The sequence below is a fragment of the Vibrio sp. Isolate34 genome, assembly GCF_022397915.1.
Taxonomy (GTDB): domain Bacteria; phylum Pseudomonadota; class Gammaproteobacteria; order Enterobacterales; family Vibrionaceae; genus Vibrio.
The window spans coordinates 1-89,454 of record NZ_JAKEUO010000017.1; the positions used below are offsets into that span (position 1 = coordinate 1).

The 89,454-nt window shown below is 43.7% G+C and carries 65 protein-coding genes and 8 pseudogenes; 51 read left to right on the plus strand and 22 right to left on the minus strand.

Annotated features, from left to right (window positions below):
* Positions 1-92: 92 nt before the first annotated feature.
* From L1D22_RS16910 to L1D22_RS16935, 6 genes and pseudogenes are all read left to right on the plus strand, one after another.
* A pseudogene (locus L1D22_RS16910) lies at positions 93-479 on the plus strand (transposase); the annotation flags it as partial.
* Between the two features lie 190 nt (positions 480-669).
* Entirely contained in the window at positions 670-1,251 is a 582-nt protein-coding gene (locus L1D22_RS16915; protein ID WP_239830630.1) for a porin family protein, read from the plus strand.
* Between the two features lie 226 nt (positions 1,252-1,477).
* Complete coding sequence (locus tag L1D22_RS16920) at positions 1,478-3,100, plus strand: phosphoethanolamine--lipid A transferase (protein ID WP_239830631.1); 1,623 nt, start codon at positions 1,478-1,480, stop codon at positions 3,098-3,100.
* A gap of 277 nt (positions 3,101-3,377) precedes the next feature.
* Complete coding sequence (locus L1D22_RS16925) at positions 3,378-4,313, plus strand: CorA family divalent cation transporter (protein ID WP_239830632.1); 936 nt, start codon at positions 3,378-3,380, stop codon at positions 4,311-4,313.
* Positions 4,313-4,879, plus strand: a complete 567-nt coding sequence (locus tag L1D22_RS16930) for a mechanosensitive ion channel family protein (protein WP_239830633.1) — start codon at positions 4,313-4,315, stop codon at positions 4,877-4,879. Before L1D22_RS16925 ends, L1D22_RS16930 begins: the two co-directional genes overlap by 1 nt.
* Positions 4,880-5,254: 375 nt before the next feature.
* Positions 5,255-5,887: an acetyltransferase gene (locus L1D22_RS16935; protein ID WP_239830634.1), complete on the plus strand. Its 633-nt coding sequence runs from the start codon at positions 5,255-5,257 to the stop codon at positions 5,885-5,887.
* 196 nt (positions 5,888-6,083) lie between these two features.
* On the opposite strand, the gene L1D22_RS16940 is transcribed toward L1D22_RS16935, so the two are convergent.
* Positions 6,084-7,058 carry an arginine deiminase-related protein gene (locus L1D22_RS16940; RefSeq protein WP_102393786.1) on the minus strand — a complete coding sequence of 325 codons (975 nt, stop codon included), beginning with the start codon at positions 7,056-7,058 and terminating at the stop codon, positions 6,084-6,086.
* A 598-nt stretch (positions 7,059-7,656) separates the two neighbouring features.
* On the opposite strand from L1D22_RS16940, the gene L1D22_RS16945 reads away from it, so the two are divergent.
* On the plus strand, positions 7,657-9,507 hold the full coding sequence (locus tag L1D22_RS16945) for an ABC transporter ATP-binding protein (RefSeq protein ID WP_239830635.1): 1,851 nt from the start codon (positions 7,657-7,659) through the stop codon (positions 9,505-9,507).
* A 286-nt stretch (positions 9,508-9,793) separates the two neighbouring features.
* Positions 9,794-10,501, plus strand: a complete 708-nt coding sequence (locus tag L1D22_RS16950; RefSeq protein ID WP_239830636.1) for a DUF445 domain-containing protein — start codon at positions 9,794-9,796, stop codon at positions 10,499-10,501.
* A 118-nt stretch (positions 10,502-10,619) separates the two neighbouring features.
* On the opposite strand, the gene L1D22_RS16955 is transcribed toward L1D22_RS16950, so the two are convergent.
* The gene (locus L1D22_RS16955; RefSeq protein WP_004732526.1) at positions 10,620-11,108 is read right to left on the minus strand and encodes an Lrp/AsnC ligand binding domain-containing protein; all 489 of its coding nucleotides are present in this window, start codon (positions 11,106-11,108) and stop codon (positions 10,620-10,622) included.
* A gap of 278 nt (positions 11,109-11,386) precedes the next feature.
* Here L1D22_RS16955 and L1D22_RS16960 point away from each other — a divergent pair, with 278 nt between their 5' ends.
* On the plus strand, positions 11,387-11,557 hold the full coding sequence (locus tag L1D22_RS16960) for a hypothetical protein (protein ID WP_017632012.1): 171 nt from the start codon (positions 11,387-11,389) through the stop codon (positions 11,555-11,557).
* A gap of 62 nt (positions 11,558-11,619) precedes the next feature.
* Here L1D22_RS16960 and L1D22_RS16965 read toward each other — a convergent pair whose 3' ends face one another.
* The 5 genes from L1D22_RS16965 to L1D22_RS16985 all read right to left on the minus strand — a co-directional run bounded on the left by L1D22_RS16965 (position 11,620) and on the right by L1D22_RS16985 (position 18,911).
* A complete protein-coding gene (locus L1D22_RS16965) occupies positions 11,620-11,844 on the minus strand; it encodes a hypothetical protein (RefSeq protein WP_076650547.1) in 225 nt (74 codons plus the stop codon).
* A gap of 546 nt (positions 11,845-12,390) precedes the next feature.
* A complete protein-coding gene (gene putP, locus L1D22_RS16970; protein WP_239830673.1) occupies positions 12,391-13,881 on the minus strand; it encodes a sodium/proline symporter PutP in 1,491 nt (496 codons plus the stop codon).
* Between the two features lie 170 nt (positions 13,882-14,051).
* Positions 14,052-14,756 (minus strand): 1-pyrroline-5-carboxylate dehydrogenase, encoded by a 705-nt coding sequence (locus L1D22_RS16975; protein WP_239830637.1) that lies wholly within the window; start codon positions 14,754-14,756, stop codon positions 14,052-14,054.
* Positions 14,757-14,767: 11 nt separating this feature from the next.
* On the minus strand, positions 14,768-17,905 hold the full coding sequence (putA, locus tag L1D22_RS16980; RefSeq protein ID WP_239830638.1) for a bifunctional proline dehydrogenase/L-glutamate gamma-semialdehyde dehydrogenase PutA: 3,138 nt from the start codon (positions 17,903-17,905) through the stop codon (positions 14,768-14,770).
* A gap of 181 nt (positions 17,906-18,086) precedes the next feature.
* Positions 18,087-18,911, minus strand: a complete 825-nt coding sequence (locus L1D22_RS16985) for an AraC family transcriptional regulator (RefSeq protein ID WP_132942019.1) — start codon at positions 18,909-18,911, stop codon at positions 18,087-18,089.
* A gap of 482 nt (positions 18,912-19,393) precedes the next feature.
* Between L1D22_RS16985 and L1D22_RS16990 the strand changes: the two genes are divergently transcribed.
* From L1D22_RS16990 to L1D22_RS17000, 3 genes are all read left to right on the plus strand, one after another.
* Positions 19,394-20,497, plus strand: a complete 1,104-nt coding sequence (locus tag L1D22_RS16990) for a PEGA domain-containing protein (protein ID WP_239830639.1) — start codon at positions 19,394-19,396, stop codon at positions 20,495-20,497.
* 224 nt (positions 20,498-20,721) lie between these two features.
* The gene (locus tag L1D22_RS16995; protein ID WP_239830640.1) at positions 20,722-22,551 is read left to right on the plus strand and encodes a formylglycine-generating enzyme family protein; all 1,830 of its coding nucleotides are present in this window, start codon (positions 20,722-20,724) and stop codon (positions 22,549-22,551) included.
* 437 nt (positions 22,552-22,988) lie between these two features.
* Positions 22,989-23,708: a helix-turn-helix transcriptional regulator gene (locus tag L1D22_RS17000; protein ID WP_239830641.1), complete on the plus strand. Its 720-nt coding sequence runs from the start codon at positions 22,989-22,991 to the stop codon at positions 23,706-23,708.
* A gap of 109 nt (positions 23,709-23,817) precedes the next feature.
* On the opposite strand, the gene pdxH is transcribed toward L1D22_RS17000, so the two are convergent.
* Positions 23,818-24,453 (minus strand): pyridoxamine 5'-phosphate oxidase, encoded by a 636-nt coding sequence (gene pdxH / locus L1D22_RS17005; RefSeq protein WP_017061203.1) that lies wholly within the window; start codon positions 24,451-24,453, stop codon positions 23,818-23,820.
* Positions 24,454-24,620: 167 nt separating this feature from the next.
* Between pdxH and L1D22_RS17010 the strand changes: the two genes are divergently transcribed.
* The 6 genes from L1D22_RS17010 (at position 24,621) to L1D22_RS17035 (ending at position 34,209) form a co-directional block, all read left to right on the plus strand.
* Positions 24,621-26,531, plus strand: coding sequence for an ATP-binding protein (locus L1D22_RS17010; protein ID WP_239830642.1), 1,911 nt, complete (start codon positions 24,621-24,623; stop codon positions 26,529-26,531).
* 101 nt (positions 26,532-26,632) lie between these two features.
* On the plus strand, positions 26,633-27,928 hold the full coding sequence (locus L1D22_RS17015) for a response regulator (RefSeq protein WP_239830674.1): 1,296 nt from the start codon (positions 26,633-26,635) through the stop codon (positions 27,926-27,928).
* A 112-nt stretch (positions 27,929-28,040) separates the two neighbouring features.
* Positions 28,041-29,432, plus strand: coding sequence for an HlyD family type I secretion periplasmic adaptor subunit (locus tag L1D22_RS17020; protein WP_176679081.1), 1,392 nt, complete (start codon positions 28,041-28,043; stop codon positions 29,430-29,432).
* Between the two features lie 59 nt (positions 29,433-29,491).
* Positions 29,492-30,160, plus strand: coding sequence for a transglutaminase-like cysteine peptidase (locus L1D22_RS17025; protein WP_017629972.1), 669 nt, complete (start codon positions 29,492-29,494; stop codon positions 30,158-30,160).
* 5 nt (positions 30,161-30,165) lie between these two features.
* Positions 30,166-32,076 (plus strand): LapD/MoxY N-terminal periplasmic domain-containing protein, encoded by a 1,911-nt coding sequence (locus L1D22_RS17030; RefSeq protein WP_239830643.1) that lies wholly within the window; start codon positions 30,166-30,168, stop codon positions 32,074-32,076.
* Positions 32,077-32,094: 18 nt separating this feature from the next.
* Positions 32,095-34,209, plus strand: coding sequence for a type I secretion system permease/ATPase (locus L1D22_RS17035; RefSeq protein WP_239830644.1), 2,115 nt, complete (start codon positions 32,095-32,097; stop codon positions 34,207-34,209).
* A gap of 124 nt (positions 34,210-34,333) precedes the next feature.
* On the opposite strand, the gene L1D22_RS17040 is transcribed toward L1D22_RS17035, so the two are convergent.
* The 4 genes from L1D22_RS17040 to L1D22_RS17055 form a co-directional block, all read right to left on the minus strand.
* Entirely contained in the window at positions 34,334-36,004 is a 1,671-nt protein-coding gene (locus L1D22_RS17040) for a FapA family protein (RefSeq protein ID WP_239830645.1), read from the minus strand.
* A gap of 431 nt (positions 36,005-36,435) precedes the next feature.
* Positions 36,436-38,577: a GNAT family N-acetyltransferase gene (locus L1D22_RS17045; protein WP_239830646.1), complete on the minus strand. Its 2,142-nt coding sequence runs from the start codon at positions 38,575-38,577 to the stop codon at positions 36,436-36,438.
* Between the two features lie 93 nt (positions 38,578-38,670).
* Positions 38,671-39,645, minus strand: a complete 975-nt coding sequence (locus L1D22_RS17050; protein WP_132761652.1) for a ParB/RepB/Spo0J family partition protein — start codon at positions 39,643-39,645, stop codon at positions 38,671-38,673.
* Between the two features lie 5 nt (positions 39,646-39,650).
* Positions 39,651-40,868 (minus strand): ParA family protein, encoded by a 1,218-nt coding sequence (locus L1D22_RS17055; RefSeq protein WP_048660527.1) that lies wholly within the window; start codon positions 40,866-40,868, stop codon positions 39,651-39,653.
* Positions 40,869-42,127: 1,259 nt separating this feature from the next.
* Between L1D22_RS17055 and L1D22_RS17060 the strand changes: the two genes are divergently transcribed.
* Complete coding sequence (locus tag L1D22_RS17060) at positions 42,128-44,107, plus strand: replication initiator protein RctB domain-containing protein (RefSeq protein WP_239830647.1); 1,980 nt, start codon at positions 42,128-42,130, stop codon at positions 44,105-44,107.
* 379 nt (positions 44,108-44,486) lie between these two features.
* On the opposite strand, the gene L1D22_RS17065 is transcribed toward L1D22_RS17060, so the two are convergent.
* The 3 genes and pseudogenes from L1D22_RS17065 to L1D22_RS17075 form a co-directional block, all read right to left on the minus strand.
* Positions 44,487-44,969 carry a transcriptional regulator gene (locus L1D22_RS17065; protein WP_239830648.1) on the minus strand — a complete coding sequence of 161 codons (483 nt, stop codon included), beginning with the start codon at positions 44,967-44,969 and terminating at the stop codon, positions 44,487-44,489.
* Positions 44,966-45,604 (minus strand): ABC transporter ATP-binding protein, encoded by a 639-nt coding sequence (locus L1D22_RS17070; protein ID WP_239830649.1) that lies wholly within the window; start codon positions 45,602-45,604, stop codon positions 44,966-44,968. The genes L1D22_RS17065 and L1D22_RS17070 overlap by 4 nt, the downstream gene beginning before the upstream one ends.
* Positions 45,605-45,613: 9 nt before the next feature.
* Positions 45,614-46,432, minus strand: a pseudogene (locus L1D22_RS17075) (ABC transporter ATP-binding protein).
* Between the two features lie 362 nt (positions 46,433-46,794).
* Here L1D22_RS17075 and L1D22_RS17080 point away from each other — a divergent pair.
* Together L1D22_RS17080 and L1D22_RS17085 are read left to right on the plus strand one after the other, a co-directional pair.
* A complete protein-coding gene (locus tag L1D22_RS17080; RefSeq protein ID WP_004736928.1) occupies positions 46,795-46,989 on the plus strand; it encodes a hypothetical protein in 195 nt (64 codons plus the stop codon).
* A 191-nt stretch (positions 46,990-47,180) separates the two neighbouring features.
* Positions 47,181-47,741: an NADAR family protein gene (locus L1D22_RS17085; protein ID WP_239830650.1), complete on the plus strand. Its 561-nt coding sequence runs from the start codon at positions 47,181-47,183 to the stop codon at positions 47,739-47,741.
* A 213-nt stretch (positions 47,742-47,954) separates the two neighbouring features.
* Here L1D22_RS17085 and L1D22_RS17090 read toward each other — a convergent pair whose 3' ends face one another.
* The gene (locus tag L1D22_RS17090; RefSeq protein WP_239830651.1) at positions 47,955-48,713 is read right to left on the minus strand and encodes a transporter substrate-binding domain-containing protein; all 759 of its coding nucleotides are present in this window, start codon (positions 48,711-48,713) and stop codon (positions 47,955-47,957) included.
* 88 nt (positions 48,714-48,801) lie between these two features.
* On the opposite strand from L1D22_RS17090, the gene L1D22_RS17095 reads away from it, so the two are divergent.
* Positions 48,802-51,207, plus strand: a complete 2,406-nt coding sequence (locus L1D22_RS17095) for a response regulator (protein WP_239830652.1) — start codon at positions 48,802-48,804, stop codon at positions 51,205-51,207.
* Between the two features lie 123 nt (positions 51,208-51,330).
* Here the strand turns inward: L1D22_RS17095 and L1D22_RS17100 are convergent, their stop codons facing one another.
* Positions 51,331-52,059, minus strand: a complete 729-nt coding sequence (locus tag L1D22_RS17100; protein ID WP_239830653.1) for a UTRA domain-containing protein — start codon at positions 52,057-52,059, stop codon at positions 51,331-51,333.
* A gap of 211 nt (positions 52,060-52,270) precedes the next feature.
* Between L1D22_RS17100 and L1D22_RS17105 the strand changes: the two genes are divergently transcribed.
* The 6 genes from L1D22_RS17105 to L1D22_RS17130 all read left to right on the plus strand — a co-directional run bounded on the left by L1D22_RS17105 (position 52,271) and on the right by L1D22_RS17130 (position 57,657).
* The gene (locus L1D22_RS17105) at positions 52,271-53,374 is read left to right on the plus strand and encodes an ABC transporter substrate-binding protein (protein ID WP_239830654.1); all 1,104 of its coding nucleotides are present in this window, start codon (positions 52,271-52,273) and stop codon (positions 53,372-53,374) included.
* A gap of 61 nt (positions 53,375-53,435) precedes the next feature.
* Positions 53,436-54,302 carry an alkaline phosphatase family protein gene (locus L1D22_RS17110; RefSeq protein WP_239830655.1) on the plus strand — a complete coding sequence of 289 codons (867 nt, stop codon included), beginning with the start codon at positions 53,436-53,438 and terminating at the stop codon, positions 54,300-54,302.
* Positions 54,299-55,192, plus strand: coding sequence for an ABC transporter permease subunit (locus tag L1D22_RS17115; RefSeq protein WP_239830656.1), 894 nt, complete (start codon positions 54,299-54,301; stop codon positions 55,190-55,192). Before L1D22_RS17110 ends, L1D22_RS17115 begins: the two co-directional genes overlap by 4 nt.
* Positions 55,192-55,977, plus strand: coding sequence for an ABC transporter permease (locus L1D22_RS17120; RefSeq protein WP_004732591.1), 786 nt, complete (start codon positions 55,192-55,194; stop codon positions 55,975-55,977). Before L1D22_RS17115 ends, L1D22_RS17120 begins: the two co-directional genes overlap by 1 nt.
* Positions 55,977-56,996, plus strand: coding sequence for an ABC transporter ATP-binding protein (locus L1D22_RS17125; RefSeq protein ID WP_239830657.1), 1,020 nt, complete (start codon positions 55,977-55,979; stop codon positions 56,994-56,996). The genes L1D22_RS17120 and L1D22_RS17125 overlap by 1 nt, the downstream gene beginning before the upstream one ends.
* A gap of 1 nt (position 56,997) precedes the next feature.
* A complete protein-coding gene (locus tag L1D22_RS17130) occupies positions 56,998-57,657 on the plus strand; it encodes an HAD family hydrolase (protein ID WP_239830658.1) in 660 nt (219 codons plus the stop codon).
* A 76-nt stretch (positions 57,658-57,733) separates the two neighbouring features.
* Here the strand turns inward: L1D22_RS17130 and L1D22_RS17135 are convergent, their stop codons facing one another.
* The 3 genes from L1D22_RS17135 to L1D22_RS17145 all read right to left on the minus strand — a co-directional run bounded on the left by L1D22_RS17135 (position 57,734) and on the right by L1D22_RS17145 (position 60,298).
* Positions 57,734-58,399 (minus strand): response regulator, encoded by a 666-nt coding sequence (locus L1D22_RS17135; protein WP_239830659.1) that lies wholly within the window; start codon positions 58,397-58,399, stop codon positions 57,734-57,736.
* Positions 58,396-59,766 carry an ATP-binding protein gene (locus tag L1D22_RS17140; RefSeq protein ID WP_239830675.1) on the minus strand — a complete coding sequence of 457 codons (1,371 nt, stop codon included), beginning with the start codon at positions 59,764-59,766 and terminating at the stop codon, positions 58,396-58,398. The genes L1D22_RS17135 and L1D22_RS17140 overlap by 4 nt, the downstream gene beginning before the upstream one ends.
* Before the next feature lie 286 nt (positions 59,767-60,052).
* Positions 60,053-60,298 carry a hypothetical protein gene (locus tag L1D22_RS17145; protein ID WP_010432281.1) on the minus strand — a complete coding sequence of 82 codons (246 nt, stop codon included), beginning with the start codon at positions 60,296-60,298 and terminating at the stop codon, positions 60,053-60,055.
* Between the two features lie 301 nt (positions 60,299-60,599).
* Between L1D22_RS17145 and L1D22_RS17150 the strand changes: the two genes are divergently transcribed.
* The 8 genes and pseudogenes from L1D22_RS17150 (at position 60,600) to L1D22_RS17185 (ending at position 71,071) form a co-directional block, all read left to right on the plus strand.
* Positions 60,600-62,639 carry a DUF3466 family protein gene (locus tag L1D22_RS17150; protein ID WP_239830660.1) on the plus strand — a complete coding sequence of 680 codons (2,040 nt, stop codon included), beginning with the start codon at positions 60,600-60,602 and terminating at the stop codon, positions 62,637-62,639.
* A gap of 340 nt (positions 62,640-62,979) precedes the next feature.
* Positions 62,980-64,053 carry a 4-hydroxyphenylpyruvate dioxygenase gene (hppD, locus tag L1D22_RS17155; protein WP_123305789.1) on the plus strand — a complete coding sequence of 358 codons (1,074 nt, stop codon included), beginning with the start codon at positions 62,980-62,982 and terminating at the stop codon, positions 64,051-64,053.
* Complete coding sequence (locus tag L1D22_RS17160; RefSeq protein WP_239830661.1) at positions 64,046-65,176, plus strand: homogentisate 1,2-dioxygenase; 1,131 nt, start codon at positions 64,046-64,048, stop codon at positions 65,174-65,176. The genes hppD and L1D22_RS17160 overlap by 8 nt, the downstream gene beginning before the upstream one ends.
* A gap of 12 nt (positions 65,177-65,188) precedes the next feature.
* Entirely contained in the window at positions 65,189-66,226 is a 1,038-nt protein-coding gene (locus L1D22_RS17165) for a fumarylacetoacetate hydrolase family protein (RefSeq protein WP_239830662.1), read from the plus strand.
* A gap of 54 nt (positions 66,227-66,280) precedes the next feature.
* Complete coding sequence (gene maiA, locus L1D22_RS17170; protein WP_239830663.1) at positions 66,281-66,970, plus strand: maleylacetoacetate isomerase; 690 nt, start codon at positions 66,281-66,283, stop codon at positions 66,968-66,970.
* A 437-nt stretch (positions 66,971-67,407) separates the two neighbouring features.
* Positions 67,408-69,317 (plus strand): annotated as a pseudogene (locus L1D22_RS17175) (ABC transporter substrate binding protein); the annotation flags it as partial.
* Positions 69,318-69,386: 69 nt separating this feature from the next.
* Entirely contained in the window at positions 69,387-70,232 is an 846-nt protein-coding gene (locus L1D22_RS17180; protein WP_239830676.1) for an EAL domain-containing protein, read from the plus strand.
* A gap of 332 nt (positions 70,233-70,564) precedes the next feature.
* Positions 70,565-71,071 (plus strand): annotated as a pseudogene (locus tag L1D22_RS17185) (sigma factor).
* Positions 71,072-71,255: 184 nt separating this feature from the next.
* Here the strand turns inward: L1D22_RS17185 and L1D22_RS17190 are convergent.
* Complete coding sequence (locus L1D22_RS17190) at positions 71,256-73,262, minus strand: acetoacetate--CoA ligase (RefSeq protein WP_239830664.1); 2,007 nt, start codon at positions 73,260-73,262, stop codon at positions 71,256-71,258.
* A gap of 199 nt (positions 73,263-73,461) precedes the next feature.
* Between L1D22_RS17190 and phhA the strand changes: the two genes are divergently transcribed.
* The 13 genes and pseudogenes from phhA to L1D22_RS17255 all read left to right on the plus strand — a co-directional run bounded on the left by phhA (position 73,462) and on the right by L1D22_RS17255 (position 86,624).
* Positions 73,462-74,256 (plus strand): phenylalanine 4-monooxygenase, encoded by a 795-nt coding sequence (gene phhA / locus L1D22_RS17195; protein ID WP_017630281.1) that lies wholly within the window; start codon positions 73,462-73,464, stop codon positions 74,254-74,256.
* A complete protein-coding gene (locus L1D22_RS17200; protein ID WP_239830665.1) occupies positions 74,246-74,587 on the plus strand; it encodes a 4a-hydroxytetrahydrobiopterin dehydratase in 342 nt (113 codons plus the stop codon). The genes phhA and L1D22_RS17200 overlap by 11 nt, the downstream gene beginning before the upstream one ends.
* A gap of 215 nt (positions 74,588-74,802) precedes the next feature.
* A pseudogene (locus L1D22_RS17205) lies at positions 74,803-75,504 on the plus strand (IS5 family transposase).
* Positions 75,505-75,629: 125 nt separating this feature from the next.
* Positions 75,630-76,076 (plus strand): response regulator, encoded by a 447-nt coding sequence (locus L1D22_RS17210; RefSeq protein ID WP_239830666.1) that lies wholly within the window; start codon positions 75,630-75,632, stop codon positions 76,074-76,076.
* 10 nt (positions 76,077-76,086) lie between these two features.
* On the plus strand, positions 76,087-77,796 hold the full coding sequence (locus tag L1D22_RS17215) for a GGDEF domain-containing response regulator (protein ID WP_239830667.1): 1,710 nt from the start codon (positions 76,087-76,089) through the stop codon (positions 77,794-77,796).
* The gene (locus tag L1D22_RS17220) at positions 77,789-80,065 is read left to right on the plus strand and encodes a PAS domain-containing sensor histidine kinase (protein WP_239830668.1); all 2,277 of its coding nucleotides are present in this window, start codon (positions 77,789-77,791) and stop codon (positions 80,063-80,065) included. Before L1D22_RS17215 ends, L1D22_RS17220 begins: the two co-directional genes overlap by 8 nt.
* 183 nt (positions 80,066-80,248) lie before the next feature.
* Positions 80,249-80,458, plus strand: coding sequence for a DUF3283 family protein (locus L1D22_RS17225; RefSeq protein WP_008216860.1), 210 nt, complete (start codon positions 80,249-80,251; stop codon positions 80,456-80,458).
* A gap of 96 nt (positions 80,459-80,554) precedes the next feature.
* The gene (locus L1D22_RS17230) at positions 80,555-81,271 is read left to right on the plus strand and encodes a YebC/PmpR family DNA-binding transcriptional regulator (protein ID WP_017057670.1); all 717 of its coding nucleotides are present in this window, start codon (positions 80,555-80,557) and stop codon (positions 81,269-81,271) included.
* 161 nt (positions 81,272-81,432) lie between these two features.
* Positions 81,433-81,615: pseudogene (locus L1D22_RS17235) on the plus strand (hypothetical protein); the annotation flags it as partial.
* Positions 81,612-82,487: an NAD(P)-dependent oxidoreductase gene (locus L1D22_RS17240; RefSeq protein ID WP_123300323.1), complete on the plus strand. Its 876-nt coding sequence runs from the start codon at positions 81,612-81,614 to the stop codon at positions 82,485-82,487. The pseudogene L1D22_RS17235 and the gene L1D22_RS17240, both read left to right, overlap by 4 nt.
* Positions 82,488-82,864: 377 nt before the next feature.
* Positions 82,865-84,385: a M20 family peptidase gene (locus L1D22_RS17245; protein WP_239830669.1), complete on the plus strand. Its 1,521-nt coding sequence runs from the start codon at positions 82,865-82,867 to the stop codon at positions 84,383-84,385.
* Positions 84,386-84,478: 93 nt separating this feature from the next.
* Positions 84,479-85,087 carry a DUF3299 domain-containing protein gene (locus L1D22_RS17250; RefSeq protein ID WP_239830670.1) on the plus strand — a complete coding sequence of 203 codons (609 nt, stop codon included), beginning with the start codon at positions 84,479-84,481 and terminating at the stop codon, positions 85,085-85,087.
* 253 nt (positions 85,088-85,340) lie between these two features.
* Positions 85,341-86,624: pseudogene (locus L1D22_RS17255) on the plus strand (serine hydrolase).
* A 323-nt stretch (positions 86,625-86,947) separates the two neighbouring features.
* On the opposite strand, the gene L1D22_RS17260 reads toward L1D22_RS17255, so the two are convergent.
* Positions 86,948-87,697, minus strand: coding sequence for a hypothetical protein (locus L1D22_RS17260; protein ID WP_239830671.1), 750 nt, complete (start codon positions 87,695-87,697; stop codon positions 86,948-86,950).
* A gap of 316 nt (positions 87,698-88,013) precedes the next feature.
* Between L1D22_RS17260 and L1D22_RS17265 the strand changes: the two genes are divergently transcribed.
* Entirely contained in the window at positions 88,014-88,913 is a 900-nt protein-coding gene (locus tag L1D22_RS17265; protein ID WP_239830672.1) for a LysR family transcriptional regulator, read from the plus strand.
* A 438-nt stretch (positions 88,914-89,351) separates the two neighbouring features.
* A pseudogene (locus L1D22_RS17270) lies at positions 89,352-89,454 on the plus strand (IS66 family insertion sequence element accessory protein TnpB); the annotation flags it as partial.

The window sequence follows — 89,454 nt, forward strand, 5'->3', positions numbered from 1 at the left end:
CGCGGGGGCAACTCAACCAAAATTCACTTAGCCGTGGATAGTGGTGGCCTGCCGATTTGCTTTGATTTATCAGAGGGACAACGCCACGATACTTAGCCGTGGATAGTGGTGGCCTGCCGATTTGCTTTGATTTATCAGAGGGACAACGCCACGATATAGTGCATGCCGAAAGCTTAGTTGAGCAACTCGATGAAGTTAATACCATCGTTTGTGATAAAGGATATGACAGCGAACCTTTCCGTACTTTTGTTAAGGAGTGTGGCGGAGAAACGGTAATTGCCAAACGCAATTATGGACAAGATATAGACAAAGGCAGTATGGATTGGTGTCTATACAAGTATCGTCACTTGGTCGAAAATGCCTTTGGGAGAATTAAGCATTATCGAGCTATTTCAAGTAGATATGACAAGCTAGAAAGGAATTATGCCAGCATGTTATCGCTGGCATTCATGTTAATGTGGCTACCGATGTATTGTTGAACGTAAAATGTACAGCAAAGATCAACACACCCTAAGCAATCTGATGGGTATGTTTTCTACTATGTAACGATTTAGCTTACAAAGCCATACAGTAATACGTATAAGACTACGGAATAATGCTCACCAACGGTCGAAAGGCCGAAAACAAAAATAATTGATACTGCATGACATTAAAGAGTGAGTAAGAAAAATGAACAAGATAGCGAAATCAGCATTAGCACTGGGTTTAATCAGCGCGGTTTCTCTTCCAGCTTTAGCAGCAGGTACTGACGGCGGCGCATACATTGGTGGCGGACTTAGTGTCTACCAAGATTCAGATACAGATGGCAAAGGCAGTTATGATTCAGACGGCATGGGCTACAACTTATACGGCGGCTACCAATTCAACCGTATCGTTGGCGTTGAGCTTGGCTACAACGATTACGCTGACTACAAAAATGGCGCAAAAAAACTCTCGCCAACGTCTATTTCTGTATCAGCAAACCTCGGTTATACGTTCGACAACACCATTCGTCCATTTGTACTTGCAGGTTTGAGCTCTGTTGACCTACACGCAAACAATGCAGCTCGAATTAATGATGATAGCGGGACTGGCTTCCACTTCGGTGTTGGTGTTGAATACACACCAGTTGAGCACCTAACACTTCGCCTAATCTCGCAAGCAGATGCGGTAAGCGTAGATGACTACTCTTATGGCAATGGGTCACTCAAAAACGATGATCACACGTTTGCATTCAACAGCATTAGCTTCGGTGGTTCATACAACTTCTAATGTGATTGAACCACATAGAATAAGCTGAACATACTAATTCACTTTGTTGTTCCACCTTGTCATGAAGGTCACTCAGTAAAGTGAATTTTTTGTTTCTACACACCTATCGCGTCATTTCACTTTAGTCGGTTTATCGCCGCCCATCTGAGCTTTATGCGTTGATATTAGAGCTTTCTTGGTAGCTAGACTAAAATAAAGGGATAAGAGACGCAGGAAAATAAGACCTATGAATCTACCAAGCTTAAACATGTCGATAAACAAGCTGCCTTTTGTGTTGGCCGTGTATTATCTGGTTGTCATCAATATCCCTCTCTCCCTCGAACTATTTAGTATTGTTCAGGCATCAAAGTCTGAAAGTGTCGTGTTTCTTATATCCATCCCGATCTTCTTCCTTGCTGCCTTCAATTTTATCTTCCAAGTCTTCAACTGGCCGATATTCTCCAAGCCATTTTTTATCTTCCTACTCATCACCTCAACCCTCGTCAGCTACAGCATGTTCAATTACGGCATCTATGTAGACTATGGGATGATAGAAAACGTATTCGAGACTAATAGTGGCGAAGCAGCAAGCTATGTAAGTACCCACTCCATCTTGTGGTTATTTGCGATGGGGATTGTCCCGTCACTGCTGCTACTCTTTACCAAGCTTAAGCGAGAGTCATGGAAAGATTTCTTTATCTGGAAGTCGATTGGATTGCTCTCTTCATTGATTGTCATCGCGATTATTGCAGGACTGTTTTACAAAGATTACGTCTCGTTTGGCCGCAATAACTCGCACATCAAAAAGATGATCATTCCGACTGAGTATGTGGCATCAACGGTGAAATACATCAATAACACCTACATCAAACAGCCCATCCCATATCAAGAGCTGGGCTTAGATGCTCAACTCAAGCCACAAGCAAAAACGGCAACCAAACCGACCTTATTGGTGTTTGTACTTGGCGAGACTGCTCGCGTGTATAACTACCAGTATTATGGCTATGAGAGAGAAACCAACGCTCATACCAAGCCTTACAACCCGATATTTTTCTCTGATGTTCAGTCGTGCGGAACAGCCACCGCGGTTTCTGTACCGTGCATGTTCTCGAACATGAATCGCAGCAACTACGATCGGGACAAAGCCTACAACCAAGATAACGTAGTCGACATTATGAACCACGCGGGCATCCACTCTATCTGGCGAGAGCATGATGGTGGGGATAAAGCTGTCGCGCATCGAATCAAAGAGATGACGCTCGTCGCCAAAAACAGCGATCCATTGTGTAATAACGATGTGTGTTACGACACGGCGATGCTAGAGAACTTCGAGCAAGATACTCAAGATCTTAAACAAGATAGCATCATTTTCTATCATATTTCGGGTTCTCACGGCCCAACGTACTTTGAGCGTTACCCAGAAGAACATAAGAAGTTTACGCCTGACTGCGCTCGTGCAGATATTGAAAACTGCACCAAAGAGGAAGTGGTTAACACCTACGACAACACCATTTTGTACACGGATTTCTTCCTCTCACAGGCGATGCAAAAGCTTGAGAAACTGACCGACAAATACAACGTGGCATTGATGTATGTGTCCGATCACGGCGAGTCTCTGGGAGAAAATGGCGTCTACTTACACGGCATGCCTTACTCTCTAGCACCAAAAGAACAGACCCACGTTCCACTGATCTTTTGGATGTCGGATGGCTTTGCTGCTGAGAAAGGCATCAGTGACACGTGCTTGCGTAAAGCAGGCAAAGAACAAAGCTTCTCACACGATAATCTATTCGACTCTTTGCTTGGCTTGATGGATGTGCAAACCAAAGAGTATAGAGAGGAACAAGATATGTTCGCACCGTGCCGTTAATGATCTTACTTAAGTGAGTAGTCGAAAAATGCAACTGCCTAGATAAGCTTCTCTCCAGATCCCTCTAAAGAAGAAAAGATCTCGGTCTTTTCTTCTTTTATCCATCGCTAACGTGACACAAGAGTGCTAATTTATAACCTCTAAACAATAAGCTACATTTATTATAGAGCTCGAGCACTCGTTATCTCGGCTCTCTCTCCCTAAAAAAAAGAGCTCTACATAGCACCTTAATAGTGCTCGAATCTCGATGGTTACGTCATATCATTAAGGACAACGAATGGACGCTTTCATAATTTCAAGCTGGCAATTTTCAGAGGGTGTGGCACATGAGCACACCACAAGCCCAGCCTCATTCGAGCAATCAACTTGGTATCACTGCCAAAGAGATGCTGACGGTTTGAGAGAATGGCTCCACAATAATACGGTTCCAAATGCCATCATCGATTCATTACTCACCGATGACACCCGCCCTCGATTTGAACAATTTGGCCACGACTGTTTTTTGATGATTCTGCGAGGCATTAATCTAAACGAAGGTGCTAACCCTGACGACATGCTTAGCCTACGCATCTTATGGTACAAAGGCACGTTAATATCGACACGCAAAGTTCCTTCAAAAGCGGTCAGTAACCTAATATCCGATCTAAAACAAAGCCAAGGTCCAACGTCGTTACCTGATGTATTGCTAGGCATGATCCGCGGAATTAACCATTATATATCGAGTTTCTTGACTCCCGTAGAACAACTGATTGACGAGCTAGAGTCTGAATCTCATCACGATATAAAATCCATCAACGCTCTACATTCGAGGTTACTCAGACTAAGGCGTTATTTGAAGCCACAGAAATACGTTTTCGAGGATTTAATGAGTGACCTACCTGCACCATTAAGCAAGCACAACAGTCATATAAAGAACAGTCTTGATACCATCCTAAGAATTAATGAGTCAGTCGAGTTTTACATCGAACAAATTAATGTATTTTTAGCGAGCCTAAGTCAGCAACAAGCTGAAAAAATGAATAGAAATACGTACCTATTTTCTATCATTGCAGGTATTTTCCTCCCTGCTGGGTTTTTCACCGGTTTACTGGGTGTCAATATCGCTGGGATACCCGGAACAGATAACCCAATAGCATTTCCACTATTTTGCATTGGGCTGCTCGTGGTCGTAGCAGCAGAGGTCGTTATTTTGAAAAAATTGAGGTTTATTTAATGGTTGAGTTTTTGCAATCCAACATGTGGCTTAGACAGGTGGTTTTAGGTTTACTTCTTATCACTGTATATTGGGTGATCAAACACTTAGGTAAGAACTGGATAGAAACATTAGCGGAGAATAAGCGTGTCGGACTAAAGCGAAAGCAGTTCGTGCTTAAGTGTTTCAATATTGTTCTGTTTCTACTCTTCATAGCTGTGTTTACGATTGTTCTTAACTTAGGTTTTGGTGATATTTCGCTATTCTTATCATCCATATTTGCTGTGCTGGGTGTCGCATTATTCGCGCAATGGTCAATTTTAAGCAACCTCACCGCGAGTGTGTTGATATTTTTTGTATTTCCTTACCGTATAGGTGACAGAGTAAGAGTCGCAGAGAAAGACGAAGATATCAGTGGCGTGATCATTGATATCACCATGTTCCACGTTATTCTCCGACACAGTTCGGGCAACATTATCACCTACCCCAATAACTTGATTTTGCAAAAAGGCGTAATCAAAGTTTTGGCGGAACCTGAAGCTAAAAGTGAGGCGGATGAGGCTAAACTAATCAAAACTGAAAATTAAAAATCGTAAGATTTTCTGGTGCCTTGAATATCTGCAGGTCAAACTAATAGACACAGAGAACTGAGATGTAAGGTATTAAAAGTACTTGGTTCGAACATCGATTGCAGCGCCAGTGATAAGTTATTTTGTTCACAAAGGCATTAGAGAGAAACTTGAATCAAGTAACAGGCCTAATACCCAGTACTTACGCTAAACAAGGCTGCTTAACCATAGATGCGTATGGTGGAGTGAGATCGGAATAACTCATTCTTTATCTATAACGCACATTCCTTCTATAGTGAATACTCTGTCTGTTGTGTCCCATTAGCCGCAAGTTTTATTGAGTTTAGATTTGCGACTAAATATACTGGAGACACCATCAGACGGAGGACAAAAATGAATAATAAAAACAAACATATAGTTTTAATTCATGGTCTATATATGCCTGCGTTGATCATGCAATATCTGGATAGAAATTTCAAAAAACGCGGCTTTCAAACTCACAAGTTTGCCTACAACTCGCTGCGCTTCCCTTCTGCCGCCAAGCGCCTCAATCGCTTCGTGAATGCACGCTTTGATGAGCACGATGAGGTCTATTTCTTTGGTCACTCGCTCGGTGGCTTGCTGATTCGTCACTACTTTAAGTTTTACCAACCCGACTTTGCCGACACCTGCATCATTACGGCGGGCACGCCACATAATGGCGCGACTATCGCAAAAACGCTGTCGAATCATGGTCTTGGGTTTATCTTTGGTTCGAGCAAGATGATCTTAAGCGATGGCTTGGGTGATTATGATATTGATGTGCCGATTGGCGTGATTACCGGCACCTACGACGCTGGTGTAGGTCGCATTGTATTGGGCAGAAACCCAGGTGATGGCACAGTTACGCTTGAAGACGCAAACCTGAGAGGGGCAACGGATACTTACGCTCTCAAACTCAACCACACGGCGCTTGTCTACTCCAAGGAAGTCGTGGCACTGTCGGCTCAATTCATCGAACACAGAGCTTTTAAGGACGCTTCATAGCTTTTGCGTTAGCTGTTTTCCGTTAACTTTTGTGCGCGTTAGCTCGTGTATCTAGCTCTGGTTCTCTTATTGCTGTTTTCTTACTTCTGGTAGAGCGATACAAAGATAGATAAAAACAAAAATACCACTCTGCGATGAGAGTGGTATTCAAAAATTCAATGCTGGGAGTGAGTGCTTGTTATACTTTCTATACTTGTTACAGACGATTCACTCGCGTTGGTAAAAACACCTCACCCAACATGCATCGCACCGAACCACCACCAATGTCTTCAATCGTTTTCACGTTAAATGGCAGCAACTTTCCGTGTGTCGAAAGCTGAGCTAATTGAGCAGGAGAAAATGCATCGTAAGCCGACTGAGACATCGCGATTACCTTATCGCCATTCACGGTTTCCAATTGCAGAATGTTGCCGCAGAATCGGTTCATCTGATCGATTGAGATTGAGATAACCTGCTTGTCTTTAGCCAGTGACTTCACCACAAAGCGGCGCTCAAATTCTGGAATGACTTCATCACAGATCACGCAGAAGTTATCACCAATCGCCATCATCACATTGGTATGATAAATCGGTTGGCCAGACGGTAATGCCGTTTGGAAAGAGACCACGCGAGAATAGCCAATGCGCTTTGCGTAATCTTCTAATACTTCGCGGTCACAACGTTGAGAGAGTGCCGCGTAGATAGTCTTATTGATATGGTCGATCACCATCACGCCAGTGCTCTCGAGGTATGAACCTTGTGCGATATAAGACTCTAGAGACTCACTGTGGTTAACAATTCGACCAGACGCTTCTAAAGCTTCAATAAGGGCATTTGGCTTAACTTCATTCTGACGGTTTTCACACGCCATAGGAAAAGTGAATAAGCTTCCATCACTACAGGTACTGAACCAGTTGTTTGGGAAAACAGCATCCGGAGTTTCAACTCCCAATTCTGGGTAATCAAACTCTACAACTTGCACACCTTCTTTACGCAACGAAGCGACCATCGCCTTAAATTCGGCCATGGTTTCTAATTTGACCTCAGCTTCGGTCAGATTCACTCTGTGTTGAAACTCATTATCTTGTGCCGTTTCTTCATTAAATTTAAATTCTTTTGGCGGCACCATAACAACGCAATTGGCGTTTTGAACATTAGTAATGTGAAGTGATTTTTTGTGTAGGTTTAACATCTCAACCGTCCCTATCTTTAATTTACCTCAGAATTGTAAACAACTTGTTACAACAAGATTCACTGAAAAGAATAATGATTTGAATATTTATCCCAGACAATTCCTGCAAAACTCAGTTTATTCGGTAATTTTTACTGCAAGATAACAGCACATCAGAAAGAACCAACAGTTTGCATATGAGATGCAGGTTTTGCTGAATAAATATCCGAGCTTCATTCTCTAGCTTGCGGCGGGTTTAGGTTACAATTTAATCCATTTAGCGTTAGGATTATCACTGTTGCATAACAATCAATTACGTTTGAAATAAGCTTAACTTTTCCTGTCCGATTCAATCTAAAATACGCGTCATGAAAGACACGCTTTGGACCTTTCCTACGACATCGCTTAAACAACGTATTAGTATTAACGAACTCGTGAGCCAAGCTTTCAACCAAACGCTTAAACTAAAATCCATCGAATGGCTTAATGCTTATAAGAACGAATTGGCGCTTATATAATTTCAAATCAAGACTGTTAAATTTCTAATCGAACCTATAAAAACAAAGCTACACAGACGATGCAGTGACTAATCGATGCATTCGTTTATAAAGGGAAATCTATGTACAAAAAATTTGAAGGCTTTACTGAAGCCTTTCCAAAGGGAGAGCCGATACAACCTCCTACTGGAATACTGGCATTCTGCCGCCATTACACTCGAGGTTTTGAAAAACCGTTAATCTTGCTCGGCCTAATGAGCATGACCATCGCGATCATCGAAGTCGCGTTGTTCGGTTACATGGGCCAACTGGTTGATTGGCTATCAACCAGCAACCCAGAAACCTTCTTAGCAGATAACCAATCCACACTAATGGGGCTTGGTGTTCTGTTATTGGTCGTGATGCCGATCTTGATTAGTGTTTACTCGCTCTTGCTTCACCAAACCTTGCTGGGTAACTACCCGATGTCGATTCGTTGGTTGGCGCACCGCTATCTTTTGAAGCAGAGCTTGTCGTTCTATCAAGATGATTTTGCCGGACGTGTTGCCACTAAAGTGATGCAAACATCGCTCGCGGTGCGCGAAACCGTGACCAAAATGGTTGATGTGTTTGTCTACGTGACGGTTTACTTCACGGCGATGCTGTTCATGCTCGCCGAATCAGATTGGCGCTTAATGGCTCCGATGCTGATTTGGTTGTTTGTTTATATCGGTATCCAGCTGCACTTCGTACCAAAGCTGAAAGACGTATCATCAGAACAAGCCGATGCGCGTTCGTTAATGACAGGTCGTATTGTCGATAGCTACACCAACATCGCGACGGTGAAACTGTTCTCACACAGTAAAAGAGAAACCGAATACGCCGAAGAGGGCATGGAAGGCTTCCTTGATACTGTGCACCGCCAAATGCGCTTGGTAACCGGCTTCAACATCTGTGTTGAGTTCGCTAACTATCTATTGGTGTTCAGCATTGCTGGTATCTCTATCTACTTATGGCTAGATAGCGCAATCACCGTGGGTGCCATTGCGATTGCAGTGAGCTTAGCTCTGCGTATTAACGGCATGTCGAAATGGATCATGTGGGAAATCGGTGGTCTGTTTGAAAACCTAGGTACTGTAATTGATGGCATTAAAACGCTATCTAAGCCAATCGCTATCGAAGACAAGAAAGACGCTGAACCACTTAAGGTTCCACAAGGCGGCATCAACTTCGACAACGTTAGCTTTAACTACGGCGAGAACAAGGGCGTGATCAACAACCTTAATCTCAACATTAAGCCGGGCGAAAAAGTGGGCTTAGTAGGCCGCTCAGGTGCGGGAAAATCAACCTTGGTTAACCTGCTGCTGCGTTTCCATGATGTAGAAAGCGGTCGCATCCTGATTGACGATCAAGAGATCTCAACAGTGACGCAAGACTCGCTGCGCAGCAACATCGGTATGGTGACCCAAGATACTTCACTGTTGCACCGTTCGATCAAAGACAACATTCTTTACGGTCGGCCTGAAGCATCCGATGAAGAAGTTTACGCAGCCACCAAACAGGCTCACGCGCATGAGTTTATCGAAACCCTAACCGACCCATTTGGCAACATTGGTTACGATGCTCAAGTAGGTGAGCGTGGCGTTAAGCTTTCTGGTGGTCAGCGTCAACGTGTCGCTATCTCACGTGTTCTTTTGAAAAATGCGCCACTGTTGGTTCTGGATGAAGCGACGTCAGCCCTTGATTCAGAGGTAGAAGCGGCAATCCAAGAGAGCTTGATTGAGCTAATGGAAGGCAAAACGGTGATCGCGATTGCGCACCGTCTATCGACCATTGCTGCGATGGACCGCCTGATCGTGCTTGATGAAGGCAATATCGTCGAAGAAGGTACGCACCAAGAGCTGATTAACCAGAATGGTATCTACGCACAGCTGTGGAATCACCAAACGGGTGGCTTCATTGCGGATGATCTTGAGCAGGCAACGAACGCTTGATTTTTGTGCTATTTTAAAAGTGCGGCGTAATTCACACCAATTTGTTAATTAACGGTAAATTACACGTAGCAGAATGTTATGTCGTAATTATATAATGACGTTAACACCAAAAACGCCTCGCTTGCGCGTTCTGGAATAAGGCTAGACTTCGGGGGGAGGCTAGCCTTTCTTATGCGCCTAGATCAGCAATCTTTCCCACCTGTTACGTAAACTTCATCGATCCTTTTGTTTTTTTCTTGGCGTTTTTTTCTTAAAATGCGCGCAGTATTCTTTCTAGAGATCAACCATGAACAAAAGTGTCTTAACTAACGTTATCGCGTTAGCGCTGCTTGCTGGCGGCTATGTGACAGCAAACCAATACTTGCTTTATGCAGGCCTATTCGCATTTTCTGGTGCCATCACCAACTGGCTTGCGATTCACATGTTGTTCGAAAAAGTACCCGGCTTATACGGTTCAGGCGTTATCCCAGCACGCTTCGAAGAGTTCAAAGCAGCCATCAAACAACTGATGATGGAGCAGTTCTTTACTGAAAGTAACATCGACCGCTTCCTAAGCAGCGAGATGTCTGGCGGCCAATCACTGAACCTAGAGCCTGTGATTAAGAAGATCGACTTTAACCCTGCATTCGATTCACTGGTCCATGTCATCGAGAACTCTCAATTTGGTGGCATGTTGGCAATGTTTGGCGGTACTGAAGCGCTAGAGCCAATGAAAGCGCCGTTTGTTGAGAAGATGCAAGAGTCAGTGATCGAAATCAGCAAGAGCGATTCGGTAAAGAATGCCATCAAAGAAGAGCTAGAATCTCCAGCGATGATGGACGAAATCAAAGAGAACATTGAAGCGATCATCGATCAACGCTTGAATGAACTGACACCGAAGCTTGTAAAAGAGATGGTTCAAACCATGATCAAGAAGCACCTTGGCTGGCTTGTGGTTTGGGGTGGTGTATTCGGTGGTGTGATTGGCTTAATCTCTGCGGCAATTACGCTGTAATCGGTTTACCAACAACCAACTTATCTGATTGCCTTTCCTGGCACTCAACAAAAAATGGAAGCTAATTAGCTTCCATTTTTTATATCTAAACAAACACGTCTGAAGTAAAACCCGTGTCCTATTTTAAGGTTGCCAACAACTCAGGGTTAACACCAAAGCCCTTTTTATGCTCTTCAATCACTACTTCACTGCGCGTCTGAATCACGCCAGGCAGCGTACCCAACTTGGTGGCCATAAATGCTTGGTATGCCTTCATGTCTTTCACTCGAACCTTGATCATGGTGTCGAAGTCTCCCGACAATGAATAACACTCTTCCACCTCGGGCATCATTTCAACGGCTTGGGCAAACTTATCAAAAATCGAAAAGCTGGTCTGATCGAGGCGAATATGGATGAAGACTTGAACATCGAGTCCCAACTTTTCTGAACACAGCTCAGCATGGTAGCCTGTTATGTAGCCCTCTTTTTCCAATCGCTTGAGCCTATCAGAGCAAGGAGACGTCGTTAGGTTAACCTGCTTGGCCAACTCAACCACGGGTAAACGCCCTTTCATGTGCAGAATTCTTAGTATCTCTTTATCGATACGATCAAGTTGATGCTGAGACATAACATTCCTTAAACATTCTAAATTCGGCTCAGTATATTCCATACTAAGAGCAATCGAAGAAAACCCCGCTCACACATTTAAAAACTAAATGCACAAGTGATATTCACACCAAATATAAATCCACACAAATCGATAACAACCCTTATAAATCAAACTCTAGTTATTAACAAATTATTATAGAAATGACCCGATAAACAAATAAGTTGAGCCAGAAACGAAAGAAAGGATATATGGCAAAGTGAATAATAGAATTATCAAAGAGAAAGGATGACTCTATTATGAAAACGCAAGAACTCGCATATAAGCCTTACGGTATTGGTTCATGGACGCACGTAACGGTATCAAAAGATGTTGCTCAAGCACTAGCAAGTGAATACTCAAACTATGGATGGGAAGTGAAGGTTGATGGCAATGCCATTGAAACTGAGCTTGCACTTAAGGCAGCCTAGAAACGCAAAAACCTCCTAACACGGAGGTTTTTTGAATCAAGTTAGTAAGCACTTACTATGATTTAGGCTAAGCCAACTTGGGGAACAGTACTTCCAGTTTCGCAACGGCAATTGCACGTGCGACAGAAGTGCTGAGTTTCCATATCGTAGTACAGGTTTCCACTAAATAGCTTTGACGTCCATTGCATCATACGGCCAGACGCTGTCTCGGGCTCTGATTCACAACGTTTCATTATAGACTTATGTAGTGTTGTTTTTTTACATCCTTTGCAATAGAGATCAGGCATACCTTTGTCCTATAGGTCTTTAGTGGTTACTGACAATTGACACATCATGTCCAATTCGGTTCCACAATTCACCGAGCTAATGACAAAAGTGAGGGCCAAGTTCAAAAAACAGCCACTTTTCTATTTTGTTTTTTGACATCAAACGTCGTAAAGATATTTCCTCTTTCATTTATCACCCACTAAAACCTAGTTTCAATTTACATTGCAAACCTCAAAACTACGTTGCACTTTAGTCGAATTAACACTTAATTTTATAAATTACAGCGCAGTAATATCCTCTGACTTAGTATTCCATTTCAGCACAAGTACAATGATAAAAAGTACGAATAAAAAACATCCGGACCGGGTCAATGTTTATTCAGATCTGGCATAAGCCGTGTGAGGAGATGGATCAGACCGCTCGCATAGAGTTTTAATATTTGGACATATCGACCAGAAAGAGGTCGAAAGCATTAAAGAATAGTCAAAAAAATAGAGCCACCGAAGTGACTCTATTGTTCTTTGTTCAACTCTTTTGCTAATGCATTTGCATTTTTACAATGTAAATTAGTCTAGCTCAACGAGGTTCTTCTCGAATTCAGCGTGTTGCTTCTTAACTTCGTCTTCTGGTTCGCCAGTGATTAGGCTCACGATAACGATAGAGATAGTCGATAGGATGATTCCCGGTACGATTTCGTAAACATCGAACCAACCGCCCGTGAACTGCTTCCAAAGTACGATAGTCACACCACCAACCACGATACCCGCAAGAGCGCCGTTACGGTTCATACGAGGCCAGTACAGGCTCAATACGATAGCTGGGCCAAATGCCGCACCGAAACCTGCCCATGCGTAAGATACAAGGCCAAGTACCGAACTATCTGGCGTCATCGCTAGCACAAGAGCAATAAGAGAGATTAGGATTACCGCGAAACGGCCTACACGAACGATCTCTTCAGACGTCGCATCTTTCTTAAGTACTTGCTTGTACAGATCTTCTGCTAGAGCAGATGAAGATACCAAAAGCTGTGAATCCGCTGTACTCATGATTGCCGCTAGGATTGCAGCAAGTAGGATACCTGCGATTACTGGGTGGAACATCGCGTTAACAAGAAGCATGAAGATCTTCTCACCATCGTCTAGCTTAGGCGCGCCAGAGTTAGTCACGTAAATAAGACCAACAAGACCCACTAGCATTGCACCAACCATAGACAGTGCAGACCATACCACCGCAATACGACGCGCTGTTGTTAGGTCTTTATTGCTACGTGTTGCTTTGAAACGAGCAAGGATGTGTGGCTGACCGAAGTAACCTAGACCCCATGCCGCTAGTGAGATGATCGCGATAGCAGAAAGTGGCTCACCTTTCGCATCATTCCATAACGTTAGAAGTTCTGGGTTAATGTTGTGTAGGTCAGTAGATAGTTGACCAAGGCCACCGTTCATCGCTGCAATTGGTACAATCAATAGCGCTGCAGACATCAACAGACCTTGAACCAAGTCAGTCCAAGATACCGCAAGGAAACCACCAAACAGGGTGTACGAAACCACACATACTGTACCGATAATTACCGCAGTCGTGTAATCTAGGCCGAATACCGTTTCAAATAATTTGCCACCCGCTACCAAGCCTGAACTTGTATAGAAAAGGAAGAATAAAAGGATAAAGAAAGCAGAAATTGTTTGGATCAGCTTAGAGTTATCATTGAAGCGACGAGATAGGAACTCAGGCAACGTCAGTGATTCAGTTGTAATACTGTAAGTACGCAGACGCTTAGCACTGATTAACCAATTAGCCCAAGTACCCACAAGTAGGCCACCAGCAAGCCAGAATGCTTCAAAACCAGCAGCGTAAGCGTAACCTGGTAGGCCAAGTAGCAACCAACCACTCATGTCTGATGCACCAGCAGAAAGTGCAGCAGGCCATGGACCTAACGAACGACCACCTAGAAAGTAGTCAGTTGAGTTAGATGTACGTTTGTAAGCAATAACACCGATTGCCAGCATCATAATTAGATACGCAATGAACGTCGTCGTTATTGCAAAACTGTTTTCTATCATTTGATAGTCCTCATTTTGTAGAAAGCCTTCCATGCCTAATTCAATGCAAGGTACTCACCGTAAAGGCAAGCAAGTGCATTGAGTTAGGTATTGAGGCTCCAAAACACTATGAGTTAAATCCAAAGATGGAAAAAACCAAAAGTCTTTAGAGCCAGATTTACTGAAGGTTAGTGAGCTTCGCTTCCAAGTTCGAGCAAGGTCGCGTTACCGCCCACGGCTGTTATATTTATAGTTCGCGTACGCTCGGTAATGAAGCGCAGCGATAGGTGTGGATCATGAGCAACATTCATTGTTGTCAGATCCGTTTCAGCTACTAAACCGACGATTGCACCGTCACGCTTAGCAAGCTGTAAATTGATAGCTTGTGCCGTTTGTGAATTACCTACGTAACCCGCGCTTCGTACATCGCAAGACAGTAGCTGTTGAGCAGCGTCGTACGAGGCAACCTGCACCAGGTTGGTTGGTAGATTCGCTTGTTTCGCGGCATCTGCAATTAAGGTGTTGAACTGCACGTCATCACTGCACAATTGAACGCTGTTACCTGCCAATAGTGCAGCAGTAATCATTGCCGTTGCGGTTTGCAGTGCCGGCACTTTCTCTTCGCAATCATCTACAATCACCAAAGCCACACCACGGCCTGCGGCATACAGCTCATTGGTTTCGCCCGTAGGACCTGCCATTAGGTGATGTTCAGAAAGCAGCGCAGACGCTTGCTCTAGATGATAAGTCGCCACTGCAGCCAAAGGCACAGATTGACTTTCGATCTCTGATTTGAATGCAAGTACCTGAGCACTCTTATGATCAAAATCGGTAAGATTCCATTGTTCCCACGCCAAGAAAGCATCAGAAAAACCTGTCACTTGATGAACCATGATACTGCTCCTTATGCCTTGTCTTGTGATTGAGAGAAATGAACATCAGTAAAGCGGTATAGGTAGTGAGGACCACCCGCTTTAGGGCCAGTACCAGACAAGCCTTGACCACCAAATGGTTGCACACCAACAACAGCGCCGACCTGGTCACGGTTGATGTAACAGTTACCCACACGAACGTGTTTTTCGATCCAACGGTAAGTTGTCTCGTTACGGCTGTGGATACCCATGGTTAAGCCAAAACCAGTTTGGTTAATTTGGTCTACCACTTGCGCCAGTTCACTCGCTTTGAAGCGAACGATATGCAGTACAGGACCAAACTGCTCTTCTTTCAAACAGCTGATGTCATCGATTTCAAATGCACTTGGTGGAACAAAGTCACCATGTTCACAATCCGCTCCTAGAGAAAGTTGAGCCACTTTCTTCTGGGTCTTGGTCATGTTTTCTAGGTGCGTCATCAACTTCTGTTTCGCGTTTTGGTCGATAACCGGGCCCACATCCGTTTTATGAAGATGTGGAATACCAACACTCAGCTCGTCCATTGCACCGTGAATCAGTGCAATTACGCGGTCTGCAATGTCTTCTTGGATGTAAAGCACACGCAGTGCAGAACAACGTTGACCAGCTGAAGCGAATGCAGAACGAATCACGTCACGAACCACCTGCTCAGGCAGTGCGGTACTGTCGACGATCATTGCATTTTGGCCGCCGGTTTCCGCGATAAACGGAACTGGCTTAGCGTTACGGCTTGCCAATGACACGTTGATGCGTTGCGCTGTTGGGGTTGAACCCGTAAAGGCAACGCCCGCAATTGCATCGTGGCTGGTTAGCGCACTGCCGATCTCAGCACCACGACCTGGAAGCAACTGAATGGTGCCAGCAGGGAAGCCCGCTTCATTCATCAGTTCCACCGCGCGAGCTGCAATCAAGCTTGTTTGCTCTGCAGGTTTCGCCACAACGGTGTTACCCGCCACTAGTGCAGCGGTAATTTGGCCAAGGAAGATCGCCAATGGGAAGTTCCAAGGGCTGATACAAACGAACACACCACGACCTTGTCGCGAAGCGATTCGAGTTAGACCATCAAAGCCTTTAAGCTCAAAACCTTGTAGGTTGTTCGCTTGTTTTGCGTAGTAACGACAGAAGTCGACCGCTTCACGTACTTCATCAATGCTGTCGTGAATTGTCTTACCCGCTTCTTGATGACAAATTGCCACCAGCTCAGCCAGGTTCTCTTCCATCAAATCAGCCAGCTTCTCAAGCGCAGCGGCTTTGGTTTCAACCGATGTCGCATTCCAATCAGCAAATGCTGCGTCTGCACCAGTGATCGCTGCGGAAACATGATCAAGGTTTGCAAAAGCCACCTGACCCACGTTAATACGACGATCGTAAGGTGCAGTTACTTGCTCAACATTCTGATCAGCCTTGATCATGCTTTCAGCAAGAGATTCACCGTTGATCACAGGTCCAGCAGCCCATTGATTATTCAAAAAGCCTTTTACTTGCTCTTCAAACTGATGCGCTTCGCTTTCGATATCAATGTTCACACCGTATGAGTTCTTACGCTCAGGGAATACCGCTGGCGGCAGAGGAATCTTAGTGTTGTTCAACGTATCGAATGCCAAAAGCATGTCGACAGGGTGCTGTGTCAGCTCTGCCACAGGGCAGCGAGCATCAACCAAACGGTGCACAAACGAGCTGTTTGCGCCGTTCTCTAGCAAGCGACGTACTAGGTATGGCAGTAGATCTTTGTGGCTACCCACTGGCGCGTAAATACGTACCGACTGTTGGTAAGCTTCCATCGCATGGTTGTAAAGAGAATCACCCATGCCGTGTAAGCGTTGGAATTCAAAGTCTTTATGGTCAGTCATTACTGCAATAGCAGAAACCGTATGAGCATTGTGGCTCGCAAACTGCGGGAAGATATTGCCACGAACGCTTGGGCTCAATAGGTAACGCGCACATGCAAGGTAAGCTACGTCTGTCGCTTCTTTACGTGTGTAAACTGGGTAATCAGTAAAGCCAGCTTGTTGCGACCATTTGATTTCGCTGTCCCAGTAAGCACCTTTAACTAAGCGAAGCGGGATCAAATCACCCTGCTCTTTCGCTAGGCGGTTTAGCCATACTAGAACTGGTAGCGCACGCTTTGAGTACGCTTGAATAACCAGACCAAATTTACCCCAACCTTTTACAAGGTCAGTGCGGTACAGTTTTTCGAATAATTTAAGAGAAAGCTCTAAGCGATCCGCTTCTTCCGCATCAATCGTAATCGCAACATCGAGCTCTACTGCTCGGCGTAATAGTTGTTCTAGCGTATCGCACAGTTCATTTAAAACACGGTCTTCATTCGCCACTTCATAACGTGGGTGAAGTGCAGAAAGCTTGATAGATACCGATGGAGCTGGGCTCGATTTTGAAGAGACATACGAGTCTCGACCTACAGCTTCAATCGCCATTAGGTAATCTTTGAAGTACTTATTTGCGTCTGCAGTAGTCAGTGCCGCTTCACCTAGCATGTCGTATGAATAGGTAAAGCCTTTGTCGCGCATAGACTTACCGTTCTTTTGCGCTTCAGCAATGCTGCGGCCAAGAACAAACTGGTGACCCATCACTTTCATCGCTTGGTGCATCGCTTTACGAATCACTGGCTCTGAAAGCTTGTTCACTAAACGGTTAACCGCTTGTCCAGCACTCTGCTCGTTCGATGAAAGTCCAACCACCTTGCCTGTTAACATTAAGCCCCAAGTTGAAGCGTTTACAAAAACCGAATCAGAATTCTTTAGGTGAGACTTCCAATCCGCAACGCTTAGCTTGTCGCGAATCAGTGCATCAGCCGTTGCTGAATCAGGAATACGCATCAAGGCTTCCGCCAGACACATCAGCAAGATGCCCTCTTGAGTATCTAAGCTGTATTCAAGCAACAGTGCATCGATCATCTGGATAGAAGTCTTATCCGCACGGATAGCTTCGATCAAAGAAGTCGTTTTGTCTGTGATTTGCTGCTTTTCAGACTCAGAAGGGGTAGCTAGTGGCAGAAGTTGCTCTAGCCATTGGGTTTCATCCACCATATATAATGGTGAGATAAGCGACCATAGATCATCAAGCGACTGCTCGTTGAATTCTGGCTTTAACACATCAGTAGCTGTAAACATGCGTTTTCCTTAATCTCACACCCGGAATTAGCCCGGGATCTCTACAATGGCTGCAGTGTATTTAGAGTATATAAGGATTACTTGTCAAAAACTCCGAGTTTTTTGCTAAAAACTCGCTTTATTAACAAAACAAACACAACGTCACATATGAAACTTTAAAATAATATGCCGTTTTGTTTCACTATTTAACAGAAATTTTCTTTTTGTATTGGGATGGTGACATGCCTTGAAGGCGTGAAAAGGTATGAGTAAAGGAGGATTGACCGGAGAAACCAGCAAGTTCTGCAACCTGACCAAGGCTCAGATTACCTTGTTCGATCAAGCGGCGAGAGCGGTCGATACGCTTACCTAATACATACTGGTGAGGGGTAATGCCCATTTGCTCTTTGAATAGCATGTGGAACTGGCTTTCACCCAAAAACACACTGCCTGCTAGCTGCGCGACTGAGATCTTATTCGCGAGGTGTTGTTCGATGTAACGATCCAGAGCTTCAAGATCGAAACGCGAATCTTTGATAGAGGTTTCAAACGCCGAGATGTGTCTTTGCATCAGTGCTATCACCGTATCATTACAGGCACGGCTTAATAACAGATCATCAGGGCTTGCCTGCATCTCTTGCACCAACATATGGATAAGCTTTTGAATTTGCGCGTCTAATTGGAAGTAGACGTTTGATGACTCTAGCTGGTTAATCTTCTCTAACATCAGAGGGTCGTCGTCACTCGGTATAGGCATATTAAGCACCAAAATATCCGACTGACCAACCACGCCACCGAAAGCATGATCAGAGCTTGCGGTCACCACACACCCTTGGCCGGGGCCGACAAGATTGCCCTTACCACTGACTTCAAATTCCGCCTGACCTTTTAGACCGATCACCACCTGAGAATAATGGTGCTCATGGCAATCCATATGCGATGGCAAGGTAATGATCTCTGCAGGGCGAGGGCCAGTAAGGCCTAGCGGAGACAAGTCTAGGTTTGGAAAGGGTAAAGGTTTTGGCATGACAGCAAAGTACTCAAGTCAACATAGTAAGAATAATACTCCGAAATCTGCACAAGATGAATTTGTAAATGATCATGAGAGTCATTTCCTGACCTCAAACAAAAGATCATCACCGCGATCGTCTTGATCATGCCTCCGGAAAGATGATCAAGAGTGTACAAACTACGGGCATTGTAAAACCAATCGTTCCGGTGAGTTTAAAGGCTTACAGCTCAACTCTACACACACCCAGAACCATGTCACAGATAAATGCTTCTACGTTCCAACATAACGAATAAATTTTCTTATATAGCTCAAATATTTCGGTTTAAACCTGTAAAAAGTGTATCCGAAGTACCGAAACTTGGCTTTTGAGTAGATTGGATAGCAATAAAACGGTATAAAGACGGGTACTGTGTTAATTGCTAATAACTAGTGACTCACAACTAGGAAGTAGACACTTTATTAACGAGCCAATTTCAATCTACAAGTTGCAGGGACCTATGACTAACTTTCGAATTTCAGCGCTTTTACTTGCGCTATCCCCACTTTGGGTATCTGCATCGGTATCCGCTGAAGAACTGAATCAAGTCGATCCCGTTTCAGCTATCGATGCAAAGCTAACAGAGAAAAACTCAGATATTGAGCGTATTTCAGCAACCAAAGTATCGGCGACTGAGAACCTAAAACAACTGCAAAACAAAAACAGTAAGTTGTTGCGCGAAGGTGAAGAACTTAAGGCTAAACGTAACAGAGCCAAGTCTGTACTAGACAAACAGTACAGTCGCTTACTTGAAGATCCAGAAACGGATCTGATCTCTTTCCAGAAAAGTTACCAAGATGCGTGGGCTGCGGTTAAAGAGAATCAATCTGCTCAATTAGACAATCAACAAGCGATGAACGAGGGTGAAATTCACCTTTCTCAAATCAAGCAAAAGCAAGCTCGCCTGAATAATGAGCTGGCAAACTTGAGAGAATCAAAAGTTGAAGCTCGCGTAAAACGTATTGCAACAGAACTGCGTGAAAGTGCGGTTCTTGAAACCAGCTACACCACAACATGTTCATCAACAATGACTCTGGGTGAGTGTACTGCGCAGGGTAAACACCTGACCAACCAAAAAGCCGTACAAACGTTCAAGAACCAATTACTTGAGCAGCTCACAGAAAGCACTCTAGCGAAGCAAAACTTACAAGGTGTTCAACTAAACATCCATGTTCAAGACAGCCAAGCAATCAAGAGCGGCTTCTCTGGTAACAACTCTTACTTCATGCAAATGCAAGCTCAGCTTCAAGCAAAACCTGAAGCGGTTGCTGCGTGTAACCTATTGAACGTTTCAACGCGCTACTGTTTAACAGGCAGCAATGCAGCGGTTGTTAAAAAGAGCGACAAACAGTGGGCTAACGTGACGGTACGTTCTGATCAATACAATGATTCTGTGACTATCAACGGCATCAAGTACGGCAGCACGCCTCTTGAGGTTGCGCTACCAAGCGGTCGTCACCAAGTAACCATTTCAAAACAAGGTTACGAGACTTATAACCGCACTGTTACCGTCAACGGCAGCGACACTATTTGGGTTAAGCTTCTTCCTAGCAAAGAAAGCTAAACACCCTTCCTATATAGAGCTAAGCTGATATAAGCGCTTAGCGCTATATTCAGATAGCCGTGCCTATTTCACAAAGCTGAATGAACACTCGCCATTTTGTTGATAGTTATAAACTGTATGATCGTCATAAACTTGTATGGTCATTATAAACAGTAGCTGCAGATGAAATGGCGTTCTCGTTTAGAATATTCGATTAACCTAAATTACGATTGAAGTAGCCCATCATGCGCCAAGGTCTTCCTACTCTATTATTTGCACTTGCTCCTTGCTTAATGACGCCAGCTGTTTTTGCTGAGGCAACACCACCAGCGATCGCGTCTTCTGTCACCGACATTGAAAGCTCACTTTTCGAAAAACACGCCGACCTGACGGCTGTTGAGAAAAAACTAGCGGACAAGCAAAACCAAGTCGACAATCAAGCACAGCAAACTACCCGTCTGGCTAAACAATCTGCGGAAGCAGAACAAAAACTCGCGACGGCGAAAGCAAACCTAGATCAAGACTACACGCGCATGATTGATGAGCCCGATTTCGATATCTCACCAGCTCAAAACCGCTTTCAAGACGCCTGGAAGGTAGTTAAAGAAGGCAAGCTTGCGATTTCAGACTCTGAGCAGAAGCAACAAGGCTTGATGATGGAGCTAGAAGCGATTCAAGCGGAGAAAGCAGCCGCAGAAGCTTCAATTGCAAACCTGAATCAAGACAAGCTCAGAGCAAGAGCCGAGCGACTAAGAAACGAGATCACTCAAACGGAAGAACAAACCGTCAGCTTCACTAACCGTTGTAGCAACGACATGACACTGGCGCAGTGTTCTGATCAAACGGTGACCTTGGCACTTCAAAAAGCGGTAAAGCAATTCCAACACAGCCTTGTCGACAACGCGACTGAATCGAAAACAGTGAAAGAACACTTGGCGTCTGCTTCACTGAACATTCACGTTCTACAGCACAAGGTGAAATCATCAGGTTTCTCTGAAGATAACCGTTACCGAGCAGTGATTGCGGCGAATCTAGAAACTCGCCCAAACAAGAACACACCTTGTCGCCTGTTGGGTATTCAGTCGTCAAACTGTTTCACACAGAGCGATCAGCAAGCCAACGACCAGCAGAAAGAAGTCGCTTGGGTTAACTTGGTAGTTCGTTCAAACCAGTACAACGATAAGGTGTCGATTAACGGCGTGAACTATGGCAGCACGCCAGTTGAAATCATGCTGCCAACTGGCCAACACATGGTGACGATCGAGAAAGAAGGTTACCTTTCTTTCCACCAAGAGCTGAAAATCGCTCGCGATCACAACCTAAGAGCCGTACTACAAGCTAAACAGAATTCACTGAATGTCGGTACTAAATTTGCCGACCCTATGGGTAACGACATTCAGAGCCCTGAAATGATTGTGGTGGGATCGGGTCGCTACCTACTTGGTGAAAACAATGCCAAGCAAGTAACTATCAAGCAACCTTTCGCATTAGCTGCTACGCCAACTCGTGTTCAAGATTTTAAAGCGTTCGTTGAAAGCACTGGCTACCAGACAGACGCAGAGCTGATGAACACCTGCGACACCTTCGCCAATGCCGAAATCACCACCGTTTCTGACAACGACTGGCAGAGCCCTGGCTTTAAGCAAGCGAATAACGCTCCTGTGGTTTGTGTGAGCCAAAACGATGCCAAGGCATACACGCGTTGGTTATCTGACAGCACTGGCTTTACCTACCGTTTACCAACACCACAAGAGTGGGAAGCAGCAGCAAGAGCAGGCCAAGACACCAACTTCTGGTGGGGCAACGAATTCCGCTCTGGCAAAGCCAATACCGGTTGGGCAGGTACACCTTGGTCAAACGTTAGCACATCTCCGGTTAAATCATTCTTACCAACGCCTACTGGTTTCTACGACATGGTGGGTAACGTATGGGAATGGACAACCACTCAGAAAGGCTTAGCGAAGGGTGGAGCTTGGAGCTTCTCTCCAGAAGAAGCAAAAGTGTATAACGAACTGAACGTTGCACCTTCAACCGCAGCCAACTACCTAGGATTCCGAGTATTGCGAGAGCTGTAAGCTCTCCATTACTTGCTGAAGTTTTAAAATATTTACCCTAGGTTCTCAATTCTCACATTGAGCAGCGTTTATAGGGGAATTCCCCCCTTATGCATTAGCACTCCTAGGAGTAGATTCGTCGATAGAGTAGTAAGTCACTCTGGGTATCTAACTGATGCCTCAGTTTAATTTGCATGACCCTCGTGAATTAAACTGAAAATCTTCTACATGTCGACAAGGCATATCTTGTCTTTGGCCAGCCCCTCTTCAGGCTGGTTTTTTTTGCCTATTTATCACCCTTTTCGTTTATCTATTCCCCTTGATTGAAGCAGTTCATCAGCAATCCGTTTAACAGATATTCAACCCCAAATTCCAGTACCTATTTCACTCTCTAATTACCATTGCAGCGCTATAAGAAACTGATATCATCGTTATACTTCTGATTACGAGATAAAACCTTGCCAGATCCACTCAACTCCATACATCGTTCTTTACTTGAACAACTTCCAGGCTGCTGGGGCTGCAAAGATACTGACTCGGTCTTCGTATATGCAAATCTAGCTTACAACCAGCTGATTGGCTTAAAACCGGGCGAGACATGTACTGGCTTGACCGATTTTGACATGCCGAGCCAAACCATCGAGTGCGCTCAAGATTTCCGAGCTCAAGACAAGCATGTGATGGACACACGCAGCACACTCAAGATCCTCGATATTCACCCCTACCCTGACGGCCGCTGGCACGCACATATCTTTACTAAAACCCCTTGGCTTGATGCCGAAGACAAGGTGCAAGGCACGATTTTCTATGGACAAGAACTGACAGACACTGCGATTCTAGAGGTCGGTCATTGGGTATGTCAGGCGACTTGTGCGAAAGACAATCAGGCATCGATTGCCGGATCAAAACCGCGAGTATCGAAATTGCAAAAGAAGCTGACAGCAAGAGAATCAGAAGTGTTGTTCCTACTGCTTTTCGGTAAGAAACCCCAGTACATTGCACTGACGTTGAATATTTCAATCAAGACCGTCGAAGGTCATGTCGCGAGGTTGAAGCAGAAGTTCGATGCGCGCAGTAAGAGCCAGTTAATAGAGTATGCATTGGATTCAGGGTTAGGCTCTGTGATTCCCGAAACCCTACTCAAAAAACAGATATCAGTGGTTCTACACAGCGACTGATTGACGGCTCTGTAAGCTCGCATCCAGATGAAAGTACAGACGAAAAAATACCGTTGAAGTGAGTAAACACAAAATCAACGGTACTTTTGATTCATACAGAAGGTTTGAACTAAGGCGCTAGGCGATCGATGTCCCAGCTGTTGTCTTGGCGTGAGAACAAGAAGCGATCATGCAAGCGGTGCTCGCCACCTTGCCAGAATTCAATGCTATCAACACGCACACGGAAACCACCCCAGAAAGAAGGCACAGGAATCTCACCTTTCGCAAACTTCTGTTTCAGCTCTAAATATTTACCTTCCAAGATACCACGTGCAGAGATGCGGCTACTTTGCTTACTTGCGATAGCAGCTAACTGGCTCTCTTTTGGACGTGACGAGAAGTACTTCATGTTTTCCATCGCAGTCAGCTTTTCAGCCGTACCCGTGATATGAACTTGTCGCTCAAGTGGGTGCCAAGGGAAATGTAGGCTGATTTTGCTGTTATGCTCAAGCTGATGCGCTTTACGGCTACCTAAGTTAGTGTAAAAAACAAAACCGTCTTTATCGACATTCTTCAGTAGAACAATGCGTTGGAATGGCTGACCATTTTCATCAACCGTAGCAACTGTCATGGCAGTAGGGTCAGTCAGCTTAGCTTCGATGGCTTGCTCTAGCCATAGATTGAATTGCTCAATCGGGTCTGCGGCCAAGTCTTTACGTCTCAATCCACCCTTAGCGTATTCGCGACGAATATCTGTCAGTTCCATTTGGTTGCTCCTTTTAATTTTTTTGTGATTTTGCGCTGTAATCCTTTGAAACACAAGTCTAAGCCTTGGTTTTGTCTCATAGAAGGTGCTCTGTGTTAACAAGATCTCGGTACTCTCTCCATCATATTGATAATCTTTATACAAACCGATGACAAGCTGAGATCCCAGTGACCAAAATACTGCCTAACCTAATGACGCCCTTCGTTTTATTCTCGCTGTTGCTGGGAACAGCAGGGTTAACCGCTACACACTTTTTGGCAGTGCAATTTCAAGAAAAAATCGTCACTCAACAACTCAACGAAGCGGCCAATAAAGCGAATCTACAAATCGATTCTGAGTTGGATAAATTCAAGCAGATCCCCGATCTGCTCAGCCACGATCCGCGCTTGCTGTCTTACTTCGACACATCACCACAAGTAGACAAGATCTCCGCGGCGCAGCTCAATAACTTGTTATTCGAGTGGTCGGGACAAAGCCAAGCCGACACCATCTATATCCATGATCCAAGCGGTACTGTCGTGGCTTCAAGTAACTATCAAAAGCCACGAACCTTCGTTGGCGAAAACTTCTCGTTTCGTCCCTACTTTGCTTCTGCAATCAAAGGCAATAAAACCCAATATGTCGCGCTAGGTGCTCGCTCGGACGTACGAGGTTATTTTCTGTCTTCGCCTTTGTATATTGACGAGGAGATTGTCGGAGTTATCACGGTAAAAGTAAGTTTAGAAAACCTAGAAAACATACTGACTAGCGACGATTTTGAGATCGTAGTACTCGACTCAAACCAAGTGGTGTTTCTTTCAAGCCAAGCGCCTTGGCTTTATCATTCCTTGTTGCCATTAACGCAGCAACAACAAACAGATATCGCCCTTCAACGCCAATACGGTCAGAGCGAAATTTCGATCATTGAAGCCTTTCGCTCTTCAAGTTCTCAGCCAGAAGCTAACAGCACCAGTCAGGCTAACCACCGTCAATCCAACGAAATCCGAAAAGAGCTCACCGCCAACCAGTTATTCAAGCTTGGGACTTTTAATCTGTACCCCGCAGCCGTCAGCGACAACCAATATCAAGTGGTGGCTTTGAAAGAGACCAAAGCCGAACTGCTTAAAGTGATGCAAATCGACATCACCTTTGTTGTTATTTATAGCTTAGTAATGCTAATTGCTTGGTCTTGGCGCCAAACCTACCTAGCAAAGGTGGCGTTGACCCGACTCAACCAAAATCTGGAACAAACGGTAGATAAGCGGACCCAATATCTGAAGCAATCGAATCAGCAGCTTCAGCAAACCATCTTTCAGTACCAAGAATCGCAATTGAAGTTGAAACAAACTGAACAAGAGCTGACCCAAACCGCCAAATTAGCCGTTCTAGGTGAGCTATCAGCCAGCATTAACCATGAAATCAACCAACCGCTTGCCGCACTCAGAACCTACAGCGAGAACAGCTTAAAACTGCTTGAGATGGATCGAACCGATTTGGTGAAAAGCAACTTAGGCAAAATGATCGCGTTAAACACCTCGATTACCGAGATCATCGCCCGCCTTAAGGTGTTCACTCGTAAAGTGACCAAACAGGAACATCATGTGGCGAATCTGCATCAAGCGATCAACAACGCCACCAGTATTCTCAGCGCACTGATGATCAAGCAAGGCATCACGCTCAGGTTAAGCACGGTACCGGATGACATTAATATCGCGATTCACCCGACCGAGCTTGAACAAGTGCTGGTGAATCTGATTCACAACGCGACTCAAGCACTTCAGCAGCAGGCCATCGTTCAGCAAGCCTTGCTCCCCCAAACAGCAGCCCAGCAAGCTATCCCACAGATAGGCGTTGAATGGCAGCTGCATGAAGACATGTGTCAGGTGATCATTTGGGACAACGGAATAGGGATGCCTGCCGACAAACTTGAACAACTTTTTGACCCGTTTTTCACTACCAAGTCAGAAGGCTTAGGGCTTGGGCTCTCTATATCGAAGCGGATTATTGAAGCGTATCACGGCTCGATCAGTGCAACCCTGTTGGAGCCTACAGGCATGGTATTCTCGATTAATATTCCGTTATACAAAGTTAACGACTAACGCAGCATTGTTATTGTTAACGAAAAAACGAATTTCACATGATTGCTGATCTCACATATTGCGAACCTAACATACTGCTAAGGACTCGACTTTTGCACTCTATGCCCACACTCTATTTTGTCGACGATGAACCCGCTATCCGAGACTCGGTAGAACAAGCCATGCTGATTGAAGGCATCGACATTGTCTGCTTCCCTAATGCCGTTGAGGCGCTCAAGCAGATAGACGTCGCACAAGCAGGCATCGTGATTACCGACATCCATATGCCAGTAATGGACGGTATTCAATTTACCCATAAGTTGCTGAGCCAGAATCCTAACTTTCAAATCATAGTGCTAACTGGGCATGGCGATGTGCAAACTGCGGTGTCCGCAATGAAGGCTGGCGCCTATGATTTTCTGGAAAAGCCGTTTGTGGTCGATGCCCTATTAACGGCAGTCAGAAAAGCAACTGACAAGCTCGCCTTGGTAGAAGAGAACAACCTACTAAGAAAAGAGCTCGCGATGCAGAATCAGGTTGGCCCAAAATTGATTGGCCAGTCTCCATCGATGCAGACATTACGCCGTGAATTAATCACACTAGATTGCAAACAAAACCCACTGCTGTTGTTTGTTGGCGATATCGGAACAGGAAAACGAATCACCGCCCAGTACACACACGATCTGCATAGCCACTCAACCGCAGAGCTTTGCCCTATCGCGGCATTCAATTTACCCCGTAATGACCAAGCGACGTTTGATCAATTTGTTTTGCAGTTGTTCCACAAACATCAGGGTGGAACGCTCTATATCCATGAAACAGAAGCGTTAACTTCGCAGCAATGGTTATGGTTAGCTGCTCTAAAACCCACTCTACTTCGTGAAAATTCATGCAAGACCAATGCAACTTGTATCATTATCGCAACTACAGTAGTTCCTACTACAATTACAGGTGAACTGCGCCGTTTTAATTTACTACCCTTGGCGCAAAGAACGGAAGATATTGGCTCTTTGTTCAAACATTTTGCTCGCGGTGCAGCAAGTCGCTATCAGTTACCACCGCCAGTTATCACAGAGAAAGAGATTCAACGGCTGATCACTACTCATTGGAGTGAAAACATTCGCCAGCTTCGCCAACATGCCGAACTCAGAGTGCTGACACAAGTGAAGCAACCTTCGCTCGACAGCGATGAACATGAGCAAAACGACGAAAGCCAACTTAATGTAAGTATTGAAGAGCAACAACAGTCATTAAGCCAACGTACCGATAGCTTTGAGCAGATTATCTTGATTGAGGCACTACACCGCCATCAAGGGCGCCTAAAAGAAGTACAACAAGAGCTGCAAGTGTCGCGAAAAACGCTCTATGACAAGCTAAGAAAGCATCAACTCGATAAAACGGATTTCAAAAATCGATAGGATCTAAAAAATATATAAATTCAAAGATTTAAAGGAGCAAAATCTTAACATTTATCAAAAGTAAGAATACACTCAATAGGCTTGCACTTTTATTTAGCAAACAAGGACTGTTATGAGCCAGAAGAATTTCAGCAAATTGAACGAAACCGAACTTGAGTACGTCGACGATAAAACCGCGGCGCTACTCCTCAATACGCCGACCAGTGCGCGTATTATGTTGTGGGTGATCGTTCTGTTTTTTATTGCTGCTATTGGGTGGTCCGCTTGGGCTGAAATAGACAAAGTCACCGTTGGCCAAGGCAAGGTCATCCCCTCTTCCCAAATCCAAGTGGTGCAAAACCTTGAGGGTGGCCTAGTTAAGGAGATCTTAGTTAAAGAAGGTCAACAAGTTCAAAAAGGCCAACAACTACTTTTGATCGATGACACTCGATTTCGTTCAGACTTCCGTGAGCGTGAACAACAGGTCGCCAACTTAACCGCCAACGTGTTAATGCTCTCTGCTTCATTAACCAGTGTCGTTATCAACGAAGATTTCTCTGAAAAAGAGTGGAAAAAAAGTGTCACTCTCGATTACGGTAAGCTCGCCTTCCCACCTAAGTTCTACGAGCTTCAACCTCAACTGGTTAATCGTCAAAAAGCAGAATACCGCCAAGACCTTAACAACCTAAAAAACCAACTTTCTGTTTTTGATCAACAAGTTGAACAGAAACAACAAGACCTTATCGAAATTAAAGCACGTGTCCGCAACCTAAAACAGAGCTACCAGTTTGCTCGCCAAGAACTGGATATCACCAAACCCCTTGCTGATGAAGGTGTGGTACCACGCATTGAATTACTTAAGCTCCAAAGACAAGTAAACGATACTCGCCGAGAAATGACCTCAAGCGAACTCAAAGTCCCTCTCCTACGTTCTGCCATCAAAGAATCTATGCTCAGCCGTATTGATGCCGCGTTGAACTTCCGATCAGAGCAACAAGAAAAGCTCAATCAAGCACAAGATAAGCTCTCTGCACTGACCGAATCGGCCGTTGGCCTAGAAGACAGAGTAAACCGTACCGTGGTGGTTTCTCCAGTAACCGGAACCGTTAAAACGCTTGGCATTAATACCGTAGGCGGTGTTATCCAACCGGGCATGGACATCGTTGAGATTGTACCGACTGAAGATTCTCTATTAGTCGAAGCAAAAATCGCTCCTCAAGACATCGCCTTCCTACGCCCAGAACTGACAGCCATCGTTAAATTCAGTGCTTACGACTTCACCAAATACGGTGGTCTAGAAGGCGTGTTAGAGCACATCAGCGCCGATACCACCCAAGATGAAGAAGGCAACAGCTTCTACATCGTGCGTGTACGCACCGAAAAACACAATTTTGGTAAAAACGAAGAACTACCAATCATTCCGGGAATGACGGCCTCTGTCGACATCATCACGGGCAAAAGAACCGTGCTTGAATACATGTTGAAGCCAATATTAAGCGCTCAAAACAACGCACTAAAAGAGTAAGGACGTTTGATGTTTAACGACGCCTTTCAATACACAGCAAACAGACAAGAGCAGAGGCTATGAAGTCTCGGATATCGCTGTTGCTGCTGGTCCTCACCTCTTTTACCTCTGTGGCGCTTAACAAGAGCGATCAACGATGGATAGATGCGGTCACCAAAACCTACGGTGACAGAGCCGGAAAACGAGTGGCGACATGGCGCTCAAACATGACGTCTTACGACGGGTTAAGTGAGAAAGAGAAACTCAGGTCGGTAAACCAGTTCTTCAACCAGATGTACTTTGTCGACGACACCATTCTGTGGGGAAAGAACGACTACTGGGCGACACCACTGGAGTTTTTGGGCAGTAATGCCGGCGACTGTGAAGACTTCACTATCGCAAAATACTTCTCTTTGCTTGAGCTCGGCGTCCCAGATAAGAAATTACGATTAGTGTACGTAAAAGCACTTGAGTTGAACCAATTCCACATGGTGTTGGCGTACTACTCAACACCCAGTGCAGAGCCACTAATTTTAGACAACTTAAACCCTGAGATAAAACGCGGTTCCAAACGCCCAGACCTACGACCAATTTACAGTTTCAACGGTAAAAACCTTTGGTTAATCAAGTCAGCAGCGGGCAGCGGTAAGCTAGCAGGGAAATCTTCAAGATTGAGCTTATGGAACGACTTACGTTCCCGTGAGCGCTCTCTAAAATTAAACAAACCCATTATCAATTACGATGAGTAGGTACAATGACTTTATATAAACAGCTTGTGGTCGGGATGGTTGCGGTGTTCATACTGCTGATGACGTCAGTTTTTATGATCGAATTCAATACCACCCGTGGATACTTAGAGGAGCAGCAACGCTCTGAGGTAAGTAATACCATTAATACTGTTGGACTGGCTCTCGCCCCTTACCTAGAAGAAAAGGACAAGGTGGCGGTGGAGTCTGTTATCAACGCCCTGTTTGATGGCAGTTCTTATTCCGTCGTTCGATTGATCTTCCTAGACAGCGGTGAGGATATTCTCCGCTCATACCCTGTTAAATCAACGGGCGTACCACAGTGGTTTACCAACCTAAATTTGTTTGAGCCAGTCCATGACCGCCGTGTGATTACCAGTGGTTGGATGCAGCTAGCAGAGGTTGAGATCGTCAGTCACCCGGGTCCGGCTTATGATCAACTTTGGCAAGCATTTACACGCCTCCTGACCATCTTTGGATCGTTCTTCCTACTGGGTTTGGTGTCGATTTCATGGATCCTCAAGCGCGCACTGCGTCCATTATCATTGATCATTACCAAAATGGATCAGATCGCTAAAAATCAATTTGGTGAACCTCTGGTTCGTCCGAAAACAAAAGATCTGATCTTAGTGGTCGACGGTATTAACCACATGTCGACTCAAGTGGAATTGGCATTTAAAAACCAAGCAAAAGAAGCTCAGAAGCTGCGTGAAAGAGCGTATATCGATCCTGTTTCTCAGCTGGGTAACCGCGCTTACTACATGTCTCAGCTAACTCAATGGTTAGAAGAATCAAGCTTAGGTGGTTTAGCAGTACTAAAAGCGGAGTTTATTAGCGAAGAATACGATGAAAAAGGCTACCAAGAGGGTGATGCCTTAGTTCACCAATTGGCTGAACAATTACAGGCTTCTATTTCATCACCAGACATCACTATTGCACGTATCTCTAGCGATGAATTTGGCTTCATCATGCCAAACATTGATGAAAGCGAACTTAAACTTGTTGCTAGCAGCATCGTCAATTGCATTCAAAGCCTAGGTTCAGATCCAACAGGCATGGCGAACCCACACATTGCACTGGGTGTGACCTACAGCAAAAAGCGTAAAACCAGTACCGAAATCATGTCGCTGGTGGATAACGCACTTTCAAGTGCCAAGGCGAACCGCGAGCTTGCTTACGGCTACGTCACCGCAGACGACCACGGCGCGGTAATGGGTAAACAGCAATGGCGCATGCTGGTTGAAGAAGCGATCATCAACGACCTAGTCACTTTCCGTCTTCAGGCTGCAAACAATGCCTTTGGTAAAACGTATCACCAAGAGGTGTTCTCTGCGATTGAGAAAGACGGTGTGCGTTACGGTGCGAACCAATATCTATACGCACTTGAGCAACTTGAAATGAGCCACATTCTCGACCAATACGTTATCGAGAAGATGATTGAAAAGCTTAATGCCAATGAAGTTACAAGCCCGATTGCTATCAATATCTCACCAAGTAGCATTTCTCAGCCAAGCTTCATCCGTTGGATTGGCAAAACACTTGAGCAAAACGCCTCTGTCGTTCACCTGCTGCATTTTGAGATTCCAGAAAACTGTTTCATCAACGTTCCACACTACACGGCGCTATTGTGTAACACTATTCGCAACGCTGAAGCGGTGTTTGGTGTCGACAACTACGGACGTAACTTCCAATCACTGGATTACATCAACGAATACCGCCCAAGCTATGTGAAACTGGATTACCTATTCACACATAACCTTGATGACGAAAAACAGAAATTTACCCTAACGTCGATCTCACGAACGGCTCATAACCTTGGTATCACGACCATCGCGTCTCGAATAGAAACTCAAACTCAGCTAGATATCCTATCTGATAACTACGTAGAAGTGTTCCAAGGCTTCATTGTTGATAAATAGTTGTAAGGGTTATATCGCATGCAAGATCCACTATTGAACTCACTGATCTACGTTAGCCGGTATTACGGGTTAGCTAACTCGCCCGAAGCGTTGATCAATGGGTTGCCACTAACCGATGGAAAGCTAACCCCTTTCCTATTCCCACGCTCTGCTGAGCGTGCGGGATTAGTAGCAAAAGAAAACCGTTCCGACTTAGATAACATTCCTCACCTGATTCTGCCTGCCGTTTTACTGCTAAAACAAGGTGAGGCATGTGTTCTCAACAGTATCGATTTAGAAAAACAAGAAGCGGAAATCATCACAGCTGAAAGCGGAATGGTGCCTATCATCATTCCAATGGACGAATTGAAAGAGCAGTTCATCGGCCGCTACTTCTTAGTAAAGAAACAATTCCGTTACGACGAACGCTCACCTGAGGTTCTCAAAACTCGCAAAGGACACTGGTTTTGGAGCACGATTTGGGAATCTAAAAACATCTATCGTGATGTGTTGATCGCTTCCATTCTGATCAACATCTTTGCCATTGCAGCACCAATGTTCACACGCTTGGTGTACGACAAAGTAGTTCCCAACCTAGCATTTGAAACCTTATGGGTGCTGGCGAGTGGTATCTTTGTGGTGTTCCTTTTCGATCTGCTGTTAAAGCTAATGCGAAGCTACTTCATTGATGTTGCAGGTAAGAAATCCGATATCCTGATTTCTTCGAAGCTGTTCAGCAAAGTGTTGGGCATTCGTATGGAAGCCAAGCCAGCTTCAGTTGGTGCGTTCGCTAAAAACCTGCAAGAGTTCGAATCCATCCGTGAATTCTTTACCTCAGCAACCATTGGCTCGTTAATAGACTTACCCTTCGCACTCATGTTCTTGGCCTTAATTTGGTTAATGGCAGGAAACCTTGTGTTTGTTCCAGTTGCTGGTGTGGTCGTTTTGATTATCTACGCACTATTAATCCAAGGGCCATTGCGTCGTACCATTGAAGAAGGCTCTCGTCTTGCTTCTCAGAAGTACGCTAACTTAATTGAGAGTTTGGCTGGCTTAGAGACGGTTAAGCTGTTCAGCGCACAAAGCCAATTCCAATTCCGCTGGGAAGAAGCGGTTGCTCACATGGCGAACTGGAATATCAAAAGTCGCCGCATTACCGACAGCATCCAAAATACGGCAGGCTTTGTTCAGCAAAGTACCAACGTAGGCATGATCATTTTTGGTGTGTACTTAATTGCGGAAGGTGAACTGACGATGGGTGGCTTGATCGCTGCGACCATGTTGAGTGGCCGTGCTATTGGTCCTCTTGTTCAGCTTTCGCTGCTGTCGACTCGCTACAACCAAGCAAAATCGTCGATGACTTTGATTGAGCAAGTCATGTCGATGCCGGATGAACAGGAAGAAGGTAAGCGCTACATCCACCGCCCTATTATCCAAGGTCATATCTCACTCGACAAAGTGACCTTCCACTATCCGGATTCTCCCGTTGCTTCTATCAGAGATTTAACCCTGCATATTAGACCTGGTGAGAAAGTGGCGATCATTGGACGTATCGGTTCAGGTAAAACCACACTGGAACGCCTGATTATGGGTCTGTACAAGCCCACAGAGGGCCATGTGCGTATAGATGACACCGACATGGAACAACTTCACCATGTCGACGTACGACGCAATATAGGCTGTGTACCGCAAGACAGTAATCTGTTCTACGGCTCGGTAAGAGACAACATCACTCTAGGTCGCCCTTTGGTAGATGACCGCGATGTGATGGATGCAGCTAACCGTGCTGGCGTTACCGCATTTACTCAACAAGATCCTGCAGGCTTAGAGCGTCAAGTCGGTGAAGGCGGTGCGTTACTTTCTGGTGGTCAGCGTCAGTCGATTGCAATTGCCAGAGCCTTCTTAGGCCGTCCGCCAGTGCTGTTGATGGATGAACCGACCAGTGCTATGGATAACCGCTCAGAGATGCACATCAAGCATCAGCTTAACCAATTGCTTCCAAGCGAGACGTTAATTCTAATCACACACAAAACGTCGATGCTAGATATTGTCGACCGAGTGATCGTAATGGAGAAAGGCTGCATTATTGCCGATGGTCCAAAAGCACAAGTTCTGTCGGACCTCAAACAAGGCAAAGTAAGGGCGGTGAGCTAACTCAAGACGTTAAATAAAAATAGCCTGTATTACAGATACCAAAAAGGGGGAGCATCAGCTCCCCCTTTTTTATTGGTCAGTCTCGGCACTTAGGCCATGCATCGCTTTATCTTATGAAGATAGGCTACAAAGCAATGTCTTCTTGTTCCATCTTAAACGAACACTGAATCTCATATTGGTTGAATGAGAAAACACTTCCGCCGTGGGTTCGTTTAGTTGTCACCGTTTCATCACCAAACTGAATCGTCACGCGAGTATACACTTTTTCGTGCGCTTCAACTGTGCATTCAGCAAGGTTGGTTTCAAACTCCGCTTCTAGTGTATCTAGCTGTGATTTGGTATTTTCAATTGCTTGGTTGTTCTTTTCTCGTTGTTGCTCTATTTCCAACGCTTGCTCTTCGCTTCTCTCGGCTTTTGGCCGTTTCTTAAATTCGAGTTCTTGGCGAATCACATCCATGGTTTGTTCTTGGGTGTGTTTATAAGTTTCCTTTAGTTCAGCGATTTTCTGTCGGTATCCATCGTAACGAGCAAAACCATGAACCTTAGTTGCCGTGTCTCCCTCTACGCCTAAGAACACACATTCGACCTTTCCACCGACTTTGGCTTCGCCACCACTGAGAGTGCCATGTTTCTTCATGGTATCCATTACGACAAGGTTGTTTCCACAACGAATGTCATTACTCATGCTGTGCACGCCGAGTCGAATGTCACCGGCGGTTTGCAGTTCTGCATTCTGAGCATAGCTCGCGGTGATGGAACCTTTGCTGAATACCTTACAGCTTTTAGCCTCACCCTCTTTGGTGGTGTGGCCGATGATGCCTTTCGCGACTTTGATATCACCTTGAGCTTGAACTTCAGCCGACTCAATAAAACCACCCACAGTAATACTGCCAGTCGCTTTCACAATCATTCCCGGTTCAATGTTGCCAGAAACAAACACATTACCTTTGAATTTGACGTGTCCGGTGGATACATCGACATTACTAACACATAAAGCGTCATCGACTTCAATGGTGCGGTCTTTGATGATGGGTAATCCGGGATAAGAGGCGAGTAGTAAGTTTGGGTCATCCGGAGAAATGTAGGTGCCCTTGCCAGGCTTGATTAAACTGTCTTGTCCAGGAAGTGGCGGGATAATTCGACCTTGGACGGTAAAGCCAGCAATACCTTTGGTGGCGGGAGTGCGCTTCATTAGCTGGTCGTTTTGACCAACGGTAATGGTTTTTCCCAAGTCTCGCATATCAATCTTGCCTTCGTCTTTACTGCGAGGCTTCAAAACTTGTCGAGTAATGTCTTCAACCAAGGCTGCAAACTTTGCGTCTTTACCTTTTACGGGTTGTGTTCCTTTGGCTACGGGCTGAGTAAACTTTTCTCCGGGCTTAAGTTTGGTACTCATCATCAACACTTTTCTGAGCGCTAACTTATTAATGCCTTTTGTGATGTGAGCTTGTGCTAAACAATGAATGATGTCGCTACCGCGCAGCGGGTGTCCATTATACGGACCAGTGACCACTAGACTTGCTAGCATCTCATCATCAGTCAGCTCGACCGCGACACTGGCATTACGAACTTCTGCAATCAAGATTCCTTCATAAGCTTCCCCCTTGCCCTCTTTTGCAAGAGTAACAAAGCGCAGTACCTCATCTTCAAAAAGAAAGTAGTTAGATGCGTTCAAAGCTTCTAAGGCTGGTGGCAGAGTCTTATTGTCAAAGCTTGCGTCGACCACAAACCCCGACGGCAGACATGCCATCACTTGTTGCTTATCTTCCGACAGTGTAACGATGTTATCCCACATTCGAATTGAGTATCCCTAATGACTCAGTTGTTATTCAGTCTATATAATTCATTCTGCGCTTAGTATCACATTATTAGAATAATCAGCGTCACATCACTTACTTTCGATTCTGCAAACATGACTCATAAATAAGACTTAACTATTTTATGATCCGCTTCAACTTTACAAATATAAAGGTGAGCAGTTTCAGCATTTCCCATACGAGTGAACGTTGAACAGATGTGAGAGCAATATGATAAAAACGAATCGGTTTAGAAGATTAAGGGCTGTCTTTAAGAGAGCGAACTAAAAATGGTGGGGCGACAATGAAAGCGATGATGAAGGTAAAACTGGATTTGGATGTGGAGTTTCAGTTTACAGTGTAAATCGAATATTCTAATTTACACTGTAAATCTAATTAGCGCTGAAAACGAGTTGGGAAACCAAACTGCCTATTTACAGTGTAAATTTGATAATAGGAAATCGACGTCTTGTCGGAACTGAATCTCAGCTTGTTTCCGACCGACAAGATTAAACTGTTCGACACAAGCCCCCCACTCTTTCTGCTGAACGACTTTCGCGATAAGCAAATTAGAAACAGCGAAACCTGTATCGGTTATAGCGTCAAATTCAGCTATGTGAGCTTGACGACTATTACTCTGGAGAATCAGATTCAGGACACTGAAACCAATGCTGTCGTAACTATTGCCGCCATCGACATAATTCCTGATGAGTTGGATTTCAGACTCAGCCATAGATTCCGCTTGCCTTGGTAGTAATGCGCGCACCATATCAACTTCAAGAGAAGCCAAAGAACCAGAAACCACAAAACAAAAACTACGCTCGAAGTGACTCTGCAGTTGGTTTATCCAAATTTGAGAGTTTTGGTTAAGAGACTTAACCATCAAAACAGAGTGACAACCGCTTGCCTGATCTCGCTGGTGGCCAATATGAACAGGCACAAATTCACTATCACGCCAGAAAGAAATCAAATCACAGGTCGCACCGAAGCTCGTCGCCAAATAATCAGCTTGCTCTGTTTGGACAGCTTGTTCAGATAACAGATCCAACATCCAACGGCCTATACCCAAACCTTGATGGCGTGTCGAGACAGCAATCCGCATCACTCGAAGACAGCGGCTAGTTGCTGCTTCAACAGAGCCAAGCTGGTTAGCTAACAGAACTGGTGCAAGGTGACCTTGTGGACGACGCTTCCCAACTTGAACTTGTGCAATCAACTCTTTATCTAAACCGCCCTCCTCCGTCACCAACATACAACCAAGACACTCGTCTTGCTGCCAAGCGGAAAATAAATGAATAGCTGGGTTATTGAGGAACTGCATCAAATCATTAGGAGACGTCTGATAATGGGCATCGACTAAAAGAGAAAAACATTGTTGGAGTTTTTGAGGGTTAACCAAACAGTCTGCTTTTGACAACTCAACCAAACTAAGCTGGTTGAGTGCATCATTGGAAAAATCTTCCGACTTATAAACAGCTGATTCACTCGGGCGCGCATCTTCACCAAGCAGGAAACAATCAAATAGCCAACGCTCTAGTGGGTCGTTGTTATTCCAACGGATGGGTTGTTCAAGCTTGTAACTCTTCCATCCTGCGCGATGCTCAGAAAGCCAAGCTTCGAACTTAATTCCAAAACCTCGCCCACTGCCTTCATAACCATGAACTGTGGTTGAAAAAACCATGCGATGATAACTACCGACCATAGATTTAAGCATTGGGATTGGAATGGCGGCCGCTTCATCAACCAACAACAGATCACAATCAGGCTTAGATTTAAGTAACTCATCAGGCGCGACAAACCTTAAACTTCCACCTTGATAACCAATGTGAGTCGCGTTAATGACTTCACACCCATCGAGTCGCTGTAACGCATGAGAAAATACGGGCTCAATAGCTTTAACAGAGGGAGCCGTAACAATAATGTTTAAGCCCTCTCGCTCTGCCAAAAGCTGCGCAGCTGCAATACCCAGAGTTGAGCTTTTTCCTCGACCTCGGTCTGCAGTTAAAATCAATGGACGCTTTCGATGTCCAGTAACAACTTTCTTAACTAACTCAATCGCCGTTTTTTGCTGTTCAAATCGATCAGTTGAATCATCGTCATTAAGCTTTTGAGGAAGCGAATTCACCGCTTCAATCACACCCGCCTGTTCGTCACTTTGCGAAATAGAAAGTAGTTTATCAAAATGTCGCTTTAACCAAGATTGACCAAAGCACTCGCTATCTTCGGAGTCATCAACTTTTGGCGGTAACACCAACAGCAACCCGCCACCGACTAATGAACCCAATGCTGCGCTAAAACCATTCGCGTCGAACTGCTCTCTAAAATCACACACAAGAACTTGGCATTCACGACCAAGAAGTTGTTGGCCTTTTTTTACTGGTGCATGAATCGCACCCTCAAACGGAGTACCGCCAATCTGGAAAACGGTTTGAGAATCTGCATCTTGAAGAAAGGTTATAACAGCGGAGTTTTGCCAATCGAAATCACCATCAAAGACAACGCCATAACGATGATCGTTATGCTGAGCGATATTAGAAAGTGTGTTTAGAAAAGTGTTGGTTGGGTTTGTCATAGTCAGTGTCCAGATTCATCTAAACACAGTTTATCACAGCCAAATAAAAAGCCGCATAAAGCGGCTTTAGAGTAGTAAGGGAAAGTTATCGATTTAATCGAGCTTTGATTGCACGAACGCCAGGATTTCTTCCATCGTTGCGTCATCAACTTTCTTAAGATTCAACGCCAAGTTTGAACCTTTACGGCTGTATGAAGCACGGCCTTTAATTAGCTCAACTTTTGGAGACGCTTTCTTAGCTGGCGCAGGTGCCAGTTCAAGAATCCAACCTTCTAGGGTTTCAGTCACGTCTTTGGTCAAGCGAGTTACGCCTTGAGCTTCACTACGTTGCCATACAAAACCTTCTGAAGCATCACACTTAGTCAGTAGTGTTTGTTGTTGTTCGCTCGTTAGGCCACCAAATTGTTTGTGTAGTTTAACAATCGTTGGACGACCAAGATCGCTCACATTTGGGTAAGCTTGTAGCAATTCAAGTGGCAAAGCCGCCGCTTTCAATGCGCCACTCACCAAAGCTTCGCTGCACTGGAACATTTTCGCTAGTGCTTTTTGGTCTTCAGCTTCGCCTTTATCCAGCTTCGCTTGCATCTCTTTGCCCTTCTCATACAGAGAAAGTGGTTTGTGAGCGTTTGCAACATCAGATAAGAACTTAGCATGGTCGCCGTTAATGTTTTCAGCAACATAGATAAGGAACTCTTTGTCAGCCAAAATACACGACATACGACGACGGCTACCATCAAGAACTTCAATCTTACCGTCTTTGTTTTTACGACCAACTGCTGGATATTGCTGACCGCGTTCTTTCAATGTTGTCAGAACATCAGAAAGAGCATGTTCATTTAGGAAAGATTGCTCACGCGCATTCTCTTCAAAAACAACCGTTCGAGTCGCCACTTCAGAAGCAGGAATTCGAACCAATTCAAATGAAACCAACTCTTCGCCCGCAACTGAAAGTTCAATTACTTGAGCCTGTTCTTTAGCAGCTGTTTGCGCTTCTTGAGGCGTTGCTACGCGACGTTTGTTTGCTTTACCAAATAGCTTTGCATTTAAGTCAGATGTTTTAATTGCCATTCTTGTTATCCCTGATTAAGTGAAGGCCAGTTGCTGTGTAATACACGTTCTAATTCTAGAGCACTTTTTTGTACTGCGTCTTGAGCGACAGCCAGAGTTTTCTTACCACCTTCGAAGTCGCTAACCGTGAGATCAAAAACCGTGCTGTAGGTATCGGCGCAGGTTTCAAATGCGCGGCTTCTTGGAATCGTCGCCATCATCACTTGGTCATTCAGCAGGTAGTTCATTTCAGTGAGAACCGAAACCTGCTTCTTGTTGTCATCTTCAAACATGGTTGGCATCAGACGAACAAACTCAAGCCCTTTCCAATCGTCCGGGAACATCTCGTAAACGGTTGGTAAGTGTTGGAAGAAGTTCACCGTTGAAGCCCAGTCCAAACGCTTTGCAGCACATGGGATCAGAAGAGCGTTCGACGCGTACATTGCGTTCCACACTAATGGATCTACGTGCGGGCCGGTATCAATCATAATCACATCGAAATCATCGGCGATTTTGTCGATAAGCTTCTCTTTTAACAGACGAACAATATCAAGTGACTGATCTTGAGACAGGCTTTGCCACGCTTCAGCGTTAAACATCGCATCTTCTGGGAATGCAGAAATTGTCTTTAGGTTTGGATATTGAGTTGGCAAGAGTACGTTTTTACGAAGAAACTCTAGGTCAACATCTTGGCCTTCAGGCACGTTGTCTAACATGATATCAACGGCAGAATAGATACTGTCGTGCTCTGCACCACTGATTTGTGGGTTTAGGAACAGACGTAATGAACCTTGAGGGTCCAAGTCAATCAGACAGATACGGTAGCGCTTATCTAAATTCAGAGACAAACAAGCCGCTAGGTGAACCGCCGTCATTGATTTACCTGTACCACCCTTCTGGTTTTGTACGTTGATAATCCAAGGTTTGTTGTCTGCATGCTGTTTACGTTGGTGGAACTTTGGCACTTCCGCCGCGTCCATCAGCATGTGAGCTTCAGTCAATGAAATCGAGTAATGATTGGCGTTGTTCTTTGTAAACTGGTGACCATCCGCTTCAAGCTTGGTAATTGCCTCATCCAATTTTCGACGAGTTAAGCCTGAACGAGTCTCCATCATAGCTTTAGACATTGGAGGGAAATGTTCATCACTTCGCTCTTCCAGAATAATCTCAATTCGGTCAGCCTGAACTTGTTGAGTTTGTTCGGCCAGCTGATAGAGCTTATCAATCGTTTGTTCTCTTTTCATTGCCAGTTTCCGTAATGATTAACTAAGTACAAATTGTACAGCGATTAACAACAAATACAACAAATACATGAACATACATTTATGAGTAAAATCACATAAAATAGACTGTATTTTTACAGTTTGATGAAACAACGGTTAAGACAAACACAAAAAGTGACCGTTTTTATCATGCACAACCATGCTATTTCTGGCTTACATTTAAAATGTTACAGCATCACTTATTTACAATGTAAATGCAATTTCAGCAAAAACCTTCGGAACGATTGAAATACAAGCATAGATTACGGTTCGTGTGATTTGCATTCGAAATTGTGAGTTTTCAACCAAGAAATAAATAAAAAACCAAAATAGCATCGAAAATTCAAAACCACGACAAGATGAAGCGTCACTAGATAAAAGAGAGTTGAACCTAACACGGAAGAATGATCATGGAATACATCAGACGTAAGAGAATTGATAAGGCGGTATTATGAAGCATGATCAAGGTGTAAACTCATCAATATTGATCCGCATGAGCGACTGTTCGAAATGATCAACCTCCGGAAAAATGATCAAGTAAATATCGTTCCGGAAGCATATAATTTAACAGCTAAATTACGGACAAATGCTTTTGCAATGGGGATTAAAGGCCTATAAGGCCTCATTGCTTGGAAATTCAATCTGCACAGACTCAGAATACAGAAACATGACAATTTCATGATCATGCTTCCTAAGTAATGCAGGCCCGCTTTAATGACACTCAAGCCAGCCGTTAACACCGGCTTCAGAACAAATTTTGTACGTAATAGGGTAGGAACGATAGAAAAGGGCACTTACTTGATCATTGTTCCGATAGATAAGCCATCAAAACTATTCACATTGACCAGTTAGAAGTGACTTAACGAACCATCTTGAATTAGGGACTGTGGATAAGCTGTACAAGTATAATGATCATGCTTTCGAATCGATAATGATCATGCTTACAATGACCTAATGATCATCGTTCTGACACTTTGTGATCATGCTTTCTTAGGTTTAATGATCATAGTTTCGGACTCTTTATGATCATGCTTTCCACGCGGATTTTTTTTTATACTTTAAATTCAGCCACTTAAAAGCAAACTTACGTCCAGATCATTAGATCACTTAATCATTTAAGATCATATTAATCAAAAAGATCAGTTATTTAAAAGCCAATAAATTATCTTTATTTATGATCATTCTTTCTTTATCATTCAGGAACTATAGTGAAATTACGGTTAGTGTGATACGGATCAAAAATGAAACCAGAAGAGAAATTGTTAATTAAGGCACGAAGCCACAAAGATGGTCATTTATTTGAGGTATCTGAAACAGCCGTTGAATGGATAGAACAATATCAACACTTCAAAGGTGTCACCAAAAGCATAGTTGAGCTTCTTAACCTAATTTCACTTCGTGGGTTTAGCAGCAAAGACGGATACGTTTCAACCACTGAGATTATCGAATCAACCGATGGCCAAGTCACTCGCGCAGCCTTGCAACAAAGGCTGAGAGCAGCGGTAAATATCGGTCTTTTCAAACAAATCCCCGTTCGTTTTGAAGAAGGCCTTGCAGGTAAAACCATGCTGCATCGCTTTGTTAACCCAAACCAATTGATATCGGTACTGGGTGCCACCAGCTTAGTCACAGAAAGCGTAAAGCAAAACGAAAAGCAAAAGCGTTCTAAAGCCCTCGCTCAAACCAAAGTAAACAAACGTTTACTGAATGAGCACGGGCTTAATACTCCCCCAACGATGAAAGACGAAGCGGATCAATTCATTGTTTCGCCAACCAATTGGGCGGGCATTATTGATCAAGCGTTAGCGCCACCAAGAACGCGCAAGAGCTACCAGAAATCAATGGTTTCGATCTCGGGCACTCGCGCTGTGATCGAGACAAGATCGTCTAAAAACATTATGACGGTCGATGATCTGATGACGCTTTTCGCGTTGTTCACGCTAACCGTTCAGTATCATGATCATCACCAAGATGATTACCACCTAGACGCGAAACACACGCCGAACAAAACACCACTCTACATCACGGACATTTTGTCTTTGCGTGGCAAGAAAGACAGTGGCCCTGCTCGTGACTCGATTCGCGACAGTATTGATCGTATCGAGTTTACGGATTTTCAACTGCATGAGCTTACTGGCCGCTGGCTTAGTGAGAACATGCCAGAAGGCTTTAAGAGTGATCGTTTCCGATTCTTAGCGAGAACCATTACTGCATCGGAAGAAGCGCCTACAGAGGGCTCTGACGGCGAAATTCGCATTAAACCGAACCTATATATCCTTGTTTGGGAACCTTCGTTCTACGAAGAGCTCCTGACTCGTGATTATTTCTTCCTGTTCCCGCCAGAAATCCTGAAGCAACATACCTTGGTTTTCCAAATATATTCGTACTTCAGAAGCCGTATGGCACGCCGTCATTCAGATTGTATGTTGCTGAGCGAACTGAATCAGAAATTGGCTCGTAACATCGATTGGCGTCGTTTTTCGATGGATCTGATCCGCGAACTGAGAAAGTTGGGTGAAGTCGGAGATCAAGAAGATACCTTCCTGGTTAATCTTTGGGGTTATCACTTGACGATCACGGCGTTGATCGAAAAAGGCAAAACGACCGATTATCAAGTTGATATCAAATGTAACGTGGAAGAAGTACTGCGTTACTCAAGAGCACGTACTACCAACGCCGGTAAGCGTAACATGGCGCCAACGTTGCCAAACCCACTTCGCAACGAGATGGTCTCTAAGCAGAAGCTGGAAGAGCTGTCTGAGATTATCGATGGTGAGTTTGAACCCATTCAGCGTAAGGCACCGTCGCCAAGAGGTAAATTAGGGCGTCGAGTTAAGCAACGTAAGCACTCGGTTGAGATCAATGCTGACGAGATCATGATAACGCTCTCTAAATATACCTCTGCAGAGGCTCTAGAACGCAGTATAACGGCTTTATCTGCTATGACAGGGCACTCACATGCCTCGATCAAAGAAGAGTGCTCAGAGCTGATTGAGAAGCTTGATTGGCTGAGAGTAGGGGAAGACGTTATCCCTTACGAAACATTAAGTAAGCTAATTGAGCTGTACAACGACCGTGATAGCAACAGTAATCGACATCTCTCTATCGAACGTCTGATCTCTGGTTTGGCGGTGCGTCGTAAAGTGTGCAAACAAGTGCACGAAGGTCATCTAGACGAAAATGTGTTCTTGGCGCTCGATGAAATGGCGATTGGCCACTAGCTTTCAGTCCGCTTCCACTGTTATGAATAGGTCATTAAATCATCATTAGGTGCTGATAATAATCGCACCTAATGCTGACAAAGTGATGACAATGTAACGCATCCAGTTGATTACTATTTATCCCGAATAGACAACCTTTTGTCCTTTCTTATGATTAATAGATTGGCTCATATTTTGTTACATCATACTGAATAGATTTTTTGCGAGTTCCCAAGGGACTCGCTTTTTTTTGTCTTAAATTTCGCTAAATATTAAAAATCAATAGCTTACATGATTGGCTGCCGAATCATGATCAAGGTCAGATCATGCTTACAATGGATCCTGTTGTTTCAAGTAGACGGTCATTTTGATGAGTTGATATTGGATCTATAGGGGATGATCAGTGAACCTGATGTTTTACATTGCCTTGATCATCGTTCTGGGATTGGCTTGCCATAAAGCGGACATGCGATTCGATCAATTTTTCGGACTCTTGTAACCAGCGCGGCTCTTGTTGTTGATTCGCAAACTCCAATGCGAGCACACACAAGTGTTGTACTCGCTGTGTACACCACTCTTGTAAGTCTGGTTCCGCTTTCGTGTCACAACACACCGCTTGAAGCTTGCTGTAAGCGAACATCAGGTATTGATACGCCTTTTCTTGGTGATGTGGGTTGTGGTCTGAATTTCGGTAGAAAGTAAAGGTACGCAGGCACCCATCTAACCAACATGCGATGCCTTTGCTTTGGTCATCCGTGATCAAAGGCCCCCAGAGTGCATCTGGAGGCGTTAAGATCAAAGGTTCCAACCGTTCCACTTGATCATGCTTTCGGTCTTTGTACCAATCTCCGATTCGCTCTAACCAAGTGTCTAGTTCATTCATGCAACGTTATCCCACTGTTTTACAAAGTGATTATCAGAAACTTGCTTAATTTCATGCTGTATTTCGCTGCTCTGCTCTCGAATACGCTCTGCGCCTATGGAATAGTTTGGCTCATTTTTTACGAGTTCGCCAAATGGAAGATCGGGATCCGGCACCGCAGAGAGCAACAGCTTGGTATACGGGTGCTGCGGATTCGTTAAGATCGACTGAGTTGATCCCCATTCAACGATCTGTCCTTTGTACATCACCGCGGTCTCTTCGGCGATGTAATGAGCGGTTGCAAGGTCATGGGTAATGTATAAGAAGCTTATCCCAAGTTCTTTCTTCATTTTTTGCATGAGATTGAGCACGCCAAGTCGAATTGAAACATCCAACATCGAGGTTGGTTCATCGGCAAGAATGACTTCAGCCCCAACCGCAAGCGCTCTGGCTAGGTTAACCCGTTGTCTTTGGCCGCCACTGAGCTCGTGAGGATATTTCGTGAGAGTTTCGACGGGTAACTCCACCAGCGTTTTTCCTGCGTATAGGTCAAAGTTTACGCCATGCAGCGCTCTGAATATCTCTTCCTTGCCAAATCCACCGCCAACCGTGAACTCTTTGACGAGGTTTTTTACTTGAAAACTTGGTTGTGACATAGAGCTCTCCTAGCACGCTGTCGCGTGAGCATGTTCGTGAATATTAGGGAAAGAACTCCATAGCTTTTGGGTGTAGGAGTGCTGCGGATTGTTGCGAATCTCGTAGGCTTGATTGACTTCGACGATTTGGCCATGGCGCATGATGGCAATGCGGTCACACAGTTGGCTCATTAATGCTAAGTCATGAGCGATAAAGAGGATTTAGAAGCCAAACTCCTCTCTGAGTTGGTGTATCTGCTGCAAAATCTCGCGCTGCACAACCACATCCAACGCCGTAGTAGGCTCGTCCATAATGATCAGCTTAGGGTTGAGGGCAATCGCAATAACCAAACGCTGACGCATGCCGCCACTGAACTGATGCGGGTACTCTGTTAGGCGATGACGTGGAATATTGACCTGGTCGAGTAACTTCTCAGCGCGAGCTTTGGCCTGTTCGTTGGTCATGCCTTTGTGGTGGCGCAGCACATCAGCAAATTGTTCTTCGATTGTTAATACAGGGTTGAGTGAATTCATTGCACTTTGGAACACTATTGCGATCTCACTCCAACGGAAGGTATTCAAATGGCTGTCTGATAAGCTCAGCAGATCTTGTTCGCCAAACAATATCTGGCCACCGGATATGAACGCGGGCGGCTTATGCAGACGATTAATGGCAAACGCGATGGTACTTTTGCCACAGCCAGATTCCCCGGCTAAACCAAAAATCTCACCTTGACCGATGCTAAAGCTGACGGATTTGACCGCGTTGAAATCACCGTCATCGGTGATGTAGTCGACACATAAATTCTTCACTTCGAGAAGTGGTGTATCTGAAATTCCCACAGACATGATAAATACTCAGTTATGATATTGATAACTATTATCATTAGAATGTGTTGAATTTAGTGAAAGTGATGAGCACAAAAAGAATGAAGTGCCTCGAAATTTATCTTGGATTATTTCACGAATTTTCAGCGGAAAAGAAGAATTGGAAGAGGGGAAAATGAGAGTTGGATCAAACCACATTTCTTATGGGGAATCTTTTAAATGTAATTGCAGAAAATGCCTTTGGCAAAGTTTAAATGAGGTATTTATTAATTAGGTTTGTGAAGCGTCGGAATCATCACATTTCAGTACTGATTTTCTTAACAAGCGAAATAGCATTTGCTACAGATTACCTGTCCATTACATGGTGCTTTTCGGAGGAAAACATGTCCATTAATTCTATCAACCATGATGAAATGACAAATATTGCAAACAAGTGGGATGCTGAAGAAGAAGTATCTTTCAAACCAGAAAAGAAAATGAAGTCCGCTGAAGCTCGTCGTCGTATCGAGGCTCTAAGAGAAATTAGAGAAAGCGGTTTGAGTCTGGAAGAAGCGAGGGAGCTAGGTCTTATTCACTAATAATCCCCATTGCATTTAGAAGGGTGGCACTATGCCACCCTTTGATTTATAAGTATTTTTTTTATAATTCCTGTCTATGTTAAATCAATAGCTTGATTCTCTTCTCTAGTTTACAGCTTCGCTATACCTTTTTTGAAATCACGTCCTTCAGACTAAAAACACGCCCATGGCATACTCTTTAATCAAGTTGTTTGACAGTAATATGCAACGCCACTAATTTTAAAGTTAAAGCAAAAATATGTGATGTCGTTGGTAAGGAGAAGGCTATGTCTAATTCTGTGGCTCAAGCCAAAGAAGTGCTATTTTATGAACCTGAAGATCCAAACGGATACCTATCAAATTTTGCAGCTTGCCCCATCAAGGTTGATGATCAAATTTGGGCAACCAGCGAACACTATTATCAAGCTATGAAGTTCTCCTGCGAAGTACTTCGCAATACTATTCTGCAAGCTAGCACACCTGCTGAAGCATTCTCTTTGAGTCGTGATTACGAAGACCAAGTTCGTGAGGATTGGTATGAGATTCGCGTTGAAGTGATGCAGTTCATCGTCACCGAGAAGTTCAGACAGAATCCGCAGTTTGCGCTGTTTCTTACCAATACCGGAGATTCGGTGATCAAGGAGCATTCACACAAAGACCATTTTTGGGGCGATGGTGGTGATGGAACTGGCGAGAATCATTTAGGTAAGATTCTGATGGCAGTGCGTCAACAGCTTCGTACTCAACAACAGCATTTGATTGCTGCGCATTAACCCGTTGACCTTCGGTAGTTCCAAATTAAGTGGGTCGGATTATGAGTAAATTCTTTTAGCCCTTAAAGACGAATTGAAAAGGCCGCCCTGTTTAGCTTGTGTGCTTAACAGGGAGGCCTTTTGAGTTTAAGGGCGAGTTAGGTATCGAAGAGAGCTAAAATGCGTTAACGAAGCTATACGGTGATGCTGTATTTATAAGTGGTTCTGCTGTTGCTATAAGTAACTCTGTACGATGTCGTTGAGCTGCCCATCGTCTTTCATCTCGTCTAGACGTTGGTTAATGAAGGTTTGCAGTTTAGGGTCCATCTCAGGGTCGAACGCCAAATGGATAGGGTAGTTATTAATGACTGAACCAAACTCTTGCATCTGGTAGTCATCAATATTCAGCTTCTGATCGTTTAGGTTGTATTTAATGCGTGATTCCATTTCAACAAAAACGGTATCACCCGGAGTTCGGTTTAATACACGAAAAGCTGCGCTGTAATCTTTAACTCGAATCTCGTTGAGCTTGCCTTGTTGGATGTATGGCTCTAGGTTCGGATACTCAAACCCCACCAGCAATACCACTGCTTTTCCGTCTAGATCGTCGATTGTATTGAACTTAAACGGCTTTTTACCGCTACTGAGTAACACGTGTTTTACATTGTAAATCGGATCTTTAGATAGGTTAACAGATTGGATATTTCCCCAGCTTGGGCTACCGTAGGTTACCCAGTTTGGGTTCTCTCTAGCAACGAGCTTGTCGATCATTCGGTTAAAAGGGTAGGTGTGGTAGTTGATCTCATATTGGCTGTCATCGAATACCGCTTCAACAATATCCGATACTATTCCTCTGTGAGATGACCCGTCAGTTTCGATCTGAAAAGGTTGCGCTTGGCTCGCAATAATGTAGTAGTGAAGAGGTTCGCTTGCAAAAGCATAACTGCTTGAAAACAAACTGACTATGGATGCAACGATAAGATGTTTTTTCATAACCTTCCCTAGTTATTTGATGAATGACTACTATTATACTAGTTGAGTAATTGTAGTTTGCTAGGATAACAATAATGGTAATTTGTGTATGGTGAAAAAAGGAAAACGCTATATTGGACTCTCCCGACAGTTGATCGGGGTAATCATCGCAATCAGTACCTTATTCACCGTCATAGTGACAGGTCTGGGATTATATGTGGAGTACCAAAATCGAGTTTCTTTTATCAGTTCTCAGATCGAACAGGTTAAAGCGGGATACCTCTCTGGTTTAACGGCGAGCTTGTGGGTGGAAGACCGGACTCAACTGTTCGTACAAGCTGAGGGCATCTCTCGTTTACCCTCCGTTAGTTATCTTTTAATAGAAAGCCCCGATGAAAAAATTCTAGAGTTAGGTCAAAAGACCGAAGGCCAATCTTATTCCCAGTCTTGGGAAATGGTGCACCAGATGGGTGGCAAAGACTTCTCATTAGCAACGCTCACAGTGCAGTCTGATTTAAGCATGATTCTTAATGATTTCGAAGAACGGGTTCTGTTATTGCTCGCCTTCGAAGCGGTTAAAATATTCTTGCTTTCTTTAGTGTGTCTAACTATCGTCTATCGTCTGGTAGTGAAACGCTTAATGACCATGTCCTCTCAGATCAACCAACAACAAGTTGAAGACAATAAGCCGCGCTTCTTAACCCCAACCGACTCGGCTTATAAAGATGAGATCTCGACGTTGGAGAGCAGTTACAACCAGTCTATTGAACGCATTCGTCAACAGTACCAAGAACTGGAAAAAGCCAAAGACGTCGCTGAAGTGGCTAACCGTAACAAGAGTGAATTCCTGGCTAATATGAGCCACGAGATCCGAACCCCAATGAATGGGATTATCGGGTTGTCATCTCTGCTCTCTGAAATGGATATACCAAAAGAGCAAAAAGAGTATGTCAACATGCTCAACACTTCTTCACTTACGCTGCTCGATTTAATTAACGACATTCTCGATTACTCGAAGATTGAAGCTGGCCGACTTGAGCTTCAGCAAGAACCGATGAAAATGATGGGCATTGCAGCCGATGTGGAATCGACCTTCCGAGTTAAAGCTGAACAGAAAGGGCTTAGATTCCAGCTCGCGATTGATCCTAAGATCCCAACTATGGTGATTGGCGATGGCACTCAGCTAAGACAAGTGTTGAACAACTTGGTCGGCAACGCCATCAAATTCACTGAGCATGGCCATGTCACGCTGTCGCTTCATTTAGAACAAGTGATTGAACCGGAGCAAAAGCTGAGGGTTAGATTTGAGGTGACAGACAGCGGTATCGGCATTGCGGAAGACAAACAGCAATCGGTATTTGATAAGTTCCAACAAGCCGATGGTAGTACCACGCGCATTTATGGCGGCACAGGACTTGGTCTAACGATATGCGATAAGATCGTGACCTTAATGGGCAGTAAGCTTGAACTGACCAGTGTCGAAGGCAAAGGTAGTACATTCTATTTCGTTGCCGACTTTGATCCGTGTTTAGAAGCAGATGAGAGCAACATCGACTTTAATAAGGTCTCGGTATTGCTGGTGGATGATAGCCAATTGAACATGCGTATAACGTCCACACAGCTGCAATCCTTCGGCGTTAAGTCAGAGTGCTGCGAAACGGCAAACCAAGCGCTAGAGTTGGTTTCAGAGTCTCTGGCTAAGTCGTCGCCTTACGACTTAGTGCTGATTGATAAAGTGATGCCGTCGGTTGATGGCTTCCAACTGGCAAGAAGCTTGGTCGAGCGCTTTGGTAGCGAGTGTCCTAAGTTAGTGATGATCTCCGCCGACCCAAGAAAACAAGATGAAGTTCGCGCGAAACAAGTCGGCTTTGTTGCTTACATTGCTCGCCCTTATCAGGACAACCAACTTAAGTGGACCATCAGTGAAGTGCTTACGAGAGCGACTGATACTTCAACCTTCACCTACCCAAATCGAGGCGAGGTGGCGTTTAAAGACAATGAACCGGCGCCAGTCACCAAACCTGCGGCTATTGCTAAACCAGCACAGCCTGAGAAAACGGCTTTAAAAGAAGAACCAAAACCTGCGGCGGTCACGGCCTCTTTTAGTGGCAAGGTCTTAGTTGTGGAAGATTCGAGAGTGAATCAACAAGTGGCCAAGATGATGCTTAAGAAGCTAGGCTTTGAGGTTGATATCGCCGACAACGGGGAAATCGGTGTCGAGAAGTTTAAAGCCAATGACTACGTGATGATCTTTATGGACTGTCAGATGCCCGTGCTTGATGGCTTTGAAGCAACTAAGCAGATCCGAGTGTTGGAAGAGGGCTCTTCAAAACATATTCCAATCGTCGCACTCACGGCTAACGTAGTGCAGCGAGACAAGCATTTATGTTTTGATGTCGGTATGGATGAGTTTTTACCAAAGCCCGTTAATCAAGGGAAGCTGAGAGAGATCGTTGAGAGTTTTTTGTCTGATAAGAACGAGCTAACGAACGAAAGCGAGCAGAAGATTGTTTAGCTCGTGCGCCATCAAATCCAATCGTTAAAACCCAAAACTCCGACTCAAACCGTCGGAGTTTTTGTATGTGTTCGCTTTTTTTCCTAAGCCTAAGCCTAAGCCTAGGCAAATGGTTACGTGATGCTAACCAATACTATCAATATGGATCACCACAGAATCTGGTCGCCAGTATTCCAATTCACAGTCCATTAGCTCGCCATCTTGTTTGTAGTTTACACGGCAGATCTTCAGCACTGGCTGACCTTCAGCTAGGTTTAACGCCTTAGCGACATGCGCAGGAGCGGAAGTGGGAATGACATCAAAGCGCGATCGTTTGGTCTCGTAGCCGTATTTTTCTCGGTAGATTCCCGTCAGCGACATGGTGAGATTTTCCGACAATACTTTCTCAAATAGCGGTGCTTTCAGTACGTTTTCAACGAACAGTACCGCTCTACCATCAATAAAGCGTAATCGCTCAATCACGTGTATTGGCGTTATCTGCTCTATCTCTAATGCTTTGGCGTAGTCGCCTGCGGCCATCTCTGTGCGAGTGCTCAGCAGTCGTGTTTCTGCAATGCGATCTTGTTCGCGAATCATTTGATGAAAGTGAGAACGTGACAATGGGTTGTAGCGAATACGCTCGGGCGACACGTACCAACCTCGGCGCTCTTCTCGGTATATCAGCCCCTCGGTTTCTAACGACACCAGTGCATCTTTGAGCGTGATTCGAGTGGTTGAAAACAGCTCACTGAGTTCTCTTTCAGATGGTAGTTTTTGCCCCTCGGTGAAGATGCCAGATTGAAGCTGTTCTCTGATGCTTGCCTTAATTCTGCCTAGCTGTGTCCCTGATTGCCCTGTACCCAATGTTCTCATTGCTGATCTAGTCCATAAGTTCGTGTGCTCAATAAGGTAAACCACGGAGTTAACAGGAATGTGACAGTAAACAAAGGCTTATTGTCATATGAGTGAAATATAACTGCCATGTAAATGCATCTGAACTGTCAAATAACTTGCGCGAAAGCGTCATATTCTGGCGATAGCATACAAAGCGAACTTACTGACCTAGTCCAGAGGGATAGAGACAATGAAAACTTTGCTTAGCCGTTCAACTGTATCGCCAGCCAAACTGATTGGTTCACCTGCAAAATTAATCGGCGCAACGCTAATAACGGCAACACTTTCAATGCCAGCGATGGCGAAGGATGCTGATCTTGAGTCACTGATTGAAGCCGCTCAAAAAGAGGGTGCGGTTTACAGTGTGGGCATGCCAGACAGTTGGGCAAACTGGAAAGGCACATGGGCTGATCTGAAAGCAAACTACGGTTTGAAGCATCAGGATACAGATATGAGCTCGGCACAAGAGATCTCGAAATTTGAAGCAGAGAAAAGAAACGCAACCGCAGATATCGGTGACGTTGGTTTTGCCTTTGCACGTGTCGCTGTACAGAAAGACGTAACGCAGCCATACAAACCAACCACTTGGAATGACATTCCAGACTGGGCGAAAGATAAAGATGGTCACTGGGCTCTGGCTTATACGGGCACTATCTCGTTTATATCAAACAACAACCTTGTTAAAGACGCACCAAAATCTTGGAGTGACCTACTCGAAGGCGATTACAAAGTCACTGTAGGTGACGTAGGTGTCGCAGCACAAGCTAACAACGCGATTCTAGCGGCGGCATTTGCGAATGGCGGTGACGAATCAAACCTAAAACCAGCGATTAAATTCTTTGGTGAGCTAGCGAAACAAGGTCGTCTGTCTTATACCGATCCAAGCATCGCGAACCTTGAAAAAGGCGAAGTAGAAGTGGCGATCATGTGGGATTTCAACGCATTGAACTACCGCGACAAGATCGACCGTGAGCGCTTTACGGTAAGCATTCCACAAGATGGTTCAGTGATCTCTGGTTACACCACCATCATCAACAAATACGCGAAAAACCCGAACGCAGCGAAGTTGGCTCGTGAATACATCTTCAGCGATCAAGGTCAAATCAACCTAGCAGAAGGTTACGCGCGTCCAATCCGTAGCAGTGTTACGCTACCCCAATCAGTACAAGACAAGCTGATCTCGAATGAGCAATACAGCAACGTTCACCCAGTCACTGATTTCTCAGCATGGGAAAAATCAGCACGTCGCCTGCCACGTCAATGGCAAGAAAGCGTATTGATTCACCAGCAATAATCCCGCTTAACACGCCACCTGTAACGGGTGGCTTATAGAAACAAGCAATAGAGAATAGACCATGAGCAATAAGGTTATCCTTGTTGTTCTAGATGGACTGAATTATCAGGTAGCCCGTGATTGTATGGGCTACCTGAACGGTCTTCTAGAACTTAAAGATCTTCATGAAAAACGGGGCGATTTGCAAAATAAACAGAGCACGCAAAAAAACAAGCTGCGCGCCACACTTTATCCAATGCAGTGTGAACTGCCGTCTATGTCACGCCCTTTGTATGAATGCATTTTAACGGGAGTTCGCCCTGTTGAGAGTGGCATTGTTAACAACCAAATCGTGCGTTTGTCGAATCACGAGTCGATCTTTAGCTTGGCTAAATCGCAAGGTAAAGTGACGGCTGCAGCGGCATATCATTGGGTGAGCGAGTTGTATAACCGAGCGCCGTTTGACGCTGTGCGTGACCGTTTTACCAACGACGAAACCATGAACATTCAACACGGCTGTTTCTACCATTGGGACCACTACCCAGATGAAGCCTTGTTTTTGGATGCTGAACACCTACGTGTTACTCATCAGCCGGACTTCTTATTGATTCACCCAATGAACATTGACGATATTGGACACAAGCACGGGTTGGATTCTCGCCAATACCGCAACAGTGCGCGTGGCGCGGATATCTACCTGTCGAACTACCTTGAGAAATGGGTAGACGATGGTTATCAGGTGATCATCACCAGTGACCACGGCATGAACAATGACTTGTCTCACGGTGGTATTCTGCCTGAAGAGCGTGAAGTACCATTCTTCGTAATTGGCGATAAGTTCACACACCAAGAATGTTCAGTGAAACAGACTGATATTTGCGGCAGCGTGTGTCAGCTACTCAACCTTGAACACGATAAATCTTACACTCAGGAATTGTTGGCCCTATGAGCAGTTCTGTAATCACGCAGAGCGATGGCTCTGCGCTTAAACCTCAAAGTAAATCTTGGTTCAAACGCTTCAAGCCCGCTTTGTGGCTTGCGCCTTTCGCACTGTTTTTCTACCTGTTTCAACTGGCACCTATGGTTTGGGTGCTGATCAACAGCTTCTTCTACGACGATGAGCTCTCTCTCGAAAACTATTCTGAAATATTCGATTCTGCTTTCATGATGCAGGCCTTTGGCAACAGTTTATGGTTGTCGATTTGGTCGAGCATTGTTGGCTTAGCGATTGCGACTCTGTTGGTCTCTTCATTGCGCCGCGTCGATTCTAAAATCCGCGATGCGGTGATTGCGTTTACCAACATGAGCAGCAACTTCTCTGGTGTGCCTCTGTCGTTCGCTTTCATCATCATCTTGGGCACCAATGGTGCGATCACCCTATTGCTCAAGCAGTACGGTTTACTGGGTGATTTCGACCTGTATGGCAAGTGGGGCTTGCTGGCGATTTATATCTACTTCCAGATCCCATTGGCGGTGTTGTTACTCTATCCAGCGTTTGATGCTCTGAGTGACGACTGGCAAGCTGCCTCAGCACTGCTTGGTGCGAAAACGTGGCAATACTGGACCAAAATTGCGCTGCCTGTTTTATCTCCTGCTTTGTTTGGCACCTTCATCATCTTAATTGCTAATGCGATTGGCGCCTATGCGAGCGTGTATGCGTTGACCTCGGGCAACTACAACGTGATTACGATTCGGATCGCGAGCCTAGTATCGGGCGACTTGTTCTTAGAGCCTAACCTAGCCGCAGCAATTTCCGTAATTCTGATGGCGATGCTGGCTTTCATCACCGTGATTAACCAATGGCTGATCAGCAAAAGCTACGCAGGGAAGAGAAAGTAATGAACACCGTAAATACTCGCTTTCATAAAACCGTGGTCTATTCGATCGTTGGCATCATGATGATTCCGATCTTAGCGACCTTCATCTACTCGATCTCTTCGCGTTGGGGTGCGACGATCTTGCCTGATGGCTTTACTCTGGATTGGTACATTAACCTACTGACGGATCCTCGCTTCTTACAAGCCTTCGGTCGTTCACTGTTTATCTGTGTGGCGGCGCTGTCACTGAGTGTGGTGTTGGTTCTGCCTGCGATTTTCGTGGTGTTTTACTATTTCCCGAAACTCGACAAGGTGATGAATATCCTCATCTTATTGCCGTTCGCAGTACCGCCAGTAGTGTCGTCGGTTGGCTTGCTTCAGCTGTATGCCGATAGCGAAATCTCTTTGATAGGCACACCGTGGATTCTGATTGGTACCTACTTCACCATCGCATTGCCATTCATGTATCGCGCGATTGCCAACAGCTTTGAAGCGATCAACCTGCACGACTTGATGGACGCGGCTCACCTGCTCGGCGCAAGCACTACCAAGGCGTTCTTATTGATTATTCTGCCAAACCTTAAGAAAGGCTTAATGGCGTCGCTGTTCTTGTCGTTCTCGTTCCTATTGGGCGAGTTCGTGTTCGCCAACATCTTGGTGGGTACACGTTACGAGACGCTGCAAATCTACCTATACAACATGCGTCAAACCAGCGGCCACTTCACGTCAGCCCTTGTGATGACGTACTTCCTGTTTATTTTCTTACTGACTTGGTTGGCAAGTCGTTTCAGCCAGGGAACCAAATAATGAGCTATGTAAATGCGAAAAACCTCACCAAGCGCTTTGGTGACAACACAGTATTTGAAGATATTGAATTCTCCATCGAGAAGGGAGAGTTCATCACGCTGCTTGGCCCGAGTGGTTGCGGTAAATCAACGCTGCTGCGTAGCTTGGCAGGTTTGAACCCGGTTGATGGTGGCGAGATTTGGGTAAATGGTGAAGAGATTACTCACCAAGTGCCGCAAGAGCGTGGCATCGGCATGGTTTTTCAATCTTATGCGCTGTTCCCGAACATGACGGTCGAGGGCAACATTGCGTTTGGCCTTAAGATGAAAAAGCTTGCTGCCGACGAGATAAAGCGCGAAGTCGCGAAAGTGATTGGGCTGGTGGATTTAACAAGCAAAGAGAAGTTCTACCCGCATCAGCTATCAGGCGGCCAGCGTCAGCGTGTGGCTTTGGCAAGAGCCTTGGTGGTGAAGCCGCGTATTCTATTGCTCGATGAGCCACTTTCAGCGCTGGATGCGAAGATCCGCAAACATTTGCGCCAACAGATCCGAGATATTCAAAAAGAGATGAACCTGACCACGATCTTTGTGACTCACGATCAAGAAGAAGCGATGATCATGTCTGACCGTATCTTCTTAATGAGCAAAGGCGAGATCGTCCAAGCGGGTACACCTGAAGAGATCTACACTCAACCTGCCAATGAGTTCGTCGCGGGTTTCATGGGACACTACAACTTGGTGCAAGCGAACAAGGCTAAGCAGCTGTTTAATATTGAAACCGAGTGGAAGGTGGCGATTCGCCCTGAATCTATCTACGTTAAAGAGCAAGGCCGACAATATGGCGAGCATATCTCTGCGCCGAAAACCGGCACCATTCGCAACCACCAACTCCTGGGTAACGTGATTCGCTACCAAGTGGACGTTGATGAGTGTGAATTAACGGTCGACTTACTTAACCGTTCTTCTGAGCGACTGTTGGCAAACGGCAGCCAGCTTGAACTCCTGTTTAACCTTAACGAAATTCAACCTGTGAGAGCCTAAGATGTTCAAACCTTTGTATGTATTTGATATGGATGAAACGCTGATCAATGCCGATGCGGCGATGCTCTGGAATGAGTTCTTGGTTGAAAAGGGCATTGCCACTGCGCCTAACTTTATCGAAGAAGATCAGCGCTTAATGGGTCTGTATTCGGAAGGTAAGCTGAACATGGAAGATTACCTCACGTTCGCTATGCAACCATTGGCTGAAATGCCAACAGAGCAAGTGACTGCCTTGGTGGAAGAGTGTGTTGAACAGCATATTCTACCTAAGCAGTTTAAACAGTCGAAACCTTTGATTGAGCAGCTAGAGAATGATGACATCGACATGTTGATCATCTCTGCCAGCGTGACTTTCTTAGTGGAAGCGGTCGGCCGCAAGATTGGTATCGAGAATGCACTCGGTATCGATTTGATTGAAAACCAAGGTCGTTTTACGTCTCAAATCTCGGGCGTACCAAGCTACCGAGAGGGTAAAGTCACGCGTTTGAAAGAGTGGTTAGACAACCAAGAAACCAACTACTCAGACATTCACTTTTATACGGATTCAATCAACGACCTACCTCTTTGTGAACACGCTGATTTTGCTTACTTGGTGAATCCATGCCCGCGTTTGAAAGCACTGGCTGATCAACCGAACTGGTCGATTCTCAGTTGGGATTAACACGAACCCTATATTCGAATTAGCTTCGTTCTAGAACTTATCAAGCCGCTGACTACAGCGGCTTTTTTGATTCGTATTATTCTATTTCAAGTTTGTAACCTATCCCGTAAATGGATTTAATGTAGTCACATTTTTCATTTATCGAGACCATTTTTTTGCGTAAGTTTTTAATATGGCTATCGATAGTGCGATCACTGACCACTCTTCTATCGTCGTAGATTTTATCAATCAATTGATCGCGACTATAAATGCGGCCAACATTTTGATAAAGAAGGTGCAAAAGCCGAAACTCAGCTGGCGTTAAACTTAGCTTAATACCACATAGGACGGCGGTCATACTCGATTCATCAATATCAATGGCGTTCTTTGTTGACGTGGCTTGGGGCTTGTTGGAACGGCGCAAAATATTTTTAACCCTCACGACCACTTCTCTCGGGCTGTACGGCTTACATATATAATCATCTGCACCCAATTCAAGCCCAACGAGTCGATCAATCTCTTCTACTTTGGCTGTCGCCATAACCACTGGGATGTCACTGAACGTTCTCAGCTCTCGATAAATATCCAACCCGTCTCGATTGGGTAGCATTAGGTCGAGAATAATGAGTTTAGGCGATGCTTGTTTTACCCAGTCAATGACAAGATTACCATCGATAATATGATGACTTTCAAGGCCAGAGTGCTCTAAGTACTCACACAGTACACTTGCTAATGCAGGCTCATCTTCGACGACTAAAATCACGATTTTATTTCCTTTGGCAACGCTATGATGATTCGTAACCCACCCAATTCTGAGTGGTCGGCAGTAATGTGTCCTTGGTGCGCTTCAACGATATTTTTACAGATAGATAAGCCAAGCCCAGAACCGCCACTTGAGCGACTGCGCGATTTATCAACGCGGTAAAGCCTCTCAAACAAACGCGGGAGTGATGCATCAGGTACACCTGGATCACTGTCTTCAACGTTGATAATAATACTATCACTAATGTCGGTAACATCTATCGATACATGCCCATTATCGCTAGTGTATCGCGCGCTATTTTCCAACAGATTCACAAACAGTTGTGTCAGTAATCTATCATCACACGAGGTTAACAGTGGGGCTGAATGGTTATAGTGCTTTGTTAATGTGATGTTTTTTTGTTCTAAACGGATCGAGTTTTGAACGATCACCGAATCAATCAGTTTATGTATATCAACGTTGTTTTTTACATTGAGGTTAAATCCGATGTCATACAGGGAGAGTTGATGAAGATCCTCAACGAGTTGACCCAGTATGATGATTTGTTGATGTAACGAGTCTATGTATTTTGGCTCAGGTGAGCGAATACCATCTTGTAGCGCTTCTAGTTCACTTCTTAGCACGGTGATAGGCGTTCTAAGTTCATGTGAAATATCCGATAACCACTGTTCTCTAAGTGTTTTTTGTTTTCTTAGTGTTTCGACTACACCGTTGAATATTCCGATGAGATCGGACAATTCATCATTGCCGCTTTTTTCAATGTAGAAATCGAGATCGCCATTTTCGATAGATTTGGCACCTTTCGACAAAGCACGCAATGGTTTCAAAAATCGCCTAACAAGAAACAAAGCGATAAAGAATGAAAGCAACACGGTAATCGATGCGATAGTGCTTACATGCGTCGTTTGTTGTTTGAAAAAGCTTTCAGCTAAAGGCCCTGATATTTCATCCATCTGGACGATGGAGACATACCCAATCACTTGCTCATTCTGTGTTATTTCGACTAGTGCTTGATGCTGACCATCTTCAAGGTGATGTAGGTTTTCAGGAGGTCCAATTATAGCTCGCCCGTTTTGATCTAAAATGTTGAGTCGTTGCCAAATAGGTTGAAGACCTGGCGCTTCCGGCTCTCTTAATGGTGGTGGCGATGGGTGTCTGTCACGAGCATGTGGTCGTGAGGGGCCACCAATGCTACTGGCGATTAAATGTGGTTCACGTTCTAGCCGCCTCCACTTTTCGGAAGGTGAGTAATATTGCTTTAAGTTATTGGCGAGTTCTTGAGCTAGGGCAATCTCATTATTATTTGTGAAATCTTGGAGCCCTCTTTGAAAACTGGAGTTAATAAAATAGGTGAGTACAAAGAGCATGGTCACGCATACCATTAGTATTGAAACAAACAGTTTAGTGAAAATTGATATGCGCACGTTCTCTCCAGCAGTTAAAGTGAATTAGGACAGTAAAATGAGTTAAGAAAAAGGTGAGTTAAACCAATATTAATCCCCAATCGTGTGGGAAATGTGGACATTGATTTCTTTATTCATCTTAGGCCATGTATAAGCATCTTTTTGTTAGAAACGAATAGCGAGCTGACAGGGTGCTATGCCCCATCAGCTCGCATTGAATTATCACTATTTTTGGATAACCCTCTAACAATTATTGACGTCTTGGTGGTGGTGGCGGAACTTCCTCTTCCGATAGACCACCGCTTCCATCTGCGTCTAGTTTGTCAAAGTCATCGGCGAGCGGACCTCTGAGCTCTTCTAATTGTAATTCGCCATCACCGTTTGCATCCATTTCTTCAAAGCTTGGCATTTCTCTTGGACCTTCACGGCTTTCAGCACACGCTTGAAGCGCGAATGTCGATGTAAGTAAAAGTAATGCTGTCGTAATTTTTTTCATAATTTAATTCCTATTCGTAACCAAATATAAGTGTATTTCTTTGACGCAAATAGGTTAGCGATCAAATTAGCAGAGAAAATGGATAAATCTAGGAGATGAAAGTTAGCGTTTAACTTTAATAGGGCATCAGATCATCAGCCCATTAAGTCAGGTTGTTTAAACCTCCATTGTTTCTACATAGTTTCCACATTTTCTATTTTTATCCTAGTCCACTATTGAACCCATGAATTTAATGCCTTTGGCAATAAAGGCAGAAAGCTATCGTTGGTATTGAAATGGATTATTTTTTAGGAGCCGTAGAATGAAGGCAATGGTAAAAAAATCAGTCGTTGTCTCTTCTACGTTGTTGGTTGCTTCTTATAGTAACGCTGCGCTTTATAGGGTGGTTTTAGAGGAATCACCAGTAGAAACGGAATCGGTGTATGGGGTTGCAGTTGAACCAGAGCTTGGTACAACGGATTGCTTTAGTACCAGTTGTAGTGACACAGACTACGCGTTCGCAGGGGAAGCTCAAAATGCAGAACCAGGTTTTTCCTTTAAAGAGGAGGTCCCTTTAGGTATCGATAACACGTTCTACTATTTGGATTATGACGATATCTATAGCTACTGCACGAGCGAACTTGGCTACGCGACTTGTGAAGCTTGGAGTTCTTTGTTGTGGTATGGCGATGAGGATGCTGGTATTGGAGGCTTGAAAAATGAGCGTGATGCATATTACGAGTTGAGCTATCAGACGAATTCCACGGCTTTTTATGACTCTTACTCGTTAAGTGAGATCCCGGATGTCGGTAGTAACCCACCTGATGTGAGCAGTTATAGTTATTCCTTTGTTGATGGAACAGAGGAGAAGGTGATCACTAAAGTTGACGAGAATGGTTTTGTTCTTGGTAACACCAGCAGTGGTTACTACAGCTATAACAACCAATATATTCAGTTGTATAGACAGCGTGGTTACTACGATACAGGCACTGAATTTACGGTTCTCCAACCTGAAGCCGATACCAGTATTACGATCAGCGATGCTGACGGCGAAGCGAATATAATTTCCCAAATGGGAAGAACGATGGCTTTTGACTCTTTCAGTTATGAAGGAGAAAGCTATGTGGTCGGAAGCGCGTCCGTTGCGACTTTTTATTACAGTGATGGATACAAAGATTATGACTCTCCGTACACATCCGACAGTGATGCAGAGGATCTAGATAATTGTATCGATGGAGATATTGAGCCTGCTTTATATCCAGAGTGTCAGAACTTTGCTTTTGCTAATCGAGCTTTTGTCTGGAATATAACCGATGCGAATGGCCCCAATGATGATGGAAACCGTTTTGCTGTATCCGATTGGGAAACCAGTTCGACCTATTACTCTTACAACGATGATGAAGCTTCAGCACAGGCGAGTGTGAGGGCTGCAACGATTTCATCTAGAGGGACATATAGCTCTTATCCTGTTTTAGTTGGTTACAATACAGAGCTAGATGATTCTGATAACTTTCTTATGCAGGCTGCTGTGTTTAGGCCAAGCAGTACGTCAAATTTCAGCGTTTCGGAAAACGCTTGGACGACTACATTTATCGCTAATGCGACGGTAGAAGTGAGTGATTCATACATTCACAGTAATTCTGTTGCAACAGATATTAATGAAAACATGATGGTTATTGGTTATGCAAAACGAGATGGTGATTATGCGTCGGATCGTGTGTCTGACAATCGTATGTTTGTCGCTGATGCGAATGACACAACGCCAACAGCCACATTCTTCGCAAGTTTAGGTGAAGACATTTTCTTTGATAGTGCAGAAGGAAAAGCAAGTGAGATCAATAATTACAATGAAATTGTTGGCTATGTTGACGCAGAAACTCACTCTGAAGTAGACGGCCATGAAAGAAGGCATCGCGGCTTCATTTTCCCTTACAACGACACTGGTAGCGATGCTGATAGACGTGCAAGATATAATGATCAAGCTTGGTGGTTAGACGACCTAACTAACGGTGGTGACTACAGTGATGCTAACAACCACTTTAGGATATTGGACGCAACCGACATTAATGACGCGGGTGTTATCTCTGGGACGGCAATACAATGTTTTGCGAGTGAAAGTAGCTCCTCTTCTATGGCTTATGATTCAACCGCGCACTTTGCTTATTGTAATGATGGAGTGGGTGATGAGAGGGTGGTGGCAGTGAAACTTATCCCGATATCTGGAGCAACAAGTGAAGACATTGTTGAAAGAAGTGATGATAGCGCTGAAGATGTTGAACGTAGTGGTGCCGGTACCGGGTTATTGGTGCTTGTCAGTTTAATTTATGTGCTTTCTATGCGTTCAAGAGTATCTCGTCTGTAACTCTTTAAATTGATGAAGTTCAAAAGTCGCCTTCTTTTTCCGATAACATCGAAGGCGGCACTAAGTCGAATTTATCCCTTTCGCTTAAAAGTTTATATGTGTAACAATTCAATAACATCTATTCCTCAGCTGTAAATCAAACCACCATCTTTCAATCCCTTGATAGCACTCATTTTGTTGTTGCGAGGCTCTTTGTGTAACAAATATTTTACAACTTGACGGGTTTTTAGCGTTATTGCCCATTTCCTTCCATCCATTCCAATCTTTCCGCTTGTGGGCCAAATTTAATTAAGGACAAAAATCACGTAACACAAAACCAATAGGTACAAGGAGAAAGTTCATGGTGGAGTCATACAACCCGCTTGGTACGGATGGATTCGAGTTTGTTGAATACACAGCTGTCGACCACAAGGGAATTGAGCAACTTAAAGCGCTGTTTGTGTCACTTGGTTTTGCCGAGATCGCTAAGCACCGTTCAAAAGAGGCTTGGCTGTATCGACAAGGTGACATCAACTTTATCGTCAATGAACAACCACACAGCCAAGCTGAAGCGTTCGCTAAAGTTCACGGCCCTTCGGTATGTGGCATGGCGTTTCGTGTGAACGATGCAACTGCGGCAATGACACAAGCGTTCAGCGGCGGTGGTGAAGAGTACAAAACAGAAATAGGGCCTATGGAGCTGAGCATTCCTGCTATTTACGGCATCGGTGAAAGCCTGCTCTATTTTGTGGATCGCTACGGCAAGCAGAGCATCTACGACGTTGATTTCCGATTCTATGATGACGCGCAAGAGCGCATGGCGAAAGCCGACGTAGGCCTTTACGAGATCGATCACCTCACGCACAACGTGAAACAAGGCAATATGGACCTGTGGTCTGGTTTTTATGAGCGTATCGGCAACTTCCGTGAGATTCGCTACTTCGACATTGAAGGTAAGCTGACAGGCCTTGTGAGCCGCGCAATGACCTCACCATGTGGCAAAATCCGCATCCCTATCAATGAGTCTTCAGACGACAAATCACAAATTGAAGAGTTTATTCGCGAATACAACGGCGAAGGCATCCAGCACATCGCCCTCGCTACGGATGACATCTACAAAACGGTGAAGACTCTGCGTGATCGCGGCATGGACTTTATGCCAACCCCAGATACCTACTATGAGAAAGTTGACGACCGTGTGAAAGGCCACGGGGAAGACACCGACCTGCTTCGCGACCTACGTGTTCTGATTGATGGCGCGCCGACCAAAGACGGCATCTTGCTGCAAATTTTCACACAGACAGTAATCGGGCCTGTGTTCTTTGAAATCATTCAGCGTAAAGGCAATGAAGGCTTTGGCGAAGGTAACTTCAAGGCGCTGTTTGAATCGATTGAAGAGGACCAGATTCGTCGAGGAGTACTAGACGATGCATAAATGGATCTCGTTTCCTCATCGGGAGGGGGTGTGCTCTAAACAAGCGCATGCCGACTTCCCTGAAGAGGCCATCTATGAGCGAGAGGCGGGTCGAAGTGGTTTCTTCGGCCCTGCCGCTCACTTTCATCACCAACATGCCCCAACAGGTTGGTCAGAGTGGGAGGGCGACTTACGCCCTCGCGCTTTTGATTTTACGCTGGTGGAAAAAGCCAGCCAGATAACCCCTTGGGCTGTGCCTCATCTTTTGCATAACGCGGACTGCAAAATTCGCGTATGGCGCATGGATGAGAAGATGGATTTCTTGGTACGTAACTCCGATGGCGATGAGCTACTGTTCATTCACCAAGGTAGGGCAGATCTCTATTGCGACTATGGTCATTTAGAGGTGAGTGAAGGGGATTACGTGATGATTCCGCGCTCGACCAACTGGCGTTTGGAGCCGAGCGAGCCGATGTTCATCTTGATGATTGAGAACACCGACGCGGCTTACTCATTGCCAGAGAAAGGCATGGTCGGCAATCACGCAGTGTTTGATCCGGCGGTTCTTGAGATCCCGTCGATCAACGATCAATTCCGCGATCAGTACTCCGAAGATCAAACCCAAGTTCAGGTGAAACGCCACGACAAAGTCAGCGTGATCACTTATCCGTTTAATCCTTTAGACGCGATTGGCTGGCATGGTGATTTGGCTGTGGTGAAAGTGAACTGGCGCGATATCAGACCGCTGATGTCACATCGCTACCATTTGCCACCCTCTGCACACACGACCTTTGTTGGCGCAGGCTTCGTGGTGTGTACCTTTGTGCCGCGCCCGATTGAGAGCGACCCCGGTGCGCTGAAAGTGCCGTTTTACCACAACAATGATGATTACGACGAAGTGCTTTTCTATCACGCAGGGGACTTCTTCAGTCGCGACAATATTGAAGCTGGCATGGTGACTTTCCACCCTGCGGGTTTCACTCATGGACCTCACCCGAAAGCCTTTAAGGCTGGACAAGCGTATAAGAAAAAGTTCACCGACGAAGTGGCAGTGATGATCGATACCCGCCATGCACTGCAGTTTTCCGATGAACTCGATAGTGTTGAGAACAAAGAATATGTCTACAGTTGGCAAGAGAAGTAAGGGGCAACAAGGATGAAATTAGCAACCAAGAAAAATGGCACTCGCGATGGCCTGTTGATGGTCGTGAGTAGAGACCTCAAACAGTGTGTGCCAGCGACGGAGATTTTCCACGCGATGCATCTGGCGCCAACCATGCAAGTCGCTCTGGATAACTGGGAAAGCGTTGCACCTCTGCTAGAGGAGTTATACACCTCGCTCAACACTGGCCATGTGACGGGCAGTGAAGTGTTTGCGCCTCAATATTGTGAATCGCCTCTGCCACGCGCTTATCAATGGGCAGATGGCAGTGCGTATGTAAACCATGTTGAGCTGGTGCGTAAGGCTCGTGGTGCTGAAATGCCAGAAAGCTTCTGGGTTGACCCGCTCATGTATCAAGGCGGCTCAGATGCCTTTATTGGTCCACGTGACAATATTGAATTTGCTAGTGACGAATGGGGTATCGATTTCGAGGGTGAAGTTGCGGTTGTCACCGGAGATGTGCCGATGGGTGCTAGCGCTAAGCAAGCGCATGATTCGATTCGTCTGCTGATGTTGGTGAATGATGTGTCTTTACGTGGCTTGATTCCGGCTGAGCTCGCTAAGGGCTTTGGTTTCTTCCAGTCTAAGCCCTCTTCAGCGTTCTCTCCGGTTGCTGTTACGCCCGATGAGCTGGGTGAACAGTGGAAAGGGAGCAAAGTGCACCTGCCACTGACTTCAACCTACAACGACACCCCTTTTGGTTGTCCAAATGCCGGTGTGGATATGACCTTTAGTTTCGCTGAGCTGATTGTCCATGCTGCGAAGACTCGTCCACTGTCGGCCGGAGCGATCATTGGCTCAGGCACTGTGTCGAATAAGCAAGGCACTGACCACGGCACCTCAATTGCCGAGGGCGGTGTAGGCTATTCCTGCATTGCTGAAGTACGCATGATAGAGACGATTCGAGATGGCAAACCGTCAACTCAATTCATGTCGTTTGGTGATTCGATTCGTCTAGAGATGTTCGATGCGGCAGGTGACTCGATCTTTGGCGCGATTGACCAAAAAGTCAGTCAATATAGACCACGATAGTGATAGAGACAAGAGTAAAACTACAGAGAGGCGCGTTATGAACGAGGGCTCTTTATGAACAAGAAGATCACACTCTATGGTTATTGGCGCTCTTCGGCAGCCTATCGAGTGCGTATTGGGTTGAACCTAAAGCAACTTAGCTATAAGTCGAAATCGGTGCATTTGGTGCGTAATGGCGGCGAGCAGCATGATCCAAAATATCGTGAGCTCAATGCCAGTGAATTAGTGCCAGTACTGGTGGATGGTGACGTTCAACTCAATCAGTCGCTGACGATTTTGCAATACTTGGACGAAAACTATTTGTGTGAGAGCAGCCCAGACACCTTGTTGATCCCTGGGCAAACACCACTGCGCTATCAAGCGTTGGCGATGGCTCAGGATATTGCGATGGAAATTCATCCTCTTAATAATCTGCGAGTGTTGCAGTATTTGGAGAGAGAATTGTCGTGTGAACAAGATGCGAAAATGGATTGGCTTCATCACTGGATGAGTCAGGGTTTCCATGCTCTAGAAGAAAAGTTGGCGAAGCACAGAAAAGCGCATGGCGACTCGGTATATAGCCTTACTGATTCTCCTTGTATCGTCGATATTTGCTTAGTGCCGCAAGTCTACAATGCACTGCGTTTTGGCGTTGATATGTCGCCTTATCCGCTAATTAACTCGATTGTCGAAGCGTGTAATCAGTTACCTGCGTTTATTGAGGCAATGCCAGAGAATCAAGCGGATGCGAATGTACTTACGTAAACGTATAGCAACACTTTACGGCTAATTTCGACTATCACTGGTTATATATCACCATCTTACTTTTATTCGGGATAAACATGACTTCATAGTAAATATTTGCCTTTGCGCCAATAAGTCGTATGGATAAAGATGTGTTATCTACTTGTTAGGCAAAAAATTAATGAAGTGCAACGTAAACAACACCTTAACAATCAATATTTAGTATACAATTAAGAAAAATCATACTAGCAAGACTTTAATTATAAGTAGATGATATAGCGATTAATAGTATTTCTGATGATATGCAATTATAATCATAAAAGGGTAGAATCACTAGAACGATTTTGACCAATGCTAATATAGAACAATAATTACGTTAAAAGTTTACTTTGATTGACAAGAAGGATCAGAGAGAGAAAGACCTCAGTTAACTATCGTTCAGGAACAAGGGGATTAAATTGAAACTAAACAGCTATTGGAAGCTATGCCTTGCAATCATAAGCATTGTTTTAAGTCACTCGCTTTACGCTAAAGAACAATGGAACGCTTTAGTAATACACTCGTATCACACAAATTTCCCTTCGTATAAACCGATTGAAACAGGGCTAAACAATGCCCTAAAAGGACAAAATATTGAACTAGATGTTCACTATATGGATTCTAAACGGTTCTCTGAGAAAACTAACATAGATAACTTTAAAGCTTCATTATCACACAAAATTAAGGTATCAAAAGCAAGCTACGACGTGATTTTGAGTACGGACGACAATGCCCTAAATTTTGTAATCAATAACAGGGAAGAATTATTTAAAGATATTCCTATAGTATTCATGGGAGTGAATGATCAAAAAAAGTCGACTATTTTATCTCAAAGCACTGACATTAAAGGTGTTATGGAGCATGCACCTTTAGAGGAAAATGTTAATTTAATTCAATCTATCCACCCTAAAATAAATAAATTAACAGTTATTGTGGACTCAACAACTTCTGGTCAAGCTGATTTGGTTGAACTGAAAAGTAAGATAAAGTATCCAAGCGAATTACTCCAAATTTTAGACTTATCATATTTGACATGGGAAGAAGCATCAGAAAAAATTTCTGTGTTGAACACCGACAGAGATCCGATCTTACTTCTATCAGCATATAAAGATTCCAATGGTGATCTCTTGAATTTTGAAGAGTCACTCACATTTATTGCTAACAATACAGAAGCTCCGATCTACCACCCATACAAACACGGTATCGGCCAAGGAGCTATTGGTGGCATCATTTTGAGCCATGAGATACAAGGTTTTATCGCAGGGGAGTTAATTTTAAAAACGCTTAAAATAGGTAATGTTAAATTATCAAATATTATAAATAATGCCCCTACCACTGCTTATTTTGATTTTTTACAGTTGCAAAAACATAACATAGCGACCCAATATCTTCCTCTTAATAGTATCTATATTAACAAGCCACAACCTATTTACAAAAAATATCAAGATACTATCGCTATAGCATTAATATTGACAGTAACAGTACTCTTTGTATTATTATCATACGTACTCATCAGAAAAAATATTCTTAACAAGGAACAGCTCAAACTTAAATCGATCTTAGATACGGTTGATGATTACATATACTTAAAAGATCGAAACGGAACTTATACATACGCTAATAAAAAGATGCGCGAGCAGTTCAACCAAGATATCGATGCTGTATCTGGTAAAAAGGATATAGACTTTTTTCCTCCAGAGATAGCCAATAAAGTTAATACTATCGACAAAAGTGTTATGGCAACTGGTATCCAGTATTGTGAAATAGAAACGTACTGGCGAAGAGACTCTGGGCAGCAACAAACAGTAAACACGCGTAAGGTGCCATTATTTGACAAAAGTGGTAACGTGTATGCTCTATGTGGTGCATCGACTGATATTACGAAGCTTAAACAACAAGAAAAGATCATTGAGCAAATCGCTTACCTTGACCCTACACATGGCCTAGTCAATCGAGTCGATTTATATACACAGTTATCTGATGCTATGTCTAGAGCAGTCAATACCTCTTCAACACTCCTTCTCGCTGTTATAGATATTGACAATTTCAAGCATGTTAACTTGAAGTTTGGGCATACATATGGTGATGACTTCCTAGAGTTTTTTTTCAACAAAATAATAGAGCTAACGAAAGGAGAAGGAACAGTAATTCGTTTGGGGGGGATGAATTTTACATCATTCTCGAAAGGTTAAGTGATGATGTATATAATGACTTTTCTTACTTTAAGGATCAACTCCCGCTAAAATTTACACATCAAGGCTCTCAATGCGAACTCACAATTTGTGCTGGTATAAGTACTTTTCCGGACGAAACATATGCAAAACCTGAACAATTAATAAGACAGTCTGAATTTGCCCTTTATGAAGCGAAAAAACAAGGCCGAAACCAAGTTTACTTTTTGCATGACGGTGACAGAATTGAATTAAATGAACACAACATAAAGAATGAGATACTTCGAGGGTTAAATGACGATCAATTCATCTTTTACTTCCAACCCAAAGTTTGTACTAGGGATAACTCGTTAGTCGGTTGTGAGGCTCTCATCAGATGGAACCACCCGATTAAGGGACTTCTTGGACCAGGACAATTCTTACCTGAGATCTACAAGCTTGGTTTGTCCGACACTCTTAATAATTGGGTAATTGATAAAGCCCTTGATACAATTCAACACTGGCGCTCAATAGGCTATCATTTCCCTTTAAGTATTAATATATCACATTCTTTTATAGCTAAAGAGCTTGCTCTAATACTTAAAGAAAAAGCAATACAGGGAAATGAAAAGAATCTACTTTTACTTGAAGTTGAAATATTGGAAACTCACGCTGTAGACAATATAGAGACGGCGGCAAAATCAATAAAAGAATGTAAAAAGTTTGGGGTTTCGTTTTCTATCGACGATTTCGGTACAGGTTATTCGACACTAACATATTTACAGCAATTACCAATTAACACTCTAAAAGTAGATCAGAGGTTTGTAAGACACACAATTAGAGATGCCGAGCGTGGCATCTTAAAAGGGATTTTAGTTTTCTGTGAGGCATTAAACCTACAGCCTGTCGTCGAGGGTGTTGAAACCTTGGAGCAGTTAAAAGCTCTACAAGCCCTGGGGTATGATACCTTTCAAGGCTACTTCATATCTAAACCGTTAAACGAAGTAGATTACTTAGAATGGGTATCTAGGCAAACACCTTCAAGTAATATTACTGACTCAATTGAGAGAAACCTAGTTTTGCCCCCTCTATAAGCATACTCTCTAGCCCCATTAAACATAACTCATATGTTTAATGGGGCTTTGTTATTATTATTAAAATAGACTCATGGATCTAATTAAAGAAGTGACGATACACCATCTCTTCAATCTAACGTTATATTCGCGCCCCTTTATAAATGAGCCTTAGCCATGACCTGCAGTCGCTGGTTGAACAGTTTTTTTGACTTTATCATTGTAATGAAATGAAGCTTTTAAAGAGCAACCCCAAAATAATTTTAAAAAGTATGCATCCTTTCGCGACACTCAGTGCCATTCCGATTTACACCAACGCAACGGATAATCGAGATTCAAGAATGAAATGTTTGATGAATGCGTGGAATCATGCAGAACCTGGTTTTTATGACTGGCTACTAAAACAGACTCAAAATCCGCACGAAGCAGAAGACATCATGCAAGAAGTGTTTTTGAAAGCTATGGGGCATAGTGAGCGTTTCTGTACATTGCAGGAAGGCAAATCATGGTTGTTTAAGATGACCAGAAACCACCTTGTTGAGCTGCTAAGACGGAAAATACATTCGGTAGGCATCGAAGAGTTTGTGATGCCCATTGATATTTCCCTGTGATGGTTCAACTACAACGCTGCCTTGGTCAAACTCACCGAGCAAGAACGTGATGTCATAGAGCAATGTGACCTCAACGACATGGCACAAAAAGACTACGCAGAGAAACACCTGCTTAGCGTATCAGCCGTGAAGGCACGTTTACGTCGCGCCCGTATAGAACTCAAAACCATTTTGGTGAGTGAATGCAAGGTAACTCAAGACCAAACAGGCGTCTGTTGTTTTAAGCCATATCAAGTTGAAGAAGGCTAAAAAGAGTAGCGTTCAAACTTGGCCAGTACTAATTTTGTACCCAACAAACTTCCTACCTAGAGAAGTAATTTGTTATGGAGAAGTCAATACTATATCTGAGATGGATCCCCTATAAATGTTTTGTGTAATTCATCATTTCATATAGCGCCGAGCTTTAGATATTTGGGCTTTACAAAAGGGGAATCTACAACGAAACAGCACGCTTTATCTCTTCTAGAACCTCGGCGTTAGCGATTGCTCCGAGGTTTTCTACATCTTTGCCATTCACGACCTGCTTCACTGCCAACTCCACCAATTTACCAGAGCGTGTTTTTGGCACGTCGCTGATCGCAAAAATCTGGCTCGGCACATGCCTTGGTGAACAAGATGACTTGAGCTTGTGCTTAATGGCGGCCAATAGCGTTTCATTTAGAGACACACCTTGCTGCAGTTGAACGAACAACCAAATTTGCTCATTCCGGTCGACATTTTTACCGACGGCGATGGAATCGATGATGCCCTCAATGGTGTTCACTTGCTGGTAGATCTCGGCAGTACCAATTCGCACGCCACCGGGGTTGAGTGTGGTGTCGCCTCGCCCATAGAACAGATAGCCGCCATGCACGCTCTGTGCGACTTCATCACCGTGATGCCACACATTATCAAACCTGTCCCAGTAAGTGCTGTGGTAGCGCCTCCCTGTGTCATTCCAGAAGCCAACAGGGAAGTTGGGGAGGGAATTTGTGCACACCAGTTCACCACGTTCGTGATCGACCTTGTGACCAGACGAATTGAACACCTTGATGTCGACGCCGAGCCCGGCCTGCTGGCACTCACCGCGATACACTGGCGAGATAGGGTTACCCAACACAAAGCAGCCACAAATATCCGTACCACCAGAAATCGACGCTAAATGCAGGTCTTGTTTGATGTGTTTGTAAACATAATCAAACTGCTCTGGGTAGAGCACAGAACCCGTTGAGCACAGTGTTCTTAAGTGGGGAAGATAATGGTTGTCGATAGGTGAGAGCTCTGCCTTCTCGATTGCTTCTAGATACTTGGCTGAGGTGCCAAACAGCGACACATCGGCGCGTTGTGCCAAGTCCCACAGTACATTGGGTTGCGGGTAAACAGGGCTACCATCAAAGATCACCAAACAAGCACCACTAGCAAGCGCAGAGACGTGCCAGTTCCACATCATCCAACCACAAGTGGTGTAGTAGAACACGCGATCGTTTGGCTTAACATCGCAATGAAGCTGATGCTCTTTTAGGTGGTTGATGGTGGTGCCACCGACAGAGTGAACAATGCACTTTGGCTTGCCTGTGGTGCCGGAAGAGTAGAGTACAAACAATGGTTCATTGAAGCCGACACGCACAAATCGTACAGGTTGTGGCTGATAATGATTGATGATGCTGTGCCAGCTTCGGGTCGATACATCATTTTCAAAGTCATTCCTTCCCAAATATCCGATCTGACACACCTGTTTTAGCTCGGTTAAGTGCTCGATGATTTCACGGTTCTTGTCCGTCATATCGAATGTTTTGCCATTGAAGGTGTAGCCATCACAGGTGAACAGCACCTTGGGTTTCACTTGGCCAAATCGTTCAATCACACTCTCGACACCAAAGTCAGGAGAGGTTGATGTCCAAATCGCGCCCAAGCTGGTGGCTGCCAGCATCGCTATTACGGTTTGTGGCAGGTAGGGCGTATACGCAGCAACCACATCACCTTGCTTCACTCCGCTATCGACAAGCCATTGCTGAACGCTAGAGACCGCTTCACACAGGGTTTTCCATGTATAACTCTGTTGTTCGCCACGCTCATTCTCAAACCAAATCGCAAGCTCATCAGGCATGGTGTGTGCCAAACACAGCAAGTTCTCGGCGTAGTTTACTTGTGCATTGGGAAACCAAACCGCATCACGATTCGATTTAGGCTGCTGCCAGCGGCTTTCACCTTGGATTTTGATGCGTTCGTCTTCGGCTTTATTAATGCAGTCTTGCGAGCCAACCATTCCACAAAACTGCCACACGTTTTGCCAAAACGATTCCGGCTGATCCACAGACCATTGATGGAGTTCGGCGTAGCTTTTTACGTCCCTATCTAGGTTTAACCCAGACTGTTCAAGGCTATCGATAAATCGGGTTAAGTTGGCATCAGCGATACGCTGCTCACTGGGCTGCCAAATGGGCTTATTGCTTTCGTGCATTCCTTTACCTTTAACAAAAAATTAACGTTTTCAGTCTGGTATTTAGGTTTTACAAAGTCAAAAGTTCAGCAAAATAAGCGCTTGCTGGAATTGTGTAAATAAAATGTTACACGATCGCCTGTTTCGAAAAATCACGCAAATTGGCGCTTATAAGGAGTGGAGATAGGCTTAAAGTGAGACATTCGAAAGGAGGTGTGTAATGACTCAATATCATTCTAAGCCCGTGAGCCAAGAGGGATGGGTTGAGTGGAGCCTCGAAGAAGATGCCATTTGGCACGACTTGGTGAAAAGGCAACTGGACGTTATTAGTGACCGAGCTTGTGATGCCTATTTGCACGGTTTGACCCTGCTGGATCTGCCATTAGACAGAGTTCCCCAGCTTCCAGAGATAAACAAAGTGCTAAAGGAAACAACAGGTTGGCAAGTTCAGCCTGTTCCGGCGTTAATCGATTTTGACCGTTTCTTTGATTTGCTCGCGAATAAGAAATTCCCAGTGGCGACATTTTTGAGAACGCGAGACGAGTTCGATTACTTACAAGAACCTGATTTCTTTCATGAAATTTTTGGTCACTGTGCCATGCTGACTAATGCGGATTTCGCAGCATTCACTGAGCATTATGGAAAACTAGGCCAAGCGGCGACATCGAAGCAACGCGCTTATCTTGCCCGTTTGTATTGGTTTACGGTCGAGTTCGGTTTAGTAAAAGAAGGCCAACAACTGAAAATATATGGTGGTGGCATTCTTTCGTCTCCGGCGGAAACCATGTATGCGTTGGGAGGGGATTTGGCCGTTCGCGAGCGGTTCGATCTGCAAACAGTGTTAAGAACGCCTTACCGCATCGACATCATGCAGCCGAAATATTACGTGATCGACGAGCTATCTGAGCTCTTCAAAATCAGTCAGGAAAACCTATTACAGCAAGCTGATCTCGCGATTGATGCGGGGTTACTACCACCACTTTTTGAACCCAAGGAACCAACACATGTTGAATGAACAAAAATGCGAAGCCTGCAGTATCGACGCGATTGCCCTAAGTAAAAATGAGCAACAATCTTTACTATTGGAGTTGTCTGATTGGCAGATCATGGAAAGAGACGGCATCCCACAGCTTGAGAAGGTGTTTAAGTTTAAGAACTACAAGCAAGCATGGGCATTCAGCAACCAAGTGTCAGAGTTAGCAGAAGAAGAATTCCATCACCCTTCGATCTTATTGGAGTGGGGCAAAGTCACCGTTACTTGGTGGAGCCACTCAATCAAAGGCCTCCACAAAAATGATTTCATCTGCGCCTCACGCTGCGATGTGTTAATAGATTTGGCGAGCTAAAAAAGAAGCTTTACTGACTAAGCTTGGCTGATTAGCTTAGGTCGATAATCTATGAATCTAAGCTGGCAGTATCTAGGGCGTGTTGATCTTTCGTGAGTGTTTTTTGAACAGCATGGTAAAGAGTTATAATTTGCTTCGCCAAAAGTAAAACCATAACCAATACCATGCCAAGAACAATGCTAACTGATATTCGCTGGTAGCTGCTACTCCAAGTTATGAAAAGTACAGGTCGTATTTGCGATAAAACTGAACATCGAATGACATTTGAAGGAATACTTTATCGAATGAGAACAGGTATTCCTTGGCGGGATCTACCCTCTGAGTTCGGAGTACCATTTACAGACGATTTAATCTTTGGTCAAAGAAAGTGATTTTAGATAATCTTTTCAAAAGCTTACCTAGCATGGCTGATTTTTAATGGGTATTTCTTGATGGCTCTATAGTTAGAGCTCATCAACATAGTACAGGTGCCGCTACTGAAAGCTCAGAAAATAGGCAAAAGTCGCGGGGGCAACTCAACCAAAATTCACTTAGCCGTAGATAGTGGTGGCCTGCCGATTTGCTTTGATTTATCAGAGGGACAACGCCACGATATAGTGCATGCCGAAAGCTTAGTTGAGCAACTCGATGAAGTTAATACCATCGTTTGTGATAAAGGATATGAGAGCGAACCTTTCCGTACTTTTGTTCAGGAACGTGGCGGAGAAAAGGTCATTGTTAAACGCAATTACGGACAAGATATAGACAAAGACAGTATGGATTGGTGTCTATACAAATATCGTCACTTGGTCGAAAATGCCTTTGGGAGAATTAAGTATTATCGAGCTATTTCAAGTAGATATGACAAGCTAGAAAGGAATTATGCCAGCATGTTATCGCTGGCATTCATGTTAATGTGGCTACCGATGTATTGTTGAACGCGAAATGTACAGCAAAGATCAATACGCCCTAATTATGAAGGTAAGTTTCTGACAAATATTGCCATACTCAGAACTGCTGCTATATTGAAATATGAAATATAACTCATATTAATTGGGGACTTATGGACACACATTCTCAACCTCATAGCCAACCTGTAACTATTTTTCTAATCGACGATGATGATGTAGATGTAAAAGCTGTGGCGAGAGCTTTAAATAACCTTAAAGTAGCGAACCCTATGATTAGAGCTAAGGATGGCGTTGAGGCTTTGAGTATGCTTCGATGTGAAGGCAAAATCCCTCGCCCTTTTCTTATTCTTCTTGATATCAATATGCCTAGAATGAACGGAATCGAATTTCTAGAAGAAATAAGGGGTGACCAAGAACTTTCAAATTCAATCGTTTTTGTATTAACAACATCCCAAGATGATCGAGACAAAACGGCTGCATACTCAAAACATGTAGCAGGATATATGGTTAAAAATCATATTGATAATGGCTTCACAAAAGCAATAGAACTGTTAGACCATTACTGGAAAGTAGTGGAAATCCCAATGGAAAAGGCTTAGAGGGATTATCATGGGACTAAAACTATTAATTATTGATGATGATGAATTTGATAGGAAATCTATTGTAAGAGCATTACGTGGATCAAGCCCTTCTGTTGATTTCTTACAAGCTTCAACAGCAAAAATGGGTTTAGAGATTGCCAAGTCAACGAAACTAGACCTTATTTTACTCGACTACGTATTACCTGATTCAGATGGTTTAAATACACTCAAAAAAATACGTGATTTAAAATCAGAGCAAACAGCTATTGTCATGCTTAGTCATCAAGACGACGAGAAATTATCGGAAGAAGCTATTTTATTTGGCGCTCAAGATTTTTTACGAAAAGACGAAGTTAGACCAGAGAGGTTGAAACGCGTTATTCACCAAGCGCGACATAGATATCAACTGGAAGCTACGTTATTGGAAACTCAACATGAACTTAGAAAGCAGGCTGAATTAGATGCTCTTACTGGTTTGGCGAATCGTTATATGCTCAATAGAGTGTTACAGAGCTCGGTCAAATCAGCTCAAAGAAAGGGAACATTGGCTTTAATGCTACTGGATTTAGATCACTTTAAAGAAGTCAATGACACGTTTGGTCATATAGTAGGAGATAAGCTTCTTATTCAGGTTACACAACGATTAAATTCGGTGGTGCGAGATTCTGATTTATTGGCACGTATTGGTGGCGATGAATTTGTCATTATTGTAAACGACATGGAAAATGAGGAAAAGGCGGCCTTACTTGTAAAAAGAATTTTTAATGTGTTGATGCAACCATTTGATCTCGGGGCTATAGAGTGGAAAATAACATGTAGTATAGGTATTGCTACTCTAGGGAGCTTAGTTCCTGATAGTAGTGGACTGTTAAAATGTGCTGATATTGCAATGTATAGGGCTAAGGAAGATGGACGTAATCAGTGCCACTTCTACTCAGAGAACTTACACTCTATTGTCATGCGACGTATGGAGTTGGCTAAGGATTTGGAAAGCGCAATTGAGTTGGAACAACTTGAAGTTTGCTATCAGCCGCAAATTGATACTAATACTAGAATAATTAAAGGTGCGGAAGCATTACTTCGCTGGAATCATCCCAAGTTAGGGTTATTACTTCCTGGAGATTTCCTTGATATAGCTGAAGAGGCGGGGTTAATGCCTCAAATCGGAAAATGGGTTTTGGAAGTATCTTGTGCACAGTTGAGTCTCTGGAAAAAAACAAAAAATGTTGAATTACTGGATTTCATTATTTCTGTAAATTTATCGGCGATTCAATTCGATAATATAGAGTTGATAGATACCATCAGTAACACAATAATAAAATATGACTTAGATCCTAGCTCTCTAGAGTTGGAAATTACTGAAAATATAGTGATTGAGAACACAGATAAAGTAGCAGTTATTTTGTCTGAAATTTCTGATTTAGGAGTTAAATTGTCTTTAGATGATTTTGGTACAGGCTACTCATCATTCAATCATCTCAAGTTATTTCCCATAAACTCTTTGAAAATAGATCGAAGTTTTATGGGGGTGGATAAGTTACTAGAAAGTGATAAACATTTACTTAGCGCAATAGTTAAGTTCGGCCATGCTTTAGATCTTAAAGTAATTGCCGAAGGCGTTGAAACTGAAGAGCAAGTGCAATTTTGTCAAAGTTTAAACTGTGACTTGTTACAAGGCTTTTTCTTTGATCGGGCATTGAAATCCAATGATTTTGAGGAAAAATATTTTAATGTTTGAAAATATGGCTGCTGAGAGATTTTCTGGATATATATATTTATTAAAAAAGACAAAAAAGTACATGTATATGTTATTTATGGTCTTATTGGTCATGTTATTAATTTCATTTTCTTATCATTATCAAAAAAAAATATATCAAGATGAAAAAGAATCAGCACTATATGAGCTATCAAATATTTTAGATTATAATATTGATTTGTTTAATAGTTGGTTGGAAGTAACAAAGCGAGATCTTCGTTACCTTATTTCTTTACCTTCAATTAATGGAATAATTGAAGGTAAATACGAATCGATGAATTCCACTTCTTTGGAAGTTTTTAATGAGAGTCTTGCTAATTCATTTGTTGCTTATTTATTAGCAAAAGAAAATGTGACTCAAGCTAGATTAATAGGTATGAATAATCACGGATTAGAACTAGTTCGTGTAAATAAAACTAATACTGATGCTTTACCTGTGCGAAAAGAAAAATTACAAAAAAAATCCGATAGAGATTATTTTAAATCAATATCGAAATTAAAAAAAAATGAAATATTTATTTCAGATATAAACCTAAATAAAGAGTATGGTCGCGTGACTTTTCCTATCACTCCTACACTTAGGATAGGTATGCCTGTATACGCTAGAGACAGTGATTTATTTGGCCAGTTAGTGTTAAATTTTTCTATGACAAATTGGTTGGAGCAATTCAAAAACATTTCAGATTATAAATATAACCTCCAATCTTATTTAATTAACAATTATGGGGACTACATTGTTCATCCTGATGATAATTATAATTTTGGTTCCGATTTGGGGAGTTCGGTTAGGTTAGAAGATGAATTTGAATTCGATTCAGAAGGCTATGCTTATAAAAATGGAAATGTAAGTAAATTTAGCAATGATGTTTTCTTTTATAAGAAGAGTGAAATAAATTTAGATAATAATAAAAAAATTACACTTATTTTAATGCGACCAGTAAAAGAAATATTATATGACTCTATCAAGTTTGGTATTTATTCTTTCATAGGAATGCTTTTTATTATTTTATTGATATCTTTTTTTATTACATACTTAATAAAGCGTTTTAATGTCAAAAAGGAAATGATTGAATCTAAGATGGAAAAACATTTAGATTTAATTACTAGTCAAATTGTAAATTCATCTCCTGTATCAATAATTTTAACAGATATACAAGGAAATATAGAGTTAGTCAATGATGAAGCTATGAATATGTTTGGTTATAATAAAGAGGAAATAGTTGGGCAGTCTATAGAAATACTTATTCCACATACTTTGAGAAATTCTCATATATCGTCAAGAGAAAGCTATATTCAAGCTCCGATAAAAAGGGAAATGGGTAAAGGTAAAAGTCTCAAAGCATTGAAAAAGAATAACGAGATGGTTCCTGTAGAAATTGGTCTTAATACTATAGATACTTTCGATGGGATCAAGATCTTAACAGCTATTGTGGATATCTCACAACACCTTGAAATGGTTGAAGAGTTATCTAAAAGGAATTCAGAATTAGACGACTTTGCGTATGTCGCATCGCATGATCTAAAATCACCACTGACAGCTATTGATCAGCTAGCATCTTGGTTAGAAGAAGATTTGAAGGATATTATTGATCAGGATTCGTCTGAAAACCTTAGACTGATGAGAAGTAGAATCAACCGACTAGAGTCTTTACTTAATGATTTACTTGCTTTTGCGAAAGCTGGAAAGAAAACTGGAAACGAAGTTTTAATTGACTCGAGTATTTTAATCCAAGATATGTTTTATTTAAATTGTATCGATGCTTCATTTCAACTTAAACTCAATGGACACATGCCAACTTTCATGGGTTTAAAGCCCCCCTTTGAAGTCGTAATTAGGAATTTGATTACTAATGCAATCAAGCATCATGACCTTGGAGCTGGTGTGATAACTGTGTCTGCGAAAAAAAAGGGTGATTTTATTGAGTTTAGATTTGAAGACGATGGTCCAGGAATTGATGCTATTCATAGGGAGCGAGTCTTTGGCTTGTTTAAAACATTACGACCTAGAGATGAAGTTGAAGGTAGTGGAATGGGGCTAGCCGTCGTAAAAAAAATTGTGGAAAACTTTGGGGGAACAATTGAAATTAGCGAACGTAATTGCCGTGGGGCTTTGTTTATTTTTACCTGGCCAGACTCTAGTATAGGTCGGCCATCTAAAGAGGTACACCTCGAAAACTCAAGCCTAGGTAGATATTCTTGCGATGAAAATAGGCTTAAAAACCAAGATGCGAACAAAGAAGAAGAATTATGAATTAGCGAGAGTCTTTAGCTTGTTCCTTGGCTATTCATCGCACTTTCCCAAACTAGCTTGACCTGCATCAGTGACTTGCCGCTTTCTCGTCCTACAACCCCCACTATTGCTCATAGTATTGGTTTTATGAGCCTGCTCTATGATATATTTCTCGGCCAAGTGTATTACAGACGAAGGCTAACAATGTCTATCAACCTTTCACTCCTTCCACCCAGCGAGAAAAATAAAATCGAACTGGATAAGCAAGCATCGTTTCTTGTATGGAAACTGAAGCAAGCGAAATGTGGCCCTGAAGCCATTGTTGAAGAAGCAATGAAGCTAGGTGACCCAGATGAAAAGGTGTGGTTTGAACAGTCTGTAGAAAAATACAAACGGGTAATGGGTGTCGCATAAACGCAGACAAACCTTGCCCAGCAATGCTGTAGAATTGAAATGACACAGTAATTTGCTAGAATTTGCACCGTTAATTGAATCAGAGAGAAGATCCCGATGGGAAGAAGTTTTGAAGTGCGCAAGGCCTCAATGGCGAAAACTGCAGGCGCAAAAATTAAAGTTTATTCTAAATACGGTAAAGAGATTTACGTACTGGCTAAGAACGGTAGCTCTGACCCAGACATGAACCTACCTCTTAAGCACCTGATTGCTAAGGCGAAGAAAGACCAAGTACCAGCTCACGTTATCGACAAAGCGATCGATAAAGCGAACGGCGGCGGCGGTGAAGACTTCCAACCAGCTCGTTACGAAGGTTTTGGCCCAGGTGGCACAAGCGTGATCGTTGACTGTCTAACTGACAACGGCAACCGTACTTTCCAAGACGTTCGCCAATGTTTCGTTAAGACTGGCGCGAAAATCGGTGTTGAAGGTACTGTTTCTCACATGTTCGCTCACCAAGCTGTATTCCAGTTCAAAGGCGAAGATGACGAGATCATCCTAGAAACGCTAATGATGGAAGACGTAGATGTGACTGACGTTGAGCTAGAAGACGGTGTTATCACTGTATTCGCTCCAACGACTGAGTTCTTCAAAACGAAGACTGCACTAAACACTGCGTTCCCAGAGCTAACGCTAGACGTTGAGGAAATCACTTTCGTTCCTCAAACGACTACACCAGTAGCTGAAGAAGATTCTGAGAAGTTCCAGAAGTTCTTAGACATGCTTGACGACTGTGATGATGTTCAGCAGGTTTACCACAACGCTGAGCTGTAATCTTTACAGTAACAACAGTTATTAAAAAACCGAGCCTAGTGCTCGGTTTTTTAATGGGTATAATTCCTGATTTACCTTGATCATCGTTCCATGATGTTCGGTTGATAAAGCGCTCTCCGATCGTGATTTGTCGCTGAACCTCATGTTATTGTTAGTCTTATCCCGACATGAACCTGATTCAAGTACTCCCCGAGTATCATCGGGGTGATCGCCAAGCGTATTTAGTGTACAAAGAAAGAAAATATCAGCCGAAGGCATTGACCTTGCTCATCGACGCTTTGATTGAATGTTTTCAATCAGTTCATAGTGATGAGTTCAGTCAAATGAAAAGGAGAAAGAAATGAAAGTAAGTTTTATCGGGCTAGGTGTCATGGGTTTCCCAATGGCAGGCCACCTAGTCAAAGCCGGTTTTGAGGTAACGGTATATAACCGCACTCATAGCAAAGCATTAGACTGGGCTGATAAACACCAAGGTAAAGCCGCTGAGAGCGTGGCTGAGTGTGTCGCAGAAGCCGACGTAGTATTGGTTTGTGTAGGCAACGATGACGACGTGCGCAGCATGACAACCAGCGAAACAGGCGCACTGGCGGCAATGAAGCCAAACGCGATTCTTGTTGACCACACCACAACGTCTGCAATCCTGTCTGAAGAGCTTGAAGTCGCTGCGAAGCAAACAGGTGTTCGCTTCATGGATGCACCAGTGTCTGGTGGTCAAGCGGGCGCAGAAAATGGCGTGCTAACTATCATGTGTGGTGGTGAGCAAGAGCTATTCAACGACCTTCAACCTGTATTTGAAGCTTACGGTAAATCGTCAGTTCTGATGGGTAAAGTAGGCCAAGGTCAACGCGCGAAAATGGTTAACCAGATCTGTATCGCGGGTGTATTGAATGGCTTATCTGAAGGTTTGGTACTGGCTGAAAAATCAGGTTTGGATATCCCAACGCTGGTTGATTGCCTTAAAAACGGCGCAGCAGGTTCATGGCAGATGGAAAACCGTGCTACCACAATGGCGCAAGACAAGTTCGATTTCGGCTTCGCAATTGATTGGATGATCAAAGATTTAGGTTTCTGCCTAGATGAAGCAGAGCGTCAAGGCATTCAACTGCCATTGACGGAAAAGACAAACAACGCCTACAAGGCACTGTCTGCCCAAGGACAAGGCCGCATGGATACGTCAGTATTGATGAAAGCTGTGGTTGAAGAGACGAAGAAGTAGAAGAGACAAAGAAGTAGCAAGACAGAAGTAATACAAGCTTCGTTTAAATAACTAAAGATAGCCGCTGATTAGCGGCTATTTTTGTTTGTACTCACTTAGAAATACGTGAAAGAGTTTGTTCTGAAACTCACCATCGAACAAAATCTTGTTGCAAATCTCATATCACAAGATGAGCTTGGATCATTTCCGAGACTGTAAAAACTTTTCGCCCCTACAAAGTAATGTCTAATTTTACTCACCCCCTTAAAAATTGTTCCCGACGTCTTCTGATGGGTGCAGTCCATCGCTAGAGATTGGTTTGGTCCGTATTGTTGGTTAATAATTACCGCATAAACCAAAACACAGATTTACTTTTCATCTAATTAAGGCTTCAAATCATGACAAAACCATCAAAACTCTTTACCAGTATCGCTTCTGCTTTGGCATTGACCGCTAGTGTTTCAGTATGGGCTGACGAGCAAGACTTTAGTTCGATGCAAATGCAAGGTGTCGAAAAAGTCGACATTCAAGTTGATATAGAAGGCGCTGCGCAACGTTTATCGCAAGCGGTTCAGTTTCAAACTATCTCTAACCAAGACCGCAGTGATTTTGATGAGCAGGCTTTTCGTGACTACCACCAGTTTCTTGAAGAATCGTACCCATTAGTGCACAAAACGCTCAAGCGAGAAGAAGTCGGTGACCCGCGTCCTTTCAGCTTAATTTACACTTGGGAAGGTAAAGATCCATCACTTGCTCCCGCTATCTTTATGGCGCACCAAGATGTTGTACCAATTGCAGAAGAGTCTCGCGATGAGTGGAAAGAAGAGCCCTTTTCAGGAGTGATTAAAGACGGTTATATCTGGGGACGCGGCTCTTTAGATGATAAAAACCAACTTCAGGCACTTTTAGAAGCCACTGAAATGAAGCTAAAAGAAGGCTTCCAACCTGAACGTACCATTTTGTTTGTTTTTGGTCACGATGAAGAAGTAGGTGGGCCTGAAGGCGCGAAGCACGCTGCTGATATCATTGAACAACGTTATGAAAAAATCGCGTTTGTTATGGACGAATCTGCGCCATTGGTCCCTGGAATATTCCCTGGCATTCGTGAAAATACAGCATTAATCGGTATTGCCCAAAAAGGCTTCGTTAGTCTTGAGATTGCTATCAATGGTGTTGGTGGTCACTCATCACAACCGGGCGAAGAATCGAATATTGTCGCGTTAGCAAAAGCAGTTGAGAAAGTTGAAGCAGCGCAATTCCCTTACAAAATTCACGATGCGGTGAGATACCAATATCGATACATGGGGCCGGAACTTCCAGAAGCGCAGCAACCACTCTATAAAGCCGTTGCTTATGGCAATAACGATACCGTGACAGATCTAGAACAAAAGTTCATTGAAGTAATGTCAGAAAACCAAGTGACTCGTGCCATGCTTCATACAACAACCGCCGTTACTATGTTTAATGCCGGTATCAAAGATAATGTATTGCCACCAGCAGCCACCGCCGTTGTCAACTTTAGACCGATGCCGGGTGACACTCCTGAGGTGATTATTGAACATGTGAAAAAAGCCATTGGCGATGACCGCATAACAATACGTGATATCTCAGCATCAACACCAGCAACGAATGTTGCGGACCCAAGTGGTCCTGGCTACGCGATGCTTGAAAAAACGATTCGTCAAACTTGGGGTAATGACCTGATTGTTTCACCGTTCTTTGTCATTGGTGGATCAGACTCTAAACACTTCCAAGCCCGAGACTTTGCCCCTGATGTATATACAATGACGGCGATACAATTAGAAAGCGTAAAAGAATTCGAAGGCTTTCACGGCGTGAACGAACGTATCTTAGTTGAAGAATACGGCCGCTCTATTGGGTTCTTCTACCAACTAATGGATAACCTCGAAAATCTGTAATTCAAATATTATTGACTGATATAAACGAGACAGTGGCTAAGATTTTCTTAGCCATTTGTTCATTGGCTCTTATTCTTATTAGAAAATATTGACATGAAAAATACATTATTAATGGTTATGGCTTGCTGTTTTAGTTTGTTCACACAAGCGGCTGAAACGATATCTTGGGAGTCATTAAGACCTGTGCAGAATCAGTATCAGGTTCTTTCTCCTGGGAATAAGGCACTACTTTCTGAGATTTACGCCTACGAGGCTGTTCAAAAAACTCGTCAGTTAAGTCCAATGGAAAAAGATGGATACAATCAACGCGTGGTATTGGCTGAAAAGTTTGGCTTAAACGTACGTGATCTGCTTGTACAAAGAACACAACAAATGAACGATATTGTTCCCGACCTTAGTATTAACGATATGAAATTAGCCGGGTTTTTAGTCCCGCTCGAAATGGAAGGCTTAATAGGAACGCAGTTCATTTTAGTGCCAACTGCAGGGGCTTGCATTCACACACCTCCCCCACCTGTAAACCAAACGATTTTGGTCGAATTTCCCGAAGGCCATGAATTGCAAAGTTTATACACACCAGTATGGGTGACAGGGAACATTAAAACAGGGGCGGTTGATACGTCAGTTGCACTTTCTGATGGCAATCAAGATATTCAAACTGGATACGTCATTGATGCGTCGGATATTGAGCTTTATCACTAAATCTGATCAACTAATTTAGAATATAAAGGGTGACTAACGGGGGAATAGTAAGGTTCAGTCGACTCACTATGTGCCGTCTAACTCACTTCTTTTCATGCTCCCCACTTTGATCTTTGATGGAAGCAATCCATCGGAGGCGATGAGGCGTTATTCCGTTTTCCTTATACCGTGTCTGTATTTATACAGGCAACTGGCTCGCAGCTTTTGCATTCAGTTCGCCCTACAGCACTTATATACCCATAGGAAAACCAATATGAAAAACCTAATCGCTATATCCATAGTAACGGCTCTATCTGCAAGCTCAGCGTTTGCCAATGAGAGCGTTAATGAATTATCTACAAATACAGATGTTTAAAACACTCATGACTTTTTCTTGAAAAAAGGTAATCGAGTTAAACTTCAGTTTCCTATCGAGCAATCCAAGTTTGCTTGGCAGAACCTAAGTCGTTTCTACCCTACCGCTCAAATTGAACGTGATGGACCTGTTTATCAATTCCCATATCAAATTGATCAAAATATTGGTGAAATATCAGCGACTGTACACGGTGAGAGTAAAACTCTAAATGAACACCTAGATTCCTACCCTGTCGATGCTTTTCTTGTTGTTAAGAGTGGAGAGGTTGTCTTTGAGCGTTACAACACGATGCGAAAAACAGACAAGCATAATTGGTTTTCAAATTCAAAAATAACAGTAGGTATCGAGCTGGCTAAATTGGTCAACGAGGGGAAAGTTAACCCGAGTGATCCTATTTCTAAATACATTCCTGAATTAAAGGGATCTGACTGGGATACCGTATCCGTTTCTGATACTGCAAATATGGCGACAGGCTTGAACGCAACAGAGCATGATGAGCCAGAGGCTGACTCACGTATAAATCCAGAACAACCTTGGTTTAAATGGGCGGTTTCCATTGGTGTGTTTGAAGGTGAAGGCAACCAAAGCCCACTTGAAGTGCTGGCTGAAATGAAGCGAAGAGCACCGGGCGGAAAAACATTCGAATACAATTCAATTAATACGTTTGTTCTAGCACGACTTATTGAGAACGTTCGTAACTTACCCATGAATGAGATTGTCAGTCGTGATATGTGGCAGAAGATGGGGGCCAATAATGACGCTTATACTGTTGTTTCTCCACAAGGGGGGTACCCTTTAATGTTTTTCTCAATGAATACCACAATTGAAGATATGACTAAATTCGGTATGTTACTTACTCCGTCAGCCACAAAGTTGGGCAATGGTGGTGTTAGCAAAGAAGTCATTACGTTAATTCAAGACTCTGGTAAACCAGAAGCTTACGGTGGTGGTTATGTGGGTAAGATGATGGAAAACTCTTTCTACAACGACACAAACATCAAGAATGGTTATCAATTTGATGCAATCTTTGAGGACGGCGATTTATTCAAGGCAGGTGTTGGCGGTCAAGGTATGTATATTTCACCAGAAAAAGATTTAGTTATATCTTTCTTTTCAACCAGTGACGGTAAAAACCAAGAAGAAACTTATGCTCGTGAGATTGCTAAATATTTTAGCCGCTAATTATGCACGGTGATTGCCACCTAATGTGGTTAATCATTGATAGGTTTGGACATTGAATAAGTTTTATTTTTTTGTAACGCCAGTCGCCTGACTGGCGTTTTTTTGTTTGCTGAGCTTGGTTATTGATTCCCTGTGAGTGCGTAATTAAGTATCACGATATCTTTACATTTACAGAGCGATCCATTATCGCTTGTGGTAAGGCCGAACTGAGTAGTAAATCGTGGCTATTTTAATAAAGAAGAGTGAGAGGGTGTAAGGAAAACAATACGTTCAAAGGCGAATCTCTCGATTCGCCTTTGAACGTATTGTGGATTTTTGTCGCTTTAGAAGAATACTTTGTATTGGAACCAAACCACGGTGTCGTCAATGTCTAGTTTTTGATTGGTTGATTCCATGCTTCCATAAGTATTTTCAACCTTGACTTGTCCCCAACGTGTTTTGTCTGCCGAAAAAGGAGTTGCTGCGAGTAGGGTGGTTTTAACAGTACTCGTTTCAATATCACCATCCATGTACGTAAATTCTGGGTAGGCTGCAAAGTAAGTACCATCGGCGCCCGGCTTCCAAACTGCATAAGCAGCAGCCATACCACCTACGATGCTATTGTCTGTCACACCGAAGGCACTAGTTGTGTTGTCTGAATATTCACCGCCCATCACTGCTGCGCGGCCAAAAAAGGTCAGGGAGTCTATTGGAGTTCTAAAAATAGCAATACCACCGACTGCAGCTGTAGTAAAGCTTGCATTATCAATGATATCTAATGATGCGGCTACACGAGGTGTCATGGCATTATTTACATTGAACACATGGAAGTATTGAGCTCGGCTGTCTTTATATTTACCTTCATTATCCATTGAGCCTTCCAATGTGACCATAGACATCTGCCCGTTGTCATAAGTATATGATAGAGCGCCCGATAGCTTTAGATCACCTATGTTGTTGGTTGCCACATACATATTAGTACTAGCGCGAGTCATATCGGACGGGTCAACTTTTTGAGTGTCATCAGCAAATGCTGAAATAGAAATGGTAGCAAGTAAAGCCGTAGACAAAGCGGTCACTTTGAGTTTAGTCATGGAAAGTTCCTGAATTATTTAAGTTAAGTTGCTGAAGCAATGACGCAACTTTACATAAGGTTTTTAGACTCATTAACTCGCTAGCGATGGGCTTAAACCATCATTGTCATCCAAACAGCGTCGGGAAAGGGGGGGAGAGCGGTTTCTCGTGGTAAAAAATATATTAGTAAAGTGTATTTTGGAAGATATCTAGAATTGAAGTTAGAGCATGTTGATAGAAATGTGTTGTTTGATAAGAGAAACAGACACTGTATTGGTTAATATAGATTCTGGTGGTAAGATTTATTATCGAATATGAGGGCTTGCAGGGCATAACATGAACTTTAGTCTTGAACAATTAAATACTTTCGTTGCGGTATATGAACAACAAGCTTTTAGTAAAGCGGCGATAAAATTAAACAAGCACCGAACAACGGTTGCACAAGTCATCACGAGTTTAGAAGACCAGTTAGCGATCACTCTATTCGATAGGTTGAGCCGCAGTGTCGAACCCACTGAAGATGCAGTACTCCTTTATCATTACGCAAAGCAAATACTAGAGCAGGCAAAAACGCTTGATAGATTTGCATTGAGTCTTTCATTTGGCGGGTTAGAGTCGGTGACGATTGCTTATGCGAGCTTTTTACCTCATCACGTTGTTTCTAAAATTCGTCGACAGCTTTATGAAGACTTCCCATCCATGCGCGTTAATTTTTTGGTCAGGACGAAACCAGAAATAAAAGCAGGAATTGAAGATGGAAGCATCCATTTTGGGATTGTGAACATATACGAAAGCAAAGTGATCAATAGTATTGATTTTACTTTTTTAGGGAATATGCCTTTTGTTCCATTTGCTCATGCAGGAAGTGAATTATCGGCTAAGCCTTCAAACGAAACGCTCTCAACGATGAAGTCTTTACGCCAATTTGTACTGAAATCTATGGTCGACGATAACATGACAGAGAAGGCTGTTGTTTCTTCGAAACATGAATATGTTGATCAATTAGCAGTCATTGTTAAGCTTGTCCAAGATGATTTTGGCTGGGCTCTTTTACCAAAATCGATAATTGACTCTGAATATGTGACTGAAAATTTGGTAGAGATAAAATGTGACGAGATCAAACAAGAAATAATGGTCCCTATCTCCCTTTGGTGTCCACATTCAAAACAAATTGCTCAGGTAAAAAAATCGATCATCAAGGTCGCTGATTATTATATAAACAAATCAGCGTACTAAAAAATGGACACTTTATTGGGATGAATTTATCAGGCTATAGAAGTATTTATCTTGATGAGCTATCTATTATGAACTTGTTTAGGGCACTTTGATTTATAAAGTGCCACGAGTTAAAAATCGGTCTATCCAAGTTGTGGACATTAATGAGCTACAGCTTCCCCTAAATTAGCAACTCATAGATAACTAAAGGTATGGAAAGTCGCTTAACGTTGCGTCCAGTATTGATGGTGCAGATCACCTTTAATAGCTTGAAGTGCACAATAACTGAATCTAGTAAATGTCCTGCACCTCTAGCTTTTCTAGGCTTACATCACAACTGATATTACTTTTCTCGGCGCCAAGATACGACAAATGCACTGTAAGCGCGTCATAAACCCCGCATTCTAATCGTTTTGCACGAGTAATAAGATCAGGTCTTCAACCACAAGGAGACTTGCAATGGCAATTCGACGCACAAACCAAGAATGGGAAACTCTTCTAGAAAGCTATGAGCACAGCAACATCACTCAACGTGCTTTCTGTGAACAGCACGGACTCAGCT

Bases quoted from the DNA above. Each gene is read 5' to 3' on its own strand.
- L1D22_RS17100 (WP_239830653.1), bottom strand. From the start codon at position 52,059: ATGAGAACATTGGGTACAGGGCAATCAGGGACACAGCTAGGCAGAATT.
- L1D22_RS17090 (WP_239830651.1), bottom strand. From the start codon at position 48,713: ATGAAAAAACATCTTATCGTTGCATCCATAGTCAGTTTGTTTTCAAGC.
- L1D22_RS17030 (WP_239830643.1), top strand. From the start codon at position 30,166: ATGACTTTATATAAACAGCTTGTGGTCGGGATGGTTGCGGTGTTCATA.
- L1D22_RS17105 (WP_239830654.1), top strand. From the start codon at position 52,271: ATGAAAACTTTGCTTAGCCGTTCAACTGTATCGCCAGCCAAACTGATT.
- L1D22_RS17230 (WP_017057670.1), top strand. From the start codon at position 80,555: ATGGGAAGAAGTTTTGAAGTGCGCAAGGCCTCAATGGCGAAAACTGCA.
- L1D22_RS17120 (WP_004732591.1), top strand. From the start codon at position 55,192: ATGAACACCGTAAATACTCGCTTTCATAAAACCGTGGTCTATTCGATC.
- L1D22_RS16985 (WP_132942019.1), bottom strand. From the start codon at position 18,911: ATGCCAAAACCTTTACCCTTTCCAAACCTAGACTTGTCTCCGCTAGGC.
- L1D22_RS17150 (WP_239830660.1), top strand. From the start codon at position 60,600: ATGAAGGCAATGGTAAAAAAATCAGTCGTTGTCTCTTCTACGTTGTTG.
- L1D22_RS16940 (WP_102393786.1), bottom strand. From the start codon at position 7,058: ATGTTAAACCTACACAAAAAATCACTTCACATTACTAATGTTCAAAAC.
- L1D22_RS17050 (WP_132761652.1), bottom strand. From the start codon at position 39,645: ATGGCAATTAAAACATCTGACTTAAATGCAAAGCTATTTGGTAAAGCA.
- L1D22_RS17055 (WP_048660527.1), bottom strand. From the start codon at position 40,868: ATGAAAAGAGAACAAACGATTGATAAGCTCTATCAGCTGGCCGAACAA.
- L1D22_RS16975 (WP_239830637.1), bottom strand. From the start codon at position 14,756: ATGGTTCATCAAGTGACAGGTTTTTCTGATGCTTTCTTGGCGTGGGAA.
- L1D22_RS16915 (WP_239830630.1), top strand. From the start codon at position 670: ATGAACAAGATAGCGAAATCAGCATTAGCACTGGGTTTAATCAGCGCG.
- L1D22_RS17260 (WP_239830671.1), bottom strand. From the start codon at position 87,697: ATGACTAAACTCAAAGTGACCGCTTTGTCTACGGCTTTACTTGCTACC.
- L1D22_RS16935 (WP_239830634.1), top strand. From the start codon at position 5,255: ATGAATAATAAAAACAAACATATAGTTTTAATTCATGGTCTATATATG.
- putA (WP_239830638.1), bottom strand. From the start codon at position 17,905: ATGTTTACAGCTACTGATGTGTTAAAGCCAGAATTCAACGAGCAGTCG.
- L1D22_RS17080 (WP_004736928.1), top strand. From the start codon at position 46,795: ATGTCCATTAATTCTATCAACCATGATGAAATGACAAATATTGCAAAC.
- L1D22_RS16920 (WP_239830631.1), top strand. From the start codon at position 1,478: ATGAATCTACCAAGCTTAAACATGTCGATAAACAAGCTGCCTTTTGTG.
- L1D22_RS17210 (WP_239830666.1), top strand. From the start codon at position 75,630: ATGGACACACATTCTCAACCTCATAGCCAACCTGTAACTATTTTTCTA.
- L1D22_RS17215 (WP_239830667.1), top strand. From the start codon at position 76,087: ATGGGACTAAAACTATTAATTATTGATGATGATGAATTTGATAGGAAA.
- L1D22_RS16925 (WP_239830632.1), top strand. From the start codon at position 3,378: ATGGACGCTTTCATAATTTCAAGCTGGCAATTTTCAGAGGGTGTGGCA.
- L1D22_RS17125 (WP_239830657.1), top strand. From the start codon at position 55,977: ATGAGCTATGTAAATGCGAAAAACCTCACCAAGCGCTTTGGTGACAAC.
- L1D22_RS17015 (WP_239830674.1), top strand. From the start codon at position 26,633: ATGCCCACACTCTATTTTGTCGACGATGAACCCGCTATCCGAGACTCG.
- L1D22_RS17065 (WP_239830648.1), bottom strand. From the start codon at position 44,969: ATGAATGAACTAGACACTTGGTTAGAGCGAATCGGAGATTGGTACAAA.
- phhA (WP_017630281.1), top strand. From the start codon at position 73,462: ATGACTCAATATCATTCTAAGCCCGTGAGCCAAGAGGGATGGGTTGAG.
- L1D22_RS17095 (WP_239830652.1), top strand. From the start codon at position 48,802: ATGGTGAAAAAAGGAAAACGCTATATTGGACTCTCCCGACAGTTGATC.
- L1D22_RS17250 (WP_239830670.1), top strand. From the start codon at position 84,479: ATGAAAAATACATTATTAATGGTTATGGCTTGCTGTTTTAGTTTGTTC.
- L1D22_RS16955 (WP_004732526.1), bottom strand. From the start codon at position 11,108: ATGTCTCAGCATCAACTTGATCGTATCGATAAAGAGATACTAAGAATT.
- L1D22_RS17245 (WP_239830669.1), top strand. From the start codon at position 82,865: ATGACAAAACCATCAAAACTCTTTACCAGTATCGCTTCTGCTTTGGCA.
- L1D22_RS16965 (WP_076650547.1), bottom strand. From the start codon at position 11,844: ATGCCTGATCTCTATTGCAAAGGATGTAAAAAAACAACACTACATAAG.
- L1D22_RS17240 (WP_123300323.1), top strand. From the start codon at position 81,612: ATGAAAGTAAGTTTTATCGGGCTAGGTGTCATGGGTTTCCCAATGGCA.
- L1D22_RS17225 (WP_008216860.1), top strand. From the start codon at position 80,249: ATGTCTATCAACCTTTCACTCCTTCCACCCAGCGAGAAAAATAAAATC.
- L1D22_RS17110 (WP_239830655.1), top strand. From the start codon at position 53,436: ATGAGCAATAAGGTTATCCTTGTTGTTCTAGATGGACTGAATTATCAG.
- maiA (WP_239830663.1), top strand. From the start codon at position 66,281: ATGAACAAGAAGATCACACTCTATGGTTATTGGCGCTCTTCGGCAGCC.
- L1D22_RS16930 (WP_239830633.1), top strand. From the start codon at position 4,313: ATGGTTGAGTTTTTGCAATCCAACATGTGGCTTAGACAGGTGGTTTTA.
- L1D22_RS17070 (WP_239830649.1), bottom strand. From the start codon at position 45,604: ATGTCACAACCAAGTTTTCAAGTAAAAAACCTCGTCAAAGAGTTCACG.
- L1D22_RS17265 (WP_239830672.1), top strand. From the start codon at position 88,014: ATGAACTTTAGTCTTGAACAATTAAATACTTTCGTTGCGGTATATGAA.
- L1D22_RS16945 (WP_239830635.1), top strand. From the start codon at position 7,657: ATGTACAAAAAATTTGAAGGCTTTACTGAAGCCTTTCCAAAGGGAGAG.
- L1D22_RS16960 (WP_017632012.1), top strand. From the start codon at position 11,387: ATGAAAACGCAAGAACTCGCATATAAGCCTTACGGTATTGGTTCATGG.
- L1D22_RS16995 (WP_239830640.1), top strand. From the start codon at position 20,722: ATGCGCCAAGGTCTTCCTACTCTATTATTTGCACTTGCTCCTTGCTTA.
- L1D22_RS17160 (WP_239830661.1), top strand. From the start codon at position 64,046: ATGCATAAATGGATCTCGTTTCCTCATCGGGAGGGGGTGTGCTCTAAA.
- L1D22_RS17060 (WP_239830647.1), top strand. From the start codon at position 42,128: ATGAAACCAGAAGAGAAATTGTTAATTAAGGCACGAAGCCACAAAGAT.
- L1D22_RS17045 (WP_239830646.1), bottom strand. From the start codon at position 38,577: ATGACAAACCCAACCAACACTTTTCTAAACACACTTTCTAATATCGCT.
- hppD (WP_123305789.1), top strand. From the start codon at position 62,980: ATGGTGGAGTCATACAACCCGCTTGGTACGGATGGATTCGAGTTTGTT.
- L1D22_RS17040 (WP_239830645.1), bottom strand. From the start codon at position 36,004: ATGTGGGATAACATCGTTACACTGTCGGAAGATAAGCAACAAGTGATG.
- L1D22_RS17190 (WP_239830664.1), bottom strand. From the start codon at position 73,262: ATGCACGAAAGCAATAAGCCCATTTGGCAGCCCAGTGAGCAGCGTATC.
- L1D22_RS17035 (WP_239830644.1), top strand. From the start codon at position 32,095: ATGCAAGATCCACTATTGAACTCACTGATCTACGTTAGCCGGTATTAC.
- L1D22_RS17140 (WP_239830675.1), bottom strand. From the start codon at position 59,766: ATGCTCTTTGTACTCACCTATTTTATTAACTCCAGTTTTCAAAGAGGG.
- L1D22_RS17145 (WP_010432281.1), bottom strand. From the start codon at position 60,298: ATGAAAAAAATTACGACAGCATTACTTTTACTTACATCGACATTCGCG.
- L1D22_RS17220 (WP_239830668.1), top strand. From the start codon at position 77,789: ATGTTTGAAAATATGGCTGCTGAGAGATTTTCTGGATATATATATTTA.
- L1D22_RS17025 (WP_017629972.1), top strand. From the start codon at position 29,492: ATGAAGTCTCGGATATCGCTGTTGCTGCTGGTCCTCACCTCTTTTACC.
- L1D22_RS16990 (WP_239830639.1), top strand. From the start codon at position 19,394: ATGACTAACTTTCGAATTTCAGCGCTTTTACTTGCGCTATCCCCACTT.
- L1D22_RS17020 (WP_176679081.1), top strand. From the start codon at position 28,041: ATGAGCCAGAAGAATTTCAGCAAATTGAACGAAACCGAACTTGAGTAC.
- L1D22_RS17165 (WP_239830662.1), top strand. From the start codon at position 65,189: ATGAAATTAGCAACCAAGAAAAATGGCACTCGCGATGGCCTGTTGATG.
- pdxH (WP_017061203.1), bottom strand. From the start codon at position 24,453: ATGGAACTGACAGATATTCGTCGCGAATACGCTAAGGGTGGATTGAGA.
- L1D22_RS17130 (WP_239830658.1), top strand. From the start codon at position 56,998: ATGTTCAAACCTTTGTATGTATTTGATATGGATGAAACGCTGATCAAT.
- L1D22_RS16950 (WP_239830636.1), top strand. From the start codon at position 9,794: ATGAACAAAAGTGTCTTAACTAACGTTATCGCGTTAGCGCTGCTTGCT.
- L1D22_RS17115 (WP_239830656.1), top strand. From the start codon at position 54,299: ATGAGCAGTTCTGTAATCACGCAGAGCGATGGCTCTGCGCTTAAACCT.
- L1D22_RS17200 (WP_239830665.1), top strand. From the start codon at position 74,246: ATGTTGAATGAACAAAAATGCGAAGCCTGCAGTATCGACGCGATTGCC.